We start from the raw sequence: 115,343 nt of genomic DNA, 5'->3' as shown, positions 1-115,343 counted from the left end.
GGCTCGACAATAAACAAACATTGCTATCGGTTTACGAAGGCGCGGTGGAAATTACCACCGCTAACTTCACGCACATTATCAACGCGGGACAACAAACCCATTTCTCCAGCGAGGCGATGGAAAATATTACGCCCGCTAATGCCGCACGCAACGCATGGTCGCAGGGAATTCTGCTGGCCGATGATATAACGCTCGCCGAATTGTTTGCGGAGCTGGGGCGCTATCACCACGAGCATATCGGTATTACACCGGCGGCTGGCGAATTGCGCGTGTTGGGCGGTTATCCCATTAATGACCTCGATAAAACCCTGGCGATGCTGGCGTCAGCCTTGCCAATTCAAGTGAAACGCAGCATGAGTTGGTGGATAACAATTGATGCCGCCGAAAAATCACAGCAATAATTTTTTATAAAATCGGTTCCGCTTTCAGGTGTGCTGTTCGATTCATTGGGTGAACGTTTTATTTTTTCATCCATTAATACCAGGAATACCAGGAATACCTTCATGTCGTCCCCCACTTCCACTCATGCCCCGGCGCACAATCGCCGCCGCTTTGCTTGCCATCCATTGACCTTTGCACTTCACGCAATCTGGGTAGGCGCCGTTTTCAATAGCCCTTTCGCCCTGCAGGAAGCTCACGCGCAAGAAACACAAGTACAGCAAGTGCAAACACAATCGCAGGCCGTAAAAAGTTACGACATTCCGGCCGGGCTACTTTCTACCGCACTCACGCAATTTATCAGTACATCGGGTATTTATTTGGCAAGTTCGGCTGAACTCACCAAAGGTAAAACCACGCAGGGATTAAGTGGGAATTATTCAGTGGAAGCTGGATTGAATAAATTATTGGAAGGCACGGATCTCGAAGCAGTTTTGCAAAATGACGGTTACAAATTGCAAAAAAGTAATCTGGTAAAACTGACCTCAGTAAAAGTTTCTGCGCAGGGTTTAACGAATACCGAAGACAGCCACTCCTACGCCACCACTACCGCCACCTTTGGAAAAGGCATGACGCTGCGGGAAACGCCGCAAACGGTGAGCGTAGTCACCCGGCAGCGTATGGATGAGCAGGGATTACAGACATTAAACAATGTATTGGATCAAACTACCGGCCTTTCATGGACACAGGGGACTTCGGATAACAGCACCATCTACTCGCGCGGATTTGCGATTGGCTCGGTGCGATTGGATGGCGGTTCGCCCATGAGTTGGGAAGGCCCCGGTTACGTGAGTGGTTTCAATAATATCGATATGGCAGCTTACGACAGCATCGAAGTACTGCGTGGTGCCGACGGATTATTTTCCGGCGGCGGTGAACCCGGTGGCGTAATCAATCTGGTACGCAAACGCCCATCGTCAGAAAATCGTCTGCAAGTAAATGCAGCTGTGGGCAGCTGGCAACAATACCGGGCGGAGATGGATGTAACAGGTCCCTTAACCGAATCAAAAGCACTGCGCGGACGTTTTGTCGCAGTGTTGAATGATCGCGAATTTTTTTACGATACAGCTGAATCTGAAAAACATATGCTCTACGGCATCCTCGAATACGATTTGGCCGAAGCTACAACACTGACATTCGGCGGTATTTCCGAATCACGTGATGACAAACCATTCCGCAACGGCTTGATGCGCTACAGCAACGGCGCCGATTTGAAATTGCCACGCAGCACCTCATTTATTCCGGACTGGAATCGCCACGAAGTAAAAGAAGAACAATTATTCTCAAAAGTTGAACACCGTTTTAATGAAGACTGGACACTCAAATTGGATTCAACCTGGATGGAACGCTCACGCGATACCAAAGTGGGTGCAGTCACCACCGCAATTGATCCGGTGACGCTAAAAGGCAGCAGTTGGTTTGGTACTGTAGTTAACAATTCATCGGAACAACTGTCAGTGGATTTGAATCTTACCGGTCATTTTGATGCTTGGGGTTATCGCCACAAAGTATTGCTCGGCACTGATTATCAAGATGAAGAAGGACGTTGGGATTCACTCAGCGGCAATCTGTTCACCTCGGTTATTCCGTTTGATGTTTTCAATCCACCGAGCGTAAACATCGCAGAGCCGGAAACTCGCCTCGGTATTTTTGTTGATCCTATGGAGCGAACCCAAAACGGAATTTATGGTGCAGTGCAATTACAACTGCTGGATAAATTAAAACTCGTTACCGGCGGGCGCTACAACGATTACGAATACAACTTTCGCGAAACAGGCTCACGCGGTGAGACCATTACAAGATACGACGACTCAGGTGTATTTACTCCTTACGGCGGTTTGATTTACGACATCAATAATCGTGTGTCTTTGTACGGCAGTGTTGCGGAAACTTATGTATCCCAAGCTTCCCGTTTAAGCGGCCCACTTCCAGGCGAACCACTTGATCCTATCACCGGAAAAAATTTCGAATTGGGCGTTAAAAGTGATTGGTTGGAAAATCGCATTACTGCCTCGTTGGCGCTCTACCGTATTGAGCGCGAAGGTGAAGCCGTACGCGATCCCGATTACACCAGTGTGACTGATCCTGACGGCGGAAACTGTTGCTGGGTTGCTCAAGGAGAACGCCTAAGCAAAGGGATTGATGTGGAAATCAATGGAGAAATTTTGCCGCGCTGGCATTTATTTGCCGGCTACACCTGGAATGACAATGAAGATAAAAAAGCTGCAATCAAACGTTTCAGCTCTGTCACCCCCAAACATTTATTTAAACTCTGGAGCACCTGGCGATTTGATGGCAGCTTGTCCAAGCTGACACTCGGCGGCGGTGTTACCGCGCAGAGTTCGCAATACGTAACAGGTACAGTGAGATCACTTAATCCGATTACCGATGTTTATGATGGACCGACGGTACCGTTTGAATACACCCAATCGGGTTATGCGGTATGGAGTTTGTTTGGCGATTATCGTTTGACCGACAACTGGACAACATCGTTAAAAGTGAATAACGTTTTTGATAAAAAATATTATCAAACCATGGGCAGCAGCAACTCCAGTAACTGGTACGGCGAACCGGTGAATACCATGTTGACGTTGCGAGGAAATTTCTAAATAGCAAAAAAAACGCACATCCGGAATTATCCGGATGTGCGTTGGCTGCAAAACTACATTAAAATTTTCCGCGTAACGTCAGACCCAGATTGCGCGGCTCGCCATAGAAATTGTAGTAAGCACTGTTACCAACGGTTGAGTAGTAGGTTTTGTCGAACACATTGTTGAGGTTCAGCGTGGCAGTCCATTGCGGATGAACACGGTATTCAACAAAAGCATTCCACACTGAATAACCACTCTGGGTGAATTCATAGGGAGCAGTTGCACCAGGCTGACCATTTGCATCATACAAACGCACATTACCTTTAGCGTAGTTTTCCGATTGCGCAGTAACGCCGCCGCCAACACGCCAGTCAGACAAAGACGCCGGTAAACGCCAGCTGGTATAGAGCTTCAATAAGTGTTCGGGTGTTGCCGTACTGAAACGGCCAGTGCTTGCGCCGCGTTTGGTTTCGTTGTCATTCCAGGTGTAACCAAGGCTCATCCACCAATCACTTGTCAGCTCGCCACTAATTTCTGCGTCTACGCCCTCGCTAACGGCTTCACCATCATCCAGCCAACAACAATTGGACCCCATGTCACCGGGAGTCGATACATAATCGGTATCGCGAATGCCCTGCCCGTTGCGTTCAATTTTGTAGAGCGCCAGATACGTATTTAATTTGCCATTGGCAAAATCACCCTTGATACCCGCTTCATAATTGCGACCGGTAATAGGATCTAAAGGTGTGCCCGGTAATGGACCTTTCAAATTATTCGCCTGTGATTTCCATGTCTCACCAAAGCTGGTGTAGAGGTTCCAGTTTTCGTTGAGCGTGTACACCAACCCACCGTAAGGTGTGACGACATTTTTATCTTCGTGATAAGTATCTGTTGTACTTCTTACACTGCCATCCAAATTAAGTGGCTGATAAAAATAATTTTGTTCGTAACTGTTATTGCGCGCACCTACAATCAGTTTCAATGAATCAGTCAATGCGAAGCGACCAACACCATAAAAGCCGGTTTGCTCAATACCGTAAGCCGGTTGTTTGAAAAACGGCAGGAATAAATTGTCCGCGGGTTTAGGGAAGTCGTAAGGGGTAAAGGTGAAAATATTATTAATGGCATAACGCTCCGCCGTTTGCTCACCAACGGCTGTGCTCTCTACCTCTTGCCAGTTGCCACCAAATACCACTTCATGCCGACGGCCAAATAATTCGAAATGACCTTTAAGGGTTACGTCTACTGCCGTTTGATCGCTGGAGTATTGGTAGCGAGTCGCGGTTGAAGAACCGGCAGCAAACGTAATGGGATCAGCAGTGGAAGCAAAGTTGAGCCCAATGCGGTCGTTCTCAATACTGTTATCCACGAGATCCAGAGTGAATTCCCAATCCTCATTGAATTGTTGTTTCACTTGGGCAAACAGCGTCTCGACACGAGAGTCGTAAGTCGCCCACGAAGGTGCGATATAAGTGTCGCGCGGGAGATGCAGATCGCGGCCATCGCTGAAGCGAGGTAATCCGAACGCAGCATAAGGTTGGTTGCGATCATCATAACTACCGCCCAGAGTCAGCAAGGTAGAGGATGTAAGATCGAATTCGACAATGCCGTACGCCAAGGTTTTTTCGGTGTGGGCGACTTTTTCAAAGGTATCGCCATCTTCATAAGACAACACCGCGCGGCCGCGCACTGCACCATCGGCCAACAAACTACCGGATACATCCACTTCCGAACGATAACGATCCCATTCAGCCGCCGACAAAAGTGCGCTGCCCTGGAACTCGGTAGTCGGACGTTTGCGCACCAGATTCAAACTACCGCCTGGTTCACCGCTACCAGAGAACAAACCGTCGGCACCGCGCAATACTTCCACTTGCTCGAATTGGCTCAAGTCCGGCGTTACCGTCAAACCAAAACCGCGGAACATAGCCGCACCGCCATCAAGCTGAACGTTGGTGATCTCATAACCACGGGAATACCAGGTCGAATGAATCGACGAGCTTTTGGTGATAGTCACACCGGTCGCCTGCTCAAGTGCCTGATCCACCGTGGTCAGGTTCTGGTCGCCAAGGCGCTGGCTGGTGAGTACAGAGATGGATTGCGGCGTGTCTTTCAGTTTCTGGCCTTTGCCCCAACTAACCTGATCTGTGCCCCAGGAATTGCTGTCACCCGCGATGCTGGTGGAACTCACTTTTACACTTTTGAGCGTGGTGGGTTTGGTGCGCAGTACATAGTTGCCATTGCCGCGATCAACCGCTTCCATGCCGCTATCACCTAACAAACGGGCAAGTCCATCTGCCACAGTAAATTCACCTTGTAGGCCAGCACTACTCAGGCCGCGCATCTGGTCTGCTTCAAATGAAAGGTTGATATCAGCAGCGGCAGCAAATGTGGTGAGTGCAGTACCCAGCGGGCCAGCGGGGATTTGATAAGTGCGCTGCGCGATCTGGGCATCAGCTGCGGTAGCAATCATCGGCGTAGCAACGGCGCCAGCAAGGGCAATCCCCAAAGTCGCTGCGCGGATAAAGGCAACCGCCGGGCGCAGGGCGAAAAAGCCTGGGGAAACAGAATGGTTCATAACAAAAAATCCTCTTTAACTCTCGGGAGCAATGGGCGAAAACAGTGATGGACGAAGCGGAAAATCCACATCTATCCGGTTAGCCGTGCGAGAGAAAAAAAGAGCAACCCTGATCGATAAAATAATGAAAAACTATTTTGGTTCAACACTCACCCAATAGCGGGTGAAGTAGCGCAGCTTGATGGGTAATGAAGCGGCGAGATTATCGAGCAGCGCATCTGTGTCGTTTAAGCGGAAAGCACCGGAGAGTCGCATATCGGCAATCGATGCAGCACACACAATTTTACCTGGGCGATGACGCTCCAGCTCGGCAAGAAAATCCGCCAACCGCTGTTCAATCACCACCAACTTGCCTTGGCTCCAGGCGCCTTCCCCCACCGCAGCAGGAGTGACAGGCAAAACGCCAGATGCAGAAAAAGTCGCTTGCTGCCCCGCGTCCAGACGCACTACGGCACCTGCTGCGGGATGGATTTCAATACTGTCTTCCAGCACGGCCACGCGCGTTTGTCCTAGCTGGTAACTTACCGTAAAGCGCGTCCCCAAGGCGCGGATTCGCCCGTGGGAGGTGTGCACTTCAAACGGGCGACGATGCGGGTCTTTTGCGGTCTGGATAAGCACATCGCCGCGCAACAAATGTAGTTTGCGCAAGTTATCGCTGTACTCAATATCGACCGCAGAGTCGGTATTGATATCCAGAATACCGCCATCAGCCAAGACCACTTGCCGCCGCTCACCGGTACGGGTGCGATAGTCGGCACGCGCCCATTGCACGCCCGATTCAATTTGCGGGAAAAACGCAGTAAACGCACCAGCCGCAATCAATGCGCCCAATACTTTAACCGTGCGTCGCCGTTGAATTGTCGCGCCAGCTGTTGCCAATGTCGGCGCAGCGATATCTGCAGGCAGGCCAGTTAACCGGCGCTCCAGCGCCTCCATCCGCGTCCACGCCTGACGATGGGTTTCATCGGCCGCGAGCCACTGCTCCCATGCCTTGCGTTGCCCCGCACTGGAGTCATCGCCCAACTCCACATCATTGAGCTGAACATACCAACGCGCGGCAGCCTCCAGTGTCTCGGGTGACAAAGGCTCCAGGCGCGCGGCTTCATTCATAATACGCATCACTTGGTTGCTCAGGATTCAGCAATCAACAGGCACTGGGTCAACGCCCGCACCAGATGTTTTTTTACCGTGGTGATCGACACCCCCAAGCGCTCGCCGATCGCGGCGTAAGTCAGCCCTTCAAATTGCGCCAACACAAAAATCTCCCGGGTGCGTGACCCCAATTCATCCAACATCCGATCGATAGCCGTAAGGGTTTCAAGGATTAATGTGCGGGTTTCGGGAGAGATATCCAGCGGCTCTGGACGCGCAGCTAATGCATCAAGGTATGCAGCTTCTATGCGCTGGTGACGAAAACGGTCGATCAATAAACCATTAGCGATGGTTGCCAGATATTTGCGCGGCTCAATAATGCTGGCGGTATTGCGCCCCGCCAACACCCGCAGAAAGGTGTCTTGCGCAAGATCGGCAGCATCGTAGCGATTATCCAACTTGCGGCGCAACCAGCCCTGCAACCAATGATGATGATCTGTATAGAGCGTGCGAATAGATTGCGAATCAGCACCATCCCTAGCCAACCCACATTGTCCCGCGGTTTGGACGATCATAAAAATTACCACCAAATGAGAATTAATCGCATTTTATGGCATATAAAGTAACAAAGGCAATCAGTGAATCGAGGAATAGGAAAAACGGTACAGCAGTTATCGAAAAGAGACGCGCACCGTCTCTTTTCGATGCATTTTAACTAGAAGCGTGCGCGCAGACTGAGTCTCAGGTTGCGTGGCTCACCCCAGTAAACGCCATTATAAAAACCAACGTTGGTGTAATACTCTTTATCGAACAGGTTGTCGACATTCAGGTTGGCGCTAATCGAACTGGTGATTTGATAATTGATAAATGCGCTGGCCAATGAATAAGCCCCTTGCGAAATCACACCATTGCCAATTGAATTGGCAGGCGCACCACCCCAGCGGTTCGAGATTCCATCTTGCCAATTCAAGGCACCACCTAATGTCAAATCTTCCGCTCCTTGCCACAGGCTTCCCGGCAATGTGTAGCTGGTGGAGAGTTTTATCTGATGCTGCGGCACGTTCATCAATTCGCTGGAAATAGCGGAAGTAATGCTATTCACGTAGGTATAACCCCAAGAGAAATTCCAACTATCGGTCAGCAAACCAATTGCCTCTACTTCAAAGCCTTCAACTTTTAATCCCTGACCGGTAGCGATATAAGCAGTCAGTACTTTGAAGTCTTCCGGTTTTGCGCCATTGGCAATTGCCTGTTGCACACTCTGGTTGTATTCAATATCGGCTATCGCGAGGTCATCTTTTTCTGACCAGAAGGCTGCAAGCGACGTCAGCAGTTTTCCGTCATTCCAATCGCTCTTGATACCCAACTCGTAATTGAGTCCTATCTCTGGATCGAGATAGTCGTTGTCGCGATTTTTGCGGCTGGAAGGGTTAAACATATCCGCGTAACTGGCGTAGGCGGTGAAGCGCTCGTTGATGTCGTAAGTTAAACCTACATAGGGTGTCACCATGTCCTGTTTGCGCGGGTCAGAACTCAGCGCTTTTGGTGTACTCGCGGTCCAGGCTTTTGCTTCGTATTCGTAGTCCGTCATCCGCAGACCAACAATCAAATTCAGCGGGTCTGCCAGATTAAAGCGGGCCGTAGTGTAGAAACCGTAGATATCCGTAGTGGTTTCACTGCCAGCGCCATTTTTCACATAAGTCGGCTCGGGAATATCACCTTTCCAGTCGTGGTAATTTGGAATTTGCGCGGGATATTTCACATCAGTGGTGACATTGTCGGTAGTGCTAGTGGAAGTAAAACCGCTATAGCCCGCGATAACTTCATGCTTGCGCCCGAACAATTCAAAAGGGCCGGACGCATACAAATCAAGATTCAACTTTTCGTTTTCGCTGTAAGGATAAATCCCGGTCCAGAGCGACAAACCGGCACCGGTGGCAGGATTGGGGAAACCACTGCCGCCGTAAGCTACCAACCAATCCGATTCCGACGTTGTTGTTGATACCACACCTTTCACTAACCACTCATTGTCGAATTCGTGCTGCAATTCGGCAAACCAGGTTTTATCGGTTTCGTGGATGCGGCTCCAGTCGGTCGTCAAACTAAAATTGCGCGGCATATTTGCAAGGCTGCCATCCTGATTCCAGTAAGGTACTGTGCCCCAGGTTGAACCTGTGGGATTGTTTTTTTGATGCTGATAACCCAGAGTCGCGAGCGTGTTCTCGCCCAGATCAACCTCGATAATTGCCATGCCGATGGTTGAATCCAAGTGGTAATAATCCATATAGGAATCTTCATCTGTATCGGCAATCATTGCGCGGCCGCGGATACTGCCGCTGCTGTTGAGCGATGAAGACACATCCGCTTCCAGACGGCGGTGATCCCAACGACCAACACTAGCGCCGAAGTTAGCTTGAAACTCCGCCGTTGGGCGTTTGCGGATCATATTGATGGTTGCTGAAGGATTGCCGGTAGAACCCATCAAGCCGGTAGCCCCTTTAATCACCTCAACACGATCAAAAAAGAAATTGTCAAAACGCGGGCTGTTATCGCCCACCGGTAGGCCATCAATTTGGCGGTTGGTAATGGCAAAGCCACGGGAATAATAAGCCGAACGCTCACTGTCCAAACGGGTGGTATAAACACCGGGAGTAGCATTCAGAATATCTTCAAGAGTACTCAAGCCACGCAAATCCATTTGCTCGCGGGTGATCACACTCACCGATTGCGGAGTCTCTTTCAGATCCAAGGTCAAACGCGATGCTCCGCGCGATTTCTTCACTGCGAAAGAGCCGGAGTTTTCCGTAGTCGCATCATCAGCATCAGCTTCCACTTTTACCGCTTTCAGCTTGCCGACATTGTCGGGCGCAGGATCAGCAGCGAAGGTCAAACCTGCCGAACCGGCAGATAAAGCGAGCAACAGAGGGATTGATAGTCTTGAACTCATAATGACAAAACCTTTCAAATGAAAAATATTCCTATTTAATAGCGGCGCGCACTTTAACAGGACTAGTTCATGTAGAAAAGCGATTTGATAGAAGAATCTGCAATCCATCAGCTCGTCTAAAAAAGCAGATTTTTGGGAGAAAAGGTACGGACTATCGCGATCGTTTTAAGCCAATCGTATGGGGAGCATCCATCCCTGGACGCGATATTGAAAACTATCAGTTAAAACTCAACCGTTGCCGAAAGCGACAAGGTGCGCGGATCACCTATACGCGTACCGTTGAACCCATTCCAGTAATGCTCATTGGTGATGTTGTGCAAATCCGCACGCAATGTGATCAACTTTTCCGACACATTCATTTGGTAGCGGGTGCCGACATCAAACAAGGTGTAGCCAGGCACTTTGTCTAGATTCATATCATCACCATAACTAGCGCCGTTGTGATTTACAGCAAAGGAAACACTGAGGTTGCGCAGCGTAGGAATGGTGTATTCAAGACGCGCTTTCGCAATTTTTTTAGCAACATCAATAGGCGCTTTGCCTTCTATCGCTGGTTTTTGTCGTTGATTTTTCACTTCCGGATCAAGCCAGGTAAAACCGCTGATCAGATTGAGGTTTTCAGTCAGGTTGCCCATCACCGTGACCTCGATCCCATCATGGATTTGCAGACCGTCTTGCACATACTCAGGTGCAGCAGGGACGTTGATGTAGTACTGCAAGCCTTTTTCGATGCGGAATAGCGCGGCATTTATCTCCAATTCGCCGACGCTGGTTTTCATCCCGATTTCAAATTGCTCGCTGGTTAGCGGGTCAAATGATTTTCCACCATTCACTACTTTTACCGCGGTGTTATTGTAGAACTCCGGCACCACAGCTCCAGCTTCCAATCCTTCGATATAGCTTACATAAGTAGTGATCGATTCTACTGGCTTGAACAATACGGATACGGATGGCGTGAGCGCAGACTCATCGTAACCCGTGCCGGTTTTTTGGGTGATAGTTGTTTGGGCTGCACCCAGGAGCGCCGACCACTGCTCATTGAACGTGATGTCATCCCCAATAATCAGGCTGCGATATTCGGTGTTGCTACTAAGCGTGATCTTGCCGCGATTGACTTGTGCCACGTTGGTTGGGCGAGATATGTACGATGGGGACGTCATAGGCTTGCCAGTAATATTGATATTCGCAGCGCTGGCACCGCCGGTGTAGCGATATTGAAAACTGTCGCTGTATTGATAGCCGGTGGTGAGTTTGTGCGCGACTGAGCCGGTGTCGAACAATACATCGAGATAAAGCGCGGTACCTGAATCCTTTTGGTCGCTGAGCAACGTGTCCAAGCCCGGAGTATAAACACCGCTAATTACCTGGCTGTAAGTGCCATTGGCGGCGATGGTATTGCTGGTGCTTTCCGAGCCACGCGAACCGCGGTTATCGATGTAAGCGCCGCGCAATGATACGTTTTCGCTGATTTGCCACTTCAAGTTGGTGCCGTAACGATTGTAGTCATACCAGCGATTAGTCCAGGGTTGGCCCCAGGAAATATCGTTATCAATAATGGACGCTGACGGGCGTTTAACGCCGTTGGCAAAATACCAATAGGTTTGCGAGCCGTTCACATCGTAGGTGTAATCCATCGCGTGAATTTGCACCCAGAAATCTTCAAACAAATAACCATCAAACGCGAGGCTGTAGAAAGTTTTTTCGACTGCCTGATTTTTGATAGAGCCATCACCACCCTGCTCTACCGCGTTGACGCGATAGCCGTACTTGCCTTCGCTATCAAACTTGCCACCAAAGTCGCCGTGAACGTTCCAACTGTTGCCACCGAGGCTACTCAAGGTCACCTGATTTAAACGCTCTTCGGTCGAACGCTTGGTCACGTAATTGGTAACGCCGCCAACGTTGTTCGCGCCATACAAAAAGCCCGACAATCCGTTAAGAATTTCGATTCGTGCAGTGTCTTCCATAGTCGCACTGTGGTTGTATTGATCATCGGGTACACCGTCGCGATAGGAGCGCTGCACCGAGAAGCCGCGCATCATAATTCGCGGTTGGTTGTTCTCGTGTTGTGCGCGCATCAATTGCGTAGTCGGGTTCACGCGGTAAATCTGGTCAGGCGTGGTCGCCTGTAAGTTCTCGATCAATTCCTCTGAAAACACATTTACCGAATAAGGCGTGTCTTGCAGGCTGCGCCCTTCCCAAGCGCCCACACCGGACACGGTTTCGGTGCGATAACCATTATCAGCGCCACCATCCGTAGCTTCTGCTGTTACTTTTACCGCTTTCAGTCGCGCGGCAGTTTTCGCTGTTTTTTCGTTTGCTTGCGCATCGTCTTTCGCGGAATCGGCCAAGCTCAATGGGCTGGCGGATATACCGGCGACGAACAAGCCAAGGCTCGCATAACGCAGCGCGCGGGTGAGTGGATGGATCTGATGCAATCTGCTGAGAGATTGGTGGCGCATGAATATTCCCCAAGTGGATGATTAACAGGGCGCCACCTTACCAATAATGATATAAATTCTCAATTAACAACAATACGCATTTTCAGAAAATAACGGGGGAAGACAATACTCCGCCCGGGATGAATAGATGTGACTCATCCAGGACGGAGGTAGTTAGGGGAAGTTGTGCGCAGGAATACTTAGAAATCCACACTCGCGGACAACAACAAGGTTCTTGGTGCCCCCATAGTGAGGAAGCCGCGCGATACCGAATTCCAGTAACTTTTGTCGGTGACGTTCATGACATTGGCGCGCAGGGCAAGTTTTTTCCCTGCCAGCGTGGTGGTGTAACGCGCGCCCAAGTCGAGTGTTTCCCAGCCGGGAATACTCTGGGTATTACCCACGTCGGCCTGTGCGCTACTGAAAGAGTTAACTCTGCTGGTGAGTGTCAAACCGGCGATGCCCGACACATCGTATTCGGCATTCAGCACGATATTGGTTTCAGGCACTCCGACTGCATCTTTGCCATCATTGATGCCGCCCTGGGTGCGGGTTTGTTTGGCATCAATCAAGGTGACGCCGCCAATCAAACGCAAACCTTCGATTGGTTGCCCGAAAGTCGACAACTCAAGTCCGCGATTAAGTTGTTCACCATCGGCGACAAAAACATTGCCTGAATTAATCAGTGTTGAGGGCAGTGAAATTTCAAATACAGCGCCGGTAAAACCAAAGGTTCCCGCATCATATTTCACACCCGCTTCCTGTTGTTTGGTCACAGTAGGCGGCAGCATTTCGCCCTGATTAGCGGTTCCGTTCGGAGCGTTGGTGCCTTGCGCCAAACCTTCACTGTAATTGGCATAAAAAGAGTAATTGCCGTGCTTTACCAAGAACGCGCCAGTGGGTGTTAATTCGGACTCATCGTATTCGCGGGTTTTGATTCCGCCAGAAAAAATGCCGGCGTAAATTTTCTGTTCGCGCACACCAAGGGTTAACAATATTTTGTCATCAGCAAAACCCAAAGTATCCATTACACCAATGCTGCTGGGTTGCACATCGCCGTTTTGCGGAATTACACCGTAAGTTAATGTGGGCTCTGGCAATTGCGCTGTTACGTAAATATTGCCGGTGTATACCGGAGTTGCATGCAGCGTTGAGCCGTAGGATTGCCGCTCAAAATCCGTGTAAGAAATTGCGTATTTGTGGCTGACGCTGCCGGTGTGAAATTCACCGCGCAACCCTAGATCATAAGTCTCGCTTTCGTAGGAGCCGCGAAAACCGCCAACACGCGCAGTGAAGTCGCCAGCTGAATTAATAATCCGGCGCATTTGCGATGCAGCGTAAAAATATTCTTCATCGCCCTGCCCTTTGCCGTAATTGAGATACGCGGTCGCCAGCGGCGAAAATTCGTAGGCTACTTGCGCCATTAGATAATCGGCATTGGTATCAATAAACTCCCACTCATTCGCAAAATTGTGGGTGTTGTCCAATGCCTTCGGCAGTGCAAAACCGGGGTTGTAAACCATGTTGGCCGTTTGGCCATTGGTCTTGCGTTCCTGTGTCGTCAGGTCGATGCTCGCCGTTAATTTTTCGCCGCGATAATCCAGCGCCAGCGCGCCGTTGAGCATGCGGTCATCCTGATTATCGATAGGTGTATCGCCAGAGCGGGATAAGAGATTCGCGCGAGCACCCCACGCATTATCGGAACCAAAACGACGGCCGACATCCAAATGCGCGCCCAACTGGCTATCCGAAATATAACTGCCGGTCAGCCTCGCCAAAGGAGTATCCAGCGCGCGCTTGGTCACCAGGTTTACGTTGCCGCCCACCACCCCAAAAGGAGTCATACCATTGAGCATGGAGGCAGGGCCTTTTAGTACATCAATCCGCTCGTAAAACTCGGGCGTAATGCGGCGCTGCTCGGTCATGCCGTAGAGCCCATTCACGCCCACCTGATTCACAAACAGCGGCAAACCGCGAATGATGTAAGTCTCGGTATCGCCATATTCCGCTTGCGCGCTGCGTACGGAGGGATCGACGTTAATGATGTCCGCCACGCGGCGCGCCTGTTGGTCGCGCACAAAAGATTCGGTAAAACTTTGGGTGCTGAACGGCGTTTCAAATACATCCAGATTACCCATGATGCCGACGCGGCTGCGGCTCGCAACTTGTCCACCGGCGTAAGCTTCAGATACCGCAGCGCGATCAGCCGCCGCCGTCACTTTTACTGCACGCAACACGCCGACACTTTTGGGTTGGACAACAATCGAATAACTACCGTCTGCCGCTGCGGTTGCTGAAAGGCCGGAATTTGCCAACAACAAATCCAATGCTTGCTGGGCAGAATAATTGCCGGTAACCGCAGGTGCTTGCTTGTTATTAACGAGCGCAGGATCGACTGCCAAGGTGATGCCGAGTTGTCGCGCCAAGGCATTCAACGAGGATGACAAAGGGCCGGCAGAAAGATTGATACTGTGCTGCGCTTGCACACTGGATGAAGCAGCATTAGCAGTTTGAGCATCAACGTTTTGAGCGCTGGCGTTGACGGCTCCGAGCGTAGCTATCGCACAGGCAAGTAATGAAACAGTGAAGAGACGGCAGTTCGGCATGGATGAGTTCCTGGAAGTTTTGTGGTCACTTCTATCTATGCCGAACCAGTCGCAAAAGAGAGTAAAAATAATTCTGCCGCGTCCATCATTTTGGCTTCACGTTGGTCCACCAACCCGCATGGGTCTCAACAGTAATAGGCAATGTGTTGGACAAAGATGTCAGCGCTTTATCCGTATCGTTCAAATAGAAAATGCCATTTACCCGCAGCTCGGCGACCTTAGCGTCGTAACGCAACCAACCGCGGCGATGTTGCGCTAAGGCATCCAATAGATCACCCAAGCGGGCGTTGTTGGCTTCGATTACGCCATCAACCCAGGCATCCGGCGCCAAGCCATTGTTGATCAGCGGCGCAATTGTTTTGTTAGCGATTTGCAAACTATCGCCCGCATTAGCCACGCGGGAATTGCCATCCGCATCAACCTGAACTTGCCCTTGGGTCACAATCAACTCACTGAGGTCACCGCGTTTGGTAATCACAAAACGCGTACCAATCGGCGTGAAGCGGGCATGGTCGGTAATCACTTGCGGCTTTTGCGCCGGCGATGCTGCGGATGAATCCACCAGAATTCGCCCGCGATGCAATTGCACGATGGTTTTGTCACCGGCACTTTCCACATCCAGGGCAACACCGCTATCGAGATAGATAATGGCTCCGCTGTCCAAACTGATTTGCTGCAACTCGCCTTTGCCAGTCACATAATCGGCTTGCCAATAAGGGAATAACAACTGCGCGATCCCCAGCAGCAACAGCACCGAAAGCGCGCTCGCAAATACAGTTTTACGCTGCCGCCGCGACTTGGCCAAGCCTTGCAAAATATCGCTGCCCTGCCGCGCCAGCGGACGCGCTGGCACCAATTCCTGCTCGACCATTTGCAGCCGTTGCCAGGCGGTTTGATGGAGCGGATTCGATTCCAGCCAGCGTGCGAAATTGCGCTGATCGTCTTCGGAAACACGGCTATCGCCCAGCACCACACTCCAGTGGCAGGCTTGATCGAGGATGTCATCCGGGATGCTATGCGCCGACTGATTCATAGGCCGCCCATCAACACCTGATAACAATGACGTAAGGCGAGTGCCAGATCTTTTTGCACGGTGCTGCGGGAGACATTTAGCTGCGCGGAAATTTCGTCATAGCTCATACCTTCGAGGCGCGACATCAGGAAAATCTGCCGTGCGCGCGGCTTGAGTTGATCTAACAAGGCATCAATCCGGGTCAATGAATCGATCATAATTAACTGTTCTTCCGGCGAGATCATCACCGCTTCCGGCGAGGATGCCAGCGCCTCCAGACAAGCCGCTTCCACTCGCTGCCGCCGATGGCGATCAATCACCAAACCATGGGCAACGCGTGCAAGGTAAGCGCGCGGATCTTGAATCTGCGCGCTATCGCCCCGCCCCAGCAAACGCACAAACACATCCTGCGACAAATCACCTGCGGTGTGTCGGCAAGCGAGACGCCGACTCAACCAGCTACGCAGCCAAGCATAGTGATCGCGATAGAGCGTCTCGATTAAAGGATGGGAAGTTTGGTTAGACATTACGGGTGCAAAATGGATGGTTTAAATATGCGCCATGCTGTCACAGATGAGATTTGTTCGCAATAAAGAGTGATTGTTTCCGGTCATTACCCCCTTAATTCGATTGAGCAAAAATCATCTACTACGAGAATGTACCCATCGAAAAAGGTCGCTTCGGGTATCCGAATTGGAGTGCGTCAACAACGCTTACAATATTATTTATCATTTTTATGCAAATTTTACTGGCTCTTTAATGGTGCTTATTTCGACGCACCTTTCCCCTAAGCCAATTCCAAATCTGAAATTTATGCACCAAAAACGGAAGGAGCTTCCTTTTGGGCGAATAGCGACCAGGATTCCTTCCCCGTCAAATCGTTTTTTTGCAGTTCCCTAATAAGTAAGAGCAATAAAGCGCCAAAATTTTAGCGCCAAAACATTGCATGAGCGCTCTTTTTTGAGGCGTTCACACCCGCTCCCCGCTCAATTGACAACGTTGACATAAGACCATAGGTTAAAAAGGAATTCAGCGTTAACTCACAACACACAAACCTTTGGGGAGCCTGTATGACACACAAAAAATACCTGACCAGACCGGTAAAGACGGTCTTAGCAACGACCATTTGCGCGCTATCGGCGGCATCTGCGATAGCGCAGACCGGCGAGCTTGAAGAGGTGGTGGTTACCGGCAAATTTCAAAAAAGTCTGCTTGAAGCTATGGACTTGAAGCGCAACTCCACCAAGGTGGAAGACTCCATTTCCGCGAAGGATCTGGGCAGCTTCCCCAGTGAAAACATCGCTGAGGCGATCCAACGCATTCCAGGTGTACAGATCTCTAACGTGAACGGCCGTGGCTCGACCATCAGTGTGCGTGGTCTTGGCCCACAGTACGCCACCACCACCCTGAATGGGCAATCGTTTAACGGCGCCGACTTCACCAGCGGCTTCCGCTTCGACATCATCCAGACCGAATTGGCCTCGGGCATCCAGGTAATCAAATCGCCGTCGGCCGATATGGACGCCGGTGGTCTGTCGGGCACGATCAATATCGATACCGCCAAACCGCTGAGCCTTGATGAAACCCAGGTGATGGTGTCGCTCAAAGGCCAGCAGGCGGAATACTCGCCCACCAGTGGCATTACGCCCAAAGGCAATATCACCTACGTCGACCAATTTTTGGATAACACCGTCGGTGTATTGTTCAGCGCTGGTTTCCAAAATCTGGATGACCGTGTTGATAACTTTTGGATCGACCGCTGGGCGCAGGACGCCGAGGGTAACAACTACGTTAGCCGCCCACGTTTTCGCCGTATCGACCGCGAAACCGAGCGTCAGATGTACAGCGGTACAGTGCAATGGCAACCCACCGCAGAACTGGATATGAGTCTGAGTGGTGTTTACACCTCCGACGATGTCTACCAGGATTTAAACCAGCAGGTATTCCTGTTCACTTCTGGCAGCGGCCGCGTAGTTACCCCTAGCAACCTGAATGAAAAAACGGGTTACTACGACACAGTGACCGCCAAAAATTTCCGTTTGGAAAATAACCGCCAGCTCGAAGACCGCACCCTTACCAGCCAAGCCATCACGGCCGATTTGAAATGGACCCAGGATGATTGGACCGTAAAAGGCGTTGTGCACCACACCGGCGGCAAGGCGGATGAATCCGAAGAAGCCATCATTCTCGGCATTAACATCGACGAAGCCGTGATCGATATCGGCAACAGAAATAACGTTTTGTTTAGCGTATCGCCAGTGTCTGCCGACAGCTCAATTGATCTGGCAACCGCGAGCCTGTACGAAGGTGATATCCCACGCAACGAATACCCTAACGGCGCTATTCGCCGTATGGAATCCACTGAAGATTCGATTCAATTGGATGTTAAGCGCGATGTCACCATGCCGTTTGTCACCGCCATTTCTGCCGGGGTGAAATACCGCACTCAGGAGTTTTCCCGCGAAGTATTCCGCCGCGACCGCGCGTCTATCGGCGAAGCTGATCCGTCAGTACTGCCGCTGATGAGCGAGACCGGCATTTTGGTGAGCGATTTTCTGGGTGGCGAAATGTCCGCACCCGGCATGTGGATAGCTCCCAACACCCAAGCCTACCGCGATGCACTGGCGGCCGAAGGCACCGTTGTTCCGATCATGCAGGCTTACCAAAGCAGCTACGACATGGATCGCGATATTTTCGCCACCTATGCCAAGTTGGACTTCGAAACCGAGTTGGGCTCAGTGCTGATGCGCGGTGATATGGGGCTGCGTTACGAAGATACCTCGCGCACACTAACCACCTACCTCACCGGTGATACCCACCCTAACAACGAAGAGATCAAAGTACTCATCGGCAGCTCGGAAACCGACTTCGATTACTCCAATGTGTTGCCTAGCCTCAACATGGTGTTCGAATTACATGAAGACGTGCAGATGCGCGTGTCGCTCGCCGAAGTGTTAGTGCACCCGATCATCACCTCGCGCACTACCCTCGCGCCGTCTGAAACTGTTAGCACCAGTGGCGATACCAAAACCTACACCATCAACCTCGGTCAGCCCAAGCTGAAACCTATGACGGCCAATCAATTGGACGTAGGTCTGGAGTGGTATTACGACGAAGGTGCTGGTTTAACCCTGAACGGCTTCTTTAAAACCGTTAAGAACGGCACAGTGGCGCAAACCGTTTGTCTGGATTCCTACAATGGAACAGCCTTATCCGGTACTGATACTGCCTGCTTTGACAGCGCTGGCAACGAATACAAAATCACTTCTACTTTCAACGCCGATACTGAAACCGACATCAAAGGTTACGAAGTGGGTTGGAACCAGTCGCTCAACAATATCCTGCCCATCGAAGGTTTTGGTTTTACTGCCAACTACACCTACGTCACTGCCGACAATGGTGCTAACGGCTTCCGTTTAGCAGACCTTTCCAAGCGCACCATCAACTTCACCGGTTACTGGGAAAACGACACCTACAGTGCACGTGTTTCCTTGAACAACCGCAGCCCTTACTACCAACCCGATAGCACTGCCGGCTTTTTCTCAAGCCAGGGCCGTACGGTGGATGGACGCAACCAAGTGGACCTGACCCTTGGCTACAACTTCAACGAGAACCTGAAGTTCAGCCTGGGTGCGATGAATATATTTAGCGAAAACGAAGAAGCTTATCGCGATAGCAGCGATGTCTTCCAAACCTTAACTGTTATTGGCTCCAGCTACTTCGCTGGCGTTACCTGGAAAATGTAAACCCCGTGTGACTTGGCCCCGTTAACGGGGCCCTTTTTTGCACGCGCGTTTAACGTCTGCCACTCAGGGCATCATCACCATGAGAAAAGTAACAATGAGAAAAGTAACAATGAGAAAAGTAAAAATTTTAGTCACCTCGTTTGCATTGAGCTTATCGCTAGTCGCTCATGCAACTAACGACTCAACCAAACCGGTACGCGATGTACTGCAACGCGTAATCGGTCAGGATATTCCCAACCTTGAATTAACCCTAAAAAATGATAAAGCCGAACTGGATTGGTTTGCTGTGGCAGCCGACAAAGGCAAAGTAAAAATCGAGGCAGCGTCGCTCTCTGGTTTAGCTTATGGCAGCTACCAATACCTGCGCGGCATAGGTGCGCTGTCCGCTAGCTGGGAAGGCAACCGCGTCGCTATTCCCACAACCCTGCCAAATTATTCGATTGCCAAAACAACTTCGCTGGTAGAAGAACGGGTTTATTTGAATGTGTGCGCCTATGGTTACACCACACCATTTTGGGATTGGCCGCGCTGGGAGCAAGAGATCGATTTGATGGCACTGCACGGCATCAACTCACCGGTTGCGATGGAAGGCCAGGAATATGTGTGGAAAAAATTGTGGCTGGAATTTGGTGCTACCGAAGCACAACTGGAACAGTATTTCTCTGGCCCCGCGTTCGCCCCTTGGCATCGCATGGGCAATATCCAATCCCACGAAACACCGATTAGCGAAAACTGGATTAATAAAAAACACCAGCTGCAGGTAAAAATGTTGGAGCGTATGCGCAGCCTCGGCATGTCGCCCATAGTTCCTGCCTTTGGTGGTTATGTGCCGTCTTTTTTTAAAGAAAAATTTCCCCAAGCAAAAATTACCAAAATGGAAGCCTGGACCGGCTTTAGCCAGGAAACCTATTGGTTAGATCCAAAAGATCCGCTGTTTAATAAAATGGCAAAACGTTTTATCGAGATCTACACCGAAACTTACGGCGCTAGCGAATTCTATTTGTCCGACTCGTTCAACGAAATGTTGCCGCCCGTTTCAAAAGAAAATCGTTATGCCGAATTGGCTTCTTATGGCCGCGCTATTTACGATTCCATCTCACAAGCAGCTCCCAATGCCACCTGGGTAATGCAAGGCTGGATGTTTGGCTCAGATAAAAAGTTTTGGGACAAACAATCTATCGCCGCCTTCTTAAAAGATATTCCGGCCGATAAAGTCATGATCCACGACATCAGCAACGACCGCTACGATGTCTGGGAAGATGCCAACGCATTCTTTGGCAAGCCTTGGGTATTTGGTTACATCCATAACTACGGTGGTAGCAACCAAGTTTACGGTGATTTCCAGTTCTATCACGATAAATTCCAATACGCCGTTAACTCATCCAAAAAAGGCAATTTGCGCGGTTACGGTATTTTTCCTGAAGGAATAAACAACAATTCCGTTGCCTACGAATACATGTTCGATGTGCCTTGGTCTAACAACCAAAACAAACCCGTAGAAGATTGGATCGCGCAATACACACTTTCTCGCTACGGCAAAAACACGCCTGAGTTACTCAGTGTATGGAATGATTTAAACAAAGCGGTTTACTCCACGCGCTACTGGCAACCGCGTTGGTGGCAAGGCTCGGCTGGCGTTTATCTATTATTCAAACGCCCCAAAGTTGACTATGTAAAATTTGAAGGCGGCCCATCGGATAGAGCGCTTCTGGGTAAATCAATTAAACAACTCATCGCGATGCAAGGGCAGTTTAAAAACGAACGCTTTTATATGCACGACCTGATCGACTTCTTCCGTCATTACGTCAGTCTGCATCTGGACAGCATGATTCAGGAAACTATTGTTGCTTATCAAAAGGGTGATATTAAAACCGCTGACCGCAATGTAAAAACCATCAAGAAAATTGTTGAACGTTTGGACTTGTTATTAGGTGGCCAATACGAAACCCTCGCCAGTTGGACTAATGATGCGCGTATTTACGCAGAAACGCCTGAAGACGCTAAGCACTATGTTGCCAATGCAAAAAAACAAATTACCACTTGGGGCGGCATTAAATTAAAAGATTACGCATCCAAAGCCTGGCAAGGTATGTACAAAGATTTTTACCTGCCGCGCTGGGAAGCTTTCTTCGACAAGTTACGCACCGCTGCGAAAAAACAACAACCTTTTGATCAGGCAAGTTACGAAGCCAACATGATCAAATGGGAAAACAACTGGGCATATGATCCTTCACTGCCTAAAGCAACCCAATCCAAAAACCCGATTAAGGATATGCAGTACATCCTGAAATTACTCGGCGACTAACAACACAACCTGCACTTGTTATTAACGACAGGTGCAGGTTGTTTTATTTTCGCTAGCGAGAAGAGTGAATATCTATGAGTAACAGTGAGCTTGCACCAGTGTTAAAACAACGACTGGACGCATTGGATATATTCCGCGGCTTGACGCTAATGGCGATGATTGTGGTCAACAGCCCCGGTACTTACGGCCAGCTGTCCCACGCCTACTGGGAAGGTTTGACCATTGCCGATTTTATTTTTCCGTTTTTTCTTTTTATTGTCGGTGTAGCTATTGCGCTAAACCTGAAACGCTTACCTGAAACAGCAGCGCAACGAAACGCTTTTTATACCAAAGTCATTAAACGCACCGCTATTTTATTTGCGCTGGGTTTAGTGGTTAATTTGTTTTACACACACTTTGCACAAATTCGTGTTGCGGGTGTATTGCAGCGCATCGCTCTGGTGTATTGCGCCTGTTCGATCTTAACGTTGCTCTTTAATACACGGCAGTTAATCTGGATTTCAGTTCTGTTGCTGATGGGTTACTGGGCGATGTTGCTGTTCATTCCCGCACCGGGAATTGCAGCGGGCACTTTAGAGCGAGGCCACAATCTTGTCAACTGGATCGACCTGCAATTCCTGCCCGGTATGCTGTGGCGCGGCACCTGGGACCCGGAGGGAATCATCAGTACCCTGCCCTCAATCGTCACCGGTTTGGTTGGTGTGTTCGTCGGTAAAATAGTGCTACGCAACGAAAGCCTGCCTGAACGTATCAGCGCTATTTTTGTATTGGGACTCTGTGTATTTTTGCTCGGATACCTGTGGAGTTTTTTCTTTCCTTTTATCAAACAAATTTGGACCAGTAGCTTTGCCTTGGCCACCGCCGGTGCTGGCACTTTACTACTGGCTTTGCTGTTGTGGACGATCGACTACAAAGGCATCCAACGTTTTACATTCGTCGCGCGCGTGTTTGGCACCAATGCGATTTTTGCGTATGTATTTCATGTGATATTGGAAAAGTTATTAACGTATAAAGTTGATGGCATCTCGTCTGTCCACAGCGTTTTTATTACCACACTGGAAGGCGCCGGTTTGGCCACAGATGCCGCTTCATTTTTGTGGATCAGTCTCTTTTTAGCGCTGTGTTTTGCACCCATTTATGTGATGTACAAACGCGGTATTTTTCTGAAGATATAAGTCGTTATCGATCAACTGCAACATAAGCTCGGTATATGATGCACTTACCTTCGCATGTATACTGAGCCTATTTTTTTCGCGCTGGAGCAGGCATTGACCTCAAAAAAGCCAAACTCAAAACCCACCATTAAAGATGTTGCCAAGATCGCGGGCGTATCATTCAAAACAGTATCCCGTGTCGTAAACAATGAAGATGTTGTTGCAGAAGAAGTGCGTGCAAAAATTTGTCGCATCATCGACGAGCTGGGCTATCACCCCAACCTGAGCGCGCGCGGCCTGCGCGGTGCTATTGCCTCTATCGGTTTTATTTACGATAACCCCAACAGCCACTACGTGACCGAAATGCAAAACGGCATTTTGAGTTTATGCACTAACGAAGGCTACGAATTGGTAATTCGCCCCTGTGATGCACGCGCCGATAATTTGGTGAAGCAAGTGCTACACATGGTTGATCGCAGCCGTGTAGGCGGTCTGGTACTCACATCACCGATTTCTGAAAACCAAAAGGTCATTGATGCCCTCTTAGCGCGCGGCGTTGAAGTAGTGCGAATCCTATCAGGTGAATTGCCGCCAGCGGGCGCCGACCTCTGCCCTTGTGTCTATGTTAATGACCGCGCTGCCGCCTACCAAATCACCCAATACTTGTTACAGCTCGGCCATAAAGATATCGCCTTTTTAGCGGGTGACGACTCGCACAAATCTACCCTCGAGCGCCAAAGCGGATTTTTGCAAGCGTTTATCGATATGGGGCTGGATACCACTCATGCACACATATTGCCCGGCAGTTATTCGTTCGATTCCGGATTTGAGCGCGGCCAGACACTGCTAAGCCAAACCATCGGAGTAAAACCCACGGCGATTTTCGGCTGTAACGACGAAATTGCCGCAGGTGCGCTCCTTGCTGCGCGCCTGAACAATATCGCCATGCCGGAACAACTCTCGATTGTGGGCTTTGAAGACTCGCCTTTCTCGCGTCAAACCTTGCCTAAAATCACCACAGCCGCACAACCCACCCGGGAAATTGCCCAACAGGCAACGCGCCTGTTGATCGAAAAAATTCGCGCGAAAAATGTGCCCGATAGCCCTCCCCCAAGTTGTGAAGCCTATACACCACAACTGGTGGTACGCGAGTCCAGCGCGGCACCGGCAAAGTAGGAAATATGATGGGTTTGCCATATATTGCAGCAAAAAATTAACGCATCACCTAAATGATATTTGCGTGCAATAAATCAACATGCATTTTGAGGAGCGCTGCACGGCTTGTGCAGCGCATCGGAGAATCAGGCTTCAATTACCTCGGCTTTAGCCTCTGGAGTTGGAGCAGTTTCTGGAGCGGCTTCTGGAGCTGCTGTTTCACAGCTCTCCATCACTTTCTGCAAATGTCCACCCAAATTCTCTTGCGCGATCCCCTGACTTGCCAAGGCCATTTGCTTGAGCGTTGCTAATGCTTGTTCAAGGCCCTGTTGAGTGAGCAGCGTGGAAGCGTAGGAGGTTAATTCCGCACCTTGTTTTAGCAGGTTAGAAAGCTGCATCAAATCAATTTCCTGCTCCAGCAATTGCTGCACATCCGCTACCAGTTGAGTGATTTTTGCGGTCTCAACCAGCGCACCTTCTACAGTGACCAATTGCCCTACTGGATCAGCAGCGAGCTTACTGGCAACGCAAGCGGCCACAGAACCCGCTTCTGCAGTCGCCACCACGGTATCCAGCCCCTGCTCACGGATAAGTTTCACCGCATCATTTAATTGCTGATGCTGGGCAAGCCACTCCTGCTCCTGTTTAACCTTTACATTCTCACCAAGGAAATCGCAGCCAGAAAGTGAAAAAGCCAGGCCGAGTGGAACAAAGAATTGTTGTATACGCATTGGAGATTCCCATAAAGAAATAGCGGCATTATATTCACCAATGAAAAATAAGTTCATCAGATGCCGAAAAAATCTTAAGGAAATACTCACGCAAGATGACATTTTGGAGGGGTTGCCATCCATGGCAGGAGAAAATTACTGCATCACCTAGAAGTTGTAACGCAGGGTCACATAGGCACTGCGCGGTTCACCAAACCAGCCTTCGCGCTGGATGCTGGTGTAATAGGTTTTATCGAACAGGTTATTGATATTCAGCGCGGCATGTAGCTGTGATGTGATTTTGTATTGCGCCATCAAATCAACCAAAGTGAAGCTACCTTGGGAGAAATTAATCCCGCTGCTATGAGTCGCATCTTGCCAGCGCAGGTTGCCGCCAATACTCAAACCTTCGATCCAGCTGGTTGGCTGGTAATGCGTAAACATTTTGAACGTTTGTTGCGGAATATGCGTGAGACGCGGCTGGCCTTTGGCATCTTTCGGATCGGCTTCGCTGAAGCCGCCGCCCAATTCCCAGTTGCTGGTCAACTGCCCGGAAATTTCCAATTCATAACCCGTAGTTTCAGTACCATCAATGCCCTGATAAACATAGTGACCGGTCGGGCCGCGGTTGATTCCACCATTTGGGCCAGGAACATATTCGGGCACATTGTCTTGCAGGGTTTTGTAGTAAGTCGCCAACAGATTTAATTTATTATCAAAAAATGCGAGCTTGGCACCAGCCTCAGTGTTTGAACCTTCGGCGGGCTCAAGCAACATACCGGCAGCATCGTAGTTGGTGCTGGGCTTAAAAATATCGGTGTAGCTGGCGTACAGAGATAAATATTTATTGATGTCCACCACTATGCCCGCGTAGGGCGTAACCACCGAAGAATCCTTGCTGGTTGCACCAACATCAGTGACACCATCAACATCTGTATAGTCGTAACGGGTTTCCCAATTACTCACGCGGCTACCGAGAATTATCGATAGGTTATCAACCGGTTTCACGCGCGTTGCAACATAGAAGCCGCTTTGTTTTTCCATGGTGTAAGTACTATCACCAATCGAACTCACATCCAATTTTGGAAACTTGCCGGTTTTAATCAGCGCGTCCAAATCGTCGATAGGCGCATCGGTATAATTGTAAGAACTCCCGTTTTCTTCTGAGTCGTAGTAGCTACCACCAACAACCAAATCATGTGCACGACCAAATAATGTGTATTTACCCACCGCATGCAAATTGATTGAGTTTTGCTCCGGTTCACCTGCCCAACGGCCAGCGGATACTGTATCTACATCAAACCAACCACCAGCCAATGCGGTAGTGGGCATAACGCTGTCATATTCACGTTTTGATTTTTCCAGATCGAGTTTTACTCGCCAGTCATTTTCAAAATAGTGCTCAACCGTAGAAAATATCGAAAGATTTTCGCGCGTGTGATAACCCCAATCCGGATTTAAATTAGTAGTGCGCGAAAAATTAGTCGGTGTGCCATCAGCATAAAGAAGTGGTGCACCGAAACGATCGCCACCGGTAGATTTGTGATCCTGATATTCAATGCCGACCGACCAAATAGTTGCATCAGTTAAATTAGTTTCGAGCACGCCGTAGAGAATCTTTTTTTCCAAACCGAGGCGATCAACAAAACTCTCGTTGTCTTGCCAGGCAGCAACCAAACGGCCGCGAATTTCACCATCCGCAGTTAATGGCCCACTCACATCTGCCTCAGTGCGATAGTGATTCCATGAACCGTATTTGCCGGCAACATACGCTTGAAATTCAGTGGTCGGTAATTTACGCACGAGGTTAACGGCGCCCGATGGCTCACCCACTCCATTCAACAATCCACTTGCACCGCGCACCACTTCCACACGATCAAACAGCGCCATATCGGCGATATCATTTTGGAAACCAAAACGCGTCGAACGAGCAACACCATCCACCTGATAATTTTCTAGTGGGAAACCGCGCGCGTAAACCATGTTATTGTCCGAACCCAAAGGGCCAGAAGTATTCACCACCAAACCAACGGTGTTATCAAGAACTGAAGCAATTTCGTTCATGCCCTGATCTTCAATGCGCTGACGCGTTACTACAGTGACGGATTGCGGTGTTTCGCGAATGGATAAATCCAATCGCGTTGCAGTGTTGGTTAAACCTGTGGTGTAAGAACCTGTGCCTTCGGTGGTGCTTTCAACACGCACGGTTGGCAATAATCCACCGCTCGCCACGGCTTTTTCCAGACGATAACTGCCGGTGGCAGATTCATAGCGCACCGCGAGGCCAGAGCCTTCCAACAACTTGGCGAAACCTTCATTCAAATTGTAAGTGCCGTTTAATCCCGCTGATTGGCGATTGGGAATTTCTTTTGGATCGAAGATCAAGGCAACGCCGGCAGCGACGGCAAAGCGATTTAAATTATCAGCCAATGAACCGGCAGGAATATCGTAGCGACGCTGCTCGGTTGCGACTTCAGTCGAATCCGCGGTAGCAGCTAGCACTGGTAAGCTGGATGCGCCAAGCAAGCTAACTGCCAAAAGCAGTGATGGGACAATCGATAAAGAGGATGGGACTGCTACGCGGGAACGCGCGCCCAAAAGTGTGTGTTTCATAACAAGAGCGTCCTGATGTTCGGATGATTTTTGTGTACATCCCATAGCCGGACGACGGCAAAAAAAGTGCAGAAAACTTTTTGGATTTTTTTAATGCGGTGCAAATCGATTAAAAATTTTACTCAGTCGGTTCGACGCTCACCCAATAACGGCTCATGCTCGCCAGACGAATGGGAAAACGGCCAACCAGAATTGCCAGCGCGCGATCCGTATCTTTTAGCGGGAAAACACCAGAGACACGAATTGCCGATGCTGCTGGCGAGCAGCGCAACACACCGGTGCGGTAGCGCGCTAATTCAGCGATCACTTTGCTGAGCGACCAGTCATTCACCACTAGCGAACCCTGTGCCCATGCTTCCGCATTGGGAGCCATAGTTTCAGGGGAATTAGTTGCTTGTTTGTCGAACCGGATTTGCTGGCCGGCGTTGAGCTGCAGTGTTGCCGTTGAATCTTGCGGAGTAATTTCCACCGCGTGTTCCAACACCGTCACCTGCGTGTGCGATTCCATATCGCGCACAATAAACCGCGTACCCAAAGCCTTGATGCGCCCGTGGCGGGTAAGCACTTCAAACGAACGCGCTTCTGTTTCCAATTTGCCGGTTTGAATAATTATTTCGCCGTGCAGCAATTGCAGTCGGCGGACGTTGCTATCGTAATGTTGATTGACTTGGGTCGCGGTATTGAGGATCACCAAGCTGCCGTCGGCAAGTTTAAATTCGCGCTGTTCGCCGCGACCGGTTTTAAAGTCGGCGAGATAAGTTTGCCAGGGCTGCTCGCGCCACATCAACGCGCTGCCGCCCGCACCGAGTGCGAGCCACATCATGCCTTTGACCACTGAGCGGCGTTTTGCCCCCAGTGCGGTCAATGTCGGTATAGCGATAGAACTCGGTGCACCGGCCACTGAGGACAGCAGATTTCCGCGCACCGCATCCAGACGCGCCCAAGCATCTGCGTGTTGTGGATGTGCACTGCGCCAGTGTTCGCAGTCACTGCGCTCGGCCTCGGTAGCTTCACCGGAGCTGAGCAGTACATACCAATAAATCGCCTGCCGGCGCACTTGCGGATCAATTGCCGATGCCGGAATGGTCATTGTGCGGCAACCAAATCAAAGCAGTGATCAAAGGCCACTGCCATATCGTTTTTCACCGTGCGCAAACTGATATTCAAACGCGCGGCAATTTCGCTGTAGGTCAGCCCATCAAGTTGCGACAACAAAAACGTGTGACGAACCCGGGGCTTGAGACCATCCAATAAGGTGTCGATACGGATAAGGGTTTCAAGCATCGCCGCCTGACTTTCTGCCGATGGCCACTCCGCTTCCGGCAGGTTTGCCAAGGCGTCCAGATAAGCCCGCTCCACTGCGCGATGACGGAAAAAATCCACCAACAATCCACCGGCAATGGTGGAGAGAAAACGGCGCGGTTCGCGGATTTCCTTGGTCGGACTCGCAACATGGTGGGACTTGAGGATGCGAATAAAAGTATCGTGCGCCAGATCCTCGACCTGCGCTGGGCAATCCAGTCTCCGCCGCAGCCAGCTTTTTAGCCACGAGTGATGATGGACATACAAGCTGCTGACATCGGCTTGTTGGTCAAAATGGGCACCGGACATGGGAGGGTTCCGCGCAGGAAATTAATATCTGGATAATAAAATAAGAATAACGATATCAAATGATAACTATTCGCATTTTATGGCATGAAAAGTTGCAATAGCAACCGGCCTGCCCCATCCATCGGATAATTTCCGGCCTGAAACGAAAAAACCCGCGCCAACTAACGCGGGGTTTCTATTAATCCCTGAGTAAAAACCAGAGTTCGTTGTTGGCGATTAAAACTTCCCGCGCACCGTAAAACTCCAGCTGCGCGGCATACCGTAGGTGTTGTCACCCGAGGTAGTTCCGGCAACCTGGTAATACTCTTTATCAAACAGGTTGTTAACGTTTAACGCCAAAGACCAATGTGAATCCAACCGGTATTCCGCAAAGGTGTTCCAGAGTGCGCGACCGGCTTCGGTGAAATCGTAGGGAACAGCGGGGCCATCGAACGCGCCTTTTCCATCTAATCCACCAGTCGGATTCCAGGCGTTAACCGTACCACTCTGATAGAAAGACGACTGGGCTTGCACACCGCCGCCAACGCGCAATTTATCCAGCGCTCCAGTGAATTGGTAGCTGCTCCACAAACGCAAAATATGCTTGGGCGTATTGCTGGAATAGCGCTTGCCGTCGTTGGCTCCGTACTCTTCTTTGTTATCGTCGTAGGTGTAACCGGCATTGATTTGCCAGTTATCGGTCAGCGCACCGCTGATATCTAACTCCACGCCCTGCGCGAGAAATTCACCATCACCGCGATAGCAGCAATTTTTGCCCGGCATATTGAACGAGATATCGTTGCTGACGTTTACACGATAGTTCTCGCGATCGGTGCGATAAAAAGTAATGTTGGTATTCAAACGGCCATCAACGTGTTCACCTTTAATTCCCAACTCCCAACTTTTACCTTCAGTGGGGTCGAGCATGTCGTGTTCGGGAGTGTAAAAAGTGCTTTGGTCTTCAAAACTTTCCGAGTGCGTCAGATACGCCGTCCAGCGATTGGAGATATCGTAAAGCAAACCATAGTAAGGTGTAAAAATGCCGCTGTTGTCATTGGATTTAATGCTAATTGGCGATTCGCAAGTCGTTGCCCAACTGGCACAGTCGCCATTTGCATCGCGATAGGCGTTGAAGCCAGTGCTGTAAAGTTCATAACTGGCGTAACGGCCGCCCAACACAAATTTTAATGCGCCCTGGATTTGGAAATAGCCGTACGCATAAGCGCCCTGCTGTTTTTGTTTGGATTGGTTATCCCAGCCTTTCGCCATGCTTGAGGGATATAAAAATTCATCGGGATTGAAGTCATTCCAATCGGGCACAGGCAATGGATTATTGTGATAGGAAATCAAACTGTATTGGCGGACATCAGCGTAATCTGCACCGAACGCAAATTTTTGTTCGCGATTAAATAAATTGGTTGTACCGATCAAACTGATATCAGCAGTTTCCACATCAGCGTTCCAATCGGCGCGCGTGGTATACACCACACCATCGCCAATCAATGTTACCGGATCGACCATACCGTCATACATAGTCACCACATTTCTACCGTTGTTCGTTGCAGTGCGCGAAACGCCGGTTTTCAATTTCCATTGATCATTAAATTGGTGTTCAACCGTCGCAAAAATATTTTCCAAATCGTAACTACGTTGTACCCAATCGGCATAACCAACACTGCGGTGAATATCCAGTTGCGCACCGCTGAAATAGCGCGGCAAACCCGGCGGCTGATCAGGCGCACCGTGTTGGGTGTCGATGCTACCGCCTAATACAATGACTGTTTTCTCGCCTGCAGCAAAATCCACCACGCCGTAGGCAGTGCTTTTATGACTGCCACCGCTAGCATAAAAATGATCACCAGTATTGTTGGCCAACACAGCGCGACCACGCACTCGGCCATCACTGGTGATCGGTGAGCTCACATCCACTTCGCCAGAATAGTTATCCCATGAACCGGCAGTGACCGCCGTTTTTGCCTGGAAATTTTCCAGCGGGCGTTTGCGTACCAGATTGATAGTACCGGCAGGTTGGCCATTGCCGGAAAACAATGAATCCGGGCCGCGCAATAATTGCACGTTGTCATACTTAGCCATGCCATTGTTTGAACCGCCACCGCGGCTGTCATCCAGCGACGGAACTGAAATTGCCATGCCATCGGCCGTGATATTGGTGAGCGAATGGCCACGCGAATAAAAACTCGCTTCGTTGCTGTTGCCCGAGCCATAAGTCATGGTGATGCCCGGCAGTTGGTTTACCGCATCGTAGAAATTCTGGATGCGCTGGTCATCCAATTGCTGGCGAGTAATTACTGAAATCGAACGCGGCGTTTCGCGCAGGGTCTCACCCAATTTTCCGCCGACAGAGACAACGGGAACAGTGTAAGAACCGCTGCCTTCTGTAGCATCGGTCAATGCAGTGCTCGATACTTTTACCGCTGATAATTTTCCGCTAGGCGGTTGCGGCGCGCGTTTAAGGCTGAAACTGCCATCGGATTTAATCACCGTTTCCAAACCGCTACCCTGCAAAATTTTTTTCAATCCTTCTTGCGGAGTGAAACTGCCGCTGATTTCCGGAGCTTGTTTTCCCTCGACCAAATCAGGCGTAAATGAAAGTGTGATGCCCGCTTCGCTGGCGAAACGGTTGAGCGATTGTGCGAGGCTTCCTGCCGGTATGTGATAAATCTGCTGCACCGCTTGCGCTTGTAATTGCGCAACTTGTGCCACAGCAACACTTCCAGATGTGAGCCCGACAACAATACCGGTACCAACAACCGTAGCACGCAAGACTCTGGCGAGCGGAGTGAGTGAAAAATAAGGCATGACCTGATAACTCCAAACGTAAAGTAAAAAGTGGTTTTCAGGTGCTATGCCGAGCAAGTGAAAAAAAGGGGACAGGAGTTAGATAAAAAAGTGAAAAATATTTTATGGTGCGGTGAGTGTGATCCAGTAATTGGTCATGCGCGCGATGCGCACCGGCAAAGTACCAGCAACCACACTCAATGTTTGCAGAGTATTTTTTATCTGGAATACACCAGAGATGCGCAACTCGGCCACGGCCGGATCACAGCGCAGAATTCCTTCGTGGTAGCGCGCAAGCTCAATAACAAAATCACCCAAGCGCAAATTATCAGCAATGATCTGCCCGCGCGTCCACGCAGGAACCGATTGATTGTGCGCTTCGATGAGGTGAATGTTGTGGCGATCAAACACGGCAGTTTTTCCCGCATCAATACGCGTATCTGTTACACCGGCTTGCGGCGTTAAGGCCACGGCATGCTCATATACTTTTACGCGCACGGCATCATTATCCAACGTGCGCACTGCGAAACGGGTTCCCAAGGCGCGCACCGTGCCCGCCGGTGTCGCCACTAAAAACGGGCGATGGTTCACCGCATTATCTGGCGCAGTGACAATATGAATTTCACCGCGATGCAAACGAATAAGTCGCTGCTGTGCATCAAACTGCACGTCCACCAAACTCACGGTGTTGATTTGCAATTGGCTGCCATCCGGCAGGGTGATGGTTTGCTGCTCACCTTTGGCTGTGCGGTAATCTGCACCTACTACCGGCAAGTCGCGCCGAACCGTCCAGACCACCGGCACCGCCGCCAATACCGCAAGCGATAGCAACAACTGGCGACGATCAATCCGTTTACGGCCAAGCACTGGTTGGCTAACGCCGGAAGGCATGCTGCCCATCATGGATTTCAATTGCAGCGCTGCTTGCCATGCACGCTCGTGCTCGGCACTTTCCGCACGCCAATCTTGTAAGCGCGATTCGTCAGCGGGAGTCATTGTGTTTTCCTGCATATGCACCAGCCAACCCGCAGCAGTTGCGATAACAGCTGGTGACGGGGCATTCCCAGCGGTTAGAACATCGCGGCTATGCATTGGCCAAACCCTTGTTGCATATAGCGTTTAACGGTGCGCTCGGAGATCGCCATTTGCTGCGCAATAGCGGTGTAGGTTAATCCGTGGATTTGCGCGAGCAAAAATACTTTGCGCACCGGTGCGGATAATTGGTCGAGCGCGGCATCAATACGATGCAAGGTTTGCAGCAGGATTTCCTGCTCTTCCGGTGAGATGCTAAACGATTCCGGCATGCTGGCCAGTGCATCCAGATACGCCTGTTCCAGCGAGCGACGGCGAAAGTGGTCAATCAGCAAACCGCCAGCAATTACCCGCAGAAACGCGCGCGGTTCCTGCAACGGCATGGTATTGAGGTAATCGCGCTTACCCAAAATCCGTAAAAAAGTGTCCTGCGCCAAATCAGCCGCCTGCTGCGAACAGCCCAATTTTACCCGCAACCAATTGCGCAACCATGAGTTATGGTCGCGATAAAGGGTTTCAGTGGGGCATGCCGGCGATGGGAATTGCATGTAAAATGACTCTGATTAATGTTAATAGATGATAATTATTATCATTTTTCTTGTCGAGAGCATAAAATGGCGGAAAAATCATTAACCCCACACTAAATCCACGTTCGGATTTAGTCAGTTGTATGGAACCAAAAGCTTATGGCTACAGCATCACCAACCCTTTCCACCCGCCATATTGTCGGCCGCATCGGCGCCGCAATTCTTGGCGGCTACGCTTTTGTGTGGGGCGCCATTGCGCTGTTGCATGCGAGCCTTTATGCGCTCGGCATGCCCTTTCATGATGCAGAACACCTGTCCAGCATCATCGGTTTCCTGCTGTATCTGACGGTATTCCTGTGGGCGTTTGCTGCACAGAACATGACCAAGGTATGGCTGATATTCGTTGGCGGCGGCTTGGTGATGACTGCCTCTGCTTCATTGATTCAGCATTTGCTGTTGTAAGAGGAGAATCCCGTGTTCCAGAATTTCCGTTTATCCATGGCCTGGTTACACACCTGGTTTGGCCTAGTGTTGGGCTTTGTATTAATGGCGGTGTTTTTCTTCGGCGCGCTATCAGTATTCGACCGCGAGATCGACCGCTGGGCAGTGCCTGAGTCGCGCTTTGATCCGCAACCTATGCCGTCATTCGATAACTTGCTGCGTCCGATTTTTGAAAATATGCAGCCAACCAAACTCGATATCGAGCAATTCGCCCCGCTTGCTAATGGACCTATGCCGGAGCGTTACGACACAGTGGTCACCTGGGGTGCTTACACCACCCACCGCGATCCAATCCTGAATATTTTTGCTGGCTATGAAGTGCCTAATGCAATCGATCCTGAAAATTCGATTTTTACCAGCCGCACTATAGATCCGCGCGACGGCAAAATTTTCCCCGATGACAGCCTCAAAATCGGCAGCCGCTTTTTCTATCCTTTGCACTACAGCCTGAACTTCCACTGGATGAGCCTGGGCTATTGGATTGTAGGTTTTGCTTCATTGATTATGTTGGCGGCGTTGGTCAGCGGTGTAGTTATGCATCGCAAATTCTTCCGCGAATTGTTCACCTTCCGCCCGAAGAAAAGTACCCAGCGCAGCACCTTGGATTTGCACAACCTCACTGGTGTAGTCGCATTACCATTCCACTTTTTCTTTGCGTTTACTGGGCTGGTGATTTTTGCCGGAATTTATTTCCCGGTATCGCACACGCAGTTGGAAGCTCTGCACGACCAGCATGAACTTCACGAAGCTGCAGAAACCGGTCTGCCACACGACCGCGCAGATGTTGCTGCACCTATCGCCTCAGTTGATGCCATGGTTGCTGAAGCCAAACGCCGTTGGGCAGAGCGCGGTATGGGTGGCGATGTAGGTTTCCTCGCCTTGCGTCACGTAGGTGATGCCAATGGTTATGTGAGTGTTTATCGCGCTGGTACTGACCGTATCGCACTGACGGGCGAAGGCATCCACTTCAAAGCCAGCACTGGTGAAGTATTGCGTGAAGATCCACCGAGCACTGCGGTGGAAAGCGTCAACGAATTCCTGACCGGCTTGCACTTGCAGCATTTCCGTCACTGGATGCTGCGCTGGCTCTATGTATTGGGTGGTTTGGCAGGCTGCGTATGTATCGCGACTGGCTTCATCTTCTTCGTTGAAAAACGCAAGCGCCAATACGTTAAACAAGGCAGTCAAAATGCGCGTGTAGTTGATGCATTAGCAGTGACTACCGTAACCGGTATGTTGATCGCCGCTGTGGGCATGTTGATCGGTAACCGCTTGTTGCCCGTGACTGTTCCGGAAGGCTGGCCACCGCGTGGCGATATTGAAATCTACATCTTCTGGGGCACTTGGGTATTGGCAATGGCGCACGCATTTTTGCGCAGCGGTCCGGTGGCGCAAGCGCGCCTTAACCCTGCTTGGATCGATCAATGTTTGGCTCTCACTCTGTTAGCACCGGCAGCGGTATTGCTCAACTGGATCACCACTGGCGACCATCTCGCTAAAACCATCGGCGAAGGCTACTGGCCAGTAGCAGGCCTTGATCTGGCGCTGCTGGTAACTGCAGGTTTGTCATTTGTCGCCGCGCGCCATTTGCGTCGCAAGACCCAAACTGAAACAGTCGCTGTCGTTAACGATATGGATGACGCGGAGGTGCAACGTGGATAATTTACTGCTCGTAGCCGCAACGGTGTTGTGTGTATCCGGCATGGCATGGCTCGCATTGGCGATGGATGTGCATTGGAAGCAAGTTAACGATGGCGTTATCGCCCCCAAAACAGTTCGCAGCTTGCGCGTCCTTGGTTACATCGCCCTGTTTTTCTCACTGGTGTGCTGCCTTGCGGTGGATCACGCCACCATGGCATCGCTGGTGTGGATTATGTTGCTCGCCAGCTCTGCGCTGACAGTGGCATTTACCCTCAGCTGGCGTCCACGTTTGTTGCGTTTCTTCACCCTGCCTTTCGCATCTGCCTAAGGATGCATCTGGTTGTGCAGATGGATAATCTGCACAACCAATATCTATAAAAAATATTTTTTCAGAGGATGAATTATGGCTCGCGCCGTAGCGTTATTCAGCGCTCCAAAAAGTCGTCTGCTCGCTTGCACCTTAGGTGTGTTGATCGCATCAACATTGGTGACCGCAGGTTCGCCAACTTATCTCCCGTTTAATGAAATCGACCGGATCGGCGTGCCCATCCTGCTGTTTCCTATCACCTGGATAATACTGTTTCTGCTGGCGACCATGACCCGCAGTATCTGGCGAGTATGGGGCGTGCTACTGGTGCTGACGCTGATACACGCCGGTTTGATTTACCAACATTTGGCCGGGTGATATATGCAGCGCGATACCACTAAAAAATTCTATGTCGTCCACAGCTGGCTTGGTGTAATCACCGGTATCTTGCTGTTCATCCTCGCTTACAGCGGCGCCTACTCCGTATTTGGTGCAAGAGAATTAAAAGTCTGGGCCAATACCGATATCCGCGGCGGCGTCAGTCAGGATTACACCGCCATTGAGGCATTGGTTCGCGAGCACGCCGCGCAAGTGGGGAGTGATTATCTTGAACATGTGCGCGTGATGCTGCCGGGCGAAAGCAGTTTTACCCATTTGCAAATTGGTTTTGAAAAAGAAATCGAATTGGAAAATGGCCAGCACGACCATCACGTGATTGTGTACCAACACCATCCACAAACGCTCGCACTGGAAGACAAATTTGAAGGCGGCTTACTCGACTGGTTTAACAGCCGACCAAAAGATATGGCCGATTTTATGACGGCCTTTCACGCCGATTTACATCTCGTCAATCCGGTTGGATTGGTGATCACCGGTTTGTTGGGTTTAGCTTTGTTTGCCTCCATCATTACCGGTGTGATTATCCATCGAAAAATTTTCAAAGAATTTTTCAGCTTCCGACCATTGCGCAGCTTGCGCCTGCTATTTACCGACACCCACAAAGTACTGGGCGTATGGGGTTTGTTATTCCATGGTGTGATTGCATTTACCGGCGCGTTTTTGGGGCTGGTGTTGGTATTACTTGTACCTGCCGCCGCCTTTGTCAGTTTTTCTGGCAACCAGGATAAATTGATCGAAACTTTCTTGCCGGAAATTGAGCCCGCCATTACTGGTGAAGCCGCTGAGCCGCAGTTTGCCCAGATACTGAAGGAATTTCGCGCGGCCAATCCGGATTTAATTGTGGTGGATGTGAATATCCATGGCTGGGGTGATAAGGGCGCAGTAGTGGCCTTTACTGCGCTGGGCGGCGACACATTGGCTGCAAATGAAACCTACGAGTTCAATGCGGTGACCGGCGAGTTAAACAAGCAATACAGCACCTTCGGCAAACTCGATAGCACCACCGGTGTTGTTCTGGATGCGATGTACCCGCTGCATTTTGGTAACTTCGGCGGTTTGTTCGTCAAAATTATCTGGAGCATTTTGGGAATAGGCACAGCGCTGCTATGTGTCACCGGCATGATGATTTGGATCGAGCGGCGCGCTTACGGTTCCGAAGGCAGCTTGTCGCAAACTGCATATCACCGCATCAGTCGCTTAACCATTGGCAGTTGCATGGGATTAGTGATTGCCAGTGTGTTACTTTTCTACGGGCAATTACTCCTGTCAGTAAAACCGGCTGAGTTCAGTTACTGGCTGGGCGTAATCTTTTTTTCCAGCTGGGTTGCAATCCTTGTCTACGCGATGCTCCGCCACAACAGTTATAAAACCATCAAAGAATTATTTGCGCTCTGTGGTGTGCTGGCGATTGGCGTTCCGTTTTTGAATGGCGTAGCTACCGGCGATGCTTTACCAATGACATTATTTAATGGCAAAACTATTAGCGGTGGCGTCGATGCAACCTTGTTGATTTGTGGATTATTTTGTTTATGGACTGCAAAAAAACTTCCCGCCCATCGCCCGGCAAATAATTCATTGGCGACACAAACAAACGATAAAGTGGCGCAAGAAAATACCGCCCAACCAGTGCAGGAGCCATCATGATAAATCTGATATTGCTGCTGGCATTAATCACCAATGTCGCCACCGTTTTATTGTGGCGCCATCTGCAAATTCATTCAGGACACAAACGCATCCTGTTAATACTGGCTGCGCTTATCTGTTTTGTTGCAAGCACTTATTTATTTTCTATCCCTTACGCTTGGACGCGTGCACCCTTTATTTCACTCGGCGTTTTAGGTTTAAGTGGATGGCTGTGTGTATTTGCGTTTCCGCTTTTTAATAAACAAGCAAGGTAGATCTTTTAGCATCAGGTGCTGTGAAAAAAGCCCGCCCGTTGTGAAACGAGCGGGCTTTTTTATAGTGAATACTTCGTGATTAATTGAATTGCTTAACCGTAAGTCTTTTTAGGTTCCTGCACTTGCCCCGGTGCATCAATTTGGATGCGTGCACGCAACCATTCGGCGAAATCTTTTTCGGTTAGTGAGCCGTCGGCCAAGCCGATCATGGCTGCATATTTCTCTTCGTCGCTTGCTATCAGGTTACCGTGATTAAGGCGCAAAAAAACGCGATAACAAACATGGGCAGTGCGCTTATTACCATCAACGAATGGATGGTTGCGAGCGAGGCCAAATGCAAGGCTGGCCGCAAGATCGGCCAAGTCCGGTGGTGGTTCGCCATAAGTATAAAGTTGTTGCGGGCGTGCAAGAGCAGAATCCAGCAAACCTTCATCGCGCACACCGCTACCGCCACCATGCTCTGCAAGCTGACGATCATGAATGGCGAGTGCCAGGGCTTTAGTCATCCAGACAACCATAACGCCTCCTTTATTGCGCTAATTTGTGCAGAACTTGCCGATCTTCACGCATGATCTGCTCCGCAACTTCCATTTGCTCTGCAAGGGTTGGGTCGAAGGTGGTGAGCTTGATTCCGTCCGGTGTTTCCAGCAGATAAATATCGTCGCCTTTGGCCAAGCGCAGGCGCGCAAGGATTTCTTTCGGCAGGATGACACCAGCAGAATTACCGATAGAGGTGATTTTGAGTTTCATAAGGGCTCCAGGGGCTCCGTTATAACAAGTGGTATAACAAGATAATCATAGCAGCTTCAGGTGACTGGTTGGGCGAGTCTTTGTATAAATAATTAAGGCCGCAATTGCGGCCTTAATTATCGGTGTGTCCTTCACCCCAGCTTTATCCTTCATTCATCTTGTTAGAACTGGTAGTCAAGGCTCACACCAAACTGGCGCGGGGCGCCGAGGGTAAGGGATGGAGGCGCGCCGCGATTGGCTTGTTCAATGTACTCCTCATCCAACAGGTTGTTGACGGTGGCATAGAGTGCAACTTTGCTCCATTCATAACCTACTTTTAGATTCACCAGTGTGCGCGATTCATTTTCCGGATCGTAACCTGGATCACCTGCAACCAAACCTTCGGCGTAAGGGTTCACCAGCAATTTGGAGCTGCTGGCATAGTTGGCGTTGAGGTTGGCGAAGATGCCGCTTGGTGCGCGATAGGTGATGCCCGCGCTCAAGGTCACATCCGGTGCCGATGGAAATGCGCGCCCAGCCAGATCATAAGTTCGTGTTGGCTGCACAATCAAAAACTCATCGAACTCAGTTTTTGAATAACCGATACCACCATAAACTTCGAGCGCTTCGGTAACCGCATAATTCAGTTCCAACTCAAAGCCTTTTACGGTGGATTTCCCGGCGTTGCGCGTTTCAGTGTCGTAGCTATTTCCCGACAATTGCACAGCAATTTGTTGATCCTGCCAATCAATAAAAAAGGCGTTGGCATTAGCGGTCAATGCGCCATCCAACCAGCTGGTGCGCAATGCCAGTTCATAGTTATCGGTGTATTCCGCGTCGTAACTGAAAATTTCGCCGCGCCCGACGTTGGTGCCCACGCCACCAGATCTATAACCCTGCTGAAAAGTGAAGCTGAGGTTCACGTCATCGCTAAAGCGATAAGTGGTGCCGAGTTTGGGTAGCCATTCATCAAAGCTTGCATCGGCCAGCGGCGCAGTGCCCGAGGCATCTTCCACCATTTTATAAAGCTGGGCGTTGATGCCCGCCAATAAGTACGCCAGTTGTGGCGCAGCTACAGCGTAGTCTGCCGGATTAGGTAAGAGTTGGGCGTTATCGATGGTGTACTGCGAATCGCTGCTGTTGGCTTGCTTTTCTTTATCCCAGCGCAGACCGCCAAAAATGTCCCAGCTCGATGTGAGCTTGAAAGTCAGGTCGGTAAAAATCGCCTGGGTTTTTACCGCTTGGGTGTACTGCGAATAAGTACCAAGCTGGACCGGATCGATAGGAGCGTAAAGCCCCAACACCATATTGGCAGTTGCAGCATCCAACCCAAGGCCACCGTATTCCGGCGGTGCTACCAGCAGTTGCGCCAGACCAGTTTCTTGCAGAGTTAATCCGCGCTGGCCGCTGGAGGTATCCACCACGTCCAAATCTGAATAATAAGCGCCGATAACACCGGTCAAACGGTCGTAGTCCAGCGTCAGGCGGAATTCCTGGCTGAGAGTTTCATCGGTGCGGTCATCAACCAAAATAGACAGCGGTTGCGGCGAGGCATCGCCATCCCACTCGTAGGCGTATTGGGAATCCGAATAGCTGGTGATTGACGCTAGCTGCCAGTTGTCATTGAGCGTGTAATCCAACTTTAAAATGGTGATGTCGGCATCGTTGGTTTCAAAAGTGGGATCGTTAAAACGGGTGACACGAGGATCGTAAAGATCGCCCTCTGCATTCGGCTCAACCCAGCGCACACCCACTTCCGTTTCAGTGCGGGTGAAACTCAGCAACGCCGAAAAATCTTCGGTTGGTTCAAACAACAATTTCGCGCGATACGTATTGTTATTGTTAAAGTCGGAGTGGTCGCCACGGGTCAAGTTATCGTTGAAGCCATCAAAATCGTTTTGCTCTGCACTGACACGAAATGCCAGCACATCATCCACCAACGCACCACCACCGGCAAAAGCCAGCTGTTGTTTGCCATATTCGCCCGCTGCAACGCGCACTTTGCCGTCCCATTCATAGCCCGGATTTTTGGTATTCACGATGACCGCACCCGCCAATGCATTGCGCCCTTGCAGGGTTGATTGTGGGCCGCGCAGGATTTCCACCTGGGTTACATCCCAAGTGTAGAAACCACCTTTTTGGATAGCGCGATAAGGCAAGGGCGCGCCATCCACATAAACGCTCGCCAGATAACTATTGCCGCCGCCCGATACGTTAAACGCATCGATACCGCGGATGCTAAAACCGGTACCGAGGGTGCCGTGGACATTGGGGATCATCTCGATAATGTCGTAGAAGTTTTCAGCTTGTTGATCGCTCATCGCCTGCTCGGTGATAACCGCCACACTCGCGGCAGTGTCTTGTAAGGAGCGATCAATCTTCTGCCCGGTAACGATAACCTCTTCCACTTTTGCCGCTGTTTGCGCCTGCAGGCTTCCGGCAATTATCAGCGTACACAGAGCGGTGAGCGTCTTTAATGCGAACTTTTGTTTTTTCACGATATTCCCCAAGTAATAATGATCCAGTCATAACTGTTTTTAGGCACTAAAATCACCATCACTTTAAATAATAATAATTCTCAATGCAATTTGAGTATTTGTCGCGATAGATATCAAATCAATACCGCCCACTGTAGTTGAAATATCCGCCAAACAGCTTGCACCTAATTCACCGCACACGATAAAATGCGATAAATTCTCATTTGAAATCACATCGCAGCCATTTATGGCTCATCGGAGTTCATCCTGCCACCCGTGCAGCTTGCCCAACGAACCCTTGTTCACAATCTCTACAGTAGCCATCAAGGCTGGCTGCGCGATTGGCTGCGCAAGCGATTGGGTTGCTCGGAAACAGCAGCAGATCTCACGCAAGATACGTTTATCCGGCTGCTGCTGAAGGACAACGCGCCGCAGCTGGAAAGCCCGCGCGCTTACCTCAGCACTATCGCCAAGGGGTTGATGATCAACCACTGGCGGCGACAGGCGCTGGAACAGGCTTATCTCGATTTGTTGGCCGCACAACCCGAACCACTGCTGCCGTCATTGGAAGAACGGCAACTGGTGGTAGAAGCCCTACTGCAATTGGCGGAGATACTCGATGGACTTACGCCGCGCGACCAACAGATTTTCCTGCTCGCGCGCCTCGACGGATTGAAATACCAAGAGATCGCCGACCAGCTCAACATCACTGTCAATAGCGTGCAAAAAGCCATGGTGCGGGCGACCCACAAGGTGTATCAGATTCTGTATGACACAGCTGTCGAATAGCATTTCTGCGCCTACCAACCAGCAGGTTTCCGAAGCAATTGATTGGCTGGTGAAGCTGGAGACTGGCGACCTCAGCGCGGCCGAGCAAATGGCGTTTGAGCGCTGGCAAGCGCAGAGCCCACAGCATCAACTGGCATGGCAACGGCTGGGACGGGCGAGCCAACCTTTTACGCAGGTTGCATCACTCTCCAGTATTCAGGCATTGCAAAGTATTGAGGCGGCTGAGCAGCGCCTGCGCGATAAACGCCGCAGTTTAAAAACCCTCGCTTCTTTCGGCGGACTTTGTATGACGCTATGGCTGAGCCGCGACTACACAGGCGCAGCCACTGCCGGGCGCTATCTCTACGGCCAAGCTTTAGCAGACATCACCACCGCTGCTGGCGAACAAAAATCCGTGCTGCTGGATGACGGCGGCAAATTGCTGCTCAATACCCGTTCCGCATTGGGGATCGATTTCAACAACCGCCCGCAATTGGAACTGCACTACGGTGAGCTGGCGATTAGCAACAGCGGCGGTGCGCAAATTCGCGCGGGCGAAAATTTGTTTTCCCCTGCTGTCGGGGCTGAATTTACCCTGAGCCGACAGGATGATTTCTGCCGCATTCAGGTAGTGACTGGCGAAGTAAATTGCGTTGTGGATGGAAAAAATGAATTGGTTGCCGCAGGACAAAAACTGAAACGGCAGGACAACCAAACACTGCGCGGAACCGCTTCATCTACCTTGAATTTAAGTTGGCGCGATGGATTTATCAGCGCCGAGCGCACGCCGCTGGATCGCTTTGTCGCACAACTGGCGCGCTATCGCCCCGGCTATCTGACCTGTACTGCGCCAGTCGGCAAGCTGACTTTGTCGGGTAGTTTCCCCATCGGCAATACCGATCTCATCCTCGAAAACCTCTGCCAAATCCTGCCAGTGCGCCAACAGCGCTTGAGCCGTTACTGGGTGCGTTTGGTTCCTGCGTAATCTGCTTCAAACCCTACCAAAAAACTTTTTAAAAAAAGTTAAAAAAAAGCGGCAGATTTTTTCATCTCGTCGGGCATAGCAGACAGGAACATCCAACCAGGGACGCGACAACTTATTTTCTCCCCCGGAGAGCAGCCTCCATTTTTCAGGAAACGATCGCCAAGAATCTTCCCCCTGAAGCATTAATTCATCAGGAAATTATTCATGTTGTTCAATCAGATCATGTCGTTAACACACACCAAGTCCTCGTCGACAAAATCACTTTTTCAACTGCGCCCGCTGACACTGGCGATTGGTTTGGGATTATCTGCCGTAACGGCAATGCCAATTGCCTATGCACAAACTACCCAAGCCGCGGTAAAAGCCTATCAAATTGAAGCGGGCAGTCTCGATTCTGCATTGGCGCGTTTCGGCCAACAAAGCGGCGTGCTGGTTTCCGTTAGCGGCGACCTCAGCCTTAACAAACAAACCCAGGGCGTAAGCGGAAACTATCCCGTCGAGCAAGCGCTGGAAATTTTGCTGCAAGGCACTGGCCTACGCGCGAATCGTCAGGAGAATGGCAGCTTTGTCGTTGTTGCAGCGCCAACTAATCCGGCAACTACTTTACGTGCAGTAAAAGTATCCAGCACCGCGCTGACTGCCAGCACTGAAAATACCGGTTCCTACACCACTGGTGCCATCAGCTCCTTCAAAGGCACCCAATCTATTCGCCAAACGCCGCAGCCAGTCACTATCGTATCGCGCGGTTTTTTGGATGATCGCGGCCTGCAGGATATGAACGAAGTTCTGCAAAACGTTCCCGGCATCACCGTGGAATACACCGATAGTGAGCGCGTGAGTTATTTCTCGCGCGGCTATCAAATTGATTCGTTGCAATTTAACGGTGCCACCACTGCGCCGGGCGGCTCGGTAGGTATTCAGGCTGATACAGCAGTGTTGGATCGCGTGGAAATATTGCGTGGTTCAGCAGGATTATTGCGTGGCTCGGGCAACCCATCGGCGAACGTGAATTTGGTGCTGAAAAAACCGACCAAAGAATTCCAGGCATCAGCTACCGCAAAATTGGGTTCATGGAATCGCGGCCGTTATGAAGGCGATATTTCTGGTTCATTAACGGACGAAGGCGGACTGCGCGGTCGTGTGGTGTTGGTGTCGGACGATAAAGAATTTTTCCAAAAAGCGAAGCAGGAAGATCGCCAGGTATTTTTCGGCTCACTCGCCACTGATCTCACCGAGAATACTGTTTTGACCGCCAGTTTTCTCTACACCGATTTGGATGCAACTGGCTCATGGGGTAACTTGCCTGCAAACCTCGACGGCACCCAATTGGATATGCCGCGCGAGACTTATCTCGGTGCCGATTGGAATACCTGGAACCGCTATCAGGAGCAGGCCTTTTTATCACTCGAACACAAGTTCGATAACGAGTGGAAAATCGATGTTAACGCCACCGAATCGCGCTTCCGCATGAAGGACAATGGTTTCAAACAAACCTATTTCACTCCGAGTGCGACTAACCCTTATATCGGCACTATGACCGCCTCTATTTACACCGGCGATGCGAGCGATCAAAGCGCTTACAGTTTTGTCGCCAGCGGTCCATTTAATTTATTTGGTCGTCGCCATGAATTGGTAATTGGTGCAGAGCAAACCAGCGTAAAAGCCACTGCCACCGTTGGTAAAGGCAACCTTACGCCAGTGACAATTGATATACGCACCTGGGACCCGTACAACAGCCCGGTGCCGAAACCAACGCTCGGTGATGTTGCTGCCGGCGCAGTGACCAATACCGATCAGGAAGGTATTTACAGCACCTTGCGCTTGTCACTTGCTGATCCGCTTACTGCCATTATTGGTGCTCGCGTAAGTACCTGGGAATACGAAACACCTGCAACACCCGCGCGCAATTACAGCGTGGACGATGAAGTTACTCCATACGTTGGTTTGGTGTATGACTTCACCAATAATTTCAGCGCTTACGCGAGCTACACCGAAATTTTCAGCCCGCAAAATTTCTATGATGTAGATGGCAATATGCTTGAGCCAGTCACTGGCGAGAACTACGAAACAGGCATCAAAGGTGAATTCTTTGAAGGTAGATTGAACACCGCGTTATCGGTTTACCGCATCAACAACGTCGGTAAAGCATTGGAAGATACTGGTTCACCTAATCCTTGCTTGCCCTACTACACCACTGGTTACTGCCGTGTAGCCGCAGGTGAAACAGAAAGTGAAGGTTGGGAACTGGAAATCTCGGGTGAAATACTGCCCGGCTGGCAAGTGAGCGGTGGTTACACCAACAACGAAACCACTTACGTGCGCGACACAGCCGCAAACCAGGGCTTGCCCGTACGCAGCGCAGACCCAAAACATCTGCTGCGTTTATTCACCAGCTACAAGTTCTCTAACAACCTGCAAGGTTTAACGGTGGGCGGCGGCGTGCAAGCGCAAAGCGATTTCTACAACATCAGCCGTGGTGTCACTTATAGCCAAAGCGGTTACGAAGTGTATAACGCCATGGCCAGCTACGATTTCGATGAAGCTGTACGCGTTCAACTTAACCTCAACAACCTGACCGACAAGGTTTACTACAAAAAAGTAGGCGCCGGCATCGGCAACTACTACGGTGATCCGCGCAATGTGATGCTGGGAATCAACGTTAAGTTTTAATTAAAGCGCCAAGGATGGCAGCATTGTTTCATGCGCCAATTAACTATAAGATGATAATCATTATCATCTTATGGAAAAACCCACATGCCCGGTGTAGAGCCCATCGCGCAACAGCAATCGCTTGAAACGCTGTACAGTGATCATCACACTTGGCTCGTGCGCTGGCTGCGCAAACGTATGAATTGCAGTCATCACGCTGCCGATCTGGCACACGACACTTATCTGCGCCTGCTCACCACTGGCAATACCCCTCCTGTTACTGAATCCCGCCGCTACCTGACACGCATTGCGAGCGGATTGATGATCGATCTCTATCGCCGCCGTCGCGTTGAGAGTGCCTACCTAGACAGCATCCGCTATCTGCCTGAACCTGAAATCCCCGACACAGAAACCAGACAACTCATTATTGAAACCCTGATCGAGATTGATGTGATGCTGGATAAGCTGCCAACCAATGTTCGTCGTGCGCTTCTGATGCGCCAGCTGGATGGTTATAGCTATCGTGAAATTGCTGAACACATGCAGGTGTCTGTGTCCTCGGTAGAAAAATACGTGGCGCAGGGTTTAGCCGCTTGCTATCTGGCAGTGAATGGGACATCAACGTGATGCAACAAACCAGTGACGCAGACATCATCCAACAGGCTGCAGCCTGGATGGCGCGAATGCTGGCCGATGATGTGTCTGCAGAGGATCAACAGGCGCTGCTGCAATGGCGCATGGCAGATACTCGCCATGAAATGGTGTGGCAAAAACTGCAGCAAGTCTCCAACCGGTTTTCTGCGCTCCCAAACACAGTCAGTAGTAAAACACTCCTGCCATCGCACGGCGTTAACCGTCGACAATTATTGCAATGGGCCAGTATTGGAGGCTTGTTGGCGGGCACAGGTTGGTACGGCAACCAGCAGCAAATCCCGCAGCGTTATCTTGCCGATTACCGCACAACCACCGGCGAAGTTCGTCCTGTGTCGCTGCAAGATGGCTCGCAACTTTATTTGAATACGAATACCGCTATCGATGTCCATTTTGATGCGCATGAACGAAAAATTATTTTGCATCAAGGTGAAATCCTTCTATCAACAGGCCACGAAACACCGCGCAGGGTATTTTTCGTTGAAACACGGTTTGGGCGGATAACAGCACTGGGAACCCGTTTTTCCGTGCGTCAACTGGATGACCGCATTCGTGTAGCGGTACAAGAAGGTGATGTCGAAATTCAACCGGCCAACGCCAACGCAAACCTGCGCATCGCTGCAGGCGAGCAACTTGAATTTACCGCCACTCTTATTGAACAACCAACGCAAGCTTCTACCAATACTGCATGGCGCGATGGTTTATTAGTAGCAGAGCACATGCGCCTGGCAGACTTTACAGCCGAACTCGCACGCTACCGTCGCGGCCTGCTTACTTGTGATGAGCGTGTCGCAGAATTAAAAATAAGCGGCGTTTTCTCGCTTACAAACACCGAGCGCGCACTCGCGAATCTACAGAGAAGCTTACCTGTCACAGTGCAGTACCGCACCCGCTACTGGGCCAGGTTAATGCCCTCATCGCCATAATTTTTCTCTTGCTGTTTACGGGTTTTGCGCAGTTGTTCGGAAAGCTAGATGAAACCTCTCATTTTTCTTAAAGGTACATCTGCTCCATGAATACGAACACGCGAAACAGACCTATTCCTCCCACCAGTATTTCCAGCAAAAAAGCGGCGCTGCCACTGGCAATTGCATTGTCCATCAGCAATCTGGTTGCACCATGCGTGCTGGCTCAAACAACCAGTGCGACACCCAATTCAATGCAAACCCAACTCAAGGCTTACCAGATTCCTGCCGGTTCACTTGAGCAAGTATTAAATCAATTTGCTTTAGCCTCAGGTGTTGAACTCACAGTGGCATCGCATTTGGTGGCCGGTAAAACCAGTGCTGGATTAAGCGGCAATTACACGCAACAAGCCGCGCTGGAAAAAATTCTCGCGGAGACTGATCTGGAGTATCAAATCGAAAACCAGACAATCACACTAGTCAAACGTAAATCCGTGGGGAAGTTAAACGCAGTTAAAGTCAGCGCCCAACTTGAAGGTCATGCCAATAAAGGCTATCGCGTCGATAAAGTGTCCCAGGTCGGGCCATGGCAAGGACGAGAGTTAAAAGATTTACCCTACTCAATGACAGTTATGTCTTCCGAGCTGGTCAACAGCATTCAGGCGCGCGATCCGGATCAGGTATTTCGCGTTAACCCAACCACCCAGCTCACCCGCGCGCAGTACGAAAACAATCAGTCGACTGCAGTGCTACGCGGTTTCCGACAATCAGTGTCTTACCGCAATGGCATGCCTGCCGGGCAATACGGTCAAGGCACCACAACGGAAGATATCGACAGGATTGAAATACTCACTGGCCTATCCGGTTTTTTGTACGGCCCCGGCAATGTTGGCGGCGTAGTCAATTACGTCACCAAAAGCCCAACGGCAGAACGCATCAATGAACTAACGCTCGGCAATAACGGTGGCGATAATTTTTATTTGCACGGTGATTTTGGTGGACCTATCGACGCCGATGGAAAATTTGGTTATCGCATTAATGCAGTAGCGCAAGATGGTGAAACGGCAATTGAAGGCTTGGAACTTGAAAAGAAATTTTTGAGCAGTGCATTTGATTGGCACATCACCGATTCTTTATTGCTGCAATTCGATGCATCAACACTTGAGTTTACGCCAAGAGGAAATTCCTATTTTGGCTTTACCACTGGAGTAAAGCGCCCCTCGGCCTCTAGTTTGGATTCGTCGCGCTCCTACGGCCAAACATGGACAGAAAATACCAAAGAGAACGATAAGCTGGGCGTCCGTTTAAATTGGCAACTGAGTGATCACATTAATTTTCGTGCGGCTTGGGCACTGAGCAATACCTACGAAGATTCTTCATCCGTTCGCAATACAATAAAAGCTGACGGGACCTATGATCAGGTTGTCTCGGGTGTTTATGCTGAAGGTGTCACCAGTCGGCTGGACGATCAAAGTGATCGACGCCTGCAAGCGTTTTTCGATGTGAACTTTAATACCGGTTCGGTAGCACACAAACTGACATTAGGCGCACAACAAAGCAACGACATTCAGGAACGCTGGCGCGGTGCAAGTGCAGCGGATATACGTTTCCTCAATCTGGATTTGAGTGAACGCAATTACATGAGCCGTCCAAACAATATTGCACCCGTAGATCGCGGCGAAAAATATGTCGTGCTCGATAGCACCAGGACATCAATATTATTGGGCGATGATATTACCTTTAATGAACAGTGGTCACTGCTTGCGGGTGTTGCACAAACGCGTATTTCTTTTGATGTGTATGCATGGGGTGGGCTTTACGATAAAACAGCTGAGACACCAACGCTGTCTCTGGTTTACAAACCGCAGCCATGGCTTACTACTTATGCAAGTTATATCGAATCGCTTGAGCAAGGTGGGCAGGCAGCACTGCAATACAACGGTGTCCCTGTTGCCAACGCCGGTGAAGTGTTTGACCCGCTTTTGAGCGAACAGATAGAGCTAGGCGCAAAAGCAAATATCGGCAATCTGCTATTCACCGCAGCAATTTTTGAAATTGATAAAGCCCTGCAATATTACGACCTTACAACGCCCACCAGTCCACGCTATGTTCAGGATGGTCGCCAGGTACATGCTGGATTGGAACTCACTGCTATTGGAAAAGTAACTGATCACCTGACACTGATTGGTGGAATTACATGGCTCGATGCAGAAATAGAAAAGCAGCAGCAAACACCCGCACTAGAAGGAAAACGCCCACAGGAAATTTCTGATCAGTTTGCAAAACTGCGTATTGAATATAATTTACCAGGGCTGCAACAACTCACCTTGATCAGTGGTGTGCAATATTATTCTGAACGGTTTGCCGATACCTTAAATACCGATGAGATGGGTGCGTATTCGTTGGTGGATGCAGGCATTCGCTATCAAACCAGCGTGATGAATTCGCCAGTTGCGCTGCGTTTTGAGGTTCGCAATCTGACGGGAGAAGAGTACTGGGTAAATACCAGCTCACTCGGTGAACCACGTACGGCAGTGTTTTCTGCAAATGTAACTTTTTAACAAATTCCAAGACACTTCCTGTACAACCCAATAGAAAAGGTGGCCATGGGCCACCTTTTCTATTTTTACCGCAATCAACGTTGTACTTACATAGAACAGGAGCGAAACTTATTTTTTCCAGCGTTTGATTTTGTGGCCCTTGGCCGCGTAGAACAGAATAAATAAATAGGCTGGCAGCGCAATTATGTACGCTGTTTGACGCCCTACTTCCTCATGGCTTGCAAGAGTGTTTAGCAACAATGGCAAAATACCGCCGCCTGCAATTGCCATTACCAATAATGCCGAACCGGTTCCGGTTAAACGGCCTAGTCCACTCAACGCCATTGGCCAAATCGCTGGCCATACGATCGCGTTAGCCAAACCCATCATCGCAATACAAAAAATAGTATCGGGTAATGCGGGTAAACCAAATGGCACTAACACAATATTTGCAATTGCAGTGGATTGGTTATCGCTAAAGACAATCGCGAGGCTGAGCAAACAACCCAATACTGCCGATACTAGCAGCGCATTGGATTGACTGATAAAACGCGGAATTAATGAAATCCCCAAGCCGTAACCAATCAACATAAACGTCATGGTAAATGATGTGAGCGTAGTGAAATTTTCGTAACCGATACTGCGGCCGTAAGAGCCAATAGTATCGGCAGCAATTACTTCAACACCCACGTATAAAATCAGCGCAAGCACACCCAGAATTAAATGCGGATGAGCCAATGATTCTTTGAAATGGAAACCGGCATCACGCACTTCACCTGCATCTTCACTTTCCAAATTTAATTCCGGTAACGACGACAGCTTCACACCGAGCGCAACCAACAAAATGCAAACCGCCATACCGAGGTAAGGCAGGATCAAACTGTCGGCCATGGCTTTCTTTTCTTCTTCAGTTGGCACCGAACCGGAATGACTCATGCCCGATGCAATCAATGCTGCGAACACTAGTGGTGCGATAATACCAGCGCTTTTATTCAGCATCCCCATAATACTAATGCGCACCGCCGCCGATTCTTCCGGCCCGATTTTTACTACGTAGGGATTCACCGCGGTTTGCAGCAACGTCAGACTCGCGCCCATTAAAAATTGCGCCAATAAAAATAACGCAAAGGTGTGTGCCATGGCGGCAGGAATAAATGTCAGCGCCGCCGCTGCCATGCCCACCAAACCCAAGGCCATACTATTTTTGTAACCCACGCGCGCAATTAACGACACCGAGGGAATCGCTACCAACGTCGTTGATACATAAAAAGCAAATAAGATAAGCGAGGCATGAACAGGTGTAAGTGTTAACACCTCTTCAAGGTAAGGCATTAAGGAACCATTGAGCCAGGTGACAAAACCCAAAATAAAAAACAGGCCGGCAACTAATGCGAGGGGAATAAAATTGCCCGGTGGTGCAGTGGTAATAACAGGTGCGGATTGCGATTGTGTTTCCATTTCTTAATACCTCTAAATCACTCCATAAAGGGGAGTTATCGTTATAGAAAAACGTTAGAGGTTCTCTGGAGCAAACTTGTTATTGTCAGCCTTGGTAAAGCTTTTATTTTTGAGTTTTTTGGTAGTGGTATAGAGCGCCGCAAGTATAAACACATTAAGTAGACTGTAAACATCCCCTATAAAAGTATGATTTTTGATCCAGAACAGGTTAAGCGTATTGCCATTGTCGCTTTGCATGCCATAAAATGAGATTAATTATCATTTAGGAAGTTCTCCAGTGTCATCCCCCCAGATCGCCCCCAGCGATATTCAGGATCTTTACAGTCAGCATCACCACTGGTTGCGCAATTGGCTGCGCCAGCGGCTGGGTTGTTCGCATCAGGCGGCAGATCTTGTGCAGGACACCTTCGTGCGGGTGATGCAAAAACAGCGGGCAGAACCTGGCTTTGTGATCAGCTATCCGCGCCGCTATCTCAATATGCTCGCCAATAGTTTGATGCTGGATATGTTCCGCCGTCGCGCGGTAGAACAAGCCTATCTGGATGCGCTGGCATTAGTGCCGGAGCCGGAGTTGATTTCGGAAGAGGAGCGCGCGCTGATTTTGGAACTGTTACAACGTTTCGATCAAATGCTCGATAAATTGCCCGCGGTTGTGCGCCAGGCATTTTTGTTCTCGCGCCTCGACGGTCTTACTTACGATGAAATCGCAATCCAACTGGATGTATCGGTACGCACGGTCAAGCGCTACATGCAGCAGGCATTCGTCGCTTACCTTGATGTGATGACCTCATGATGCGCGAGCAATTACTTGAAGAAGCTGCTGACTGGCTGGTGCGTATGGATAATCGCACGCTGGATCAGAATGAGCTGCGCGCATTGGATAGTTGGTGCAAAACCAGCCCCGAGCATGCGCGTATCTGGACAGTCGCCTGCGAGTTGAATCGCCAATTTTCCCAACTGCCCGATCACTTTGCGCGGCCAGTATTAACACGCGCGCGTTCATCGCGTCGCACCTTGCTCAAATCATTGGTCGGCGCTGGCCTGCTGATTCCTCTGGGTGCATTAGTCGTGCGCAACCAACCTTGGCAACCACTGCTGGCGCAACATCGCACGGCAATTGGTGAACGCCGCGAACTGACGCTGGACGACGGCAGCCGCTTAATTCTGAATACCGATACCGCGCTGGATGTGCATGTTGATACGCACCAACGTCTCGTTCGTTTGTACAAGGGCGAAGTCTGGGTGCGTTCTGCGGCTGACCCGCAAAGATCATTTGCTATCAGCAGCCCGGCTGGAACTGCAATCGCGAGCAGCGGGGATTCCGCGGTGTTTGCAATACGCTGCGAAGCTGATACCAGCTTGCTCACCGTACGGCGCCACTCGGTGTCTGTGTTACCAGCTTCAGCCGAAGCGGAAAATAATTCTGTGCTACCAACACATCAACAATGTCGATTTAACACTAACGGCATTGAGTGGACGGCAGATGCACCTACGGGCGCATTGGCATGGCGACGCGGTGAATTGATGGTGAATCGCTGGCCGTTGGAACAAGTAGTGGCAGAGTTGAGTCGCTATCGCCCCGGCATTTTGCGCTGCGACGCAGATGTTGCCGGGATCAGTGTGTCCGGCGTATTCCAAACTGCAAAAATCGATCAGGCATTAGAGGCGTTGGCTGCGTTATTTAATTTGCAAATCACACGCATCACACCCTACTGGGTATCGCTTGGCGCAATCGCTTAATCATCCGCGAAAAAATTTGTTTTTTTGTGTCCCCTTTTTAAGGGTTGCTGCGACTTGTCATTGAGTAGCTCAAAGAAACCCTTAGTAGAGGAAACACCATGTCGTCCGCTTTACCCCTTCGCTTGCCATCACGCCCCCTGTTGTTAGCTCTGGCAATTGCAGCAGCGCCGTTCACCGTAATCACTCCCGCCAACGCCCAAACCACTGCAGCCGTCAGTGCGCAAATCCGTTTTGATATCGCTCCCGGCCACATGACCGATGCGCTCAATCGTTTTGCCAGCACTGCGGGTATCACTTTATCGTTTGATCCGGATGCGATCAGCAATTTACACAGCGATGGATTGCAAGGCAGTTTTAGTGTGGATGAAGCATTGCACCGTTTGTTATCCGGTAGCGGTTTGCAAGCGCAACGTACCACCAGCGGTGCTTATTTAGTGGTGCCAGCGCCGGTAAAAACTGAAAAAGTTGGCCCGCGTTTATCGTCGATAAAAGTATCGGCAGCGGCCGTGAATGCAGGCACCAGCAGCGAAGGTTACAAAGCGACAAACACGGCAGGCATTGGCCCTTTGGGTGAACGCAGTTTGCAAGACACGCCTTTTTCAGTGAGCGTGATGTCGGAAGAATTAATTGAAAATACCGGCACCGGCAGTTTTGACCAATTATTTAAAATGAATCCGGTTGTGCAAAATAATGCACCTTTCACCGTGTTCGGTTATCCCACCATGGCGATCCGCGGTTTTGCGCAAAGTACAGGCGTGGTCGATGGCGTTAAATTATCCAGCTACACCTACGGACTCAGTACTGAAGAATTGGAACGCGTTGAAATATTTAATGGACTGACCGGTTTCATGTACGGCGCGGGTAACGTAGGTGGTACGGCAAACTACGTGCTCAAGCGCCCCAAGTATGAACGCTTGACCAATGTGGCACTCGGTACCTACGCCAATCAACAAGGTTACGTTCATGTGGATGTGTCCGATAAAATCGATGAAGACGGCACCTTCGCCTACCGCACCAATTTATTGTACAGCGATGGTGAAACTGCAAAAAACGGCCAGAACATTGAACGCAAATTAATTAGCGGCGCGCTGGATTGGAATCTGAGTGAAAATTTTTTGCTGCAGTTTGATGCTGCACACACCACACTGCGTATCGATAAACCGGACACACGTTTTTATTCAGCGGGCATCACCTACTGGCCAGATGCATTTGATAACAGCGAAACCTACACGCCGGATTGGAATTACAACAATACCGAAACGGATCGCGCAGGCGTTAAAGCCAGCTTAAAAGTTAACGACAATATCAGCCTCAGATCGGCTTATGTATACAAAGAAGATGAGCGCGATTTTATTATCAACTATCCCATCTTCAGCGAAACCGGTTGGTCGCTTTACAATCCCGGCAAGACCGCGCCTTACACTGTGTTATCGCAAGGTGCTTACGTTTATTTGGACAGTGCATTCAACACCGGCTCAGTAGAGCACAAACTCACCGTTGGTTTTTCCGGTGATAATTCGGAACAAAAGAATCACATCAAAAGCAGCGTTTCTGATTCCACATTTGTAGTGCCTAAAAACCTGACACTGCAGCAATTAATGGATATGGAAATGCCCGCCGGTTTGCTAGCCAAAGATTACGGTGGCCGCTATATCGCCAACGAAACTGAAAATACCAACCTGATGATTGGCGATACCATTACGTTTAATGAGCAGTGGAGTTCGATTGTCGGCGTTAACCAATCGACGATTAAAACCAAAAATTTTAACACCGCTGGTGTGGTTACATCTGAATATGACGAATCAGCAGTCACCCCCACGGTATCGGTCATTTATAAACCGATTGCAGATGTTTCGCTGTATGTGAGCGCGATTGAAGGTTTGGAAGCAGGCAGCATTGTGCCGAATGATCCTAATATCTATAACAATGCCGGTGAAATCCTTGACCCTTTCGCCAGCAAGCAGTACGAGTTCGGGGCAAAGTATTCCATCACGGAAAATATTTTATTCAGCTCAGCGTTATTCAGAATTGAAAAAGTAAATTCCTACGATGAAATGACCTCCAACGGAAAAATAACCCGCAATCAGGACGGCGAACAAATTCACCAGGGGTTAGAGTTCACGCTGACTGGTAAGTTAACCGACAACTTGACAATTATTGCCGGTGGTACAGCGATGGATTTAGGCGTTGAGAAAGCGACCAATCCAAATCTGGAAGGAAAAGAACCCATAGGTGTTGCCACTGAAATGGCAAAAATTTATGCGGAGTATGCAGTTACACAATTACCGGGATTTACCGTAACAGCGGGCGCTTATTACACCGGTGGAAAATACAAGGACAGCATGAATTTGCAAGCGATTGATTCCTACACCCTGTACGACGCTGGTGCGCGCTACCAAACCACTATTTCCGGTATTCCCACTTCATTCAATCTTAATGTTACCAACCTGACCGATGAAGATTATTGGTCTTCCTATTGGCAATTAGGTATTGCGCGCAGTGTTGCCCTTTCCATGAAAATGGAGTTTTAAATCCTGAAGTAGCCCGTATGGAGTGAAACGAAATACGGGGTTTATTTTAAAAGATGCAGGGATTTAAAAATAACGCGAGGCTTTAAAAAAATACGGAATCTAATTTAAAATTAGATTCCGTATTTCAATTGAGAATCCCTTCCCGTATTCCGTTTCACTCCATACAGGTTACATAATTAACGCCCTACCATCTTGCCCGGTACAACCCATTCATCGAATTGCTCGCCAGTAACATAACCGAGGGCGAGAGCAGACTCACGCAAACTGGTTCCCTCTTTATGCGCTTTCTTGGCGATCTGCGCGGCCTTGTCGTAACCGATGTGAGTATTTAATGCGGTGACCAACATCAGTGAGCGCTCAACCAACTCATTGATGCGCGCGCGATTGGGTTCGATTCCTACTGCACAGTGATCATTGAAACTGACCATACCATCTGCCAGCAAACGAACGCTTTGCAAAAAGTTGTGCGCAACCATCGGGCGGAATACATTCAATTCAAAATTGCCGGATGCGCCGCCGATGTTAATTGCCACATCATTACCCATCACTTGTGCAGCCAACATAGTGAGCGCTTCGCTTTGGGTAGGATTGACTTTGCCCGGCATAATTGATGAACCTGGTTCATTTTCCGGGATGCTGATTTCACCAATACCACTGCGCGGACCGCTTGCTAACCAACGCACATCGTTGGCGATTTTCATCAAGCTCGCAGCGAGAGTTTTGAGTGAGCCATGAGCGTGAACCAATGCATCGCAGGATGCCAACGCTTCAAATTTGCTCGGCGCAGTCACGAACGGCAATTTAGTTAATTGTGCAAGTTCAGCAGCAACTTCTTCGGCATAACCTTTGGGGGCATTCAAACCTGTCCCCACCGCAGTGCCGCCTAAAGCAAGTTCACTTAAATGCGGCAGCGCATCGCGCACATGTTTTTCGCCGTGATGCAATTGCGCCACCCAGCCGGAAATTTCCTGGCCTAAGGTCAGCGGCGTTGCATCTTGCAAATGGGTGCGGCCAATTTTTACGATGTCATCAAATTCGCGCGCTTTGTTTTCCAGTGTCGCGCGCAATTTTGCAATCGCTGGCAACAAATGATTGGTGAGCGCTTCTACTGCAGCGACATGCATTGCAGTGGGGAAAACATCGTTACTGGATTGGCTGCGGTTTACATCGTCATTCGGGTGCACTAATCGTTCATCACCGCGTGGGCCACCGAGAATTTCGCTCGCACGATTGGCGATCACTTCATTCAAGTTCATATTGGTTTGGGTACCGGAACCGGTTTGCCACACCACCAACGGAAACTCATCGGGATGTTTGCCCGCGATAACTTCATCTGCTGCTGCGATAATCGCGTCAGTTTTTTTACTGTCTTGCAAACCCAGCGCACAATTTACTTTTGCAGATGCGCGTTTTACTTGCGCAAGTGCGCGGATAATTTCCAATGGTTGGCGCTCGCCGGAAATATCAAAGTTTTGCAAGGAGCGCTGTGTTTGTGCGCCCCACAAACGTTCTGCGGGAACATCAATCGGGCCAAAAGTATCGCGTTCACTTCGTGTTTTCATGTTGGGACCTTATGCAGTTCAGAAAAAATAGTGTCAGAAAAATTAAGTCAGTAAAAAAAATTATCTAAAAACATAAACTGTGGCGCACATAGCGGCTCTGCATTGCCAGCTCGCGTATTAGCCGTTGAATTTGGTTATCACTACGAGCGCTGTCGGAAATGTGTTTCAGCGATTGCAGCGGCCGGTAAATATTATCGAGGCACAGACAGCGCCATTGCGCAATCACCAGCTCATCCACCACCGTCTCCAGCAACAAGATAAATTGGCTTTCGTAGCGCTGGCGCAGCAGCTCACGCGATGGCTCGGCCAACTGATTTTCATGCGCTAACCAATAGGTTATCAGCAATGGATTATCAGGCTCCTCACCCCAGCGGATTTTGTGGCGCAGCTGCGCAAGTTCTCCACTGCTGTCGGTGATAATCGATGGCTGCATGAAATGACGACTCCAGAGTCGGATCAGGGTTCAGTGCCCGTGACGTTAAGTTCGGTGGCAGAGACTATAAATCGAAAGGAAATATTTACCAAGCGCCAATGAAAATTATTATCATTTGATTTAAGATGGCGCATCTTTGAACAATTTTTTACGCAGCCATGTCCAGCCAGATATCCCACTCGTTTGCCGAAACGCTCTATCGCGACCATCAGCCTTGGCTGAAGGATTGGTTGCGTCGGCGTTTGGGCTGCAGCCAGCGGGCGGCGGATCTGGCACAAGATACCTTCATGCGGGTGATGTCTGGCCGCAACCAAGTGATCAATGAGCCGCGCGGTTATCTGGCAACAGTGGCGCGCGGTTTGATGGTGGATATGTTCCGCCGCCAGACCGTTGAAGCGGCTTATCTGGATGCGTTGGCCACCTATGCCCAGCCAGAAACCATCGAACTAGAAGCCCAGGCAATCATTATCGAAACACTGGTTGAGCTGGATCAGTTGCTCGACCAACTAGGTGCACGAACCCGCGCGGTGTTCCTACTCGCGCAACTGGAAGGTTTGACTCAAGCGGAAATTGGTCAGCGGTTAAATATCTCGCTACCCACAGTGCGCAAGCATTTGGTGCGCGCATTTACCGAATGCCTGCTGCTGGTTGCCGAGCGATGAAGGCCAGTATTCCGCTGGCGCGACCGGTGTTAGAAGCGGCTGCCGATTGGCATGTGCGGCTCAAGTTTGATACCGATGACGATCTTGAAACAACGGCGCAGTTGGCAGAGGAACACGCGCAGTGGCTAGCGGCGAATGAGCAACATCGCCGGGCTTGGGCGCTGGTGGAACGGATGGATCAGCAGTTGTGCCAGTTGCCGCAGGAAGCATCACTTTCAGCATTAAACACCAATCGTCCAACGCAATTACACCGGCGCACAGTGTTGGGAGGATTGATCTTGCTGGCTGGCGGAGCGAGCTTCGGCTGGAGCACTTACGAACAATCGCTATGGCACAGCTGGGTCGCGGATTACCGTACCGCAGCAGGGCAACATCAGGTTATCCAACTGGCAGATGGTGGCCGCGTCGACCTGAATACGGCGAGTGCGCTGGACGTCCATTACGATGCAAACCTGCGCCTGTTGCGCTTGTATCAAGGTGAGATGTTGATCCAAACCGCACCCGATAACTTACCCACCCCCAGACCATTGGTGGTGGACACGCCGCAAGGCCGAATTCGCGCGCTCGGCACGCGCTTCAGCGTGCGCATTGATGGCGATTCAACCCATATCGCCGTATACGAGCATGCGGTGGAAATAAGCCCGCAGTCGAGCGGGCTTCCGCTCATTTTGGAGTCCGGCCAGTCAGCAAGATTTACCCGCACAGGAATTATCCTTGGTGCACCTGCCGATGATAGCCAACTCGCCTGGACGCGCGGTTTGCTGGTCGCGATTGATCAGCGGCTCGATGATTTCCTTACCGAACTTTCGCGCTACCACGGCGGGCGCATTGATTGTGATCCGGCTGTTGCAGGGCTGCGCGTAACGGGTGTTTATCGCACGGGCGATATCAACCATGTGCTTGAAAGTATCGCGCTCTCGCATCCGGTGCGCATCAACCGCTTTGCCGGCGTGTGGACGCGGGTAGTCGCACGGGATTAGTCTTTTTTAAAATTTTTTTCTGCCGGGGTTTCCATTTTGGCGGAGCTATTCGACTCAACGATGAAACCGGGCGATTTATTCGCAGTCCGACCATTTTTATCGTCCACTTGGGGAACATCCATGTCCAATCGCTCGCTACCCAGCTTCACCCTCCGCTGCGCCGCACTGCAACTGGCCGTTGCCGGTCTTCTCGGCGCCGGTGTTGGTGCTGTCACCTTGCTGCCCTCAGTCGCGTTTGCGCAGCAACAAGCACAACAAACCTTTGCTATAGCCGCAGGCTCATTGGATCAAGCACTCAGCAAATTTGCCGCGCAAGCCGGGGTTTCACTTTCTATCGATGCTGACACCACACGCGGCCTGCAATCGCCCGGATTACAGGGCAGCTATTCCGTAAACGACGGATTCAAACAGTTGCTGCAAGGCAGTGGTTTGCAAGCCGTGCAACAAACCAACGGTACATACACCTTACAAAAAGCCCCGGCGGTGGGGCTGCTAAAAGCCGTGAAAGTAACTGCCGAAGAAATCAATGTGACCGAAGGGACTGGCTCGCTCACCACCAAAGGTCCTGTCAGCGCTGCGACCGGATTGGCGCTCACTTTGCGCGAGACGCCCCAATCGATCACAGTGATGACTCGTGAACGTCTCGACCAACAAAACCTCAACACTATTGCCGACATAGCCGAACAAGTGACCGGCGTGTTCTACAACAACAAAGGCACCTCGATTGGCGGCCGCACCCTGATGTACTCGCGCGGTTATGAAGTGGACAGTTATCAAGTAGATGGCGTGAACGTACCTTGGGAAGCCTTGGCGGAATCCGAGCGCTACGGCCACGGCTCGCTGGATACGGCCATCTACGATTCGGTCACTGTTGTGCGCGGCTCGACTGGTTTATTGACTGGTACTGGCGACCCGAGCGCGCTTATGTCCCTAACGCGCAAGAAACCTACCGCCGAGCAACAGACTATTGTGGAAGTCAGCGCCGGTAGCTGGAGTCACTATCGCGGTATGGTTGATGTGGGCGGCAACCTGAATGAGTCGGGTAGCCTGCGTGGGCGTGTGGTCGGCGCTTACGACGAAAGCGAAACCTGGGTCGATAATTACAGCAACGACCGCAGTATTTTCTACGGCGTATTAGAGGCGGATTTCAGCGAGAAAACCCTGTTCACAGTAACCCTGGAGCACGGCACCGCAAACAGTAGCGGCGCGCCTTGGGCTGAAGATTACGGTAGCTATATCTACTTTGGCGACGATGAGACGCTGATGCCGGCCGACCCCAGTACCAGCATCGCTCCGCACTGGTCCTATCTGGACAGCGACCGCACCTTTGTATCCACCGCCCTTGATCACCAGTTCAACGACAACTGGAAAGGTAAACTCAGCTACAGCTACGGCAAGTTCAATTCCGACATGCGCCGCGGCATGGTTAACTTCATTCCGGCAGACGGCTCGCCAGTGGCTGCGCGCGTACTTAGCCTCGATTACAGCTACGACACCCATATCGTCGACGCCCAGGTGAGCGGCAAATATGAGCTATTCGGCCGTGAGCACGATCTTGTGGGCGGCATCAATATGTACCGCAACGACCAAGCCGCACCGCTGGGCGTATACGATGTTTTGCCGGCACAAGCATCCTGGAGCAATGGGCAGCTCAATTATGTTAATCCCGATTGGGATGCGATGCCCGGCTCGGCCGGTGATTATCCCTACGACATAGATACCCGCCAGGAAGGTGCTTATATCGCCACCCGCCTGCGCCCCGCTGAGCGCCTGTCGGTGATCCTCGGTGGTCGCCTGACCAACTGGGAATACTTCTACGCCGACCGCGCCACTCCCGATCACGACTACTACGTCTACAGTGATCTCGACTACAACAACGAATTCACGCCTTACGCGGGAGTAGTGGCAGACCTGAGCAACAACATTTCGGCCTACGCCAGCTACACGCAAATTTTCAAACCGCAAGAAGTTAGCGACGCCGGCGGAACCCTGTTGGAACCGGAAGAAGGCACCACCCTCGAAGCCGGCCTCAAGGGCGCCTGGTTTGATGGTCAATTAAATGCCAGCTTCGCCGTGTTTGAATCCAAGCGCGACAACCTCGCCGTAGAACTTCTAGACGCAGGTGGCGAGCCAGTCCTGACGCCCAAAGGTGACCAGGCGTATCGCGCAGAAGACCACACCGAAGGTAGTGGTTGGGAACTGGAAATTGCCGGTGAATTGGCACCGGGCTGGAATATTCAGGCGGGTTACACGCGCTTCAAGAGCGAAGACAGCGCGGGCAACAACCTCGATACCACCCAACCGGAGCAGATGTTCAAGCTCTACACCGACTATCGCGCCATCCCCAAACTTACCCTCGGTGCCAGCCTGCGCTGGCAAGACGGCACCTCGGCTGACCCAAGCTGGATAGTCGGCGATCCCCAGTTCTACAACATCGACAGCTACATAGTGGTGGGAGCTCATGCGGGTTACGAGCTAACCGAGCAGTTAGCGCTCGATCTGGTGATCAATAACCTGCTGGACGAAGAATATCGCGTTAGCAACTACGGTCACTCCTACGGCGCCGAGCGCAACTTCACACTCAAAGCCACCTACTCGTTTTAATCTCGCCCCTCGGTTGATTCATCCGATATGGATGAATCAACCCGCACCAAGCTTTATTGCGAATTGATCTCATTTATGCCAGCATGGCGCATCTTTAAACAGATCGCCATGCATTCATGCTTCCGAATTCGCCAGATTTCACCACCGAATCGCTCTATCGCGACCATCACTCATGGTTGCGCACTTGGCTGCGTCGGCGTTTGGGATGCTCCGATGTAGCAGCGGATTTGGCGCAGGACACCTTTGTCAAACTGATTGAAGCGCGCATGTCCCAGCTGCACAGCCCACGGGCATTTCTGCTGACGCTGGCGCGGCGGTTGATGATCAGCCACTTCCGCCATCGCGAAGTAGAGCGCGCCTGGCTGGAGACTATTGCGCACCTGCCGGAAGATCTGGCGCCCTCCCCCGAGACTCGCGCCATCGTCATTGAAACGCTGCTGGAAATAGACGCCTTGCTGGATGGTCTGCCACCTAAAGTGAAAGCAGCGTTTTTGATGGCGCGGCTTGATGGCTTGCCCTACACAGAGATCGCCACCCGGCTTGGGGTTACCGTCAGTTCAGTCAACCAGTACATGGCACGTGCAATCCGCGAGTTTTACTTCCCGGATTCCACACTCCCAACCACCCGATTTGAGCATCGCTCCAAACCAGCTGCCAGTTCAAAAACTGAAGCTGTAGGGGAAGCAGTATGAGCCCATCGCTGGAGCCGTTGAACCAAACCGTTATTGACGAGGCCGTCACTTGGCTCAGTCATTTTTGGTCGGGTGATGCCGATGAAACAAGCTACGCCGAATGGCAACGTTGGCGCGCTGCCGATCCTTCGCATGAACGGGCTTGGCAGCAAATCGAAGCTATGGATTCGCGCTGGAATCAGGGAATGCAAAACCTCACCGCCAACTCGGCGCTTCAGGCTTTATCGGCACCTCGTGGCAACAGACGGCAGGTTTTAAAAGCGCTGTCGCTGATGACAGTAGCGGTTGGCGCAGGCTGGGCAGCCCAACGCCAAATGCCTTGGCCAGCTTGGGTGGCAGACGCCCGAACTGCTACAGGTAAAAGCCAAGCCATGACTTTGGCTGACGGCAGCAAAATTACGCTCAATACTGACAGCGCGATAAACCTCACATTTAACGAGCTAGCACGCGGAGTGGAGCTGATACAGGGTGAGATTTTTGTCGCTACCGCTACAGATCGCGCCACACCACAGCGGCCATTTGTAGTTCACAGCGCATCAGGCAGCCTCTCTAGCCTCGATGCTGAATTCCTGCTCCACCAGCGCAAAGAGGATGTTTTGGTCTCGGTGCTAAAAGGTTCGGCACTGGTGCATCCAAAACACTTTGCCGGCGCACCGTTGCAACTGGACGAGGGTCAGTCAGTCATTTTTTCCGAAAACCGCATCGCTGCCACTCAATCACTGAGCAACCAAGCGGCTTGGTTGGACGGCGTACTGATTGCATCCAATACACCTTTGGCAGAATTTATTGCCGACTTATCGCGCTACTATCCGGGTAGTATCAGCTGCGATCCAACGATTGCCGGATTACGCTTTTCCGGCACTTTCCCCCTGTCGCAAATACAACGAATCCCTGTCGCATTGATGCAGGTCATCCCGATACAGGTGCAAACCTTCGGCCCTTGGTTCACCCGCCTGACGCCAAGGGAAAATGCCTCATCTAAGGAAAATGCTTCGGCATAAGTATTTTTCAACATAGTAAAAATTTTTCCTCAGCGACTGCAGGTTTTCCAACCTCATGCGACATAAGCATGGAAAAAGAAAATCATTTGAGGATTAGCATGTACAGACCACATACCAACACCAGTGCGAGCAACACACATTTTCGCCGCAACGGCCGTGCGCTTATGCTCGCGGTCATCGCAAGCGCCATGCTGGCGGCTCCCGTTATCGCCCAAGAGGCAACTGCTCCAAGTGCTGAAGTTCGCCGCTATGAAATCCCTGCGGGATCAGTAGAGCAGGCACTCTCCAACTTTGCCAAAGCTGCCGGTGTGATAGTGGTATTTCCCCCCGAGCTGGTCGCAGGGCGCAACAGCCCCGGCCTGAGCCGCGAAGCCGACACCACCACTGCCTTGCATTTATTGTTGGAAGGCACTGGTTTACAAGCGGTTAAGTCAGAGACGGGAAGCTATGTGCTGAAATCAGTTCCTTCCGCCGGAGTCGGGGTACTGAAAGCGGTGAAGGTGATGGCGACTACGATGGATGATAACACCACCGAAGGTACAGGCAGCTTCACTACAAATAGCACTGCGTCAGCCACCGGCTTAAACCTGTCATTGCGCGAGACGCCGCAGTCAGTCACGGTGATCACGCGCGAGCGCATGGACGAAGGCGGAATCAGCAGCTTGGGTGATGCCGTCGCACAGGCACCGGGGATTGTATTTCGCCCCATGGGTTCGTCCGTGGGTGGTTATGCTCCCATTTATGCGCGCGGCTACACGGTACAGAGCCTGATATTGGACGGCTTGCCCATCCCGCCATCGGCTGTAGCCGGCTGGGCGATTCAGGGGCTGGGCACGCTTAACACAGATGTGTACGACTCAGTGACAGTCGTGCGCGGAGCTACTGGTTTGATGACCGGCGCGGGCGATCCTTCTGCGGCCATTGCGCTTACCCGCAAGCGACCCACAGCGGAATCACAAGCCATAGTGTCGCAGTCGTTCGGTTCCTGGCAGCAGCACCATACACTGGGTGACGCGGGCGGAGCGCTGAACGATGCCGGTACCCTGCGCGGCCGTATGGTAGGCGCTTACAAAGAAGGCAACAGCTGGCAAGAGGGCTACCAGTACGATAATTACGTGGCCTACGGTGTGTTGGAGGCCGATCTTTCAGACCGAACCCTGGCAACGCTGGCAGTAGAATTCAGTGGCGACGACGGCTCGGGTGCTGGGCCGACTACCGGCCATGCCTTGGCGGATTCGGAAGGCAACCCATTGCCCTTTGGCCCCGAAGATAACGCCTTATCCAAATGGAGTGGTTTTGATGACCGTCGCACTGGCCTGACCGCAGCCTTGGAGCATCGGTTCAACGACGACTGGCGCGTCAAGCTGGCCTACAACCACAGTCAGGTCAAAACAGAGCAACGCTTCGGCGTTACCGAACAGCCCCAACCAGACGGCACCGCCCCTCTGCATCTGCGCGGCTATCGTTTGAATAACGAGGTGGATTCGTTGGGCTTCAAGCTGGATGGCAACTACGAACTGTTTGGCCGCCAGCATGAGCTGACCGCAGGTTTCAATGGCACTTGGTCAGATGAGAAGAGCCCGGACTGGTATATGGACTGGGGCAATGCCACCGCCAATGTCTTCACCTGGAACCGGGAGATTCCCGAACCGGACTGGGATGCACTTTACGAATTCGGCGGCCGCACCAAGACCGACCAGTACGGTTTCTACACCGCCACCCGTCTGCAGGCCAGCGATAAGTTGTCAGTTCTGGCGGGCGCACGCGTAACCCACTGGCGCTCGCGCACTTTGGATGAGGCTGATGCTGTAACCGAAGGTGGAGACCTGAAAGAAAATGGGGTGCTCACACCCTATCTGGGTCTGGTTTATGACCTCACCGAAAATCTCTCGGCTTACACCAGCTATACCACCATCTTCAATCCGCAATCCTCCCGCGATGTAAATGACCACCTGCTCGATCCTGAAGAAGCCACCAACATCGAAGCCGGTCTGAAAGGCGAGTGGTTTGATAGCCGCTTGAACGCCAGCGTCGCAATTTTTGAGGTCAAGAAAGACAATTTGGCAGTCGAGGATGGCGAAAACCTGACCCCGAAAGGCGACCAAGCCTATCGAGCTGAGGATCATACCGAAGGTCGTGGCTGGGAGCTGGAAGTGGCTGGTGAACTTACCGAAGGTTGGCGCTTGCAGGGCGGCTACACCCGCATGCGTACAGAAGACAGTTCCGGTAAGCGCCTGAACCTTGACCAGCCAGAGCAGCAAGTCAAACTGTTTACCAGCTGGACACCTTCCTCGCTCAATCAGCTCACCGTTGGCGGTGGCGCGACTTGGCAAAGCGCCATCTCGACCAGTTGGGTAGACGAGTCATTGCGCGATTTATACACCCAGAAACGCTATGTCGTGGTCAGCCTGATGACGCGCTACGCCTTTACTGATCAGTTGATGCTGACCCTAAATCTGAACAATGCAGCTGATAAGGTCTACCGAACTGCTCCGGATCAGCACGAATACGGCGCGCCACGCAATCTGTACGCAACCTTGAATTACAAGTTTTGATCTCGCGTCCCTTAAGTCGACCTTCCCTTGATAACCACTGCATGGATGCAGGACGTTAAAGCAACCGGGGCTATTGCTAACAGGATTGCCCCACCGTTATTGCGAATCAATATCATTTATGCCAGCATGGCGCATCTTTAAACAGATCGCCATGCAGCCATGTCTGACCATTCTTCACATGCCATAACCGAAGCGCTCTACCGCGACCATCACTCGTGGTTGCGTGCTTGGCTGCGTCGGCGGTTGGGCAATAGTGCCGATGCCAGTGACTTGATGCAGGATACGTTTTTCCGCTTGTTAACCGCTCCGCCCGTGGTGATTGATACTCCGCGCGCCTATTTGGCGACTGTGGCCAACCGCCTTGCATCTAACCTGCTACGGCGCCGTTCGTTGGAGCAAACCTATCTGGATACCCTCGCCAGTTTGCCGGAAGCGGAAGTCCCGTCGCTGGAACAACAGGCCTTGATAATGGAAGCCTTGCAGACAGTGGATGCAGTGCTGGATCAATTGCCAGCGCGGGTGCGGCGTGCATTTTTAATGGCACAGCTGGAGGGATATTCCCAGCAGGAAATCGCCGTTATTCTCGATACCAGTGTCCGCTCGGTACAACGTTACATCGCCCGCGCCTACGAAGAATTTATGCTGCTGGCGGTGGACTTACCATGACTGCGCCGTTGATTAGCAGCCAGGGAATTGATCGCCGCGTTGCGCGCGAAGCCTCGCGCTGGTTTGTGCTCCTGCAGGGCGATGCCTCCAGTAGCGAACGCGCCGACTGCGCCCGTTGGCGGCAGAGCCATCCTGACCATGAACAGGCATGGCAACTGGCGGAACACTTTCATGCGCAGATCACCCAAATTCCCGCCGATATCGGTCTGCCTACACTCGACCGCCCGCGCAACCTGGATCGTCGCGCGACCTTAAAAATGTTGACGTTGTTAATCATCGCAGCTCCCGTCGGTGCCATCAGCTACCGGGATCTGCCCTGGCGAAGATGGTCCGCCGATGTGCGCACTGCAGTGGGCGAGCACCGGGAATTGGCGCTACCCGATGGCTCCAAGCTTCACCTCAATACCGACAGTGCCGTCGATATTGCCTTTACCGCTGAACAGCGCCTGTTGTGCCTGCGCGCGGGGGAAATATTGATCGAAACGGCCCCAGATGCTGCCAATCGACCATTCATAGTGGAAACACGCGAAGGCAGTTTGCACCCGCTGGGGACACGTTTTTGCGTGCGCCAACTCAGTGCTCACACTCAAGTTTCAGTCATGGAAGGAGTGGTTGAACTGCGTCCGGCCAAAGCTTCTCCTTCCCGCTTAACGGCGGGTGAGCAAACCCGGTTTAACCAGCAAGGTGTAACACCTGCGATTGCGCTTCCCACTGGCGCCAGTGACTGGACACGCGGCGTGCTGCGCGCCGATAAAACGCCGCTCGCGGAATTTGCCGCCGAACTCGCGCGCTATCGACCGGGATTTTTACGCTGCGATCCGGCCGTGGCAGATTTAACGATTTCCGGCAGCTTCCAGCTCAAGGATACCGACCAGGCATTGGCGGCCCTGAGCCGGTCATTGCCAGTAGAGATTTATTATCGCACGCGCTACTGGGTCACCATCGCAGCAAAGGAAACTACGCAGGCGGGTTGATTAAAACGCTCGCTTTATAAAAAAGTGTGTCGTGTTTTGTTCGCTCATGTGTCTTCCCCTATGAACAACAACATCCACTTGGGGAATTACTCATGCCACGAACCGGCCGCCAGACACACCCGCTTCACCCACTCGCGCGCGCTTTGCGCAGCACCAGTTTCAGTTTGTTACTACTCGGTTCCTTAGCCAGTTCGCTGACATTGGCCGACACCAATCAAACCCGCCATTACCAAATCCCCGCTGGTTCATTGAGTTCTGCACTGTCGGAATTCGCAAGCCAAGCCGGTATTACCTTATCGATAGAGCCGGTCTTGGTCGAAGGGAAAAACAGCATGGGACTAAAGGCGGATACCGATATCGACAGCGGCTTGAACCAACTACTACAGGGTTCAGGCCTGAAAGCAGTCAAAGCAGACGATGGCACTTTTAGCCTGCAAAAAGCGGCTGAGGTCGGGCGATTAAAAACCGTAAAAGTCTCCAGCAATGCGCTGGGCGATACCACCGAAGGCACCCGTTCCTACACCACCGGCAATATGAACAGCGCCACCAAACTCAACTTGTCGATCCGCGAAACCCCGCAATCCGTCAGCGTAGTCACCCGTCAGCAGATGGAAGACCAAAACCTCACCACCCTCGCCAATGTATTGGAGCGTACCGTGGGTATCTCATTGGGACAGGGCGAAACGGATCGCGCCAACGTGACCGTGCGCGGCTTTGATGTACACGATTACCGAATCGATGGCATGCCCACCACCGTGGTAGGCATGCACGATGAACATATGAATGCGGATATGGCGAGCTATGACCGGATTGAAATCACCCGTGGCGCTACCGGTTTGCTGTCAGGCAATGGCGATCCGAGTGCGTCCATCAATATGATTCGCAAACGGCCAAACCGCGAGTTTCAAGCGAGCGTGTTTGGCAGTGTCGGGCGCTGGAACGCCTACCGCACGGAAGTGGATGTCTCCGGCGCCCTGACACAGGGAGGCGCAGTGCGCGGGCGGGCTGTGGGTGCATGGCGCGATACCGATTCCCATGTCGACCATTACAACAACCAGCGCGGCCTGATTTATGGTGTGCTGGATATTGATTTAACCGCTAACACCCTGCTCACCACCGGCGTCCAATTCCGTCGCAGCGAGACGGACGGCGCGTCATTTGGTCAGCCAGTTCCGATGTTCTACAGCAACGGCGACACCACCAATTTCCCGCGCTCCACTACTAGCGCCGGCGACTGGACATTCCTGAACAGCGACACCACCAATGTTTTTGCGAGCCTGGAACACAACTTCGCCGACAACTGGCAGGCCAATGTGCGCGTCGAACGTCAGGAACTGGAAGCGAAAAATCAATTGGTCTATCTCTACGGTTTCCCAAACCGCGAGACTGGCGAGGGAGTAAGTACCCTGTTCAGAAGTTATGACTCGGATGGAACCCAGGAAAATGCTGACCTCTATCTTACTGGTGGTTTTAACCTCTTCGATCGTGCCCATGAACTGGTGCTGGGCTGGAACTACAGCGACCAAGTCTACGATCAAAAGTATCATCTGCTATTAAGCAGCGAACCGCTGGATAATTATTACGATTGGAATAACTATCCCGCGCCGGTTTTTGGTGAAGACTATGACCGAAAAGAAGATTACTCCACCCGTCAGGACGGGTTTTATGTAGCAACGCGCTGGCAATTGGCAGATCCACTCAAGTTGATATTGGGGGCTCGCCAGAGCAACCTCCGCTCGGGAGGATTTACTTACGTAGAAGACGAGCTAACCCCTTACGGTGGATTGGTCTACAACTTTGCCGAGCACTTCACCGCCTACGCCAGTTACACCGAAATATTCCGCTTCAACGGTGCGCGCAACTACGATGACAAACTGTTGGACCCCGTTACTGGCACCAACTATGAAGCGGGCATTAAAGGCGAATTTAATGAGGCCAAGCTGAATTTTTCCGCCGCCGTTTTCAGGATCAAACAGGACAATCTCCCGGAATACATAGGTGTTAATGAAACCACCGGTAAGGAGTTTTATCGGGCGGTTGAAGGCGCAACCGTTGAAGGTTTTGAATTGGAGATCAGCGGTGAACCGGTTGCCAACTGGAATCTCAGCGGCGGCTTTACCCGTGCATTGGCAAAAGATGCCACAGGCACAACCATCATGACCCAGGAACCCGACAGCTTATTGCGCCTCACCGCGAGCCACAGCTTCCAGCAAAAACTGGAAGGTCTGCGCGTCGGCGCGCACATGACCTGGCAGGAAGATATCTACATGAAGGAAGTAGGCCCTGAGGGTGAAGATGCCGTTCAGAAAGCCTATGGTCTGGTGCATTTGTTCAGCAGCTACCAAGTGAACAAACAACTTCACCTACAAGCCAACTTGAACAATATTTTCGACAAAACCTATTACAAAGGCTTTTACAACTATGGCTATTACGGTGAACCCAGAAACCTCACACTAAGTGCCAAGTACTCGTTTTAATCGCTCGGCCAGCTTCGGGATGAAGCTGACCAAAACTCTCCACCAACCACACTTATTGCGAACAAATCTCATTTATGCCAGCATGGCGCATCTTTAAACAGATCGCCATGCAGCCATGTCTAACCCTCTTCCACATGCCATTACCGAATCGCTTTATCGCGATCATCACTCATGGTTGCGCGGTTGGCTGCGTGGGCGTTTGGGATGTTCGCAGCAGGCGGCGGATCTTGCGCAAGACACTTTCCTGCGCTTGATGAACAACCGTAGGCCGCTGAGCACAATTGGCGATAAGCCACGTGCCCTACTCACTCATATTGCCAAGGGGTTGGTGATTGACCATTGGCGCAAGCGCGATGTGGAGCGGGCTTACCTTGATGCACTGATGCAGCTTCCTGAAGGCGAGGCGCCTTCACCGGAAACGACTCACCTGATTATTGAAACCCTTACGCGTATCGATGCGATGCTGTGGCGTATGTCGGCGCGCACACGCGACATTTTCCTACTGGCACAATTGGAAGGTTTAACGCTGGAGCAAATTGCGACGCAAACCCAAACACCGGTGATTACTGTGCGCCGGCATATCCATAAGGCCTTGCTTGCCTGTATGGAATTGGCGTGACAGGGTGTTGATATGACGGTCGCCGCGAAGGAAAAAACCATCCATCCTGCCCAGCTGAAAGAGGCCGCTGATTGGGCGATAAGCCTGCATTACGAATCTCCCGGTGCGGTGCACCAGCAAGCGTTTGAGCGTTGGCTCAACACTAGTCCTGCCCATGAAGATGCTTGGCAGAGAGCACAAGCTGTCTTTGAAACCTTCAAACAAATCGATAGCAATACGGGCAAAACCGCCGTTCGCAATCTGCAACAAAACCACCTGACACGGCGGCGCGCACTGGAATTATTTTCCACCGCTTTTATCACGCTTTCCGCTGGCTGGATCGCGCATCAGCAATTGCCCTGGCAGCGCTGGACTGCACAAGTTGCCACGCGCACAGGTGAACAAAAATCCCTGGCTTTGCCCGATGGTTCGAGGTTAGTACTGAACACTGCCAGCGCCATCGATATTATTTTTTCTGAGCATGAGCGACGTGTGCGTTTGATTGATGGTGAAATTCTTATCACCACTCACGCGGATTCAGCGCCAACACCGCGCCCGTTTTTGGTGGAAACAAACAATGGATTATTACGCGCATTGGGTACCCGTTTCAGTGTGCGCCAGCTGGATAAATCCCATTGTCGCCTCGCGGTATTCGAGCATGCAGTTGAACTGCACAATTTCACTAGTGGCCAGAAGCAGCAGATAAATGCCGGCAAGCAAATTGAATTCGCTGCACACGGCAATACGGCGCCCATCCCGCTGGATAACAGCAATGCGCTCTGGGAAAAAGGGATTTTGCTGGCTAAAGGCATGCGGCTGGGTGATGTGGTCGCTGAGCTATCACGCTATCGCCCAGGCATTTTGCGCTGTGCACCTGAAGTAAACGAGCTGCTGGTATCTGGCTCTCTCTCGCTTGTCGATACGGAGGCCAGCCTCGCCCTGCTTGAAAAAAACCTGCCCGTGCAAATCAGCCGCACTACCAATTATTGGGTTACCGTCAGTGCGCGCATTTAAGCGTGCAAAAAAACTTTCTCTGCAATGATCACTTTTTTTCTTTCATCCGGTATCTGCGTGACGCTTCGTAAAAACGAAAACACACACATCAATACCAATGAAGGAAAATTCATGAGTTCGCATTTATCCGCACTGAATCAAAAAAATCAGGCGCCGCAATTTTTAAAACAGCAAATGACTGCACTGTCGTTTGCTGTCAGCTGCTCTCTTCTCACCATCTCCGGCAGTTCGCTGCTGACAACCAATGCTGCACAAGCAGCCGAACCAGTTGCGACAGCGACGTCCAATGTCAAACAGGAATACAAAATCGCCGCCGGAAAACTCAGCGATGTGCTCGCCGAATTCTCCGCCCATGCCGGTGTGCAATTGGTATTTGAGCCGCACACATTGGATGGCCAACAAAGCAGTGGCTTGCAGGGGCAATATTCGATTGATGAAGGTTTTTCATTATTGCTCGCCGATACCGATCTGGCAGCCGAGCGCGATGCGCAAGGCCAATACCGGTTGCGCAAAGTGAACAAACAGATAGGCAAATTAACCGCCGTAAAAGTATCTGCGGAACAATTGGCACCGGAAGATTCCATGTCCTACACCGCAACCCAGGTATCGTTGGCCAAAGGACAAACTGTGCGGGACGTCCCCCAGTCAGTGTCGGTAGTGACGCGTCAGCGCATTGAAGATCAAAATCTCAATAGCCTGGGTGATGTGATGTTGCAGACTACCGGTGTCACTATGGTAACGGGCAATAGCGGTGGTGCCGGTTCGTTTTACGCGCGCGGATTCCAGATCAGTAATGTACAAATCGACGGAGCCTCGGTCGATTCATTCAGCGAGCACTACTTTAATCCAAACCTCGGTATGTATGAGCAAGTAGAAATAGTACGCGGTGCTGACGGTTTATTTTCCGGTGCAGGCGAACCCGGTGGAGCTATAAATCTGGTTCGCAAAAGACCGAAACACGAAACCCAATTGAAGACGACATTATCGGCGGGCAAATGGAACAACTATTTCGCGGAAGGCGACATCACCGGTTCGCTGGCGTTTGACGGCAAGCTGCGCGGCCGCGCCATTATTTCCTACACGGACCGCGAATATTTTTATGAAACCGCCGAGGATCAAAAGCAATTTTTTTACGGCACTGTCGAAGCGGATCTCACTAATTCCACACTACTCGCACTCGGCCTCAGCTATGAGCGCGATGACCAACTCCCGGCACGTTTCGGATTGCCGCGTTATCGCAATGGTGAAGATATAGGTCTGCCGCGCAACACTGCAACCATCGCTGACTGGCAATACTGGGATCTGAGAACCGAAGAGCTATTTGCACGTGTCGAACAAAAACTGGGAGATGACTGGTTACTAAAAGTGTCCGGTACCTATGTCGATCGCAGCACCGATTTATTATTTGGTGCAACCACCGGCGCCGTTGATCCCAATACTCTTGCTGGCACAGTATTCTCATCCTGGAAATACGATTACTCGTCAGAAAAAACAACTTACGACATCAACCTGAGCGGCAGTTTCGAGCTGTTCGGACATAAACATAAATTGCTGGCAGGTGCTGATGGCCAGGACATCGAACACACCGAAGCCTATGACACAACCGTGTTCGCCAATGGCAGACCGGTAGTGAATATCTTTACCTTTGACGGCAGCACAATTCCCAAACCGACATCAACCTGGCGCACACGCGAATGGCCAGATTACGGTGCAAAACAACGCGGCTATTACTCGCGCTTGCAATTGCAATTGGCCGACCCACTCAAGTTGGTAGTGGGTGGACGCTACTCCTCCTATGAGTACGCATCGCCCTCGATTAGCTACAACATCAACGGTGCGGTCACCTCGCGCGCAATCAGTGCCTACGAAGAAGACGGGATTTTCACACCCTACGGTGGCCTTGTTTACGATCTCAATGGGCAGTGGTCAGTCTATGGCAGTGTGACTGAAATTTATAAATCACAAGCTAATCGGCTTGAAGGGCCGCTACCCGGTTCGCCACTGGATGCCATTACCGGCAGCAATCAGGAAGTGGGCGTGAAGGGAGAGTTCCGCGATGGTCGCCTGACCACCTCATTCGCCGTGTATCGCACTGAGCGCAACGGTGAAGCAGTGCGCGATCCTAATTACCCAAGCACCGCCATAGGTCAGGAAGGCCTGAACTGCTGTTGGATCGACCGAGGTGAAGTGTTGAGTGAGGGGGTAGATCTGGAGTTATCCGGCGAGCTTTTGCCCAACTGGAATCTGTTCGCGGGTTATACCTATAATCGCAATAGCAATGAAGTGACTCATGTTCGTTATCACTCGGTGACACCCAAGCATTTATTCAAATTATGGAGTACCCATCGTCTGCCTGCGCAATTATCGGCGTGGCGACTTGGCGGTGGCGTCACCGCCCAGAGCAACCACTTTGTCAGCGGCACGGTAAATAGCTATAACCAAACCAGCGGCCTATTCGATGGCCCAACCATGCCATTTGAATTCACACAGGGTGGTTACGCGGTATGGAACGCATTTGCCGAATACATCATCGATGAGCATTGGTTGATGACGGTGAATTTCAATAACCTGTTTGACAAGACCTATTACAAAACCGTTGGCACCAGTGCATCCGGCAACTGGTACGGTGAACCCAGTAATTGGTCAGTGACGTTGCGAGGACAGTTCTAACACTGCTTTCCAATCGAGCAACAAACACCTGTTATTGCGAATCAATATCATTTATGCCAGCATGGCGCATCTTTAAACAGATCGCCATGCAGCTATGTCCAACCATCCCCCTCATGCCGTAACCGAATCGCTTTATCGCGACCATCACAACTGGTTGAAGCATTGGCTTGGCAAAAAATTGGGGTGTTCATTTCAGGCGGCGGATCTGGCGCAGGATACTTTTGTACGCATCCTTGGTGGACGCCAAGAGCAATTGGTTGGATTGCGCGAGCCGCGTGCATTTCTCACCACTATCGCGCGCGGTTTGGTGATCGACTTTTATCGCCGCCGCACCTTGGAGCAAGCATGGCTGGCCCATCTCGCTGAGTTGCCGGAAGACGAAGCACCTTCGCCTGAGCAACAACATATTTTGTTGGAAACGCTGATTGCGGTTGATCGGTTACTAGATGGCCTCACGCCTAAAACTCGCGCTGCCTGGTTGTATAGCCGGTTGGATGGTTTGTCCCACGCGGAAATTGCTGCGCACTTGCAGGTGTCTGTGCCTCGTGTGCGCCAATATTTGGCGACGGCTGCGCGCCATTGTTATGCATTGCGTTTCGGGGTGGCGGATTAATGAATTCTTCTGCGACCTCTGCTACCGGTTCAGTTTCTAATGACTCAGTTGAACGCCCTGTTTCATCGCGCTTATTGGATGAGGCGATTGAGTGGCAAATATTGTTGGATTCGGGTGAGGCTTCGGACCAGGATTTAGATAACTGGCAGTGCTGGATAGACGCGCATCCCGATCACCAACACGTGTGGCAACAATTGCGCATGCTGGATGGCGAGCTAAAAATTTTGCCGCGTGCGCCAACTGCACCACTGCGCAAATTAGTGATAGCGCCACGTCGCTCCGGCAAAAAAGTATTGAGCGGATTTGCGTTGCTATTCATGTTTATCAGCGGCGGACTCGTCGCCATTGATATGCAGCAACCGTTAACCGGATTACTCGCCGACCACGCAACGGCGACCGGCGAACAGCAACAAATAATCCTGCCGGACAACACCCAACTGGTACTCAACAGCCGCACAGTGGTGGATATTGATTTCACCGCGCAGCAACGCCGGATTCATTTGCGCAGCGGTGAAATTTATATTCGCAATGGCCACAACCCCGACGAACAGCGTCCGCTTCTCGTTATCACCGATGACGGTAGTTTGCGTGCATTGGGAACTGCGTTTGTGGTGCAAAAACAAAGTGGCCACACGCGTTTGGATGTGACCGAAGCTGCAGTGATGGCACGCCCGAAAAATTGCGATACAAATGCAACCGCAAGTTGCGCATCACAACAGCAGGTTGATGCAGGATACGGGGTGATGATGGCGGATAACCACATCAGTGCGCCGCAATTATCGGCAAGTGGTGTTGATGCCTGGCGCAATGGTTTATTGGTTATCGACAACCGCTCATTGGCCGAAGTCGCAACAGAACTCGCGCGCTATAGTGTTGGAATAATTACCGTCGCACCGGACGTTGCACAATTGCGGGTGACAGCAACTTTACCGATCACAGCGCCGGATAAAGCCTTAACCGCGCTTACCGATGCATTACCCATCCGCATTAACCGACGCACCGGATTCTGGTTGCATATCGAAGCAGCTGGCACCGACTAAGGGTGTCAGCAATTATTTTTAACTTTATTTTTCAACAGGCCTATCACTTTTTAAAACTCGTCCGGCAATGGAGATAACTATCTTCGCTTTACTTTACTTCATTGCATCCAAGGAGCCTGTTTGTGCGTAACCCTTCCCGTTATTTTCGTCTGCACTTTCCCATTCGCCCGCTCACTTTTGCTATGAGCCTTGCGCTACTGGGCGGTTTGCCAACGGTTGCTTTTGCACAACCTCCAACTAATGCAGAACAAAACCAATTACTGGATTTTAACTTGCCCGCCGCACCTTTATCGCACAGCCTGTTGCAGATCGGTCGCATTGCCGGTGTGGTAATCACTGTCAACGCTGAATTGGTTAAAGATAAAAATTCTCCTGCGGTGCAAGGAAAACTCACTGCAGAACAAGCACTGCAACGCGTATTAGTGGGCACTGGTTTGGAATTGGCAAAAGGCGATGTGGGTTACACCTTGCGACCGATTAAGAACAAAGGATTTTTGCCTAGCGTGCGCGTGAGTGCAGATAAATTAGGTGCGATTACCGAAGGCACTGGCTCATACACATCCGGCGTTGCCACAACAGCAACAGGGCTTGCGCTATCACCGCGCGAAACACCGCAAACTGTCAGTGTTGTCACGCGCGCGCAAATTGAAGATCAGGGATTATTTAATTTACCTGCAGTGCTGCAACAAGCCCCCGGAATTAATCGCGAACAACACGACAGCGAGCGCTACACCATGTTTGCGCGCGGTTTTGAAATTGGCAATTATCTGGTGGATGGTTTACCGGTATCGAGTTATCCCTCTGGCGCTTACGGATTGTTGTATCAAAGCCAAATGGATATGGTGGCATTTGATCGCGTAGAAATTGTGAAAGGCGCAAATGGATTAATGCGCGGCGCAGGTCAACCATCCGCCAGCGTAAACCTGATTCACAAACGCCCGACACGCGACACCCAAGTGCAACTACAAGGCACACTCGGTTCGTGGGATATGCAACGCCTTGAAGGTGATGTGAGCGGCGCTTTAAACGAGAGCGCATCTATTCGCGGACGACTGGCCGCCGCGGGTGAAAACAAAGATTCGTTTATTGACCGCTATCATCGACGCAACACAACTGCATTTGGTGTGATCGAAGCGGATTTGAGCCAGCAAACATTGTTATCCGTTAAAGCCAATTATTTTCGCAACCATGTCGATGATGTTCCCTTCGGTGGCGCAGTGCCCATGTTTTACAGCGATGGATCGCGCATCGATTTACCCAACACCTGGTCGCAAGTACCCGAGTGGGCAAATTGGGATACAAAATCATCCACGCTCAGTGCCGATCTTGAACACAGTTTTAATGCTGATTGGAAAGCACGCCTCGCTTACAACCATCAGCGCAGTGATTCCGCGTTGGAAGGAATTGTATGGGAGGGTTACGTGAACCAGGATGGCAGTGGTGCATTTGCCTGGCGCGATGAAAATTTGGATGAAAGTCGTCGCGATGCGCTGAATATAAATTTGTCTGGCCAATTTTTGTGGCGCGATCTACGCCACGATCTGATGTTTGGACTAAACCGCGTTGATAGCAAAGCGATTGATGACAACTATTACGATTGGGATGGCTACGCACCCGATGATTTTTTTAGTGAAGCCGCGCAATTGCCGCAACTTACCCGCACTGAACGAGTTTGGGAAAATTCAGTTGATGCACATGTGGTGGAAACGGCAGGTTATGCCGTCGCGCGTTTGCGGGCATCGGAAGATTTGTCATTTATTGTAGGTACACGCCTGAGCAACTGGTCAACTGATCGCATTGATATAGATCGCCTTGAAGAACCTGCGCCCCAAACCAAATCCGAATACGATCACGACAATATCGCTAGCCCTTATATCGGCGTTGTGTGGGACATCAATCAAACCTTTTCGCTCTACACCAGCTACACCGATATTTTTACTCCACAAAGTTATCGCGATTACCAGGGCGATTTGCTCGGCCCGATTGAAGGCGATGCAGTTGAAGCGGGAATTAAAGGTGAATTTTTTGATCAGCGGTTGAATGCAACACTCGCCGCATTTCGTATCGAACAAGATAATTTGGGGGAAGATACCGGTGAACGTTTGGATGGCGAGCCAATTTATATCGGCATTGAAGGCGCGGTGGCGACAGGAATCGAATTGGAGTTGAGTGGCGAATTGCACCCCGGTTGGCAAATCAACGGCGGAATCAGTCATCACGATATTGAAGATGCCGATGGTAATGCAGTGCTCACCGCCAGCCCGACATCCAGCGCAAAATTGTTTACCACTTACCGGGTTCCTGCATTGAATCGTCTGGTATTGGGCGGCGGTATTCGCTGGCAAGATAAAACCTGGAAAGACAAGGTTGGGCCAAATAAAGATGGCATCGCCGGCACGCCCGATGATCGCCTGGAGCAAGGCAGTTACAGCGTACTGGATCTGATGGCGAGCTACGATTTCACCGATGCGGCGAGCCTGACGCTGAATATTAACAATCTATTCGACGAGGAATATTTAACCGCATTTCGCCAAGGCTCCCAATACGGAAGCCCGCGCCAGTTAAATGCAACCTTCCGCTATCGCTTTTAAAAAACGAAATAGATGTCGAAATTTGCACATTGTTTTTTTAATTGTTTAACACTTAATGTGGATTAAACATTTATCATCCAACTGCACCACACAAAGCCGGGTTAATACCCGGCTTCATTCATTTAAAATAACCGTGGCATTTATGTGCTGTGGTAAATAAGATTCCCCTTCTTTGCGAATGCAGGTTTTTGCGGTAACAGCTCTTTGCGATAACAGGATAGTTCCGGCGGTAACTTTGCGTCATCTTCCGGAGCAGCTCTAATTTTGGATGATAGGAAAGCGTGTAAATGATGAGTATCAATAGCGTCCGCAGCAATAAAATCTGGGCGAATAAAAATCTCCGTAAAGCAGGAATCGTTTTATTACTGGTGCTCGTTGTTTGGGGCATCAAACACATCTGGTTTACCGAACCACCCGCACCGCAAGTTGCTACGGCACCGGTAGTGCGCGGCGATATTGAAGAAACTGTGCTCGCCACCGGTACTATCGGCGCCGCCAAATTAGTCAGCGTAGGTGCGCAGGTCACCGGGCAAGTTAAATTATTGAATGTGCAATTGGGCGATACGGTTAAACAAGGGCAATTGATCGCCGAAATTGACGCGCTGCCGCAGCAAAATGCATTGCGCAATGCGCAGGCACAATTAAAAAGTACCGAAGCCCAATTGCGCGCGAAAAAAGCCTCGCAGGCACAAACCGAATTGGTGTTGAATCGTCAACGCGAATTAGCAAAAGAAGATGCAGGCTTGCGCGCGGATTTGGAGTTAGCCGAAGCCAATTCCACTATCGCCAAAGCAGATATAGACGTACTGGAAGCGCAAATCCTGCAAGCTAAAATTGCTGAAAGCACTGCAACATTAAATCTCTCTTACACCCGCGTAACTGCACCTATGGACGGCGTAGTAGTCGCGGTAGTTACCGAGCAAGGGCAAACCGTAAACGCCAACCAATCGGCACCGACCATTATCAAACTTGCGCAGCTCGATACCATGACGGTGAAAGCGCAAATCTCCGAAGCCGATGTACCGCGCGTTAAAGCAGGCATGGCGGTGTATTTCAGTTTGTTGGGCGATCCCGATATGCGCATCGACACCACGCTGCGCGCCGTCGAACCCGGGCCAACCACTATCGCCAGCGATAGCAGCGGCTCCAGCACCGTCACCACCAGCAATACCGCGAGCGCGATTTATTACAACGGTATTTTTGATGTGCCCAATCCCGAGGGTAAATTGCGCATCAATATGACCGCGCAGGCCACTATTGTTTTGAATAGCGCTAAGGCGGCGTTATCCATGCCGAGTGCTGCATTAGGCGTGAAAGGAAAAGACGGTCGCTACCAAGTGCGCGTGTTACAGGACGACGGCAAGCTGGTAGAAAAACAAGTGCGCATCGGCCTCAACAATCGCGTGCAAGCAGAAGTGCTTGAAGGTTTGAAAGAAGGCGAAAAAATTGTCACCAGTGAAGTAGTTGTCGGTGCGGGCGCGAGTACTGGTCCAAGACCGGGGAGAGGTTGATGAGCGCGCTGCTGGAAATCAACGGACTGACACGCGAATTCCCTGCTGGCGATGAAGTTGTTGCGGTATTGCGCGATGTGAATTTGAGCATCGCCGCAGGTGAAATGGTGGCGATTATGGGGCCGTCCGGTTCCGGTAAATCGACGCTGATGAATATCCTCGGTTGCCTGGATCGACCAACACGCGGCAGCTATAAAGTCGCCGGGCAAGAAACCGGCAGCATGGAGCCGGATGCGCTGGCGCAACTGCGGCGCGAGCATTTTGGTTTTATCTTCCAGCGTTACCAATTGATGGGCGATTTGCAGGCCATCGGCAATGTGGAGATTCCGGCGATTTATGCCGGTATCGCCGCGTCTGAGCGCCATGCGCGCAGTCGTACATTACTGGAGCGACTGGGCTTGGGCGAGCGTTTACACCATCGCCCCGGCCAACTTTCTGGCGGCCAACAGCAGCGGGTTTCCATCGCGCGGGCGCTGATGAACGGCGGCGATGTAATCCTCGCCGATGAACCGACCGGCGCGCTCGACCAGGCCAGCGGACGCGAAGTGATGAAAATCCTCGAAGAGCTAAATGCCGACGGCCACACCATTATTATCGTGACCCACGACCCGCACGTCGCCGAACATGCGCACCGCATTATTGAAATCAGCGACGGACAAATTATCGCCGATCGGCGCAAGCCCGACGCGCCAGCTCCCACCAAACTGCAACGTCACACACCACCGGCCAGCGCCAGTTTGCTGGGTGATCTGCTCGGCCGTTTGGGCGAAGCCACGCGCATGGCATTGCGCGCAATGGTCAACCATCGCTTGCGCACCTTGCTCACCATGTTGGGGATTATTATCGGCATTGCGTCGGTAGTATCCGTAGTCGCGTTGGGCGAAGGCTCGCGCCAGATGATTCTCGCCGACATCAGCGCCATGGGCACCAACACCATTGAAGTGATGGCTGGCCGTGGTTTTGGCGACCGACGCGCTGAAGCCGTTCGCACTCTGCGCGCGGAAGATGCCGAGGCGCTCAAGCAACTGGGATTTGTGGACAGCGTGACGCCGTCCGTTACTACTGGTGTTGGCCTGCGTTATAAAAATGTGGATGTCTCGGCCAGTATCACTGGCGTGGGCGACCAATTCTTTCGCGTGATGGGTTACCAATTCCAGGATGGGCAAGCCTTTGATGACATCGCCATCCGCCAGCGCGCACAAGAGGCAGTTATTGACGACAATACCTACAAGCGCCTTTTCCCCAATGGCGAATCCGCGCTCGGGCAAGTGATCCTGTTGAGCAATGTGCCGGTGCGTATTGTGGGTGTGACCGCCAATCGCAACAGTCCGTTTATGAGCAGTTCGTCGCTGACGGTATGGATTCCCTACACCACCGCGATGACGCGCATCACCGGGCAGGATTATCTGCGCAGTTTCACTATCCGGATTAATGATGCAGTGCCAAGCGCGGTCGCCGAACAGGGCATCACCAAATTGCTGACCCAGCGCCACGGCAAACAGGATTTTTTCCTCACCAACTTTGACAGCATTCGCCAGACCATTGAGCAAACCACCAAAACTATCACCTTGCTGATTTCTTCCATCGCGCTTATCTCACTGATTGTGGGTGGTATCGGGGTAATGAACATCATGCTGGTGTCGGTCACCGAGCGCACTCAGGAGATTGGCGTGCGCATGGCGGTCGGCGCGCGGCAAAGCGATATCCTGCGGCAGTTCCTGATTGAAGCCATATTGGTGTGTTTGATCGGCGGATTACTGGGGGTAGGTTTAGCACTTGGCGCCGGCGCCTTGTTTGATTTGGCAGCGGGCAACTTCAAAATGATTTTCTCCAACACCGCCATCATCGGCGCCTTCGCTGTCTCCACATTGATTGGTGTTATCTTCGGATTTTTGCCCGCACGCAATGCAGCGCGGCTTGATCCGATTGATGCCCTCGCCCGCCCCTGATCCTTCAAAATCTATCGCACCGCCCATGCTAAAAATGGGCGGCGCATTTCCCAAAAAAAATTCACCGTGCAGAAAAAAACTATCCTGAATTCTTAAGGTCAATAGCAAACCATTTGCTTACGCGAACAGACCACAAGAAAGGAAGGAAACGCAATGAAATCATTTTGGATACTGCCATTTATTTTTGCTGCACAACTCTGTGCAGCGAGCGATGCCGGTGATTTTGGAGTGGAGGTCGATGTCAGCACCGCTGGCTTATTTCCACCCAAACTGGAAAGTGCAGTGGTTGCGACAGTCGCACCGGGTTCATCGGCGGCTGAAGCAGGTGTAATGCCCGGCGATAAAATTGTTGCTATCGATGATTGCAAAGTTCCCGGATGCTCGGCTTGGACGGCGCGCGACAAGATGAAGAAAAAACCGGGTGAAAGCGCCGAGTTTGAAATTATCGACAGCAAAGGCGAGTCGCGCACTATCAGGCTTACTGCACGCTAATGTTGTGAAAATCCCTCGCACAAATCCCTCTGCTGATATCGATCATCTAATCACCAACTTTCCGCACACCTAGAATATTGGCGGCTTCGGCCATGTACGCAGAGTTTGCACACAATTTTATCCACAACCCCGGTGGATAAAATTGGTTGCATCTCAAACAAGTTGATCCATAAATAACTGCTCATTAATTCAATTCGTGAATACTGTCCCGCTCCGGCAAAAAAGCGCCCGCACAATGCGGATTGATGGACTATCCTGTCTTTTTTATGCCACGCCCTACGCGTCACCTCATCCCGCAGCAAATTCCAGATGCTGTATCAGTTGTAAAGGGGATCGAGAAAGGAACCACCCATGTCACAAGATCGATTGTTGCGCACCACTCTCGCAAGCTCCGTTGCACTCGCTGTAACATTGAGTGCGCAACCCTCCCTCGCCCTGAACACCGCCGATTATTTTGAACTCAGCCTTGAACAGCTGATGGAAGTCAAAATTCACGCTGCCTCCAAAAAAGAAGAATCCATATCCAACGCGCCTGCTGCGGTTTATGTCGTCACCAATGAAGACATCACCCGCTCCGGCGTGACCAATATTCCCGATGCGTTGCGACTGGTTCCGGGCATGATGGTAGCGCGCACCGATTCAAACAGCTGGGCGATCAGCATTCGCGGTTTCAACAGCACCCTCACCAATAAACTATTGGTGTTGGTTGATGGACGCAGCATCTACAACCCGGTGTTTGGTGGCGTGCTCTGGGAGGCGCACAATCTGATGCTGGAGGATATTGAGCGCATTGAAGTTGTGCGCGGCCCCGGTGGCGCGCTCTGGGGGGCAAACGCGGTTAACGGGGTGATCAACATAATCACCAGACATACCCGCGCAACCCAAGGCACTGTCGCCAGTGCAGTCTACGGCAATGAAGAGCATGGCACCCTGAGTGCGCGTCATGGCGGCAGCTTTGGCGATGACGGTCATTACCGCGTCTACGCCAAAAGTTTCAAACAAGATGCATCGCATAAACCCGTTAGTGCACCCGATAACTCTCAGGATACTTACGATGAATGGGATGGATTCCGCACCGGTTTTCGCACTGATTGGGCGGATCAATTTACCCTGCAAGGCGATGCCTATCGCACCAACGCGCAGCAGCTACGTACGCGCTATTCGCTAATCGCACCCTATGCCACCGCTGAACAGCAATTACTTCGCTACGAGGGAATTAATCTGCTCGGACGCTGGATCGACAAACGCGATGATGGATCGCAACTCAGCATCCAAAGCTATGTAGATTGGGCCAAGCGCGATGAGCCAGTTAATTTTATCGACGACCGCATGACCTACGATTTGGATGCGCAATATAATTTTGCGCCGTTACAACGCCACGACATTATCCTCGGTGCCGGGTTTCGCTATTTAACCGATGACCAACGCGGCGACAGAAATACCACTTTCTCACCGCAGCAGCGACGCAATAATCTCTACAGCGCTTTTGTGCAAGATAAAATCACGCTCGCGCCCGACACCTGGTTTTTAACACTCGGCAGCAAATTCGAACACAATGATTTTTCCGGTTTTGAAGTGCAACCCAATGCACGCCTGCAATGGCATCCGGATCAAAACAAAACTGTCTGGGCAGCGATATCGCGCGCCGTGCGTACACCAACACCACTTGAAGAAGATGTCACCAGCACACTGATTACCGCGCAAAATATCCGCGCAGCACTCGTTCCCAACGATCATTTTAAATCCGAACAGCTGACCGCTTACGAGTTGGGTTATCGCCATCAACTGACCAATGACTTATCGCTCGATCTCGCCGCCTTTTACAACGATTACGAACATCTACGCACCACAACAGCCAGCGCCGAAAATGTCACCGTGGTAAATAACGGTGTTGATCCAATCCATATTTTAATTCCCTTCATGTTTACCAACGATATGAAAGGCACCACCGAAGGGATTGAAGCGGTACTCAGTTGGAACATTCGCCCGGATTTAAAACTGGCCGCCAATTATAGCTACATGAACATGTCGCTAACGGCGCTTGATCCCACACAGGAAACCGATGAAAAGCTGGCGCCCAAGCATCAGGCAGGCGTAAAACTATTCTGGAACATGACCACCAAATGGACGCTGGATGTGACCACCAGTTATGTCGATAAATTACCTATCACCGGTGTGGATAGCTATGTGCGCATGGATGTCAACCTGGGTACGCAAGTGAGTAAATCGCTGCGCATCAATATTACCGGGCAGAATTTGCTGGAGGATCGGCAGAGGGAATTCGGTGGTATCGAGGATATTAATGTCGGCGAAATTGAGCGCAGCCTATTTGCAAAACTCACCTGGCAATTTTAATTTTTCGCTTTCACTAAATTTTCGCGCCCACTTGTCACCTCAATCAACCGCAATTTATGAAAATAAAAAGTGCAGATAAAATTTATTTTCTGTTTGCATAAATTTACACAACCAACGTGTTTGTGAACTCAATCAAATTTATCTGTCGCCTCAATTTCCCGCCGCACTTTTGCGTTATTTCCCATCCTAAAGTCGAACGCAAAAACACCACTTTGGCGAAAAGTCAGACTAGTGTTTTGAATTCAGCATCGTAGACTCGACACCCGAATAGAAATTTTAGCCGCGCCTTGCGCAACACATTTTTATTCGCTCAAAAACATCAAAACGTTTTTGGCAGATCCCATACAACTGACAATTTTTTTGATAAGTGGAGAGTGAAAGATGAAAACCAATAATCAATCCGTTTCCCGACTGAAAGCGTTTAACGCTTTTGGCTTGTCTGCAGTATTAGGTGCCGCCGCATTGCTCAGCGCGGTTGAAGCAAGTGCCCACGGTTACGTGTCCAGCCCCAAAAGCCGTGCGTTCATTTGTACTCCAGGTCAAAGTGGCAACAGCGCTCCTGCGTGTATTGCCGCCGCAGCCGCAGGTAATGCGAGCCAATATGAGCCGCAGTCAGTAAACATCGGCGGTGCAAACGACAATCACCAAGCGCTGATTCCCGATGGCAAATTGTGTAGTGCAGGTAAAGCTGGTTTTGGCGGCTTGGATCTGGCACGTAACGATTGGCCAGCAACTAACGTAAGCGCTGGCCCACTCGCGTTCGTGTGGACTAACACCGCGCAGCACAGAACCGATTACTTCCGTTACTACATCACCAAAGAAGGTTTCAATCCTGGCGCAGCACCATTGAAATGGTCTGATCTGGAACAAATCCACCAATCAGCACCAGCAGGTCAGGAAGCGACCTCTACCCACATCGTTAACCTGCCAGCACGTACCGGCCGCCATATCGTGTATAGCATTTGGCAACGTGCGATTACTGATGCACCGGAAGGTTTCTATCAATGTGTGGATGTTGTCTACACTGGCACACCTAACAGCTCATCATCAGTTGCCGTGACTTCAAGCTCAGCACCTACTGGCTCATCATCCAGTATCTCTAACAACACCTGTGCTGGCTTGCCGACCTGGAATGCCGGAACTGCCTACACCAACCCACAACAAGTCCAGTACAACAACAGACGTTACTCTGCTAACTATTGGACTCAAGGCAACAACCCGGAGCAAACCAATGGTCAATATAACTACTGGTTGGATTTAGGTGCATGTAGCGGCAATGGCTCCTCCAGCGTGTCATCAGCGATTGTTGCCAGCTCCTCACGCAGCTCTGTAGCCAGCTCATCATCTGCACCAACAGGCAATTGCTCATCACCCGTATTTGTTAACGGCGCAAGCTACGCAACCGGCGCGCTGGTACAAAATGGTGGAAGCGAATACAGCTGTACCGTTGGCGGCTGGTGTTCACAAGGTGGCGCTTATGCTCCAGGCACTGGCTGGGCATGGACCAACGCTTGGTCGCTAGTGCGCAGCTGCCAATAAACCTTAGCAACTGAATTGCAGCAGAAATAAAAAACGGCAACTTCGGTTGCCGTTTTTTTTGAATAATAGGTTTGGATATTTATCTCACAAATTCAGCAACCCGCTCGCAAAACAAACGATGCTTATTGCTGTGCTTATCCACAAAAGTTGTGGATAACTCTGTGAGTGAACCTTTGGTAATGGTTCCCAGCCCTTGTAATTACTGGCCTGTGAAAGAGCGTTCAAATCATGGACGCTGATTGTGACTGGTTAATAAATGGCTTTCATTGCTGCAGATTAAATAATCTTTAATTGTTGTTTGAGTGATCAAGCATCGGGATAAATCCGGCAGCAATCAATCGCGAACCGTCAAACACCGGCTCCATATCAGCAAACTGCATACGCGGATCAGACATCACTTTTTCCATGCCCTCATCACGGCTGCGCTTATCCGCCCATTCAATCCACGACATCACTAGCGTCTCATCTTTTTTCGTACCCGCTGCAGCCATCATAGTTCCATAACTCTCCGCAGACTGACGCGCGCTATCCGCATGATAAGTCGATGCATCCGACCCGCCTTCATCAAGCCAAGACTCAACCACCCGCAGCGCCCCATATTCCCGCACCACCTCCGACGAAATAGCAGCAAGCTTTTCATACTGCGCACGATTCGCGCGTGGAACAGGGGTTAGAAAGCAATCGATGTAGGTCATTACGAATCCCTCTGGATAAAATCATTGCTTCTTAGACAACTTTTATCGCGTTACATTTTAGGGCGATGAACAAATTCAATCCTAATGCCACTAGGCTCTCTTATCATCATGTGCTTGTGGGGCCCCTTACCAGAAAGCTCCGGGGAAAACTCAATTTCAATATTTGGTACAAATTTTAACTTTTCATAAAGACGTTCCAATGCATCAAAGCTTGGAACAGCAATAGCTAAATGATGTAAACCAATATTAGCTTTTCTATCAAAAGGCACAGATGATCCAGAATTTTCTGCCTGCCATAAAGTAAGTTTCATGTGTCCATTTGAAACAAAAATTGCCGGATACGAGGGCATTTCTCCAACCACCTTCCAGCCAAGTTGTTCAGTGAAAAAGGCGGCGGACTCACTGAGATATTTAACGGTTAACCCGATATGATCTATTCCTAAGGTTTCTACAGACTCATCGTTTTCCATATTACTTACCAATCACTTCTATAATTAACTTGGTGGAGAAATTAGTTATTCTAAAAATCAATCATTTGACCACTTAATCTGAAACTCAATCTCCTCTTCGGAGCCACTACGTTCATGTTCGATGTTATAAGTAGCCCTAACAGGAACATAAATTCGTTCATTATCAATTTGTATCTCAAACTTACCCCCGCTCTCAATTGCATCAGCCAAGCGACGAAGCTTTGCTACAAACTCAGAAGTCGAGTAGCCCTTTTCAACATCACGATCATCTTTCATTTTAAACCCTCTAGATTAATATCATTTCAAAGAACTAATTCCTGAGATATAACACTTATCTCTTCCGAGCCAAACAGATCATATAAATTTCACTTTTTAGCCAAGCTCTATCTTGGAGTGCAAACAAATTTCAATACTCTTTAGTTCACATGTAAATGGCTTTAGCTCTGTACCAATTATTTCCGTTGCTTGTTCTATATTTCCTTTATATCGCTGGTTTGGCTCTAGCAAAACCTTGCCTGTGCTCACCTCAATAATTCCAAAATTACCAAAGCCTGCACATCCACTACCACCGCAGAAATTATTAATTAAAATCACATGCCTCCCAGTGGATGTAACCTCACAACGAAGATGCAAGAAGTCGTTTTGTATCTCAAATAGGTGAGTACTACTGGTTGAAGTACCTTCAATAGCCACACTAAAAAATGGTTCCTTTGCGGATGGAGCATCAGATACGATAACAAACTTACCGCCACACGAAATTGTGTCCGCAAAGGACAAAGTTGGAATTACAGATAGGCAAATAAATGAAATGATTTTTAGCAAAGTACATACTCCATGTTTTTTGACTAAGATTGTGTTAAACCGCAGATGCCGGTGTGGGCTATTACTTCTTTCCTTTCATCATACAGCGCACAAAGTACGCAAGTTACAACTGTTTGATCGACCTCAATGCTCTGTTCCCGAATACACCCACATGGGTTCTGTTTTTCCAGCACGAACAAAACCAACAGATTTATAAAACTCAATAGCGTCACCATCAGCAGTTAGCATTTGCTGATGAAAGCTTCCGTAAATGGAGTTCATTGCCTCAACAATTTTTCTACCTATACCTCGTCTTTGATAATCAGGCAGAACAAGCATATGAGGATAATAAACAACTAAATGTCCATCAGAAATGGCATTGGCGATGCCAACTAATAAACCCGAATCCCTGGCGGTAATTAAAGTATGAGAATTTCTTACTGCAGGCAATAGCTGCTCGGGCTTTTCAGCAGATGACCAATTATTTGCACGATACAGCTCAATCACTTCACGCTCTTCGATTGTACCGTTTACTTCAATCTTAATATCCATGATTAACTTTCTGCTTTATTTACATAAATCTATTATGACCGTGGTTTTTAATTTTCATTTTTTCAACAAAAAAGGAAAAAGCGGAATTGAAAAATTTCAACTTAAACGCTATCAGCTTGATTGCTTTTTTGGGCTATTTTATTGCTTCAAAAACTGCGAAGAAAATAACAGCCATAACCAGCCAAAGAATAATATTCTTCATTATAAAAAACTTCGTCATGCCTTTATTCGTTTTGGCCCTCTCGATCCTACTCTTGAATTCTGGGAACAACTCTTCCTTTACAACCACACCATTTACAAAAGCTCGAATTGACCAGTTTTCTCTTGACAAGCAAACGTCAATTTCGACCTTATCACCATCACAGTCAAAACTCAGTCTATCTTTAAACTTAAAGCTCCAGCGGCTTAGCAGAACATTCCCGTTGAAAATGTATTTTTCATGACCAAGCATGGAAAAATCCACTTTAAAAACTTTTCCATTAAGATCAAATTTTGACTCCATAATTCTCCTATAACTTAATCTTGCCCTAATAAAAATAGATTTTAAGTTTCACTTTTGTCGTAAAACGCAACGAAGCGAAATGAGAAAACTGCAACTAATTAAGCCGTCAAGTGATCGGCATCTGGACATCCTATTATTTACTCTTCTGAAAAGCATCAGCGATGTGGCAATGAATCATGAATTTCAGGTAAATAATCCATGGCGTATTCTTTACTCACAAGGTCAATTCTAAATTGAAGAGTTGAAACAATTGTAACAAAAGGACCAGTAGGAATAGGAAAAATCCCACCTGAATATGTTAGATAATAGGTTTTGCCACCTACAGTGCTAATGGAAAAGCTAGTAGTCACAGTGGGATGGTTTTGCGTAACAGAGCTTTAGAGGCAACTGCGACCCACAAACCATCCAGTGCACAAAGCGCTACAATCATTAGGCTTTGTGTAAAACGCTAGGCCGATTGAACATGGCTTGTAGTAACTTCAGCTATTAACTTGCCAGACGTATCAGTAACAATTGTTTTTACCACACTAACTGTGCGACCTTTTTTGATATAACTGGACCTTGCTATAAACGCCCCGCTTTTATTATTGCCGAGTAAATTTGCATTAATATTTATTGCTAGAGGAAAGCCCTTCATACCCTCCTCAGGATTAACACCCTCAAGAACAAGTACAGATGCAGTTACATCGGCAAACCACAAAGTAGCTCCGGCATTAACAGTACCGAAAGGATTTAATATGCCTGGCTGGATTGGCATTTCGGATACAACTTCACTTTGTGATCTTTCAATAACAGTAAATTTAATATGGCCTTGAACTTCCATGCTTTTACCTTAACAGTAGAGTTGTATGTCGGTGAACCCTGCGCGGCGATAAACTGCGGTCATTAAGCTGACTGTTTACACAACAGCCGCTTGTAAGTCGCGGTTTTATGAATTACTTTTTCACGGCAAGGCCTCCCGAACACCCAAAGTGCGCCAGTTGATACGCATTGCTATAAAAAAACTATTCGCACGAACAAGCTAACCAAAAATATGGCCGTAAAGCTAAATATTAAAATCCTGAACTTCTGGAACGTTTTTAATCTATCACCCTCAAAAATTAACGCTGTATTTTCTCCGGGCAGAATATCTAGTTTCAGTATTTCTAAATACTTCACATACCCAATTCTTGATTTTTCTTGTGATGATTCATACAAGGATAGCGAGAAATATAAAAGGACTCCTACATTAACCAGTAGCGAGCCTACAGTAACCCATATAATAAAATCCCTTAATGTCATTAACCACCTCCAATTTAGGGTGAATATTTTTTATAAAGCTCGATAAATTATAGTTTATAAGATCAATATTTAGCATGAAGTATAGATAGGAAAAAAGTCGCGCTTACTGCCTGCATGCGAAAGATAATGACGGTTTTGAATGCCATCGTGAGGGATAATTGCGACTGGCAAGCTAACCAAATTTGCGTTGACGGTATTGATTTTTTACTACTGTCGCTTGTTATGGCAGCGATGGTTTATACTTTTAAAAACTACGTTTATCCAAAAGCCAACCAACGCTACCGATTAATATTACTGATGCGAATTTTCACCGCAAACCAATTTAGTGGCAACCCACAATGCGAAGTACGCTTTGTGCAGACTTTCTATTAGCACCGGAACAACACTGCACATATTGAAAGTTACGATAAAACCAAACCGTATTTGCTTGCGATTAGCTTTCTATGAAGCACGTTCAAAAAACAATTCGCACGCTATAACGTCTCAATCAGCTGACGCTTTAGCGGTCGGCTGCATTGATTTGTTAGGCCTTTTTGATACTTCACCACAGTGTATTATTGTATGTGCAAGGCTCCATTGAATTTGTTCGAAGAAGGCATTAGCGCTCATTTTACGTTCCAAGGAGTTTAGGAACCCGTCTAGCCACGAGTGATAATCCCATTTATTGTTTTTCACTAGAGAAAAAAGCTTAAACTCAACTTCAAAATCTACATTTATTTGATATTCCGAGGATCTTTCAAAATCCGTTACTCCCAGGTAGTGACGTTCAAAACCTCTAGGAGACACAAAGCCAAACTCTTCAAAATTAACATTAAAAGTTAGAATAAAATTTTCTGTATTAAACTTTATAGCTCCTGACTTATCTCTGGACACAATGGTTTTAGCCGGCAATATCAGATCAAATCTATGATAAATTGCGCCATCCTTGCCCTGAGACATTACAATGACGCCATGCTTACTGCTCACCTCCCCCAGATCAAAAGACGCTCTATTTTCCATTGGAGCTGTGAACAGCTCCATAAATCTATTTGACAATAAAATATCGGGAACGTCTTTTCGTGAATACTCTCGCAGCTCGGACTTAGAGTATTTTTCTTGATTGAAGTAATCAGTCAAGTGTGTTGATAAGTTATCCAAAACATAGTACTCGGTAGCTTCTTTTATTAGTTTGGCTGCTCCAGTTATTTTCTTTTTAGCGGTTTGATTTTGCATATCAATATCGAAACCACTACCAAGAGGCTCTTTATCCCACTGTGATCTCAATGCTAGGTTTTCTTTGAATGCCCCTTTTAGATATCTAACAAGATCTTCTCCATAGTTATATCTTGGAATCTCAATCAGCTCATTTTCTATTGGATCAAAATTTATATAACCCTCTATATTCAGCTTGTGACTGCGCGCGTTGCCGATTTTCTTAGCCAGCACAATAATGCTCAGAAACATGACCGCAACTAAAAATAGCAACAGATAGGTTGGTGACTCTTTGAAGTAGTCAAATATTATTGATGCTATTCCACTTGCACTAATAGCTAGAACAATCGTTGCTACTAGCACCTCAAGAAAAGCAGATCTACTGCTAGTAATCTGATCTATCAATTTATACTTCATCAATTCTGCTCAATTTTTTCGAGGTTGTTTGTAAGCCTAACAGTTTATTAGACGGCTATAGCCGTATATCACTTCGCCGCTTATCACCCGCAGCTGTGAAGTGGCGAAAATCCTATTTCTCTTAAGTATCAATTAGTTAAATTTAATACCAGCGCTTATCAAAAATGACAAATCCGGCGCGAGAGTTTTATGCTATGCAGGTTATCACTTTTACAGCCAGTTTGAGACTAACCTAAACCCCTGTTTTAACTATCATTCTTACTGATACACAAGTCTGGCATCAGGTGATATACGGCGTTAGCCGGTTATCAGAGATTGTCGAGCATCAAATATCACGCCCGCCGCATTTGCGTCAATTACTGCGGCTAACTCTCCGTAAATTACGTAAGACTCAACAGCGACTTAAAACCATCGCGATAACGACGGGAGAGGGTTAGGTTTTTCTGGTTGAGCAGCGTGACTTGATAGTCGCCGGTGTCCAGTGCTTGTATCTCGCGGATCTGCTCCAGGTTTACGATAGTAGAGCGATGGATGCGCGCGAAATTGGAAGGTAATAGTTTTTCCAGTTTATCCATGGTAATGCGCATGGGGTAGACCGTATCTTTGATATGCAAATTTGCGTAGTTGCCCGAGGCTTCGATCCACTCGATATCGCTAGTCTGGATTAAAAATTCGCGCCCCAATTTTTTGATTAGCAAACGTTCGGGCGGCGACTCGGGTTCGGCGCTTTCGCTCTCGGCACTATCGGCAAGATAGCTCGCCTCACCTTGCAGGCGCCGTACGATAAAACGGTAGCCTGCAATCACCAGCGCAAGTGTTAAATAGGCTTGCGCATCTTTGCGATATTCGTAGAAGAACTCCATTGGCAGATGACCGAACTCGTAACGGGAATCCATCAGGAAATACCAAAGTTTGCGCAACCCCACCATGCCCGAAACATGCAACAAGGAAAACGGCAGCGTTGCCAACATGTGAGCAACTAACCAGCGCTTGAAATCCAACCTGGCGAGCCAGCGGTCATTTAGCCATATGCCCAGCGGAATTAGTGACAGCAATATTACGCAGCTGGAGATCTCCCAACAAAACGCCTCCCACAGCGCAAGGCTTTTGCCCATGCGTTGGTATTCCATTAAATGGTTGGTCGCCAACACCACAATATTAATGCAGAACCAACCGATCAAAAGCATCGCACCCCAGGCTTTCTGGTGCGCTAAAAAATGGTTGAGTCGTTGCTGTTGTTTATCGTTTGTGGTCATTGGTTTCACATGTATCAGGAGGGACGAGAATTCTATTGATCAACATCAGGATAGCAACCGGAACTCGTCACTGCCGGCTTCCGTTCATCACATTTTGTTGTAGGTCAATCACTTAGCAACACACTGTTGCGCAGGGTTTACCTAGCATAGCGCTTTCACTACCGCTCAGGAAATCTGCCACATGACTCAATTACAATCGTTTCCGCCCTTACACCACACGCACCTGCATCCAGTTCAGCGGCAGCGTTTGGTCGAGTTGGATTGGTTGCGTGTGCTGGTATTAGGCTTATTGATTTTGTATCACACCGGCATGCTGTATGCCGAAGGTTGGGGTTGGCATTACAAAAGCACCTACTCCAGCAAGATGCTTACGAATGTCATGCTCTGGTCGAACCAGTGGCGAATGTCGCTGCTGTTTTTGATTAGCGGCGCCGCTATTTCATTTTTGCTTGCATCCCAACCTTGGGGGCAGTTTATTCGCAAGCGTGTGCCACTGCTATTACTGCCGCTGTTATTCGGCATGCTCGTTATTGTTGTGCCACAAGTCTACGTGGAGGCCAATAGCAAAGGGTTGATCAACAGCCCCAACTACTGGCATTTCTGGTACATCTATCTGGATCAAACCAGCGCAGAGTTTGCGCCACACAAAACTCTGGGAAAGATGCATCTCACCTGGAATCACCTCTGGTTTTTACCCTATATTCTTGCCTATACATTGATTATCTGGGCGGCTTATCCGCTAATCAATTCACCGAAGTGCGCGCCGGTTTGGCGGTGGATTAGTGGGCGATTAACAACCCGCATGGTTATATTGATTCCTATCGTACTGTTTTACGTTATTGGTTGGTGGCTTTACGAGAAATATCCGACCACCCACAATTTTGTGCAGGATTGGTACAACCACGCGCGCTCATTTTTATGTTTTGTATTGGGGTTTGTATTGGTACGCATACCATTCATCTGGAGCAAATTTGCATCACTGCGCTGGTATTTATTACCCGCCGCACTCGCAACCTATACCTACGCATTATTTGCATTTAACGGCGGCTCCTTAGGTGACAACATAATCGCAAAAGAAATAAACGGATTGATTTGGTCGGCCAATGGCTGGCTATGGATATTGACGATCATCGCCTGGGCACAATATTGGTTTACTTTCAGCAATCCGCTGCTGAAATATTTAAATAGCGGTGTGTATTGTTTTTACATCCTGCACCAAACATTGATCATCGCTATCGCGTATTTTGTTGTACCCAAAAAATTGGGCGCAGCAGTTGAACCTATATTAATTATCAGTTTGGTTGCAATTGGATGCGTGGTTTTATTTGAAGTGATTAAACGGCTACCAGTGGTGCCGGTTTTGTTTGGGATTCAAAAGCAAAAGTTAACATCAACCGATAACTAATATTCTCACCGGCACAACATGAAAATGCTGTGCCTTTTTCGGCTAATTCGATCTACATCCTAGCTCGTACATCTTGAGCGATATTGTCTTTCATCAAACAAACCTCACGCTTCATTGCAAAAATTGACACTAGCACTGTTAGAACTTGCAGCAAAATGTGTTGCCCTATTTTCAGTAATGAAAAATTACTGCCAACTGAAATCACTGTTACAAATCAAAAAAATCAACCCCGGATGAATTATGAACAAATCGTTACTTTTCGCGTTGGCTTTTGCTGCACCAGCTGCATTCGCCAATGTCACTATCACAATGCACAGTGTCGATGAAAAAGGCGTTGGCGCTGCAGTCGGACAAGTAATTGTCACTGAATCCAAACACGGTTTGGTGTTTACTCCCAACCTGAAAGGGCTGCCACCTGGAGCACACGGTTTTCACGTACATCAAAATGGTAGCTGCGATTCTGCCGAGAAAGATGGCCAGATAATTCCCGCTGGAGCAGCTGGCGGTCACTATGACCCTGCTGGTACCAACGCCCACGGTACACCTTGGGGCAAAGGCCACTTGGGCGATTTACCACCGCTTTATGTTCAGAATGATGGCTCTGCAATACAACCCGTTTTAGCACCGCGCCTGAAACTTGAAGACATTAAAGGAAAATCATTAATGATTCATGCGGGCGGCGATAACCACTCGGATCACCCCGCACCATTAGGCGGTGGCGGAGCACGAGTGACATGCGGCGTTATTAAATAAATGTCAGCAATAGAAAAGAGCGCCAAGCGCTTTTTTCTATTGCATTGCGCAGGAATATCAATTTTTTATTCTTCAGACATCAAAAAAAGATCAAGCGGCGAATTCTTCATTTTATTCGATAACGGTAATTCATGAACAACTGCAACCACAATTCCAGGAGCTACGCGAGCCGCACCGGAAAAGGCTTCAACCAACAAAGGTTCAGACTTTAGGCTCTCAATTGCTTTGCTTCCTGCATCATCTTCATTCTCACACTCAACCCTTATAGTGATGAATAAGCCATAAAGATCCTTTACCCCATTGTGAGTAACATCTAAATTTTCACAATGAAGAAATACTGCAAAATTTTTCATAAAGTTTCATTAAATTTATGGATGCGATGCATGATATAACTCCATTGCTTTTTCCTTATCAGAGATCGGGCGCAGAAAAACGCCGGGTTTTATACCCGAAAAATCATTTCCCTTTAGGATGACAAGAAAAACTCTGGTGTCATTCTTATGAGCGGATTGGATTTGCCCCAAGGAGTAATGAAGGTCGTTGGCGAGCGGCACTGGCAACACTGTAGGAACTTGCGAAGCGTTAGTAACAAGAACTTCATCAACACCAATGCGAAGACGGATAGTGTTGTCCAACCCAGGACCTGTACGTGCAAGTTTGTCTGTCACAGGCTTACCCCGCGCATCAACCATATCAACACCTGTAATGCGACCGATAAGTATATGATCAGCACTCGCAGCCATTTCCTCAAGCGAAGCCTCATATGGAAGCCCTGCTAGCGCGACTGCAGGTAGTAGCGAAATTATCAATATCAGAATGTGCTTCATATTCTCATTATCCTAAAATAAGTTCCTTTGAGCAGAAGATAGCCTACGGATGAAAGCCTTTGCTAGCAATACCCGTGGCAAATTAGATGGCATAGATCGCACACAATCGATAAAGTGGCAGAAGAGGGCAATTACTCCGCAGTTTGCATCATCAAATCCGGTACCAATAACCATGTCAGAAAAATTACACGTTAAAGAATCCTCGGGATTGCTAACGTTTCTTGGTGCGCAATTACAAGGTTGGGCACGCAGCAAAATCAAGCAGCGGCTACAGAGCGGTTGTGTGAGTGTGAACGGTGTATCTACTACACAGCACGACTTTGCACTGAATGTTGGCGACTTGGTGGAAGTTGGCGCAACGCCTAAAGTGACTAATAGTTCGCCGTCGCAATTGGAAATTTTATATTCTGATCGCGACATTATTGCGATTAATAAACCCGCAGGCTTGCTCTCGGTAGGTACCACCAAAGAAACTCAACAGCATGCGCTGGCGATTCTGCGCAATCAGCTATCGCGCCGATCGCAAGCGGTAAAATTATGGCCGGTAAATCGAATTGATCGCGACACATCGGGTGTATTGTTATTTGCGACCTCACGCGAAATGCGTGAGGCGGTGATGGCTAAATGGGATCAGGCAGAGAAAACTTATCTGGCGATTGTAGAGGGCTGCCCCACTCCGGCAGAAGGAACAATTGATCAGCCATTGCGTGCCGATGAAGAAGAATATCGCATGCATGTAGGCGCGCACCCGGATGCAAAACCGGCGATCACCCACTTTAAAACAGAGCGCACAAACGGCAAGCGAACACTTTTGCAGGTGCGAATAGAAACAGGACGCCAGCATCAAATACGCGCACATTTATCCTGGTTGGGATATCCCGTAGTCGGTGACCAACGTTACGGCACCCAAGGCATTCGCATGGGGTTGCATGCGTTGCGTTTAAAAATTGTTAACCCCAAAAATGGTAAAGAATTAACGTTTGAAACACCTGCCCCGGCAGACTTCTTTGCGCTACTCAATAAGTAACATCGATCTGTAAAAGTAGACTGGAAAAAAGGGCCTCAATTGAGGCCCTTTTTTGTACCGCCGCAAGCATACTCTTGTTAATACACATCGCGTAGATAACGCTTATCCATATTTAGCTTACGAATGTAATTGACAGTTTCGGCCTCATCGAATTTTCCGTATTGCTGGATGATATCGCGCAGCGCCTGGTCAACATCTTTTGCCATACGGCTGGCATCGCCGCAAACACAGAAGTAAGCGCCCTCTTCCAGCCACGCCCAAATATCTGCACCGCATTCACGCATACGATCTTGCACATAGATTTTTTGCGTTTGATCGCGCGAGAAAGCGAGACTCAATTCATTGAGCACACCGTCTTTTTGGAATTGCAGCAATTCATCCTGATAGTAAAAATCGGTAGCGGCATGTTGCTCACCAAAAAACAACCAGTTTTTGCCTGCATCGCCACGCGCTTGTCGCTCTTGCAGGAAACCACGGAAAGGCGCAACACCAGTGCCGGGACCAACCATAATTAATGGCGTATCGCCTTTTTCAGGCACATGAAAATGTTTGCTTGGCTGTACAAAAATCGGGGTATCAACTCCTTCAACGCGATCTGCCAAAAAGGTTGACGCCACACCTTTGCGAATTTTTTTACTATCGCGATAGCGACTGTAGCGCACCGCTGACACGGTGAGATGGATTTGATTGGCAAATGCCTTTGAACTGGATGCAATGGAATACAAGCGCGGCTGCATGCGTTTTAGCAATGGAATTAATTCATCAACACCGGCGCGGATAGGAAACTCTTGCAGGATATCAACCAACTGCCGACCATAAAGCCATTCTTGCAACTCAGCTTTGTGTTCTGCATCCAATAAGGTTTTTAGTTCTTTGCTGTTGGCGCGTTGCGCAATAAAATTTAACGCCTCCAAACTCGGGCGACAAATTTCATAATTTTCAATAAGTGCTTGATGCAATGGTTTTTCGTGAGTATCGACCACCACCGGCGCATCCGCATTTAAATTCAGCGCTTGCTCTAACTCAAATACGTAGTCAGGACAATTTTTTGGCCAGATGCCCATGGCATCGCCCGCTTCGTAAGTGATGCCCGACTCACCCAAATCAAAACCAAATTGACGCACATCCTTACCCGAACCAGCCGCACTCAAGCGCTTGTTAATCACCAGACGCGACGGATAAGGATTGGCTTTGGTGTAAGCCGCCGCTTGGGTCGAAGTTGATGTAGTCGTTGCACTCATGGTCGATGACTGGTTCGCAGCGTTAGTTAAAGGTGCTAATTGCTCTTTTAGCTTAGCAAACCATTCGCCGGCCGATGCCTCATAATCACTGTCACAATCCACACGCTCAACTAACGCAGTAGCGCCCAACGCTTGCAAACGGGCAAATAGCTTTTTGCCGTGCCCGCAGAATTGATCGTAATTGGAATCACCCAAGGCTAACAGCGCAAATTGCAGTTGATTTAAAACCGGTGCCGAATCCGCCGTTAATTGACTCCAGAAATCGCCGCCATTATCAGGTGCATCGCCATCGCCAAACGTACTGGTGATAAACACGACTAATTTATTGGCCGCTAATTTTTCTATCGAATAATCATTCATCGAATGGACATTGACTGCCCAGCCTTGCGCCGATAATTGCTGTGCAAATTTTTCTGCGAGGGTTTCGGCATTGCCCGTTTGCGATGCCCACAACAACAACAGTTCCGGTTTTGCCTCCTGTGGTGCGGAGGCTGTCACGCCTATCGGCAATACACGGCTAAACATTCCCGCCAATAAACCATTGACCCAAGTGAGATTACCCGGAGCAATTGGGGCATCTGCCGGTAATGCAGGGACTGCGGTAATTAATTTTGCCGTTGCCTGCAGGCCGCTGATATAGCCGCTCAAATAATTTCGTTCAACATCAGAAAAACTGGGCGCGACTGATTCCACAACACCAATTTTTTCTGCAAAAGATTTAATCAAGGTCATGCTGGTTTCCTCAGCAACAGCAGCGAAGGCTTTTGCGCTGGTGTAATCATAAGCGGGCGCAGCACTTGCGCCGACAAATTCCAACTCATTAGCTTCAACAAACACTTCTACGCGCTTTAGCGCAACGGCGGCAATTTTCAGTTCCGGTTGCTGCGAGATAGCATCGACTTTATCGCTGGTTACCGCGTTAATGCAGAGATTATCGCCATAGACATCATTCCAATGAATAGGCGCAAAACAGCAGCCGGGCTGCACGCGATCAGTGACAACTGCCGGTAAAATCGCGTAGCCACGGCGTGAACGGATTTCCACTTTATCCTTGTTGTTAATACCTAATTCAGTTGCATCTTGCGGATTAATTTCCACAAAAGTGCCGGGATTTAATTTGTTGAGCGTGGGAATTTTTCCGGTCTTGGTCAGCGTGTGCCACTGGTGTTGCACGCGACCAGTATTGAGCACTAACGGAAATTCTTTATCCGGCATTTCTTCCGGATTTACGTGTGGTCGCGCATGAAAAATCGCTTTACCGGAATCAGTCGCAAATTGTAAAAGCGGAGCGCTGCCGTCATCGACTATTTTTAACGGCTGGTTGATGCCGGTATTTAAATAGCGGATGGGATTGCGTGTGGAAGTTTCATCAGCACATGGCCACTGCAAGGGTGATTCGCGCAAACGGGTGTAATTAACACCGCGCAAATCGTATCCGGTTTTGGAGTTATAACTGCGTTTGATTTCTTCAAACACTTCAGCGGCGGAGTTAAAACTGAAGCCATCGGCAAAACCCATCTCGCAGGCAACGCGCGCAATAATTTCCCAATCTGCCATTGCCTCGCCGGGTGGATTTACCGCTTCTTGCATGAGCGTAATATTGCGCTCGGAATTAATCATTACGCCTTCCGCTTCTGCCCATAAGGCACCGGGCAATAAAATATCGGCGTAGCGATTGGTTTCGGTATCGAGGAATGCATCTTGTGCGATCACCAGTTCGGCGCGCTGCAATCCTTCAATAACAATTTTGCGATTGGGCACAGAGGCAACCGGATTGGTGCAAATAACCCAGCAGGCTTTTATGTCGCCCGCTGCCATTCGCTCAAACATGTCCACAGTACCCTTGCCTAATTTGGTGCTAATAGTACCGGCGGGAACATCCCACATTTGTTCAATAAATTCGCGATCTTTTTCTACCAGCAAACTGCGCTGCCCCGGTAAACCCGGCCCCATATAACCCATCTCACGGCCACCCATTGCATTGGGTTGACCGGTGAGCGAAAAAGGCCCACTGCCGAGACGACAAATTTTTCCGGTCGCCAAATGCAAATTGCAAATTGCATTGGTATTCCAGGTGCCGTGGGTGCTTTGGTTTAACCCCATGGTCCAGCAAGTCATAAATTCAGGAGCGTTGCCAATTAACTCAGCAGTTTTATGCAGGGATTCGATTGAAAGACCGGTAATTTCACTGACATTTTCCGGTGTGTAGTCGGCTAAAAACTCCGGAAAATTTTCCCAACCTTGCGTGTAGCGCGCGATAAAGTCCGCATCGGTTTTGCCATTTTTGTGGAGCAAAAATAATAAGCCATTCAAGAACGCGAGATCGGTGCCGGGCTTGATAGGTAAATACAGATTCGCTTTTTCTGCCGTTGTGGTGCGGCGCGGATCAACCACAATTAATGTTGCACCGGCTTTGACGCGATCCATCATGCGCAAATACAAAATCGGATGGCAATCCGCCATGTTTGCGCCTATCACCAAAAATAAATCGCTGTGATCAAAATCCTGATAAGAGCCGGGTGGCGCATCCGAGCCGAGCGATAATTTATAACCGGCACCGGCGCTCGCCATACACAAGCGCGAATTGGATTCGATGTTGTTGGTGCGCACAAAACCTTTCGCGAGTTTATTGGCGAGGTATTGCGATTCAATCGACATTTGCCCCGACACATAAAAACTGATGGCGTCGGGGCCGTGTTGATCGAGGATTTCGCGCAAGCGTTTGGCGGTAGTGCTGATCGCCTGCGCCATGGGCGACATCACCGGATCGCGGCTGCGCTCACTGCGAACGAATGCAGATTCCATACGACCGGAATTAACCAATGCCTGGGCGCTAGTCTGACCTTTGGTACAAAGGCGACCAAAATTAGAAGGATGGTTTTTATCACCCGACACTTTGATAATTTTTTTGCCGTCCGTTTCCAGCACCATGCCGCAGCCAACGCCGCAGTAGGGGCATACCGAGCGCACGGATTTACTCTCATTTTTTACAACAGCTTCTGACATAGGCTTGCAACTCCTCATTGAGAGGGGTTTTGCAAGCGTTATGCCAGTGACTTTTTGCGAGCCGGGTTTTGTTAGCGCATGCCAAGAATGCAGCAGCAGCAATCAATAAGTTGCTGATTTTTAATGATTTTTTATCTGCATTAAAAAAATCGAACGATGCGGATTGATCAATTGAAAATCTAGCCAACCTATTTTTTCGCCCCAGATACAGGCAATTTTCAACGCAAAGAGCACGATAATGTTTTTTATTGGTGCGAATTAAAAATCAATGCTTAGCGCAACATCTTTTCCCAAACAATAAAAAGCACCAAAACAATGCAAATACATCATTAAGCTATTGATGATTGAGCAATAGTTAACCAACAGCGGCTTACGGCCAGCATCCTTATTACTAAGCGCGGCAAAACACCAAAAAAAGGCCTAAAATCAACTATATTCAATGACATAGTTACATAGACCCGATCTACCGATGGCGCATGAATGAACACAGACCCGCAAATAAGACTACTACTCAAAAAACTGAGCGTGCCGACAGAAGGGCTGGCAGAGCTGAGCTTTTGCGGAGGAAACAAAGCAAGCAATGTTAAACAGTGGTTGCAGAACTTACCGCTGACCCAAACCCAGCAAGTCAGCGTTCATCTTTATAATGCGATTCATGAAATTAGCCGCTTGCGCACCACTTGCGAGAATCGACTTGCCATTCTTGAGCTGCTGCGCGCACCTGTACATCAAACGCTCAGCGGACTCGCGCTCAAATATTTAAATCAGCCACTGATTTTGCCTGAGGCAGCACTGAAAACTGCCACTGTTGCCCAGGCGATCCAAAAACATTTTCTGAACAGCTATCTCGCCGTAGTGCGTGAAATTTGTACGCCGCATGCCACTAAAAACCCACCAGAACAACAAGCCTTAGCAATCCAGCGCGCGCTGACTGCACTGGGCTTATTGCTGCTGCGCTCATACCAACTTTATTTACCTATTGCGAATCAGGTGTGGGCAGAAATACATACGCTCTATCAATTAGCCTGTGCACTAGAACTTGAGCAGGTGCCGGTTGAAGACAGGCTGCCTCATCACCAAGCGTTGAAAACTATTCACAATACTTACTTGCGCATACTGCTGCTCGCCACTGCGCGTCCGAATCAATTGCGTCAGGATGAAATTGAAAGTACTTACAATTTGTTGGAGCATTTGGCTCATCTCGCTGAGCTGGATAACTACAATCCCGGCGGCAAAGAAAACTTGTTTGTGGTGCTCACCAGCAGTAATCGCCCGCCGTTTTATAAATCCCACTGGCGCCCTGCCAGCCATCCCAATGAACAACCAACGCTGGAAATTCGCACCAGCAATCTGGTGGGAAAACTGCAAGATCAACAAAAGGTAGGCAATGAAGGTGTGGATGCGAGTGTGAGCATCCGCAACGAATTGAACTTGTCAGCGGCGTTAACCAAACATCTGGCGCAGGCATGGAGCCATCTCTCATTGCGCAGCTTTGAGCGGCAAGACGTGAATGCCGAAATTGAAGTCACTATCGGCCTCACCAATATCCATTTTCATCTTGCGGGTGAACAGCCGTTCAATCTATTCCTGAACCAAAGCAGCGCAGTGGCTGTAGCACAAGATAAAGGCGCAATCTTCCAAAAACGTGGCATTCAATTAAAAAGCAGTGATGCGCAAAAGGAAGATGATCCCTGGGGCGATACATTTGAAATCGCTGGCACTATGTTTGATGGCCGCCAACGCTCGACCGCGAATATTGAAATGAAAATTAAATCCCAGGAGAAGGATAACTATCAGGGACAGCATCCTGTTTACACAGTGCCATTAATGGATCGCAGCCCCGGCGGCTACGGTCTTGAATGGCGCAATGAGATTCCGGTGCAAGTGCGCGCAGGTGAACTGCTTGGTTTGCGCGAATACGGCCGTAATAAATGGGCGATTGGGGTTGTACGCTGGGCACATCAAATTAAAGGGGCAACGCAATTAGGGATTCAGGTTCTTGCACCCCATGCAATTCCCGTTGGCCTCGCAGCTGTACACAAAACCGGCGGTCACGCGGAATATTTGCGCGCACTGCAAATTCCCGAGCTGCGCGCAGTGAACCAACCGCCCAGTTTGATTACTAATGCCATCTCGTTCCATGAACACAACAAAGCGCGACTTTACAGTCACCCCCAAGCGGGCATTAGAGATGAGGGGGATAAATCAATCCAACTCACTCAGCGACTGTTTGCTACCGGCGCGTTTAGCCAATTTGGCTTCCGCGAACTGGTGACGGCCAAAGCAGAGAAAACTGCGAAGGACGATTTTGATTCGGTTTGGGAATAAATTGCCCAGGTTGTATACATGCCAACGCGAACCAATCCACAAAAGTCTCGACCAGATCGCATAAACGGCATGAGAGGTTGAGCGACTGAGTGAATTCAGTAATATTGCCCGCAGCAAGGACCCTTAGCCGCCAACGCAAGCAATTGGCGACACAAGGTAGGGTTTATCGGCTTACCGGTAAACTCCCGTCATGAAATCCGACACGACAATCAGCAAAAAACGGTAAGGTTCGCGACAAACAAACTTATGCGCAAAAAAACGCGCTATAGTCAAAACACGAGCGAGCCCTGATCATCGCCTGACTACAAGAAGATATATGACTACTACCGATACCATCCGACTCCTTATCCTTAACAACCAACGCTCTGAAGCTGAGCGCTTGATCAGCATGCTGCATGCCTCCGGCCACCCCTGCCGCGCGCAACATGTCGAGAGCGAAGAAGCGCTGGTTAAGCTGTTGCAGGAACAGAGCTGGGACTTGCTTATCGGCAATAACAACACGACTGCCCCCAGCCCCCAAGTGGCGATCAAACAAATTCGCCGCCTGAACAAAGATGTTCCGGTAATCCTGCAATATGAAGATGACGAAGACGGCAATCCCTTTGCTGTTGTAGAAGGCCTGCGTATCGGCGCTACCGATGTGGTCAATCTTGATGATGACCAACACTTATTACTGGTGATAGATCGCGAGCTGGCGAACCGTGAACATCGTCAGGCGCGCCGCAATACTGACCGCCGCTTCCGCGAAGCCGAGCGCCGCAGCCAACAACTACTCGATAGCTCGCGCGATGCCATTGCGTTTATTCAGGATGGGCTTTATCTCTACGCCAACGAGTCTTTTGCCGAACTCTTTCATTACCAGAACAAAGACGATATCGAAGCCATGCCGATTATGGACATGGTGGCCGATGGTGATCAGGGGCGCCTGAAAAACTTTCTGAAAGATTTCAGCATTAAAGGTGATGAAGCTGAATCCAGTAGTTTGAGCTTTACCGGTATCGCGCAAGATGGCGAAGAAACCCAAATCGATCTGGAAGTCTCGCTGGTTACCTACGACGAAGAACCCTGCATCCAATTCCTTGCCCGCGCTGCTGCGAATCTGGCAAGTAATGCCAACAACGAGGAGCTGGAAGCACAACTCAAACAAATCAAATGGCAGGATCTGGTTACCGGCGTCTACAACCGCCAATACCTGCTCAACCAGCTCGACCACATCATCGATAACGTCGATGAAAAACAGTATTACTGCCTCTTCTATATAGAGTTGGATCAATTTGGCGATCGTGTGAAAAACACCTTCGGCGTTGCTGGCTCCGATCTCGCGTTAATCGACATAGCGACACTCTTGCGCGCTAAAGCCAATACCAACGATATTATCGCGCGCCTTGGCGATTCTACCTTCGCGATTATTTCGCCCAATGTGAAGGCCGATGCAGCGGTTAATCGCGCATTGCAACTGTGTAAGGATCTTGAGTCGCACATTATCGATATCGATCATAAAACCCTGCAGATCACCTGCAGTATTGGTATTTCCCTGATCAACGAAACCACCACCAATACCAATACCGTGATTGAACAAGCGCGCAGTGCTATGGCAAAGGTCAACGCCAACGATGGCAATTCTGCGCAATTGTTTGAACCTGATACTCCCAAGCTGGATATCAAAATTGATATCAATGCCGCTATCCAGCAAGCGCTGGACGGCGACCGCTTCCGCTTGTTGTTCCAACCGATTATCAGTCTGCGCGGCTCCGACGAAGAATATTACGAAGTCTACCTGCGCATGGTGGATGAACACGGCAACGAAATTTCGCCAAATCACTTTTTGGAAGAAGCAGCCAATATGAGCGCTTCGACCAAAATTGATCGCTGGGTGATTTTGGAGTCGATCAAAATGTTGTCGCAGCATCGCGCCAAGGGCAACAAGACCAAACTCATCGTGAATATTGGTCGCCAATCATTGTGCGATGAATCGCTGGTGCCTTGGCTTGCAGTTGCCTTTAAAGCGGCCAAACTCACAGCCGATTCTATTGTGTTCCAGGCACAGGAAATTGATGTCACCAATCATTTGAATGCAGCGAAAAACTTCGCCGACGGCTTGGGTAAATTGAAAACCAGTTTTGCGATTAGCAATTTTGGTTGTTCATTAAATCCGTTTAATACGCTCACTCATGTTTCTGCCACCATGATCAAAGTGGATGGTTCATTTACCACTGATATCCAGAACAACAACGAAAGTCCCGAGACGCTAATCCAGCTGATCGAGAAGCTAAACGGCGAAAGTAAAATTACGCTGGTGCCCTTTGTTGAAAATGCGAGCGTGCTTTCCACCCTCTGGCAAGCTGGCGCGCATTACATCCAAGGCCATTATTTGCAGGAGCCGAGCCACGGAATGACGTACGACTTTAATATGGAAAGCTGATTTTTTCGGGTACGAATTTATCCATTCCAGGTGCGTTTTTCGCTTTTCCAAACCCAAAAGTTCGACTTTGAGATGCATGTGCGCTAAATGCGTGCATGCGTCACAAAAACACTTCTTTACACTAATGCCCCAATTACTTTTTCCCGCAATTAAGAATAATCTCCGCGCAAACATCACTTATAAAACAAGATGTTATCAACCACGTTTAGCCTCTAATTGAAGTCGATTTATCGCATAAAAATAAGATAAACGATAAAAACGCCACGCCGAGATGGCCGTTAAATCTTCTTCAGAGTACTCGCCAAAAAAGATCCTTTTGCATCGTTAGCCAAGCCTAATTCGATATGGCTCACGGCTACCTCTCGCACTCAGGATTACCTCCAACAACACGCTGTAATAACGGGCTTATGCGCCAAGGCTTAACTAAAAAAATGCCTGGCGTTTGGTATTTCCGGTGCCTCATAACCCGTTAAAAAGCTGCCGACCCCATCGGCACTCATCTTTGAGGAAGAACTATGAGTAGCTTTAATGCCTCAGCGAAGGACTCTCGCCCGGCAGGTGCGCTAATCCGCTCCTTCTGTGCGCTTGGGTTGTCCCTCGCACTAACTACGCTATCGCTCCAGACCCACGCCGCCTGCCAATATCAGGTAACAGGCCAATGGAGTAATGGCTTCACTGGCACAGTCAAAATCACTAACGACACTGGTGCCGCACTGAGCAGTTGGTCGCTCGGCTGGCAGTATGCGGGTGATAACCGCATCACTGGCGGTTACGATGCCACCTTCACCGGCACCAACCCTTACACCGTCAAAAACGCCAGCTGGAACGGCACTCTGCAGCCCAACCAAAGCCTTACCTTCGGCTTTCAAGGGACTAAAGGTGCGGCAGCAGCAGAAGTTCCAACTCTGACCGGTAGCCTCTGCGGCGCCACTCCAGCCTCTTCATCGAGCAGCGCAATTACTACGTCATCTAGCAGTTCATCGCGCCCTAGCAGCTCAAGTTCTGCGATTACCACCAGCAGTTCGAGTTCTGCCCCAAGTTCGAGATCGTCATCTTCGTCCTCCGTTGCCACCGCAGCCTGGACCTTGAGTGCAACCGACTCTCGCCTAAACTTCGCCACCACCAAAAACACCCACAACCTGGAAGTACATAGCTTCACAACTTTGACGGGTGAAATCAGCAACAGCGGCGTGGCGACCCTGACAATTGATCTGAATACCGTGAATACCGGTGTTGCACTGCGCGACCAGCGTATGCGCGATTTGCTGTTCCAGACATCAACCTACCCAACTGCAACCGTGACTGTCGCTATACCTGCGAATTTGCTCAGCAACCTCGCGGTCGGCCAAGCGGCGGCCACCGATATTTCTGCCAGCTTGAACCTGCACGGCGTGACGGGTGCGATCACCACCAAGGTGTCAGTCCAGAAGCTGTCCAGCTCACGCATCCTTGTACAAAGTCTTGCGCCGGTGCTTGTGAAAGCCGGTGATTACTCGCTCACCGACGGGGTTGAAGCCCTGCGTGCTGCGGTCGGCATTGCCTCGATCAGTGTCGCCGTCCCGGTGGATTTCGCGCTCGTTTTCGATGCGCGTTAATTGGAAGGAGCAGAGAGAAATGACTATGAAAAAATTATTGCAACTTTCACTGCTGTCCACCGGACTTGCAGTGGGTGTGCTGGCATCAGGTGCCGCCGTTGCGCAAGGTGCCTGTAGTGTCAATTACCAATCAGAGAACAACTGGGGTGCTGGTGCCCAGTACAAAGTAACCCTCACCAACACCGGTTCGGCAAAAACCAGTTGGGAGTTATGCTGGACATTTGCGGGCAATGAAACTGTGTCCAGTTTGTGGGAAGGGACTTACGCCCAAACCGGTAAAAATGTCTGCGTGAAAAACGTGGGCTACAACGGCAATTTGGCAGCTAACGGCAGCGTGTCGTTTGGTTTGATTGCAGCCAATCCAGGTGCTGCACCTACGGCTTACACCCTTAATGGTGCAGCCTGTGGTGGCGGAACAGCCAGCAGTAGTGCTCCTAGCAGCGTGCCCACTATTAGCAGCAGTAGCTCCAGCAGTAGTGCTCCTGCAGCGGCTGCCCGCTGGTTAGTGGACGGCACCAACTCTACCTTCCACTTTGTCACTGTGAAGAAAAATGCCGCTGGTGTGGAAACGCCGGAGAACATTACCTTCAGCCAGTTGCAAGGCACGGTAGCCACCAATGGCCAAGCAGTCCTGACCATCCCGCTGGCAAGCATCTCCAGTGGCGTGGACCTGCGCAACACGCGCCTGAAAGAGATTCTGTTCGAATCCCAATACTTGCCGAGTTTGCACTTCACTACCCAACTCGATCTGGTAGCGATTGATGCCATGGCCGCCGGTAGTATCAAAGTGCAAAGCGTCACCGGCAATCTGGTATTGCACGGGGTAGTTAAATCCGTGGTGTTTGATGCATTGGTGGTGAAGCATGCCAACAACAGCGTCAGCTTCTCGCCGCGTAAACCTATCGCCATCAACTCTGCCGATTTCGATCTCAATGGCGGTATTGAAGCCCTGCGTTCTTTGATGAGCCTCAGCACCATTGGCGAGAAAGTCCCGGTTTACTTCAAGATGTACCTAAACCGCGATAACCCGACCAATATTGCCGCCATCACTCTGCCTGCAGCGCCAAACACACCGCTTAGCTTCAGCGGTTCGGTTAGCAATACCTCTGGTACCGCTGTGCTGAATTGGGCCGATGCGAGCAATAACGAGACCGGCTTTTTGGTTCGTCGCAAGATAGGCGCAACTGGCCCTTGGTTAACACTCAACAAATCCAATGCTAATAGCGTTGCCTACTCCGATGACCTGCTCGAAGAAGGCGCTGGCAGTTACGACTACAAAGTCATCAGCGTTGCCGATAGTGTCCCTTCTGCAGCGACCAGCCCGGTCACACTGGTGTATGCACCGGCCAATACCTCCTCTTCAGTCATCAGCAGCGGCTCAAGTTCTTCTGTGATTTCCGTTGGATCATCCAGCAGCAATCCATCTTCCGGTAGCTCCAGCAGCAGCGGCATCTTGGTGGGCGACGCAACCCGCGGTTCGCAACTCTGGACCCAACGCGGTTGCGTCGGCTGTCACGGTGTTGATGGTGAGAAAAATGCGAATGGCACAGTTGCGCTTAATCCGCTCAATCCTAATCGCTCGGTCTATCGTCACACCAACGATAACCGTGACCTCGCCCTGCGCGATTTCATTGCTACCTGGATGCCATTGGGTAACGAAGGCAGCTGTACCGGCCAATGTGCCGCCGACCTCGAAGCCTATCTGTTCACTTGGCGCAGACCAGCTGATGGCATTCCTGACAGACCCGCAACAGCCTTCTCTTGTCCATCAAATGCCCCAAGCTACGGCCAACGCACCCTGCGTCTGCTGACCAAAGCGGAATACCAACGCTCAGTGCGCGACCTGGTGAATTATCAGGAAGACTTGCTGACTCGTCTGCCTGACGATTTCATCTCCGGCGCCTTCGTGAACAACAACGCACTGGAGATCGACAAGACCCGCTACACCAGTTACCTGTCGACCGCCGAGCGCATTGCAACCAACGTAGCAACTCGCTGGAACGCCGTGCTGGCGTGTATCCCAAGTACTGCTAACACCACCTGTGCCGACAAACTGGTCAACGACCTCGCGCCGAAGATTTTCCGTCGTCCGCTGAGTGCAACCGAGAAAACCGCCTACACCGGTCTGGCGCGCGGCACTACTGGTTCACGCACCCAGGCTGAAGGGATGGAGCTGGCGTTGGCGGGGATGTTGTCATCGCCACAATTCCTGTACCGCTCGGAAGTGGGTACGCTCTCCAGTGGTAATGTCTACAAACTCGACGGCTACGAAATGGCGACCTACCTCAGCTATACGCTGACCGGCAGTACCCCAAATGCTGACTTGATGGCCGCTGCCGCTCGTGGTGATTTGAGCACCGCCGCAGGCATTCGCCAGCAAGCCGCAACCCTGCTCAACGCCGCCAATACCAAACTGTTGCTGGGCGATTTTGTGAATCGCTGGTTGGCGACTGAATCGCTCACCACCCAATCCAAAGATGGCGTTGCCAACTTCACGGTATTGGCGAAAGACATGCAGTTGGAACTGGGCAAAAACTTCGCCAGTGCGATGCTGGATAGCAGCTCAACCTTCGCGGCCATCTACAACCCGACCTACACCAACGTGAACCAACGTCTCGCCAGCCACTATGGTTTGGCATTCAGCGGCACTCAGGATGCGGACGGATTTGCGCGCGTGAACACCAGCGACCGCGGCGGGATTTTGGTATCGGGTGCGTTTATGTCCCGCTACGCAACACCAGCGGATTCCAACCTGATCACGCGCGCAGTAGCCGTTCGTCGCAAGATGATGTGTCAGGACATTCCTGAACCACCAGCTGGCGTATCGCTTGACCGCGAAGCTTTGGCGAAACGCGATGCTGTGTTCTTCAACGACCCGAAAACCACCCAGCGCATGATTGCCGACCGCATCACCGCCGGTACTACCTGCTCCAATTGCCACGCGGAAATCATTAACCCGCTCGGTGGCGGTTTGGAAAACTTCGATGCAGCGGGTCGTGTACGCAGCACCGACCTGAAGGGTAATCCGGTTGTGACCACGGCGACTTTCTTCTCGCCCTATCAACACCTGCAATTCCTGAATGATCCGGATCGTGTGATTCACTCACCGGCCATCACGTTCAGCGGTGCAAAAGATCTCGCTCGCACCATGGTTGAACATCCACTGGTAGCGCAACAGGCACAAACCTGTCTCGCAACCCAGTTTGTCAGCTACAGCAGCGGTATTAATTCTCTGTTCCTGATGGACAAAGATCCCGCGCGCGTAGTTGGCAGTGTGGAAATTCCGGCGGCAGAAAAAACCGGCTATCGCTGTGAAATTAACAACCTGACCAGCGTACTCAATACCCGTGGTCCGCGCGCAATGCTTGAGGAACTTCCCGCATTGAATTCCGTGATCTATCGGCAGGAGTGGGCGCGCTAATGCGCCCCGCTCTCCTCGCCCTGAAAATGAATTGGAGTAGATAAGATGAGCTATAAAGATTGCTTCGATAAAGAACGCCGGGATTTTCTGCGCGTTGTTAAGCAGGCCGGTATTTCCGCCGGCATGCTCAAAGCCTCTGCAATGATCGGCGGCGTTATGCTTGCGCGCGTTGCTGAAGCGCAAACCACGCCGACTAAATCCTGCTCGGTATTTATGCCCGGCGGTTGTACACCGGCGAAATTTTTTCCCACCGGCAGCACCATGCCAATCCAAACCATTCCATTGCAATCGCACTACAACGCGGGTCGTATCGCGCTGATAAAAAATGCGACCATGATGCAAGGTGGCCACGGTGTAATGTTCAACCGCTTTAACGATCCAAACCCATGGGGCAAACAAAGTTTTGACGTAAACCTCGGCAAAACCATCGGTGCAAATTATCCGGTGAAATGTTTGAACCTGGGCACTACACCCGTAACGGAATTATCGCGCGACTCGGTGCAAATTCCCGCGATCACCAGCCCGCAAGCTGCACTGGATATTTTATTTTCCGGTGGTGGTGGCGGAGGTGGCGGTAGCATTCCACCGCGTAAATCATTGGTTGATGTTCACTACGCAGCGGTGAATGAACTCAAAACCAAATTGGGCCAACACGAAAAAATTAAACTCGATAGCCACTTCAATGCTATCCGTGAAATTGAACTCGCGCTGGAAAGTACCAACCCAAATCCAAACACTTGCAGCGCACCACCAAACACTAACGCGATCGGTTTTGATGCAACCTCAAAACTAATGACCGACATTGGTGTATTGGCATTGAGCTGTAATTTATCTGCCTCTGTGTCACTCGCGTTCGGTACCGACGAGCATCTGCACTTTTTAGATGCCGTTGCAAAACCACGTGCGTCACACGACTCGCACCATAACCAGGGCAACCCTAACTACAACGGCTTCTACGATGAAGACGTTGCTTACTACATGTCGCTTACCAAGCAATTGATCGACAAGTTGGAAGCAAAAGGTTTGCTCTCCTCCACCATCGTCACCCAGGTTTCTGACATGGGTAACGTGGATGCCCACACCGGACAAAACACGCCTATGTTGGTAGCAGGTGCGGGTGTGCGTGGTGGTGTTGTGGATGCAGGTGGTTTATCACAAACCGCTCTGTTCCAAAGCGTCGGCCTCAAACTGCGTGCAGATCAAGGACCAAACGGTTCTGCGTTCCGCAATTGGGGCGCTGCAACCATTGCTGGTTTGTTTGCATAACCTGCCGTTTTAACGCAGTGGAAACCCGGTGCAAACCGGGTTATCCACAAGGACAAAAAAGTTGTAGCTAAAAACAAAAAAACAACAATCAAACTAAGAAGTGGTTTCTATCATGAAAACGTTAATTGTCTACGCTCACTTACTCGCCGCTTGTGTCGCCGTTGGTCTCTTGTTAATACAAGATTTGGCCTTGGCTAAAACGCGCGGAAAAGTACTTTCTGCACTGGCGAAAAAAGAATTAACCAAAGCGGCAGACATCATGTTCATCGCCTTAATCGCACTATGGATTACAGGCCTCGCATTAGTGTTGCAGGGATATATGGAGAATCCGCAGCAATATTTAATGAACGAAAAACTCTGGGCGAAATTTACAGTGGTAGCAGTATTAACGCTCAACGGTGTTGCGCTGCACTATTACAGTTTTCCACACGTAACCTGCGCGCGCGGATTTATCAGTGTACCCCGACACGAACAAATTCTTGTTGCCCTTACGGGTGCCATATCGTCGACATCCTGGCTATTTGCCTGCTACCTCGGCATCGCCCGCCCATGGAATTATACGGCAGACTACAGCTACATAATGTTCATCTACATTGGCTTGTTGACCTGCGCGTTTATTGTCGCTGGTGAAACCTTGCGCTCATGGCGCCGTGGTGAACTACCTACGTTGACGGAACAGGCACAATTGAATAGCTCGCAAAAATACGAATAATCACTTCCACTCAACACGCACATTATATTCATGCATAAAAAAGGCGCTCCATGAGCGCCTTTTATGTTGTACCTACTGCAATCAGAAACTCGACCCCGGTTGCTGCAAAAACTCTAACTCTTCCGGTGTAGATTCTCGCCCAAGAATTGCATTGCGATGTGGGTAGCGACCAAAGCGATCAATAATATTTTTATGCTTTATCTCAAAATCAAGATTCTCTGCCAAGCCCAACTCACGGTATAACCCAACCGCCACCTGATGTATCTCCGCCGACTCACTGTGCATAAACGGTAGATATAAAAAACTGCGTTCAATCGGCGACATAGCTTTATCTGCTCCCACGGCCAAGGCCTCTTGCGCAAGCGCTAATGCCAGCGGATCATTCATAAACGCCTGCGGCGTATCGCGAAATATATTGCGAGAAAACTGGTCGAGAATAATAATTTCTGCCAATCGCCCTTTCGCTGCCATTCGCCAATCAAACAATTCACAACTCGCTGCCTGAGCATGAACACCAGAAAATCGCCGCTTGATTTCCGCATCCAACGCATCATCTTTTTTATACCACTGCGCAGGTGTCAGCTCGTCAAACCAAAAATGGAGGATGTCGTTATACATACATATTTCCTTCTAAAGAAAGCGGAGATTTTTAGCAGTAACGTTTAGGACTTTGGAAAAGGAGGATAATTCCGTAAAACATAAACCTGACAAACCTACACACTAATCTTTGCGCAACACCATATGCAACAACGGAAAAGGCCTACCTTGCCCATCGGTTTCTGATCGCCCAACGACCTTAAAACCAAGATGCTGATAAAAACCTATCGCCTGCGGATTCTGCTCATTCACATCCACTTTGGTCGCCTGCTGATTTTGGATCGCATAACCACACAACAAAGCACCAATACCTTTACCTCGTGCCTCAGGTGCGACAAACAACATTTCAATATTGCCCTCTGCCACACCGCAAAAACCAAGAATCTGACCATCAGCATTTTTTGCACAACGTAAATCTACAGCATCAAAATAGTGTTCAAGGATAAGCGGTTTTAATGCAGTAATATCTTCCTCACTCAAAAAATCATGGGTTGCACGAACGGATGCCTCCCATACCTGAATTAAAGCCAAATAATTGGATTGTACTGCAGGTACTATTTTCATTTTAGCCTTTGCTTTACCTTACATATAATTTAAAAAAACAACCTCAAAAGCGAGAAAATACTCCGAAACTTCATATTCCTTTTAACTAATGCACCCCATACTCCTCACGACTTACCGTAAGGTCGTCACTACCAACATCTTTTCGTAGCGAGATACGAGCATCTCTTCTAAGGCTCTTAAAAGAATCAACTTGGCTTTTTGATATAAATTTAGACTTCCCTGCTAACGGATAAACTTCTTCTTTGATAAAATCACGAAAAGCATATAACTTCACTCTGGACTCTTTAGATATATATAACCCTGATTTTGCAGAGAATGCTTTATTGAAGGAATCAAGAAATTGACGTACGATTTCAAAATCAACCTCTGGCTTCCCACCTAAAATCCGAATCATATTTCCAGGTCGACCACTCAAAGACGCACACTCAAAAACCGACCACATCTCCTGAATAGCATCTAACTGACGAACAGCCAACTCTTTAATATACATGTCGCGCCTTAAGTTTATCGCTAAATCTCTT

86 protein-coding genes (2 of these 86 cut by a window edge) are annotated in these 115,343 nt (G+C 49.9%); 50 read left to right on the top strand and 36 right to left on the bottom strand.

Annotated elements, in window-relative coordinates:
- Together AAGC78_RS00690 and AAGC78_RS00685 are read left to right on the top strand one after the other, a co-directional pair.
- Nucleotides 1-401: the 3' end of a FecR domain-containing protein gene (locus AAGC78_RS00690; protein ID WP_435782097.1), read on the top strand. 580 nt of this gene lie to the left of the window's left edge; the window shows 401 of its 981 coding nt (coding positions 581-981); the start codon falls outside the window, past its left edge; it ends in the stop codon at nucleotides 399-401.
- A gap of 102 nt (nucleotides 402-503) precedes the next feature.
- Nucleotides 504-3,047 carry a TonB-dependent siderophore receptor gene (locus AAGC78_RS00685; RefSeq protein ID WP_435782096.1) on the top strand — a complete coding sequence of 848 codons (2,544 nt, stop codon included), beginning with the start codon at nucleotides 504-506 and terminating at the stop codon, nucleotides 3,045-3,047.
- A 58-nt stretch (nucleotides 3,048-3,105) separates the two neighbouring features.
- On the opposite strand, the gene AAGC78_RS00680 is transcribed toward AAGC78_RS00685, so the two are convergent.
- The 8 genes from AAGC78_RS00680 to AAGC78_RS00645 all read right to left on the bottom strand — a co-directional run bounded on the left by AAGC78_RS00680 (nucleotide 3,106) and on the right by AAGC78_RS00645 (nucleotide 16,232).
- Nucleotides 3,106-5,607 (bottom strand): TonB-dependent siderophore receptor, encoded by a 2,502-nt coding sequence (locus AAGC78_RS00680; RefSeq protein ID WP_435782095.1) that lies wholly within the window; start codon nucleotides 5,605-5,607, stop codon nucleotides 3,106-3,108.
- A gap of 132 nt (nucleotides 5,608-5,739) precedes the next feature.
- Nucleotides 5,740-6,726 (bottom strand): FecR domain-containing protein, encoded by a 987-nt coding sequence (locus AAGC78_RS00675; RefSeq protein ID WP_435782094.1) that lies wholly within the window; start codon nucleotides 6,724-6,726, stop codon nucleotides 5,740-5,742.
- 11 nt (nucleotides 6,727-6,737) lie between these two features.
- Nucleotides 6,738-7,274 (bottom strand): sigma-70 family RNA polymerase sigma factor, encoded by a 537-nt coding sequence (locus tag AAGC78_RS00670; protein WP_435782093.1) that lies wholly within the window; start codon nucleotides 7,272-7,274, stop codon nucleotides 6,738-6,740.
- Between the two features lie 140 nt (nucleotides 7,275-7,414).
- Nucleotides 7,415-9,646, bottom strand: coding sequence for a TonB-dependent siderophore receptor (locus AAGC78_RS00665; RefSeq protein WP_435782092.1), 2,232 nt, complete (start codon nucleotides 9,644-9,646; stop codon nucleotides 7,415-7,417).
- 221 nt (nucleotides 9,647-9,867) lie between these two features.
- A complete protein-coding gene (locus AAGC78_RS00660) occupies nucleotides 9,868-12,108 on the bottom strand; it encodes a TonB-dependent siderophore receptor (protein WP_435782091.1) in 2,241 nt (746 codons plus the stop codon).
- Between the two features lie 179 nt (nucleotides 12,109-12,287).
- Nucleotides 12,288-14,693, bottom strand: coding sequence for a TonB-dependent siderophore receptor (locus tag AAGC78_RS00655; RefSeq protein ID WP_435782090.1), 2,406 nt, complete (start codon nucleotides 14,691-14,693; stop codon nucleotides 12,288-12,290).
- A gap of 85 nt (nucleotides 14,694-14,778) precedes the next feature.
- Nucleotides 14,779-15,726, bottom strand: a complete 948-nt coding sequence (locus AAGC78_RS00650; RefSeq protein ID WP_435782089.1) for a DUF4880 domain-containing protein — start codon at nucleotides 15,724-15,726, stop codon at nucleotides 14,779-14,781.
- Nucleotides 15,723-16,232: a sigma-70 family RNA polymerase sigma factor gene (locus tag AAGC78_RS00645; protein WP_435782088.1), complete on the bottom strand. Its 510-nt coding sequence runs from the start codon at nucleotides 16,230-16,232 to the stop codon at nucleotides 15,723-15,725. Before AAGC78_RS00645 ends, AAGC78_RS00650 begins: the two co-directional genes overlap by 4 nt.
- 543 nt (nucleotides 16,233-16,775) lie before the next feature.
- Between AAGC78_RS00645 and AAGC78_RS00640 the strand changes: the two genes are divergently transcribed.
- The 4 genes from AAGC78_RS00640 to AAGC78_RS00625 all read left to right on the top strand — a co-directional run bounded on the left by AAGC78_RS00640 (nucleotide 16,776) and on the right by AAGC78_RS00625 (nucleotide 24,086).
- On the top strand, nucleotides 16,776-19,451 hold the full coding sequence (locus tag AAGC78_RS00640) for a TonB-dependent receptor (protein ID WP_435782087.1): 2,676 nt from the start codon (nucleotides 16,776-16,778) through the stop codon (nucleotides 19,449-19,451).
- A gap of 109 nt (nucleotides 19,452-19,560) precedes the next feature.
- On the top strand, nucleotides 19,561-21,756 hold the full coding sequence (locus AAGC78_RS00635; RefSeq protein ID WP_435782086.1) for an alpha-N-acetylglucosaminidase: 2,196 nt from the start codon (nucleotides 19,561-19,563) through the stop codon (nucleotides 21,754-21,756).
- 74 nt (nucleotides 21,757-21,830) lie between these two features.
- Nucleotides 21,831-22,931, top strand: coding sequence for an acyltransferase family protein (locus tag AAGC78_RS00630; protein WP_435782085.1), 1,101 nt, complete (start codon nucleotides 21,831-21,833; stop codon nucleotides 22,929-22,931).
- A gap of 93 nt (nucleotides 22,932-23,024) precedes the next feature.
- Nucleotides 23,025-24,086: a LacI family DNA-binding transcriptional regulator gene (locus tag AAGC78_RS00625; protein WP_435782084.1), complete on the top strand. Its 1,062-nt coding sequence runs from the start codon at nucleotides 23,025-23,027 to the stop codon at nucleotides 24,084-24,086.
- 125 nt (nucleotides 24,087-24,211) lie between these two features.
- Here AAGC78_RS00625 and AAGC78_RS00620 read toward each other — a convergent pair whose 3' ends face one another.
- The 7 genes from AAGC78_RS00620 to AAGC78_RS00590 all read right to left on the bottom strand — a co-directional run bounded on the left by AAGC78_RS00620 (nucleotide 24,212) and on the right by AAGC78_RS00590 (nucleotide 33,357).
- Complete coding sequence (locus AAGC78_RS00620; protein ID WP_435782083.1) at nucleotides 24,212-24,796, bottom strand: hypothetical protein; 585 nt, start codon at nucleotides 24,794-24,796, stop codon at nucleotides 24,212-24,214.
- A gap of 147 nt (nucleotides 24,797-24,943) precedes the next feature.
- On the bottom strand, nucleotides 24,944-27,388 hold the full coding sequence (locus tag AAGC78_RS00615; RefSeq protein WP_435782082.1) for a TonB-dependent siderophore receptor: 2,445 nt from the start codon (nucleotides 27,386-27,388) through the stop codon (nucleotides 24,944-24,946).
- Between the two features lie 118 nt (nucleotides 27,389-27,506).
- The gene (locus AAGC78_RS00610; RefSeq protein WP_435782081.1) at nucleotides 27,507-28,478 is read right to left on the bottom strand and encodes a FecR domain-containing protein; all 972 of its coding nucleotides are present in this window, start codon (nucleotides 28,476-28,478) and stop codon (nucleotides 27,507-27,509) included.
- On the bottom strand, nucleotides 28,475-28,999 hold the full coding sequence (locus tag AAGC78_RS00605; protein ID WP_435782080.1) for a sigma-70 family RNA polymerase sigma factor: 525 nt from the start codon (nucleotides 28,997-28,999) through the stop codon (nucleotides 28,475-28,477). The genes AAGC78_RS00610 and AAGC78_RS00605 overlap by 4 nt, the downstream gene beginning before the upstream one ends.
- 216 nt (nucleotides 29,000-29,215) lie before the next feature.
- Entirely contained in the window at nucleotides 29,216-31,798 is a 2,583-nt protein-coding gene (locus tag AAGC78_RS00600; RefSeq protein WP_435782079.1) for a TonB-dependent siderophore receptor, read from the bottom strand.
- A 102-nt stretch (nucleotides 31,799-31,900) separates the two neighbouring features.
- Nucleotides 31,901-32,869 carry a FecR domain-containing protein gene (locus AAGC78_RS00595; protein WP_435782078.1) on the bottom strand — a complete coding sequence of 323 codons (969 nt, stop codon included), beginning with the start codon at nucleotides 32,867-32,869 and terminating at the stop codon, nucleotides 31,901-31,903.
- The gene (locus tag AAGC78_RS00590) at nucleotides 32,848-33,357 is read right to left on the bottom strand and encodes a sigma-70 family RNA polymerase sigma factor (RefSeq protein WP_435782077.1); all 510 of its coding nucleotides are present in this window, start codon (nucleotides 33,355-33,357) and stop codon (nucleotides 32,848-32,850) included. Before AAGC78_RS00590 ends, AAGC78_RS00595 begins: the two co-directional genes overlap by 22 nt.
- A gap of 138 nt (nucleotides 33,358-33,495) precedes the next feature.
- Here AAGC78_RS00590 and AAGC78_RS00585 point away from each other — a divergent pair, with 138 nt between their 5' ends.
- The 6 genes from AAGC78_RS00585 to AAGC78_RS00560 all read left to right on the top strand — a co-directional run bounded on the left by AAGC78_RS00585 (nucleotide 33,496) and on the right by AAGC78_RS00560 (nucleotide 38,082).
- On the top strand, nucleotides 33,496-33,798 hold the full coding sequence (locus AAGC78_RS00585; protein ID WP_435782076.1) for an iron uptake protein: 303 nt from the start codon (nucleotides 33,496-33,498) through the stop codon (nucleotides 33,796-33,798).
- Nucleotides 33,799-33,810: 12 nt separating this feature from the next.
- A complete protein-coding gene (locus tag AAGC78_RS00580; protein WP_435782075.1) occupies nucleotides 33,811-35,499 on the top strand; it encodes a PepSY-associated TM helix domain-containing protein in 1,689 nt (562 codons plus the stop codon).
- On the top strand, nucleotides 35,492-35,806 hold the full coding sequence (locus AAGC78_RS00575; protein ID WP_435782074.1) for a DUF3325 domain-containing protein: 315 nt from the start codon (nucleotides 35,492-35,494) through the stop codon (nucleotides 35,804-35,806). The genes AAGC78_RS00580 and AAGC78_RS00575 overlap by 8 nt, the downstream gene beginning before the upstream one ends.
- Before the next feature lie 75 nt (nucleotides 35,807-35,881).
- A complete protein-coding gene (locus AAGC78_RS00570; protein ID WP_435782073.1) occupies nucleotides 35,882-36,163 on the top strand; it encodes a hypothetical protein in 282 nt (93 codons plus the stop codon).
- A gap of 3 nt (nucleotides 36,164-36,166) precedes the next feature.
- Nucleotides 36,167-37,828, top strand: a complete 1,662-nt coding sequence (locus tag AAGC78_RS00565) for a PepSY-associated TM helix domain-containing protein (protein ID WP_435782072.1) — start codon at nucleotides 36,167-36,169, stop codon at nucleotides 37,826-37,828.
- Complete coding sequence (locus AAGC78_RS00560; RefSeq protein WP_435782071.1) at nucleotides 37,825-38,082, top strand: hypothetical protein; 258 nt, start codon at nucleotides 37,825-37,827, stop codon at nucleotides 38,080-38,082. The genes AAGC78_RS00565 and AAGC78_RS00560 overlap by 4 nt, the downstream gene beginning before the upstream one ends.
- A gap of 92 nt (nucleotides 38,083-38,174) precedes the next feature.
- Here AAGC78_RS00560 and AAGC78_RS00555 read toward each other — a convergent pair whose 3' ends face one another.
- The 3 genes from AAGC78_RS00555 to AAGC78_RS00545 form a co-directional block, all read right to left on the bottom strand.
- Entirely contained in the window at nucleotides 38,175-38,600 is a 426-nt protein-coding gene (locus AAGC78_RS00555) for a type II toxin-antitoxin system death-on-curing family toxin (protein ID WP_435782070.1), read from the bottom strand.
- A gap of 10 nt (nucleotides 38,601-38,610) precedes the next feature.
- Nucleotides 38,611-38,832: an AbrB/MazE/SpoVT family DNA-binding domain-containing protein gene (locus AAGC78_RS00550; protein ID WP_435782069.1), complete on the bottom strand. Its 222-nt coding sequence runs from the start codon at nucleotides 38,830-38,832 to the stop codon at nucleotides 38,611-38,613.
- Between the two features lie 161 nt (nucleotides 38,833-38,993).
- On the bottom strand, nucleotides 38,994-41,309 hold the full coding sequence (locus tag AAGC78_RS00545) for a TonB-dependent receptor (protein ID WP_435782068.1): 2,316 nt from the start codon (nucleotides 41,307-41,309) through the stop codon (nucleotides 38,994-38,996).
- A gap of 255 nt (nucleotides 41,310-41,564) precedes the next feature.
- Between AAGC78_RS00545 and AAGC78_RS00540 the strand changes: the two genes are divergently transcribed.
- The 6 genes from AAGC78_RS00540 to AAGC78_RS00515 all read left to right on the top strand — a co-directional run bounded on the left by AAGC78_RS00540 (nucleotide 41,565) and on the right by AAGC78_RS00515 (nucleotide 49,807).
- Nucleotides 41,565-42,077 (top strand): sigma-70 family RNA polymerase sigma factor, encoded by a 513-nt coding sequence (locus tag AAGC78_RS00540; protein ID WP_435782067.1) that lies wholly within the window; start codon nucleotides 41,565-41,567, stop codon nucleotides 42,075-42,077.
- Nucleotides 42,058-43,041 (top strand): DUF4880 domain-containing protein, encoded by a 984-nt coding sequence (locus AAGC78_RS00535; protein WP_435782066.1) that lies wholly within the window; start codon nucleotides 42,058-42,060, stop codon nucleotides 43,039-43,041. Before AAGC78_RS00540 ends, AAGC78_RS00535 begins: the two co-directional genes overlap by 20 nt.
- A gap of 204 nt (nucleotides 43,042-43,245) precedes the next feature.
- Complete coding sequence (locus tag AAGC78_RS00530; protein ID WP_435782065.1) at nucleotides 43,246-45,711, top strand: TonB-dependent siderophore receptor; 2,466 nt, start codon at nucleotides 43,246-43,248, stop codon at nucleotides 45,709-45,711.
- Nucleotides 45,712-45,795: 84 nt separating this feature from the next.
- A complete protein-coding gene (locus AAGC78_RS00525; RefSeq protein ID WP_435782064.1) occupies nucleotides 45,796-46,317 on the top strand; it encodes a sigma-70 family RNA polymerase sigma factor in 522 nt (173 codons plus the stop codon).
- Nucleotides 46,317-47,267 carry a FecR domain-containing protein gene (locus tag AAGC78_RS00520; protein WP_435782063.1) on the top strand — a complete coding sequence of 317 codons (951 nt, stop codon included), beginning with the start codon at nucleotides 46,317-46,319 and terminating at the stop codon, nucleotides 47,265-47,267. The genes AAGC78_RS00525 and AAGC78_RS00520 overlap by 1 nt, the downstream gene beginning before the upstream one ends.
- Nucleotides 47,268-47,353: 86 nt before the next feature.
- Entirely contained in the window at nucleotides 47,354-49,807 is a 2,454-nt protein-coding gene (locus AAGC78_RS00515; RefSeq protein ID WP_435782062.1) for a TonB-dependent siderophore receptor, read from the top strand.
- Between the two features lie 108 nt (nucleotides 49,808-49,915).
- Here AAGC78_RS00515 and nagP read toward each other — a convergent pair whose 3' ends face one another.
- Nucleotides 49,916-51,244 carry an N-acetylglucosamine MFS transporter NagP gene (nagP, locus tag AAGC78_RS00510; protein ID WP_435782061.1) on the bottom strand — a complete coding sequence of 443 codons (1,329 nt, stop codon included), beginning with the start codon at nucleotides 51,242-51,244 and terminating at the stop codon, nucleotides 49,916-49,918.
- 277 nt (nucleotides 51,245-51,521) lie between these two features.
- On the opposite strand from nagP, the gene AAGC78_RS00505 reads away from it, so the two are divergent.
- From AAGC78_RS00505 to AAGC78_RS00495, 3 genes are all read left to right on the top strand, one after another.
- Nucleotides 51,522-52,037 (top strand): sigma-70 family RNA polymerase sigma factor, encoded by a 516-nt coding sequence (locus AAGC78_RS00505; RefSeq protein ID WP_435782060.1) that lies wholly within the window; start codon nucleotides 51,522-51,524, stop codon nucleotides 52,035-52,037.
- Nucleotides 52,034-52,984 carry a FecR domain-containing protein gene (locus AAGC78_RS00500; protein ID WP_435782059.1) on the top strand — a complete coding sequence of 317 codons (951 nt, stop codon included), beginning with the start codon at nucleotides 52,034-52,036 and terminating at the stop codon, nucleotides 52,982-52,984. The genes AAGC78_RS00505 and AAGC78_RS00500 overlap by 4 nt, the downstream gene beginning before the upstream one ends.
- 98 nt (nucleotides 52,985-53,082) lie before the next feature.
- Entirely contained in the window at nucleotides 53,083-55,515 is a 2,433-nt protein-coding gene (locus tag AAGC78_RS00495) for a TonB-dependent siderophore receptor (protein WP_435782058.1), read from the top strand.
- 176 nt (nucleotides 55,516-55,691) lie between these two features.
- Here the strand turns inward: AAGC78_RS00495 and fumC are convergent, their stop codons facing one another.
- Both fumC and AAGC78_RS00485 read right to left on the bottom strand, forming a co-directional pair.
- Nucleotides 55,692-57,077, bottom strand: coding sequence for a class II fumarate hydratase (gene fumC, locus AAGC78_RS00490; protein ID WP_435782057.1), 1,386 nt, complete (start codon nucleotides 57,075-57,077; stop codon nucleotides 55,692-55,694).
- Between the two features lie 64 nt (nucleotides 57,078-57,141).
- Complete coding sequence (locus AAGC78_RS00485; protein ID WP_435782056.1) at nucleotides 57,142-57,510, bottom strand: hypothetical protein; 369 nt, start codon at nucleotides 57,508-57,510, stop codon at nucleotides 57,142-57,144.
- A gap of 158 nt (nucleotides 57,511-57,668) precedes the next feature.
- On the opposite strand from AAGC78_RS00485, the gene AAGC78_RS00480 reads away from it, so the two are divergent.
- From AAGC78_RS00480 to AAGC78_RS00385, 20 genes are all read left to right on the top strand, one after another.
- The gene (locus tag AAGC78_RS00480) at nucleotides 57,669-58,172 is read left to right on the top strand and encodes a sigma-70 family RNA polymerase sigma factor (protein ID WP_435782055.1); all 504 of its coding nucleotides are present in this window, start codon (nucleotides 57,669-57,671) and stop codon (nucleotides 58,170-58,172) included.
- Nucleotides 58,169-59,152 (top strand): FecR domain-containing protein, encoded by a 984-nt coding sequence (locus tag AAGC78_RS00475; RefSeq protein ID WP_435782054.1) that lies wholly within the window; start codon nucleotides 58,169-58,171, stop codon nucleotides 59,150-59,152. The genes AAGC78_RS00480 and AAGC78_RS00475 overlap by 4 nt, the downstream gene beginning before the upstream one ends.
- A gap of 120 nt (nucleotides 59,153-59,272) precedes the next feature.
- Complete coding sequence (locus AAGC78_RS00470) at nucleotides 59,273-61,756, top strand: TonB-dependent siderophore receptor (protein ID WP_435782053.1); 2,484 nt, start codon at nucleotides 59,273-59,275, stop codon at nucleotides 61,754-61,756.
- Between the two features lie 116 nt (nucleotides 61,757-61,872).
- Nucleotides 61,873-62,448, top strand: coding sequence for a sigma-70 family RNA polymerase sigma factor (locus AAGC78_RS00465; RefSeq protein WP_435782052.1), 576 nt, complete (start codon nucleotides 61,873-61,875; stop codon nucleotides 62,446-62,448).
- Nucleotides 62,445-63,449 carry a FecR domain-containing protein gene (locus tag AAGC78_RS00460; protein ID WP_435782051.1) on the top strand — a complete coding sequence of 335 codons (1,005 nt, stop codon included), beginning with the start codon at nucleotides 62,445-62,447 and terminating at the stop codon, nucleotides 63,447-63,449. Before AAGC78_RS00465 ends, AAGC78_RS00460 begins: the two co-directional genes overlap by 4 nt.
- Nucleotides 63,450-63,547: 98 nt before the next feature.
- Nucleotides 63,548-66,004, top strand: coding sequence for a TonB-dependent siderophore receptor (locus tag AAGC78_RS00455; RefSeq protein ID WP_435782050.1), 2,457 nt, complete (start codon nucleotides 63,548-63,550; stop codon nucleotides 66,002-66,004).
- A gap of 159 nt (nucleotides 66,005-66,163) precedes the next feature.
- Complete coding sequence (locus AAGC78_RS00450) at nucleotides 66,164-66,670, top strand: sigma-70 family RNA polymerase sigma factor (RefSeq protein ID WP_435782049.1); 507 nt, start codon at nucleotides 66,164-66,166, stop codon at nucleotides 66,668-66,670.
- The gene (locus AAGC78_RS00445) at nucleotides 66,667-67,644 is read left to right on the top strand and encodes a FecR domain-containing protein (RefSeq protein ID WP_435782048.1); all 978 of its coding nucleotides are present in this window, start codon (nucleotides 66,667-66,669) and stop codon (nucleotides 67,642-67,644) included. Before AAGC78_RS00450 ends, AAGC78_RS00445 begins: the two co-directional genes overlap by 4 nt.
- A gap of 92 nt (nucleotides 67,645-67,736) precedes the next feature.
- Nucleotides 67,737-70,121: a TonB-dependent siderophore receptor gene (locus AAGC78_RS00440; protein ID WP_435782047.1), complete on the top strand. Its 2,385-nt coding sequence runs from the start codon at nucleotides 67,737-67,739 to the stop codon at nucleotides 70,119-70,121.
- A gap of 115 nt (nucleotides 70,122-70,236) precedes the next feature.
- A complete protein-coding gene (locus tag AAGC78_RS00435; RefSeq protein ID WP_435782046.1) occupies nucleotides 70,237-70,740 on the top strand; it encodes a sigma-70 family RNA polymerase sigma factor in 504 nt (167 codons plus the stop codon).
- A 12-nt stretch (nucleotides 70,741-70,752) separates the two neighbouring features.
- Entirely contained in the window at nucleotides 70,753-71,733 is a 981-nt protein-coding gene (locus AAGC78_RS00430; protein WP_435782045.1) for a FecR domain-containing protein, read from the top strand.
- 111 nt (nucleotides 71,734-71,844) lie between these two features.
- Nucleotides 71,845-74,403, top strand: coding sequence for a TonB-dependent siderophore receptor (locus AAGC78_RS00425; protein ID WP_435782044.1), 2,559 nt, complete (start codon nucleotides 71,845-71,847; stop codon nucleotides 74,401-74,403).
- A 94-nt stretch (nucleotides 74,404-74,497) separates the two neighbouring features.
- Nucleotides 74,498-75,016 carry a sigma-70 family RNA polymerase sigma factor gene (locus tag AAGC78_RS00420; RefSeq protein ID WP_435782043.1) on the top strand — a complete coding sequence of 173 codons (519 nt, stop codon included), beginning with the start codon at nucleotides 74,498-74,500 and terminating at the stop codon, nucleotides 75,014-75,016.
- Nucleotides 75,016-76,056 (top strand): FecR domain-containing protein, encoded by a 1,041-nt coding sequence (locus AAGC78_RS00415; protein ID WP_435782042.1) that lies wholly within the window; start codon nucleotides 75,016-75,018, stop codon nucleotides 76,054-76,056. Before AAGC78_RS00420 ends, AAGC78_RS00415 begins: the two co-directional genes overlap by 1 nt.
- Before the next feature lie 122 nt (nucleotides 76,057-76,178).
- On the top strand, nucleotides 76,179-78,647 hold the full coding sequence (locus AAGC78_RS00410; RefSeq protein ID WP_435782041.1) for a TonB-dependent siderophore receptor: 2,469 nt from the start codon (nucleotides 76,179-76,181) through the stop codon (nucleotides 78,645-78,647).
- Nucleotides 78,648-78,934: 287 nt separating this feature from the next.
- Nucleotides 78,935-80,158, top strand: coding sequence for an efflux RND transporter periplasmic adaptor subunit (locus AAGC78_RS00405; RefSeq protein ID WP_435782040.1), 1,224 nt, complete (start codon nucleotides 78,935-78,937; stop codon nucleotides 80,156-80,158).
- The gene (locus tag AAGC78_RS00400; protein ID WP_435782039.1) at nucleotides 80,158-82,107 is read left to right on the top strand and encodes a MacB family efflux pump subunit; all 1,950 of its coding nucleotides are present in this window, start codon (nucleotides 80,158-80,160) and stop codon (nucleotides 82,105-82,107) included. The genes AAGC78_RS00405 and AAGC78_RS00400 overlap by 1 nt, the downstream gene beginning before the upstream one ends.
- A gap of 153 nt (nucleotides 82,108-82,260) precedes the next feature.
- Nucleotides 82,261-82,599: a PDZ domain-containing protein gene (locus tag AAGC78_RS00395; RefSeq protein ID WP_435782038.1), complete on the top strand. Its 339-nt coding sequence runs from the start codon at nucleotides 82,261-82,263 to the stop codon at nucleotides 82,597-82,599.
- Between the two features lie 351 nt (nucleotides 82,600-82,950).
- The gene (locus AAGC78_RS00390) at nucleotides 82,951-84,954 is read left to right on the top strand and encodes a TonB-dependent receptor plug domain-containing protein (protein ID WP_435782037.1); all 2,004 of its coding nucleotides are present in this window, start codon (nucleotides 82,951-82,953) and stop codon (nucleotides 84,952-84,954) included.
- A gap of 381 nt (nucleotides 84,955-85,335) precedes the next feature.
- Nucleotides 85,336-86,493 carry a lytic polysaccharide monooxygenase auxiliary activity family 9 protein gene (locus AAGC78_RS00385; protein WP_435782036.1) on the top strand — a complete coding sequence of 386 codons (1,158 nt, stop codon included), beginning with the start codon at nucleotides 85,336-85,338 and terminating at the stop codon, nucleotides 86,491-86,493.
- 287 nt (nucleotides 86,494-86,780) lie between these two features.
- Here AAGC78_RS00385 and AAGC78_RS00380 read toward each other — a convergent pair whose 3' ends face one another.
- The 9 genes from AAGC78_RS00380 to AAGC78_RS00340 form a co-directional block, all read right to left on the bottom strand.
- Nucleotides 86,781-87,188 carry a DUF1428 domain-containing protein gene (locus AAGC78_RS00380; RefSeq protein WP_435782035.1) on the bottom strand — a complete coding sequence of 136 codons (408 nt, stop codon included), beginning with the start codon at nucleotides 87,186-87,188 and terminating at the stop codon, nucleotides 86,781-86,783.
- 50 nt (nucleotides 87,189-87,238) lie between these two features.
- Complete coding sequence (locus AAGC78_RS00375; RefSeq protein ID WP_435782034.1) at nucleotides 87,239-87,658, bottom strand: VOC family protein; 420 nt, start codon at nucleotides 87,656-87,658, stop codon at nucleotides 87,239-87,241.
- 57 nt (nucleotides 87,659-87,715) lie between these two features.
- On the bottom strand, nucleotides 87,716-87,934 hold the full coding sequence (locus AAGC78_RS00370) for an amphi-Trp domain-containing protein (protein ID WP_435782033.1): 219 nt from the start codon (nucleotides 87,932-87,934) through the stop codon (nucleotides 87,716-87,718).
- A 96-nt stretch (nucleotides 87,935-88,030) separates the two neighbouring features.
- A complete protein-coding gene (locus AAGC78_RS00365) occupies nucleotides 88,031-88,480 on the bottom strand; it encodes a hypothetical protein (protein WP_435782032.1) in 450 nt (149 codons plus the stop codon).
- A gap of 123 nt (nucleotides 88,481-88,603) precedes the next feature.
- Entirely contained in the window at nucleotides 88,604-89,011 is a 408-nt protein-coding gene (locus AAGC78_RS00360) for a GNAT family N-acetyltransferase (RefSeq protein WP_435782031.1), read from the bottom strand.
- A 133-nt stretch (nucleotides 89,012-89,144) separates the two neighbouring features.
- Nucleotides 89,145-89,513: a hypothetical protein gene (locus AAGC78_RS00355; protein ID WP_435782030.1), complete on the bottom strand. Its 369-nt coding sequence runs from the start codon at nucleotides 89,511-89,513 to the stop codon at nucleotides 89,145-89,147.
- 448 nt (nucleotides 89,514-89,961) lie between these two features.
- Nucleotides 89,962-90,336 (bottom strand): PaaI family thioesterase, encoded by a 375-nt coding sequence (locus tag AAGC78_RS00350; protein WP_435782029.1) that lies wholly within the window; start codon nucleotides 90,334-90,336, stop codon nucleotides 89,962-89,964.
- Nucleotides 90,337-91,277: 941 nt separating this feature from the next.
- Nucleotides 91,278-92,402, bottom strand: a complete 1,125-nt coding sequence (locus AAGC78_RS00345; protein WP_435782028.1) for a hypothetical protein — start codon at nucleotides 92,400-92,402, stop codon at nucleotides 91,278-91,280.
- 380 nt (nucleotides 92,403-92,782) lie between these two features.
- The gene (locus AAGC78_RS00340) at nucleotides 92,783-93,658 is read right to left on the bottom strand and encodes a LytTR family DNA-binding domain-containing protein (RefSeq protein ID WP_435782027.1); all 876 of its coding nucleotides are present in this window, start codon (nucleotides 93,656-93,658) and stop codon (nucleotides 92,783-92,785) included.
- A gap of 181 nt (nucleotides 93,659-93,839) precedes the next feature.
- Here AAGC78_RS00340 and AAGC78_RS00335 point away from each other — a divergent pair, with 181 nt between their 5' ends.
- On the top strand, nucleotides 93,840-95,063 hold the full coding sequence (locus AAGC78_RS00335; RefSeq protein ID WP_435782026.1) for an acyltransferase family protein: 1,224 nt from the start codon (nucleotides 93,840-93,842) through the stop codon (nucleotides 95,061-95,063).
- A gap of 240 nt (nucleotides 95,064-95,303) precedes the next feature.
- Nucleotides 95,304-95,816 (top strand): superoxide dismutase [Cu-Zn] SodC, encoded by a 513-nt coding sequence (gene sodC, locus AAGC78_RS00330; RefSeq protein WP_435782025.1) that lies wholly within the window; start codon nucleotides 95,304-95,306, stop codon nucleotides 95,814-95,816.
- Between the two features lie 65 nt (nucleotides 95,817-95,881).
- Here the strand turns inward: sodC and AAGC78_RS00325 are convergent, their stop codons facing one another.
- Entirely contained in the window at nucleotides 95,882-96,169 is a 288-nt protein-coding gene (locus AAGC78_RS00325; protein ID WP_435782024.1) for a hypothetical protein, read from the bottom strand.
- Nucleotides 96,170-96,184: 15 nt separating this feature from the next.
- Complete coding sequence (locus tag AAGC78_RS00320) at nucleotides 96,185-96,643, bottom strand: hypothetical protein (RefSeq protein WP_435782023.1); 459 nt, start codon at nucleotides 96,641-96,643, stop codon at nucleotides 96,185-96,187.
- A gap of 172 nt (nucleotides 96,644-96,815) precedes the next feature.
- Between AAGC78_RS00320 and AAGC78_RS00315 the strand changes: the two genes are divergently transcribed.
- Complete coding sequence (locus tag AAGC78_RS00315; RefSeq protein ID WP_435782022.1) at nucleotides 96,816-97,670, top strand: RluA family pseudouridine synthase; 855 nt, start codon at nucleotides 96,816-96,818, stop codon at nucleotides 97,668-97,670.
- Between the two features lie 77 nt (nucleotides 97,671-97,747).
- Here the strand turns inward: AAGC78_RS00315 and AAGC78_RS00310 are convergent, their stop codons facing one another.
- Nucleotides 97,748-101,917, bottom strand: coding sequence for a molybdopterin-dependent oxidoreductase (locus AAGC78_RS00310; RefSeq protein WP_435782021.1), 4,170 nt, complete (start codon nucleotides 101,915-101,917; stop codon nucleotides 97,748-97,750).
- Nucleotides 101,918-102,397: 480 nt separating this feature from the next.
- Here AAGC78_RS00310 and AAGC78_RS00305 point away from each other — a divergent pair, with 480 nt between their 5' ends.
- The 6 genes from AAGC78_RS00305 to AAGC78_RS00280 all read left to right on the top strand — a co-directional run bounded on the left by AAGC78_RS00305 (nucleotide 102,398) and on the right by AAGC78_RS00280 (nucleotide 113,661).
- Nucleotides 102,398-104,245, top strand: a complete 1,848-nt coding sequence (locus AAGC78_RS00305) for a hypothetical protein (protein WP_435782020.1) — start codon at nucleotides 102,398-102,400, stop codon at nucleotides 104,243-104,245.
- Nucleotides 104,246-104,561: 316 nt separating this feature from the next.
- Entirely contained in the window at nucleotides 104,562-106,667 is a 2,106-nt protein-coding gene (locus tag AAGC78_RS00300) for an EAL domain-containing protein (protein ID WP_435782019.1), read from the top strand.
- Nucleotides 106,668-107,182: 515 nt separating this feature from the next.
- Nucleotides 107,183-108,262, top strand: a complete 1,080-nt coding sequence (locus tag AAGC78_RS00295) for a cellulose binding domain-containing protein (RefSeq protein ID WP_435782018.1) — start codon at nucleotides 107,183-107,185, stop codon at nucleotides 108,260-108,262.
- Nucleotides 108,263-108,281: 19 nt separating this feature from the next.
- A complete protein-coding gene (locus AAGC78_RS00290; protein ID WP_435782017.1) occupies nucleotides 108,282-111,683 on the top strand; it encodes a DUF1592 domain-containing protein in 3,402 nt (1,133 codons plus the stop codon).
- A gap of 45 nt (nucleotides 111,684-111,728) precedes the next feature.
- Nucleotides 111,729-112,949, top strand: a complete 1,221-nt coding sequence (locus tag AAGC78_RS00285) for a DUF1552 domain-containing protein (RefSeq protein ID WP_435782016.1) — start codon at nucleotides 111,729-111,731, stop codon at nucleotides 112,947-112,949.
- A 112-nt stretch (nucleotides 112,950-113,061) separates the two neighbouring features.
- Entirely contained in the window at nucleotides 113,062-113,661 is a 600-nt protein-coding gene (locus AAGC78_RS00280) for a DUF2214 domain-containing protein (protein ID WP_435782015.1), read from the top strand.
- 81 nt (nucleotides 113,662-113,742) lie between these two features.
- Here AAGC78_RS00280 and AAGC78_RS00275 read toward each other — a convergent pair whose 3' ends face one another.
- The 3 genes from AAGC78_RS00275 to AAGC78_RS00265 form a co-directional block, all read right to left on the bottom strand.
- Nucleotides 113,743-114,279 carry a DUF924 family protein gene (locus tag AAGC78_RS00275; RefSeq protein ID WP_435782014.1) on the bottom strand — a complete coding sequence of 179 codons (537 nt, stop codon included), beginning with the start codon at nucleotides 114,277-114,279 and terminating at the stop codon, nucleotides 113,743-113,745.
- A gap of 102 nt (nucleotides 114,280-114,381) precedes the next feature.
- Nucleotides 114,382-114,822, bottom strand: coding sequence for an acetyltransferase (locus AAGC78_RS00270; RefSeq protein WP_435782013.1), 441 nt, complete (start codon nucleotides 114,820-114,822; stop codon nucleotides 114,382-114,384).
- A gap of 85 nt (nucleotides 114,823-114,907) precedes the next feature.
- Nucleotides 114,908-115,343, bottom strand: the 3' portion of a protein-coding gene (locus AAGC78_RS00265) for a hypothetical protein (protein ID WP_435782012.1). It continues 182 nt past the right edge of the window; the window shows 436 of its 618 coding nt (coding positions 183-618); its start codon lies off the right edge, out of view; its stop codon occupies nucleotides 114,908-114,910.

The organism is Cellvibrio sp. (genome assembly GCF_039207905.1).
Classification (GTDB): domain Bacteria; phylum Pseudomonadota; class Gammaproteobacteria; order Pseudomonadales; family Cellvibrionaceae; genus Cellvibrio.
The sequence above is the reverse complement of the archived record's forward strand: the minus strand, read 5'-3'. Positions and strand labels throughout refer to the sequence as shown.

Bases quoted from the DNA above. Each gene is read 5' to 3' on its own strand.
- AAGC78_RS00680 (WP_435782095.1), bottom strand. From the start codon at position 5,607: ATGAACCATTCTGTTTCCCCAGGCTTTTTCGCCCTGCGCCCGGCGGTT.
- AAGC78_RS00320 (WP_435782023.1), bottom strand. From the start codon at position 96,643: ATGAAGCACATTCTGATATTGATAATTTCGCTACTACCTGCAGTCGCG.
- AAGC78_RS00425 (WP_435782044.1), top strand. From the start codon at position 71,845: ATGAGTTCGCATTTATCCGCACTGAATCAAAAAAATCAGGCGCCGCAA.
- AAGC78_RS00595 (WP_435782078.1), bottom strand. From the start codon at position 32,869: ATGCATAGCCGCGATGTTCTAACCGCTGGGAATGCCCCGTCACCAGCT.
- AAGC78_RS00500 (WP_435782059.1), top strand. From the start codon at position 52,034: ATGATGCGCGAGCAATTACTTGAAGAAGCTGCTGACTGGCTGGTGCGT.
- AAGC78_RS00300 (WP_435782019.1), top strand. From the start codon at position 104,562: ATGACTACTACCGATACCATCCGACTCCTTATCCTTAACAACCAACGC.
- AAGC78_RS00525 (WP_435782064.1), top strand. From the start codon at position 45,796: ATGCCCGGTGTAGAGCCCATCGCGCAACAGCAATCGCTTGAAACGCTG.
- AAGC78_RS00615 (WP_435782082.1), bottom strand. From the start codon at position 27,388: ATGAAACACACACTTTTGGGCGCGCGTTCCCGCGTAGCAGTCCCATCC.
- AAGC78_RS00350 (WP_435782029.1), bottom strand. From the start codon at position 90,336: ATGGAAGTTCAAGGCCATATTAAATTTACTGTTATTGAAAGATCACAA.
- AAGC78_RS00515 (WP_435782062.1), top strand. From the start codon at position 47,354: ATGAATACGAACACGCGAAACAGACCTATTCCTCCCACCAGTATTTCC.
- AAGC78_RS00360 (WP_435782031.1), bottom strand. From the start codon at position 89,011: ATGGATATTAAGATTGAAGTAAACGGTACAATCGAAGAGCGTGAAGTG.
- AAGC78_RS00655 (WP_435782090.1), bottom strand. From the start codon at position 14,693: ATGCCGAACTGCCGTCTCTTCACTGTTTCATTACTTGCCTGTGCGATA.
- AAGC78_RS00430 (WP_435782045.1), top strand. From the start codon at position 70,753: ATGACGGTCGCCGCGAAGGAAAAAACCATCCATCCTGCCCAGCTGAAA.
- AAGC78_RS00480 (WP_435782055.1), top strand. From the start codon at position 57,669: ATGTCCAGCCAGATATCCCACTCGTTTGCCGAAACGCTCTATCGCGAC.
- AAGC78_RS00605 (WP_435782080.1), bottom strand. From the start codon at position 28,999: ATGTCCGGTGCCCATTTTGACCAACAAGCCGATGTCAGCAGCTTGTAT.
- AAGC78_RS00450 (WP_435782049.1), top strand. From the start codon at position 66,164: ATGTCTGACCATTCTTCACATGCCATAACCGAAGCGCTCTACCGCGAC.
- AAGC78_RS00465 (WP_435782052.1), top strand. From the start codon at position 61,873: ATGCTTCCGAATTCGCCAGATTTCACCACCGAATCGCTCTATCGCGAC.
- AAGC78_RS00650 (WP_435782089.1), bottom strand. From the start codon at position 15,726: ATGAATCAGTCGGCGCATAGCATCCCGGATGACATCCTCGATCAAGCC.
- AAGC78_RS00685 (WP_435782096.1), top strand. From the start codon at position 504: ATGTCGTCCCCCACTTCCACTCATGCCCCGGCGCACAATCGCCGCCGC.
- AAGC78_RS00375 (WP_435782034.1), bottom strand. From the start codon at position 87,658: ATGGAAAACGATGAGTCTGTAGAAACCTTAGGAATAGATCATATCGGG.
- AAGC78_RS00390 (WP_435782037.1), top strand. From the start codon at position 82,951: ATGTCACAAGATCGATTGTTGCGCACCACTCTCGCAAGCTCCGTTGCA.
- AAGC78_RS00310 (WP_435782021.1), bottom strand. From the start codon at position 101,917: ATGTCAGAAGCTGTTGTAAAAAATGAGAGTAAATCCGTGCGCTCGGTA.
- fumC (WP_435782057.1), bottom strand. From the start codon at position 57,077: ATGAAAACACGAAGTGAACGCGATACTTTTGGCCCGATTGATGTTCCC.
- AAGC78_RS00630 (WP_435782085.1), top strand. From the start codon at position 21,831: ATGAGTAACAGTGAGCTTGCACCAGTGTTAAAACAACGACTGGACGCA.
- AAGC78_RS00355 (WP_435782030.1), bottom strand. From the start codon at position 89,513: ATGGAGTCAAAATTTGATCTTAATGGAAAAGTTTTTAAAGTGGATTTT.
- AAGC78_RS00495 (WP_435782058.1), top strand. From the start codon at position 53,083: ATGTCGTCCGCTTTACCCCTTCGCTTGCCATCACGCCCCCTGTTGTTA.
- AAGC78_RS00435 (WP_435782046.1), top strand. From the start codon at position 70,237: ATGTCTAACCCTCTTCCACATGCCATTACCGAATCGCTTTATCGCGAT.
- AAGC78_RS00395 (WP_435782038.1), top strand. From the start codon at position 82,261: ATGAAATCATTTTGGATACTGCCATTTATTTTTGCTGCACAACTCTGT.
- AAGC78_RS00520 (WP_435782063.1), top strand. From the start codon at position 46,317: ATGCAACAAACCAGTGACGCAGACATCATCCAACAGGCTGCAGCCTGG.
- AAGC78_RS00675 (WP_435782094.1), bottom strand. From the start codon at position 6,726: ATGCGTATTATGAATGAAGCCGCGCGCCTGGAGCCTTTGTCACCCGAG.
- AAGC78_RS00530 (WP_435782065.1), top strand. From the start codon at position 43,246: ATGTTGTTCAATCAGATCATGTCGTTAACACACACCAAGTCCTCGTCG.
- AAGC78_RS00455 (WP_435782050.1), top strand. From the start codon at position 63,548: ATGTACAGACCACATACCAACACCAGTGCGAGCAACACACATTTTCGC.
- AAGC78_RS00415 (WP_435782042.1), top strand. From the start codon at position 75,016: ATGAATTCTTCTGCGACCTCTGCTACCGGTTCAGTTTCTAATGACTCA.
- AAGC78_RS00400 (WP_435782039.1), top strand. From the start codon at position 80,158: ATGAGCGCGCTGCTGGAAATCAACGGACTGACACGCGAATTCCCTGCT.
- AAGC78_RS00280 (WP_435782015.1), top strand. From the start codon at position 113,062: ATGAAAACGTTAATTGTCTACGCTCACTTACTCGCCGCTTGTGTCGCC.
- AAGC78_RS00670 (WP_435782093.1), bottom strand. From the start codon at position 7,274: ATGATCGTCCAAACCGCGGGACAATGTGGGTTGGCTAGGGATGGTGCT.
- AAGC78_RS00275 (WP_435782014.1), bottom strand. From the start codon at position 114,279: ATGTATAACGACATCCTCCATTTTTGGTTTGACGAGCTGACACCTGCG.
- AAGC78_RS00640 (WP_435782087.1), top strand. From the start codon at position 16,776: ATGACACACAAAAAATACCTGACCAGACCGGTAAAGACGGTCTTAGCA.
- AAGC78_RS00290 (WP_435782017.1), top strand. From the start codon at position 108,282: ATGACTATGAAAAAATTATTGCAACTTTCACTGCTGTCCACCGGACTT.
- AAGC78_RS00550 (WP_435782069.1), bottom strand. From the start codon at position 38,832: ATGAAACTCAAAATCACCTCTATCGGTAATTCTGCTGGTGTCATCCTG.
- AAGC78_RS00610 (WP_435782081.1), bottom strand. From the start codon at position 28,478: ATGACCATTCCGGCATCGGCAATTGATCCGCAAGTGCGCCGGCAGGCG.
- AAGC78_RS00305 (WP_435782020.1), top strand. From the start codon at position 102,398: ATGAACACAGACCCGCAAATAAGACTACTACTCAAAAAACTGAGCGTG.
- nagP (WP_435782061.1), bottom strand. From the start codon at position 51,244: ATGGAAACACAATCGCAATCCGCACCTGTTATTACCACTGCACCACCG.
- AAGC78_RS00555 (WP_435782070.1), bottom strand. From the start codon at position 38,600: ATGGTTGTCTGGATGACTAAAGCCCTGGCACTCGCCATTCATGATCGT.
- AAGC78_RS00315 (WP_435782022.1), top strand. From the start codon at position 96,816: ATGTCAGAAAAATTACACGTTAAAGAATCCTCGGGATTGCTAACGTTT.
- AAGC78_RS00385 (WP_435782036.1), top strand. From the start codon at position 85,336: ATGAAAACCAATAATCAATCCGTTTCCCGACTGAAAGCGTTTAACGCT.
- AAGC78_RS00470 (WP_435782053.1), top strand. From the start codon at position 59,273: ATGTCCAATCGCTCGCTACCCAGCTTCACCCTCCGCTGCGCCGCACTG.
- AAGC78_RS00460 (WP_435782051.1), top strand. From the start codon at position 62,445: ATGAGCCCATCGCTGGAGCCGTTGAACCAAACCGTTATTGACGAGGCC.
- AAGC78_RS00635 (WP_435782086.1), top strand. From the start codon at position 19,561: ATGAGAAAAGTAAAAATTTTAGTCACCTCGTTTGCATTGAGCTTATCG.
- sodC (WP_435782025.1), top strand. From the start codon at position 95,304: ATGAACAAATCGTTACTTTTCGCGTTGGCTTTTGCTGCACCAGCTGCA.
- AAGC78_RS00620 (WP_435782083.1), bottom strand. From the start codon at position 24,796: ATGCGTATACAACAATTCTTTGTTCCACTCGGCCTGGCTTTTTCACTT.
- AAGC78_RS00270 (WP_435782013.1), bottom strand. From the start codon at position 114,822: ATGAAAATAGTACCTGCAGTACAATCCAATTATTTGGCTTTAATTCAG.
- AAGC78_RS00590 (WP_435782077.1), bottom strand. From the start codon at position 33,357: ATGCAATTCCCATCGCCGGCATGCCCCACTGAAACCCTTTATCGCGAC.
- AAGC78_RS00325 (WP_435782024.1), bottom strand. From the start codon at position 96,169: ATGAAAAATTTTGCAGTATTTCTTCATTGTGAAAATTTAGATGTTACT.
- AAGC78_RS00295 (WP_435782018.1), top strand. From the start codon at position 107,183: ATGAGTAGCTTTAATGCCTCAGCGAAGGACTCTCGCCCGGCAGGTGCG.
- AAGC78_RS00335 (WP_435782026.1), top strand. From the start codon at position 93,840: ATGACTCAATTACAATCGTTTCCGCCCTTACACCACACGCACCTGCAT.
- AAGC78_RS00285 (WP_435782016.1), top strand. From the start codon at position 111,729: ATGAGCTATAAAGATTGCTTCGATAAAGAACGCCGGGATTTTCTGCGC.
- AAGC78_RS00345 (WP_435782028.1), bottom strand. From the start codon at position 92,402: ATGAAGTATAAATTGATAGATCAGATTACTAGCAGTAGATCTGCTTTT.
- AAGC78_RS00660 (WP_435782091.1), bottom strand. From the start codon at position 12,108: ATGCGCCACCAATCTCTCAGCAGATTGCATCAGATCCATCCACTCACC.
- AAGC78_RS00560 (WP_435782071.1), top strand. From the start codon at position 37,825: ATGATAAATCTGATATTGCTGCTGGCATTAATCACCAATGTCGCCACC.
- AAGC78_RS00665 (WP_435782092.1), bottom strand. From the start codon at position 9,646: ATGAGTTCAAGACTATCAATCCCTCTGTTGCTCGCTTTATCTGCCGGT.
- AAGC78_RS00600 (WP_435782079.1), bottom strand. From the start codon at position 31,798: ATGCCTTATTTTTCACTCACTCCGCTCGCCAGAGTCTTGCGTGCTACG.
- AAGC78_RS00440 (WP_435782047.1), top strand. From the start codon at position 67,737: ATGCCACGAACCGGCCGCCAGACACACCCGCTTCACCCACTCGCGCGC.
- AAGC78_RS00340 (WP_435782027.1), bottom strand. From the start codon at position 93,658: ATGACCACAAACGATAAACAACAGCAACGACTCAACCATTTTTTAGCG.
- AAGC78_RS00380 (WP_435782035.1), bottom strand. From the start codon at position 87,188: ATGACCTACATCGATTGCTTTCTAACCCCTGTTCCACGCGCGAATCGT.
- AAGC78_RS00565 (WP_435782072.1), top strand. From the start codon at position 36,167: ATGCAGCGCGATACCACTAAAAAATTCTATGTCGTCCACAGCTGGCTT.
- AAGC78_RS00475 (WP_435782054.1), top strand. From the start codon at position 58,169: ATGAAGGCCAGTATTCCGCTGGCGCGACCGGTGTTAGAAGCGGCTGCC.
- AAGC78_RS00445 (WP_435782048.1), top strand. From the start codon at position 66,667: ATGACTGCGCCGTTGATTAGCAGCCAGGGAATTGATCGCCGCGTTGCG.
- AAGC78_RS00570 (WP_435782073.1), top strand. From the start codon at position 35,882: ATGGCTCGCGCCGTAGCGTTATTCAGCGCTCCAAAAAGTCGTCTGCTC.
- AAGC78_RS00645 (WP_435782088.1), bottom strand. From the start codon at position 16,232: ATGTCTAACCAAACTTCCCATCCTTTAATCGAGACGCTCTATCGCGAT.
- AAGC78_RS00585 (WP_435782076.1), top strand. From the start codon at position 33,496: ATGGCTACAGCATCACCAACCCTTTCCACCCGCCATATTGTCGGCCGC.
- AAGC78_RS00370 (WP_435782033.1), bottom strand. From the start codon at position 87,934: ATGAAAGATGATCGTGATGTTGAAAAGGGCTACTCGACTTCTGAGTTT.
- AAGC78_RS00420 (WP_435782043.1), top strand. From the start codon at position 74,498: ATGTCCAACCATCCCCCTCATGCCGTAACCGAATCGCTTTATCGCGAC.
- AAGC78_RS00485 (WP_435782056.1), bottom strand. From the start codon at position 57,510: ATGCAGCCATCGATTATCACCGACAGCAGTGGAGAACTTGCGCAGCTG.
- AAGC78_RS00405 (WP_435782040.1), top strand. From the start codon at position 78,935: ATGATGAGTATCAATAGCGTCCGCAGCAATAAAATCTGGGCGAATAAA.
- AAGC78_RS00535 (WP_435782066.1), top strand. From the start codon at position 42,058: ATGACACAGCTGTCGAATAGCATTTCTGCGCCTACCAACCAGCAGGTT.